Below are 115,343 nucleotides of genomic sequence, written 5' to 3'. Positions count from 1 at the left end.
GCTGGTGCGCTCTATTCCTTTATGGACATTCCAGCGCTGGTGACGGCAATCATCATCGCTAGCATCCATACGAACAAGCAGAAACGCGACAAGTATCTTAAAAACGAGAAGTATCCCAAAAATGAGGAGTATATAGGCAAGCAGCGGGTTGCCGCAGTTGGGGCTCCCATCACTCAGCCCCTGCCCGCAGTTGCCGCAGGCGGGTATCCCATCGAGTCGGGCAATGGCGCAGGCAGCTACTCCAGCGGGCTGAGCGGCACCCCAAGCAATCGAGTTAAGATCTGGCCCATCGTGAAGGAAAGCCTCCAGGGTTCTGCCCTCTTGGCCCTTCTGCTCGGTCTTGTCCTCGGCTTGCTCACTCAGCTCGAAAGCGCCTATGAAAGCTTCTACGCCACGGGATTCAGCCTTGGCGGCGTCGTGATCTTAGCCATCACCGCCTGCTCCAGTTCAGACGGCTTGGGGCCACCCAAGTTACGGACTGGTATTCTGTCGGCTCACATCAGTTTCATGTGAGGCAGTATTGCTTTCAGGCTACCGCTGGTGATGGCTTTAAGATATATGCTCAGAAGAGGAAGGGTTTGTCTATGTTTGCACAACTGCCAGAGCGGCGAATGCACTGGATTCGCTGGATGGTGACCGTGGGTTGGCTCCTGATCATTGCTTCCCTATTTTATGATCCCTGGACATCGGCACTCACCGTGTCTGACCATCCCTGGAGTCCCTTGCGGCTTCCGGATACCTGTGTGCAGGTGCAGGGGGAATGCTTATCTGAGCAACCCTATCCCTTAGGAACGACCCTCTTCTGGGGAGCAATTGTGCCAGCCGCCATCTTTATTTTGCTGGTGTTTGGCCATGAGTTGTGGCGACGCATTTGTCCGCTCTCGTTTCTATCTCAAATTCCTCGTGCGCTAGGGTGGCAACGACAATTTAAGCGAGAGCACAAAAAGACTGGCAAGGTGCGCTACGAGTTAGCCAAAGTTGACCCAAATTCATGGCTGGGTCGCAACTATCCCTATGTGCAATTTGGCTGGTTGTTTGCCGGATTATGTGGGCGGATTTTGTTTTTCAATGCCGATCGTCTAGTGTTAGCAGGTTGGCTATTGTTCACGGTGGCAGCGGCAATTGCCGTGGGCTACTGGTACGGCGGCAAGTCTTGGTGTCAGTACTTTTGTCCGATGGCTCCGGTGCAGAGCATCTACAGTGAACCGGGGGGCTTGTTGAGCAGTAGAGCCCACACGAGTGAGCAACCAATTACACAATCTATGTGCCGCACGGTGCTACCGGATGGTAAAGAACAGAGCGCTTGCGTTGCCTGTCAAAATCCCTGCATCGACATTGATGCGGAGCGTACCTACTGGAACAGCTTGAAACAATCTGAAACCTCGTTTCTGCGCTATGGCTACGTCGGTTTAGTAATTGGCTATTTTGTCTATTACTATCTCTATGCAGGCAACTGGAACTATTACTTCTCTGGGGCATGGCTACGGCAGACCGATCAACTCGCTTCGCTGTTTGACCCTGGCCTTTACCTGTTTGGGCAGGCCATCAATATTCCTAAATTGGTTGCGGTTCCCCTAGTACTGGGTGGCTGCACGGCGATCGCCTATTGGGGAGGACGATGGATCGAAAAACGCGCCAAAGCCTATAGTCGGAGAAAACAGCTAAATCTATCGGTCGAAACCATCCGGCATCGCATCTTTGCCCTCTGTACCTTTGGTATCTTCAATTTCTTCTTTATCTTTGGGGGACGCCCCCTGATTCAGCTTCTCCCTTTGCCGGTGCAGTACCTCTATGACCTGGGTTTAGTGGCGCTGAGTACCCTCTGGCTCTATAAAACTTGGCGGCGGAGTCCTGATCTCTATTCTCGCGAAAATCTCGCGAACCGCTTCCGCAAGCAGTTGGAGAAATTGCAGTTGAATGTTGCACAGTTTTTGGAAGGCCGCTCGCTCAATGACCTAAACACCCATGAGGTGTATGTATTAGCTAAGGTTTTGCCTAGTTTTACCCGCGAGAAACGACACCAGGCCTACAAGGGAGTGGTGCGAGAAGCGCTGGAAGAAGGCTATGTGAATTACTCCAGTAGCCTAGAAGTGTTACAGCAAATGCGTCAGGAGTTAGGCATTACGGATGACGAGCACCGCCTTGTGCTAGAGGAATTGGGCATTGAAGATCCGCAGTTGCTAAATCCTGATCGCAAGCGCAGTTTAGAAAATCAGATTCGCCTGAATGGCTACCGTAAGTCACTGGAGCGGATCATGTTGCTGCAACAGAAACAGATCGATCGTCCGGCAATCGAGCAAGTATACTTTCAAGACTCAGCTACCATTCGTTCTCTGAGGCGAGAGTACTCAATTACGCCCCAGGAAGAAGAGTGGATTTTGAGCGGGTTTTCAACTAATGCCAGTAGTTTGAAAAAAGCAGAGTTTTTGCTCACGCAGTTACCCGATCTGATTAACTGCTACCGCGCTCTGAATCAACCGATGCTACAGGAGCATCAAGCGGTATTAACCCTGCTTCGAGAAAATATTCTCCACAAAAAAGAACTGATTGTGCGATCGCTTCTGGAAACCCTGGCTATTCTTCAGTCGGACGCGGCAGCTTTAGACCTGGCGCAGTCTTTACAGCAGGCTTCACCGGCAATTTTAGGAGAGATTTTAGATCAGGAAAACTGGAGCGATCGCCTGCCGCCTGCCATCCTACAGTGTTTGACCCAGCCTGGGGAAACCCCTGTTTTTTGCTCACTAGATTTCTCCTCGGAAGCGATTCTGGCCCATCTAGAGGCTTTGCTTCAGGATCAAAATCCTATGATTCAGGCAACAGCACTCTATATCATGGCTCAGTTGGATATAGAACGCAGTCAGGCAATCGCTCAAAATCGTCGTCACGAGTTCAATTCCCAGGTCGTCCAGGAAACGATCGATCGGCTACTGTCTGGGCATTCGCCATCAACAGCAAATTTATCGCTGACCCAATTTCCTACGCTAGAAAAGTTGGTCTATTTGTTTAATAGCGACTTCTTCCACCGGATGCAGAGTGAAACACTCATTGCTCTTGCAGATCGGGCGGAGGTGAGAGCCTACAAGCAAGGAGACATGATCACAGAAGCCGGAGATACCTGTCGAGAGTTGTTGCTGTTGATCGAAGGCGATGCCAACATTCACTATCAAACGAAATCTGGGGTTCGGGTAGAACAGCTTCATCCCGGACAAACGCTCGATGAGCTAGAGGTTTTGGCCCATAGCACTTCAGAAAATACGATCGTTGCAGATAGCGAAAGTACCCGAATCCTGGCAATTTCTGTGGATGCCTTTGATGATTGGCTCGACCATGATCCTGATTTTGCCCGCCGAGTTTTGGAACTGGAAAGTCGGCAACTTCAGCGATTTATGCGATCGGTGCAGCCACTTCAGGAATAAAAAAATCAGCCGTAAGCTATGTAGATAACCATCTCTACAAAGCAGGGTTGAAGGGTTCAAGCACCAGCCAGCTAACACTGTGCTGGTGCAAGGAAACAAAGACTATCGGTAGGTTTCAAAATTGCTTACTGCCGCACAGCTTTGACAGTGAATTGCTTGTCATGAACCGGCTGTCTGAAAAATTGACTTTGAATGGGCGGAATAACAATGCAGGGAGGTAGCTGAGGTGACTATTGATCAAGCCGAGTGCCCGATCGGCTAACCTGCTGAAGGTTTTTGGAGTTGAGTAGTTGTCTATCGTGCAACTAGCTGATCTGACTCAACCTGAGTTTGAGTTAGAGACGGCTTCTCTGGGTCGCCTGCACCGATAGCCGGAGTTCCCCATTCTAGGCTCCTGAATCTGCTGAGACCTTAGTAGGGCTTGATGGGCAGTTCAATTTGAAACTTTGAGCCTTTTCCTACTTCACTTGCGACATGGATGCGCCCACTATGAGCATGGACAATTTGTCGAGCGATCGCCAACCCGAGCCCAAAACCACCGCTGTCCTGGGAACGTTGAGCGTCTACTCGGTAGAAGCGATCGAAGACATAGGGTAAGTCAGATTCTGGAATGCCAGCGCCCGTGTCAATTATCTGAACCACGGCCCAGTCAGGGTAGGGCATCAAGCGCACCAGGATCACGCCGCCAGCAGGGGTATATTTGCAGGCATTGTTGAGCAAATTTTCGATCGCCTGTCGGAGCAGGTCGGGGTCAGCCCACAGTTCAATTAATTGCTCAGGCGGTTCGTAGGTTAGGTCGATGGCTTGCTGTTCTGCTAAGGTTACAAACTGGGTGACTAGATTTTTGAGCAAGTCGCCGAGATTGGTGAGCTTGAGTGATTCCGGTGCAAGCTGTCCCTGATGGCGAGCGAGCAATAACAGGTTGTTGACGAGCGCACCCATGGATTTCGCGCTATCCACGATATTCTCTAAGGGAGCGTGATAGCGAGAATTGTCATCGGCAATGAGTAAACCCAGTTGAGCATTGGTCAAAATTGCAGAAATGGGCGATCGCAACTCGTGGGACGCATCGGCTGTGAACCGTTGAAGTTGTTGATAGGCTTGCCGAATTGGTTGCATGGCAAAGCCGCTGAGAATCCAACCGGTGAGGGCAATGAGTCCTAGTGCGATCGGAACTGCTAGAGTCAACGCCACCTGAAGCTGCTGAAGTCTCTGTTGAGTCTCTGCCAGGGGAGTCGCAACCTGCAGATACCCCAAGGTCCCGGTTCTACCCTCAACCGGTAATGTCGCCTGCCGAAGCCAGATTCCTTTCTCCAAAAGTGGATCAGTCGATTGAACGGTGAGATAACCAAGAGACATCTCCAACTGGCTTGGGGGAGAAGCTCCAAAAAAGCGAACGAGCCGCCCTTGCGCGTTATACCAGCGCACATAAATCAAATCTTCTGCAAGCGGATGGGAGCCAGTGCCCAATAACGGAACATGGCTCAGATCGACCTGGCTCTGGCCTTGTCGCACTTCATAATGCACACTGGCAGCCATCACTCTAGTCTTGTCGTGGAGCAGGCGATCGAGCGCTTCCACTTTGTCCTTGGCCTCGATCTGATAAATCACCCCAGCAAACAGCACCAGAATGCCTCCCATCGACAGGGTGAACCAACGAGCCAAGTTGCGGCGGCTTTGGTTAAACACGTCTTGCCTTCAAAATTTATGCGTTTCAGGGGAATTTAGGCGATAACCCATGCCATAGATGCTCTCAAGCCAATCAGCCGCTCCTAGAGTCTGCAAGCGTTGACGCAGTTTGCGAACTAGAACAGTGATTGCGTTGCTTTCGGGTTCGGTTCCCCACTCCCATACTGCCTGCTCAATTTGGCTGCGAGTTAACACTTGCCGGGGGTGGCGCATGAAGTACTCCAACAGTTGGAACTCACGGCTAGATAGAGAAACAGTGGCACCTTGCCGCTCGACAGTCAGGGTATCGAGGTGGAGGTGGAGATCCTCAAGGCTCAGTATGTCTCCCTGCCAGAGGGGCGATCGCCGTCTTAATGCCCGGACTCGTGCCATAAACTCTATTAGGTCGATCGGTTTCACCAAGTAGTCATCTGCACCTGCGTCTAACCCAGTTACTTTTTCAGGTGTGGTGTCTCTTGCCGTGATCATCAAAACTGGAGCGGTTTTCCCGGCTGCTCGATATTGGCGACAGAGGGTTACACCACTGACACACGGTAACATCCAATCTAGAACCAGCAAATCATATTCTTTTTCTGACAGAAGCCACTGAGCCGTCTCACCATCTTTAACGCCATCCACGCTGTGTCCTGCCTGGGATAGTGCCATTTGCAGGGGCATCAGTTGTTTTGGGTCATCTTCTACCAGCAAAACTCTCATTTCTTCGCTGCTCCCCTTTGCGGCTTGCAAGATTGAGGATAGGCACTTAGGGTAGTGTACACATCCCCTTGGAGCTAGATCTCGAGATACAGCAGGCTGTCCTAGAGTGCAAATAACGGAAAATATAAGCCGATGAAAAAGGGTAGTGGGTGGCGTGTGATCAAAGATAGTCTCCAAACATCGGGAGCAGAGTTCTGGCTGCCGCTGCCGTTTGTGGCGATCGCCTTTTGGTTTGGCACCAATACTCTGATGGCTCAGGAGCTGCGGCAACCCCAACTGACCGAAACAAGACTTCAGGCTGACACCCAGCTTAAGGCAACTGTATCCATCAACATTTTGCTGATCAATGCAACCGTCAATCGACAGCAGGGGGTTACGCAAGTCGAGGTACAGACAACGGAACCCATCTTGAAGCGATTAGAACTAGAATTGCCAATGACCGACGCCAATCAAATCGAGGCGGCGATCGCGCAAGAACTTCAGCTATCTCTTCAAGATGTGCGGCAACTCGTTCGCTATGAAATTGTTGAATGAGGCCCCTGTGTCAATAGGCTACGTCGTGACTCGCAGTATTTACACTGTTTTTGATCCGGTTTAAGCGACGTAAACCATTCAAATCTAAATAGCTAAAACCAACTTTGGAGAAAAAGGGCAGCACACAAAACAATAACGTCTCAATCGTCTGGTTTACCCAACCCAACCCAGAAGGACCAATCAACCAGGCGATCGGGTAGCTAATCCACAGCACCGTAAAGTAGCTCAGAAGTCTGTCATACAGCCTAGATAACTCTACACCTTGCCCACGAGTTTTAGTCCGCAAAGGCCTCCAAATTCCCCAAAGGACGACTAGAAACGCAACAACACCACAGATGTACCAAAGAAATCTGGCTTCACCGATTGTGGATAGGTCAGCGATCAGCCCTGATACCACGACAATCGCTTGGGTTCCCATGAGTGAAGCAATTAATATCCAATCTTTGGTAATGAAGTACATTGCTGTCAAGGAAAGTGATAGCAGGAGTAAAGGGGTTGTGACAATCCAGTCGACGTAGCGAGCATAGTGAGTAATTTGCCCTGCAATTTCAACCTTACCTTGACCGAGTGCCATTGCCATATAAGCCAAACCCGACCAGATGGGAATATAAGGTGGCAATCAAATACTCATATTTAGGAACGCCACGCGGGTTAGTGCCAAGTGAAATAAAATATAGTGCGCCAACCGCCATCGCAATCACATAAGCCCAGTGCAATAGAGCTTGCAGATCCATAAGCTACCTCTGTTTCTCTTAGTCCTAATTCACAAATGTGATCCAAAAGTGAGCAGTAGAAATTTGGCGCTCACTTTTCACTCACTTTCTTGAAGAACACTAGAGAAATAATAAAGCTGCCAAGGCTGGCATACGGCTGCCATGCCGTTCCAGATGGTATGGAGGCGGGAGGAAATGAGATGGTAGTACTGGACAGCATCAAATCAACAGATCAGCAATGGCATCACCTTTCCCAAGAGCAAGTTGTCCGTTTGCTCAAAACTAATCTTGAGCAGGGTTTGACCTTTAATGAGGTAGCAGAGCGACGCGATCGCTTTGGTCCAAATCAGTTAGCAGCTCAGAAAAACCAGAGTGCATGGGTACGTTTTCTTCAGCAGTTCAATCAACCCTTGCTCTATATTCTGCTAGTTGCGGGGCTGGTGACAGCGTTTCTGAGGGAATGGATCGATTCGGGCGTGATTTTTGGGGTGACGCTGCTCAATGCCATTATTGGCTTTGTCCAAGAGTCTAAAGCAGAAGATGCGATCGCCGCTTTATCAGAAGCGGTTACAACTGATGCAACCATTTTTCGTAATGGCCAAAAGCAAGTCGTTCCATCCAGCGAACTGGTTCCTGGTGATCTCGTCCTGCTCTCCTCTGGCGACAAAGTACCTGCGGATCTGCGGCTGCTTGAAATTCGCGATTTACAGGTAGATGAATCAGCCCTTACAGGAGAATCGGTTCCAGTCGAAAAAAGCCTCGCTCCCTTAGAAGCAGATGCTCCGCTGGCAGAACGCACCAACATGACGTACACGGGCAGCCTTGTCACCTTTGGGCAGGCGCGTGGAGTTGTGGTGGGCATTGGAGAGATGACCGAAACCGGGCACCTCTCCCAACTGATGCAGCAAAGTACAGCCATAGAAACGCCTCTAACTCGCAAAATCGATAAATTCAGCAAAACCTTGCTCTATATCATTTTGGGACTCGCTACCTTCACCTTTGCTGTTGGCATTGCTCAAGGGTTTTCCTGGATTGAAGTGTTCAAGGCGGCGGTAGCGCTAGCAGTCAGTGCGATTCCCGAAGGGTTGCCTGCCATTCTTACAGTGACATTGGCGCTCGGCGTATCTCGGATGGCAAAACACCACGCCATCATTCGTAAATTACCAGCGATCGAGACTCTAGGCAGTACCACCGTAATTTGTTCCGATAAAACCGGAACCCTGACCGAGAATCAAATGACGGTTCAGGAAATTGACGCAGGTGGAAGGCGCTACCGGGTAAGTGGTGGAGGTTATGCGCCGGATGGAGAGATTTCCCTGAATGGACACACCATTGATCTGGCAAAGACACCAGCGTTATATGAATGCCTACAAGCTGGACTGTTGTGTAACGACGCTCACCTAGAAATGCAGGACGGAAATTGGATAGTGGTCGGTAGCCCTACAGAGGGAGCGCTGATTGCTGCTGCTCACAAAGCTGGACTCGTTACAGACAAGCTGGAGCAGGCGATTCCTCGACTTGACATCCTACCGTTTGAATCTCAATTTCAATACATGGCAACACTACATCGCAACCGCCCAGAACGGTTGATTTATGTCAAAGGTTCGGCTGAAGCCATCCTCAAGCGATGTCGTCAGATGCTGGATGAAAATGGAAAGGCGATTGTCCTCAACCCGACCCAACTTGAGCAAACTGTAGAGAACATGGCAAAAAAAGGGCTGCGGGTTCTCGCACTTGCCAAGAAAGCTGTCCCTAATTTTCAAGCTGTGATCGAACATGCCGATTTGGAACAAGATTTAGTATTTTTGGGATTGCAAGGCATGATCGATCCGCCTCGTCCCGAAGCGATTCATGCCATTGAATCCTGTAAGTCTGCGGGAATTCAGGTCAAGATGATCACGGGCGACCATGCCAAAACAGCAGCAGCGATCGCTCAGCAGATGGGACTAAGTCAAACTCAGGATAGACCCGTTTTCACAGGTCAAGAACTTGCCCAACTGGATGAGCAAGGATTAGCCAACGCCGTTGAACAGAGCAATGTGTTTGCGCGAGTTGCACCTGAGCAAAAATTGCGGATTGTAGAAGCACTTCAATCCAAAGGTGAGATTGTGGCAATGACAGGAGATGGAGTCAATGATGCGCCTGCCTTGAAGCAAGCTGACATTGGAGTAGCCATGGGTATCACTGGCACCGAAGTCACGAAAGAAGCGGCGGACATGATTCTGACAGACGACAACTTTGCTTCGATTGAAGCCGCTGTTGAAGAAGGACGCACCGTTTATAAGAATCTATTGCGGGCGATCGCCTTCATCCTACCTGTGAACGGTGGTGAATCCATGACCATCTTAATTGCGGTGATGTTAGCAACTCCACTACCAATTCTGCCCGTGCAAATTCTTTGGCTAAATATGGTCAGTTCTGTTGCCTTGAGTCTACCACTGGCATTTGAGCCACCCTCGCCGGATGTGATGGAATATCCACCTCGTCCTGCTAACGAACCACTATTGTCTCGTAGGTTAATCATCCGAATTTTAACCGTTTCACTATTTAACTGGATTGTAATTTTTGGGACATTTAACTGGATTGTCCGAACCACTGGAGATGAGGAACTAGGACGAACGATGGCAATTCAGGCATTGGTTGCAGCAGAAGCTTTTTACTTATTAGGAATCAGCCGCTTTATTCCGGCACTCGTTGCAAAACTACGTGGTAAAGATGAGTCGTTGGGTTACGCCGTGGCAATCGGTATTGTAGGCGTCCTAATACTCCAATATCTGTTTAGCCAATGGAGCATTATGAATGGGCTATTTGCCACTGAAGCATTAAGTCCAACTCAAGGCTTAATCTGCTTTGTCATTGGGCTTCCCATGATTGCTTTAGCTGCATTGCTGAAGCGATTTTCTCCGCTGAAATAAATAACTTTGATAAAGCTGTTATTTTGATTATGCTGACATCAGAAAAATTGTGTGTTGAAATTAATCTTTTCTCATGAACTCTCATAACACCAAACGGGCGATCGGGATATTCTCCAATCGCAAAAACGCAGAACAAGCGCTAGCTGAGCTAAAGAAGCAGGGTTTCCCCATGCATAAGCTTTCGATGATCACTAAATCTTCTGGTGATAGCAACAGTTTAGACAGCCAAAGTGTAAAGCAGCCTTCGATAACAAGATTAGAAGGTGCAAAAACAGGCGCAATTGCAGGAAGTATAGGAGTAGGTTCGCTTGCCCTGATCGTGGGACTCGCCAGCCTACTAGTTCCTGGTATTGGTCAGGTATTAGCGGTAGAAAGCCTTTTAACAACTTTTCTTGGAAGTGGAATTGCTGCAACTGTTGGTGGTTTATATGGCGCTCTTCAAGGATGGCTTGTGCCAGAGGAACAAGCAAAAAAATACAGCAACAGATTCAACTCAGGAGATTATTTAATCACCATGGAGGCGATAGAAAACGAGATTCTCATCGCTGAACCTATCCTTAAACACTGGGGGATTCGGACATGGCATATCTATGATAAATCTTGAACTCGAAGTAGGATACATTTGAATAACATATCTACACTATCTCTCTGGCAAATTTATAGCAGTATGCTGCACAGTGAATCTTTATTTGTCGTAGAGATGCATTAGTGTCGTCAAATAAGCCAAACTAAATTTGGCTTGCTTTTTCTGCCTTTAGCCAGCTTGACAGTGCCGATGGTTAGACGAGGAACAGCTGAGCAAACTCTCTATAGTCCTGAAGTAGAGAAAGTTTCGTTCAACAACACAAATTTGACTCAATGTCACTTAATCTGGCACTGTACAAACGGTTAAGTCACTAACCTTGGGCGCAGACAGTGACCATTGAGATACGCACGCCGCCTAGCGACGCTCCCAACTCATATCGTGGCATGAGAGGCGGCCTAAGCGAGTGGGCTGTAGCACATATGTCCAAGCCCTCGCTACGCACAGCGGAAGCGACTCTTACAGGGGTGCGCAACCGGGCTATTGGCACGTTCGCTATATCGTTTGCCGCAATCTCGACATAGATAGCGTTGTAGAGCGTTTTGCTCCTTTAAGGGAGATCCAGGGTGCTCTACCGTTCTTTACCGTGCGCTCACTCTGGAAATAGGGACATCGCATTGGCTACAAGATAGCTACTCTCTATATTTAGCTATCACCCGTAAAAAACCAGTGCTGTAATTATGTCACCAGTACGGTAAAATGCTCTGGAATCTGAGAAATATTACCTATTTCTATTTCTTGCATTTGAGAAGATCGCCTTATGAGAGCAGGATTTAAGATGGAATGGATCATGGCACAACAACCATCGATAGATATTAATCCCGCTACAGAAGCTCCAGTCACAGGTACCATTCCTGAGCTTGTTATTATCTTAATTATTCTGCTCCTGATCGCAACAATTGTTGCTCTCATAAGCCAAAAATTGCGAATTTCTTATGTGACAGGACTAGTGTTAGCAGGACTTCCTATCACAGAAGTATTTTCTCGACGTGTTGGGCTAGATCCATCATTAGTATTAAATCTTTTTCTGCCAATTTTAATTTTTGAGGCAGCAATTAACACAGATATTAGTCGTCTCCGCAGTACGTTTAAACCAATTGCGCTGCTGGCTGGTCCAGGTTCTATTTTTTCTTCGGCAATTATTGCGACTTTAATAAGATTTGGGCTAGGGTTAGACTGGATTCCAGCCTTACTAGTTGGAATTATTTTAGCAAATACAGATACTGTATCAATAATTGCGACATTTAAAGATATTCGCGTACCTTCTCGATTGAGTACTATCGTCGAGGGAGAGACGCTGTTTAATGATGCAGCCGCTTTAGTCTCGTTTAATTTACTATTGGTTATTTATGCGACAGGCTCTCTTACCCCTGTACAAGGCTTAAAGGAAGTGCTTTTAGTCGCTTTGGGTGGGGCACTAGTTGGAGGTATTTTAGGTTACTTAAGTTTGCCAATATTTGTTCGCTTAAATGACCCCCTCAGTAGTTTACTATTGACCGTTGCCTTGGCACTAGGAACGTTCCAAATCGGCCAATTTATCGGAGTATCAGGCGCAGTTGCTGTGGTAATAGCAGGGCTTGTTTTTGGCAACCTCGGTCTGCCTCGTAGCTCGTCAGCTTCGGATCGTATTACACTGCTGAGCTTCTGGGAATATGCTGGCTTTAGTGTTAATACGTTTATCTTTCTGCTCATCGGCATAGAAATTAATCCGCTAGCGCTGTGGGAAATGTTTCCATCTATTTTATTGGTCATTTTGGCCTATCAACTAGGGCGAATAATTTCGGTCTATTTATTATTGGCGGGCCTGCGATGGTTTGATCGCCCCATCCCTCTACGTTGGCAGCACGTATTAGTTTTGGGAAATATTAAAGGATCACTCTCAATGGCGTTAGCCGTTGCTATTCCTTTAACTCTTACCAGTCGAGATGTGATCATTGAAGTAGTATTTGGTGCTGTTCTATTTTCTTTGGTGATCCAGGGATTGGCGTTGCCTTGGCTGGTTAAGAAGCTTAATATTAGCTATGGCTCCGATCTTACACAGAAAGCAGGGCAGCTACAAATTCAATTGATCGCCTCTAAGGCAGCCCAGTCGGAACTGGGGAATTTATTGAAATCAGGTGTGTTGACCAAAGCTGTTTATGAAGAACTTTGGGCTTCATATCAGACACACGTTGCAGAGTCTGAGAGGCAACTTCGTACGCTGCTTAGTCAACGGCGGACGGGTGATCTAAGCCGCAATCACAAAGGGTTAGATGCTGTTCGGCGACAATTGTTTTTGGTAGAAAAAGGAGCAGTGAACGAGGCACTTAGAAAAAGAATTGTTCCAGATGATTTAGTGAAATCATACATTAAAAATTTAGATGAAAAGCTTCTAGCCTTGGAAGACGACTAGCGATAGAGGCTGTGCAAAACTATTGACTAAGGTCAAGCAGATTGATGTCGAAAGTAATATCCTATAAGCGCGAGAGCAGCATGTATATAATCATTGGCGGGGCTGGACTAATTGGCTCGACTTTAGCTCAACGTTTGGTCAAACTCGGCCATACCGTTGCCGTGATCGATATTAACCCAATTGCTTGCAACTATGCTAGAGAACATCTAGGGGTTATGACCTTTGAAGGTAGTGCAGTTAGCACAGAAGTTTTAACTGAAGCTGGAATTCACCAAGCAGATATTGTCTGTGCTGCCTTGCGTCATGACGCGCTTAACCTCGCAATTGTTTCCCTAGCTAGGCATTACCGAGTTCCTCATATTATCTCTCGCCTGCGAAACCGCGACTTTGAGCATCCCCTTCGCCACGCGGGTGCCAATCGAATTATTAGCACTGTAGATTTAGCCGTATCGACGATGGTTAATGCAGCTGAATATCCACAAATAGAGTCAATCATGCATTTTGAACAAGGGCAAATAGAAGTGCTTAAACTGACCATCGCTGAAAACTGTAGCGTAGTCAATCACAGTATTTCCGAAATTGCTCAAGATGAACGATTCCCCAAAAGTTCGTTGATTATTGGTTATCAGCCGCATACTCATATGGATTTAGTTGTTCCAAATGGCACGACAGTTCTAGAAGCAAACTCTAAGATTTTGGTTGTCACAAAGCCAGATAGCCTGCACGCATTAATTGACTTTATCCAACCTTTTTCAGAAGTGCTCGACTTTTCAGCCGAACTAAACGAGTAGTAAACTCTGTACTCAGAGTATCTATACTTATTACAACACTCCCGAATCAGGGAGCTATGGCTGCCTGTGCTGGTGTAAAGTGACAGATTAAATGACATAGAGACAAATTCATATCGTTGAACGAAACCTTCTCTACTTCAGGATTGTAGAGAGTTTGCTCAGCCGTTCCTCGTCTAACCATCGGCACTGTCAAGCTGGCTTAAGGCAGAAAAAGCAAGCCAAATTTGGCTTTGCTTATTTGACGACACTAATGCGTCTACACGACAAATAAAGAGTCACTGTACACCCGTCGTGGCTCCGCTGTTTACCCCCTGCGAGGCCCTGTGTCAGACGCGAAACCTTCTCGATCGCTTTCCAATATTGCAGGCATTGTGGCTGTAGCTACCATCATCAGCAAGTTTGCTGGGCTATTTCGCCAGCAGGCGATCGGGGCAGCCTTTGCGGTGGGGCCGGTGGCCGATGCCTACAGCTTTGCCTACATTATTCCTGGCTTTTTGCTGATTTTACTGGGGGGTATCAACGGGCCGTTTCACAGCGCGATCATCAGCGTGGTAGCGCGGCAGGAGCGTAAAGATATAGCTAGGTTAATTGAGGCGATCAACACCCTGGTGGGGCTAATGCTGATGGGGGTGTCGGTGCTGCTGTTTGTGCTGGCCGGGCCCATTATCGACATCATTGCCCCAGGGCTGGCGCAGTTAGAGCCGGTGGCGCGCGATATTGCGGTACTGCAATTGCGAATTATGTCGCCGATGGCCATGCTGGCGGGGCTAATTGGCATTGGCTTTGGGGCATTGAATGCCGATAGCCAATTTTGGTTGCCGTCGATTAGCCCAATTTTCTCTAGCGGGGCGGTTCTGGTGGGGCTGGGGCTGTTCTACGGGGCAATTGGGCATGACATTGCCAGTCCAGATTTTTTTATGCGGGGCGGGGCGGTGCTGGCAGCCAGCACGCTTAGTGGGGCTTTTTTGCAGTGGTTGGCGCAAATTCCGGCCCTGTGGAAGTCGGGGCTGGGGCGGCTGCGGCTGCGGTTTGACTGGTCTATTCCGGGGGTGGAGGAGGTGTTTCGGGTGCTGTTGCCCGCCACCCTATCATCGGGGATGCTGCAGATTAACTTGTTTACAGATTTATTCTTTGCCTCGTTTATTCCCGGCACGGCGGCGGCGCTGAGCTACGCCAATCTACTGGTGCAGACGCCGTTGGGCATTATCTCGAACGTGATTTTGGTGCCGTTTTTCCCCCTGTTTGCCCGCCTAGCGGCTCCTGAAAACTGGCCCGAACTCAAGACCCGCATTCGCCAGGGTTTACTGTTTACGGCCCTGACCATGCTGCCGCTGGGGGCGCTGTTTGTAGTGCTGGCCCAGCCCATTGTGCGGGTTGTCTACGAGCGCGGGGCTTTTGATCAGGAGGCATCGAACCTGGTTACCTCGGTGCTGCTGGTCTATGGCCTTGGCATGTTTGTCTATTTGGCTCGTGACGTGCTGGTGCGGGTGTTTTATGCCCTGGGGGATGGGCAGACGCCTTTTCGAATCAGCCTGATCAATATTGTGCTGAATGGGGTGCTGGATTTTTTCTTCGTTCGCTGGCTGGGGGCACCGGGTCTGGTGCTGGCCACGGTGGGGGTGAATGTGTTGTCAACCCTGACGCTGACGATGATTTTGCATCGGCGGCTGCGGGGGCTGCCGTTGCGGGAATGGGGCGGGGCGATCGCCCTACTCACCCTGCTGAGTGCGATCGCGGGTACCGCTGCCTGGGGCACTCTGCAGTGGCTAGAAACCCAGTTTGGCACCGAGGGCATTGGCGTGCTGGTGCTGCAACTGTTGATTCCAGGCGGCGTGGGGCTACTGATCTTCGTGATTGGAGCCTTCCTACTGCCGATACCTGAGACGAAGCAGCTAGCGGCGCGGATTCGGGAGCGGGTGAGGCGGTAGGGGAGTAGATGGGTAGGTGGGTCAATGATGATTAACGTAGTCCATTTGGGCTTTTTTTACCTGGATGCGCACCTGTCCAACTACTTGGATCCACTTCATACTGTGCAGGTAAGAACTGGTCTGTATAAGCCACAGTGAGGGTTGAGTAGTTGCCTGCGCGCGCAACTAGCCGGTGCCCATTTTTAGCCCTAAGCTGATCGCACCCCTCCAAGCGATTGCTCCAATCAAGGGCGTAGCACTGGCGACCTATCCAAAGTGCTGATTCCTGTAGAAAGCGCCTGGAGAATTTGCAATCCCTGGGGAGATTACTGAGTTGAAGATGCAGTAGTGGCAATTGCCCGATGGCGTGACTTCTCAATTCCCGTATCCTATCTCCCATCTTAGGTATAGATAATGGGGAATTTGTTGTTTCCGGGCATCCTATAAGGAACTGTCTGGGGTGCAGAATGAAAGATGCTCAATCAATTACACCAACTACCGTTCGGCCTCTACGGGTGCTGGGGGCTATCGCTGCTGGTGCTGTCCTAATCGTAGTGGGCACCTTCCTAGTGGTCGAGGGTAGCCACCGCTACCAGCTCTGGCGGGCCGGAGGTGTCTGGTGTGCCACGATGGAGCCGAATGGTACGATTACCCAGTCCTTTGGGGCTGAGAACTGCGGTTACTGATGGTCAAGCTTGAGTGCTGCCAATACTGCAACTTCCACGCCCATAGCTCTTATATGGTCTGTGGTATTCATCCTACTGGGGTCGAGGGCAACTATTGTGTAGACTTCAGAGCAGCCTCAATTGAGGTTGTTGTACCCGACGATCTCTCGGACTGGTGCGGTGACAGGTGGCAGCCACAGGGGGCTAGTTATTACGGTGATGAACTAATTCTAGAGCCGTTGCAACGACGATCGCTGGAGCAGCGGCTGGAGCTGCTGGACAGTCACCCATTATTTACAGGTCGGTGCCCACAGTGCGAGAGGGGCATTAAAGCGATTGCTGGCCAAATCCATTACGACTGTGAGAATTGCGGATGGGTAGATGACTCGGTGTAGGTCGTATTCTTAGTGCTGGGCATCGACTCTCTCTAGCCTGAGCCAGTAAAGCAGCACAAATAGTTCTTCATCGAACAGTTCGGCCATGCGCGAGCGACCATCAAATTTTTCAGACAAGAATCCCTTGAGCTGCTCCATGGACCATCCAAGTTGCCTCACACTTGACTGTATGGCGGCATAGCATTCGTCAAAAGGGATAGGAAGAGGGTTGTTTTTAGGGGCTGGGGGCTGGGGAAAACTAAAATCTCCCCCCCGCACCCCCCCATCCGGAGGAAAAGAATTTTTCAAGCCAGCCTCAGATCCCCCACACTTCATACCCCCCCCTGTGGTCTGTAACACTGTCTGATTGCAAGGGTTTTCAGCTTCAGTGATCGCGTTACCCATGCTCTCTTGAGCAACGGCTGCTGCCTCTATGCCTTGGTCTGCAACCGTTACAGATGCTTTTTCGGGATGCCATAGGTCGGTATTCCGATAGAGAGTTTGTAAGCTGCTGCGAGCTGCGTTGGCGATCGCGGCAGCAAGGCTTCTGATGCTAGGAAATTCGATATCTTTCAGTGCGGCCACGGCCTGGGCGATGCGATCGCGGGCGTCAAGCTGGCGCAGGGTATTCTCACCCCCTGGAATCCGCTGACCTCGACGGGTACCGATAGGCCAGTAGTAGCCCTCGACCGACTTAGCCCAGTGCTGTGCCTTTGAGCGAATCTCGTTTTGATGTCGGCAATGCTCTTGAAATCCTGGTGATGCGATCGCCAGTTCAACGATGCGATCAACCAAGGCTGTGCCGGAGAGCCCCTCAAATACATGGCTCCGGGTAGCGATCGACTTCAGTAGCCGATTCGTCTGCCCGGAGCCTGTCCAACCCTCCCGGATTTCGATGTCGAGGTCGTCTTTCCACTCTTGGGCCTGCGGAGATAGCGATCGCCGATTGGATTCCTGCTTGCGCGACTCTCTGGCATGAGGGGCTGAGAGCAACAGCATCTCGAGGTCCTGCCCCTGGGCCGCCCATTCCCATTGCTCAAAGAAGGTCGAGAGCGAATCCCCATTGGGGTCGAGGTCGTCGGTCAGGAGCCAGCTGCCCGACTGGGGTTGCAGTGGCAGCCGGTGGCCGTTGTATTCCACAAATTGATTAACCCCGAAGGTTTTGGGGTTAGGGAATACCTCTAGATGTCCCTTCTCAACGAAGAATCCCTGAGCCTTCAGGCATTGGGTAAGAACGCAGGCCAAATCAAAGGTTTTGATGTCCTCGGGCAGAGGGATATACAGGTGCAACCCACCTCGATGACTGGAGCGCACCAAGACCGTTCGATTCAGACCAACGGTTTCGAGGGCACCTCGGATCTCTGCGATCGCAGAGGGTGTGCAATAGCGCCCACCTGCGTCCAGGTCGAGCATTCCATAGCGGGTTGTGTGACCAAAGCGAACTCCCACTAACACTGTGGGAGTGTTCCATTGCTCCCACAGTACTCGAGGGCGTAGCTGATGCTTTAGGGTGCGCCACCGGGCTGGAACAACATTAGGGCTCTCTAGGGATTCCCAAAGATAGTCGCCAAATAAATTGATGAAATGCTGACCCACCTCGGAGTGGGGCAGAAGGACTGAGTCCGCCATTGGATTCTAGGATGTTTAGATGAGCTGATTTCCTGTGTGGCGAAGGAAAGCTCAACTAAAAATCCAGAAAGCGTTGCTACAAATCCAAGGTAGCTGCTATCATGATATCAGTTTAGATTCCTTCGCTTCCCTTTCTGTTTGGAGACGTCTGGGGCGAGGATACTTGTTAAGACTCCTGATTTGCGGTCGGGGGTCTTAATTCTTTTAAAGGGGTTCTACTTTTTTAACCTCAAGAAACTTTATCGAAAGTCTGAAGACTACTGAGATCTTACACGAAAACCCCTGATTTGATCCTTTACAAGAACATATATCAGTAGGGAAGGTTTAAATCTTGAGCCCAAACCTTGACTCACTACGACGCCAGCAACCTTTGCACTTTCGGTAATTTTTAACAGAATAGCTGAATTTCCGTGTATTTTCGGAATATTCCATTTCTGCTGCATTTTACTGATGAACCCCAGGCACGGTCATCGAGTTGGGATTCGAGAGGCTCTACGCATGACACTCGAAAAATTCGAGGTTAATGCGCAGGAACTATCGGTGCGGGCACGCGTCTCACCAGCCACTTTGTCAGAGTTTCGCAACGATCGCAGGGAGATAAACACCTCATCCTTGCAACGCATCCTAAATGAATTGGATCCTGAGGCTTTTGTATACTGGCTAGATATAATGCGAGAGTCTGAGACTATGATCCGCGCGGCTAAATCGGATCCACATCATGATGACCTTCATTCAGATGCTCTTCTCGCTTTAGTAGACACCTATGCTAGGAGGTGCACCACCGATGAGCAACTGGCTCTGCTCCGGGTTATTTATTTAGCCTGTGATGCTAACCCCAACCTTAAATTAGACGAAGGTCAGTAGGGGCGTTGATGTGTTGATTCAAAGGGATCGTTGGCCATACCCCTTCTCAGCGCCTCTTTGACAACCAATCGGCCGAGTTATTGTTGCCCTGTGCGGCCATCATAGAGATTCGTTCCGCCGTAGGCGTACGCATGATGCACCTAGGGTGGCCGGATATCTATGTCTCCAACAACTGAGACAGTTCCTCATTCAGGAAGACCATAACCAGAAACCATTCGTGCAAAAAGGCCGTCAGTAGTCAGTAACCAATAGGGTGAAACCCTGAGGTTCGCCTATTAGGCACCGAACAAGATTATGGACAGCATAGTAAATGCTTAATGGCACAACAAAGGTCAAAGCATTTATATTCTACCTATAGATATTTGCCTGGAAATGCGGAACCCCAATCTAGCAGGCCTGCTACACGAAATCTCACAACTGCCTGTAGCCGACCGACAGCGCCTCGTAGTTGAGCTAGTCCGTCAATGCAATCTATCCATTGTCGTTAGTCCAGAGCCAAGGGGCGATGCCCCCTTGAGAGTAGTTAATAGCCTAGATGCTACCTCTGTATTGTCGCTTGCTGTAGGGGACAACTATGACTCATGCAGGTGCCACTCAGACGCAGAGCCAAGGCGCTAGAGCACGCTTAGGGCCTTGGCTCTGCCTTCTACGATCGCGCCTAAAACCTCCTGGAATTGAGCTGTACTACACATCTGTGCATACTCCCTAATTCCCGACAGCACTAACAAGAGACGTGCATTTTCATCTACTGGCACACTTCCGCAGTGCCCTAGCAATTGCAGTAGATGCGCCCTAGCCTCATCAGGGAGCGCTGTCCTAATCGCATCAATATCCGTAGTTCGCAAATCTGAAGAACCACTGAGGAACTTTGAAATGCTGCTCTCAGGAACACCAGATTTAGCCGACAGTTCAGAGGCCCGAATCGCATACTCCTCCATTACTGCCCTGAGCACGTCTCGCAGAGGGATCACTCGTACATCTGTAGATGCCGCCATACTCAGCCTCATGTGCTAATTCACTACAGACTTCAATCATATCAACAATATATCCATGAGCACTTGTCATGACAACTTGCAAGCAATAAATCCGGATTTATAGGCTGTAACTGCTCTTGGAGTGAGAGGCGATCGCAACGTTTAGCTATCGGCGTGAAAAAGATAGCATAGTCTCAACTGCCTGCATTCTTACCAAAATGACCCTACAGAATTCCCCAGCAAGGATTGATAAAAACCTACTGATCACTTGCTCTATCCTGGCCCTGGGTATTGGATGGTTAGTATTGATGCCATTGGGGCCATGGAGTGCCATCCGAGACCCAGCTCCGACTCATTACTTTGAGATAAGCGGGAAGCAGATTTTGCTAGAGACTGCTGTGACTGACCAGGAGAAGAGGCAGGGGCTGAAGGGACGCAGTAGCCTCCCCATGAACCGTGGCATGCTGTTCACGGTCAATCCTGAGCAAGTCGTTCAACTGTGGATGGCTGGCGTTCGGTTTCCGCTGGATATGGTCTTTTTACATAACGAAAAAGTATCCGCTGTACTTAGAGACGTACCTCCTTGCTCCACATCTCCTGGTGATTGTCCGATCTATCCCTCGGGGGGCATTGTCGATAGTGTGATTGAGTTGGCCGCTGGGACTGCCGACTCTCTATATCTAGCCGAAGGCAGCACGATCAAAATCCTTGGGCTGGATTAGCCTCTAAATTGTGCGCCGGTCATGTAATGACAATCCACAAGCAATAAATCCGGATTTATAGGAACAGTTTTGGGGCGAGAGACGATCGCAACCTTGAGCTGGATTTTGCGTCTGAATTTCAGCCGGACATGTGATGGCATTCCACAGGCAATAAATCCGGATTTATAAGCTGTAACCGTTCTTGGTAGGTGAGCCAGCGAAACCGCTGGTGCTGAGTTTAAACGTCTCTGAGGCGGGCTTGTAATGCGATTGCGATATCCATGCGGCGACTGCCCGGATATTGCCCGACTTAGTTATTACCATGGCCGCAAATCATACAAGGAGACCAGAGCGAATGACCTCTGTACTAATTATTGAAGATGATGTGGATGTAGCCGATACCATTCAGGCCTGCATTCAGGCGGCAGGCTACACCAGCTATCTGGCTGAAACGGGTGAGCAGGGGCTTGCGCTGTGCCCGCAGCTGGAGCCCGATATCATTGTTCTGGATTTGACGCTGCCCGATATGGATGGCATCGAGGTCTGTACCCATATCCGGCGGCTGGAGCTGAGGCGCGACCCCTATATTCTTATACTGACAGCGCGACGGGGGCAGACCGATGAAATTTTGGCCTTTGCCACCGGGGCTGATGACTACATGACTAAGCCCTTTAGCCCTGACATGTTAATCCTGCGACTGCGGGCGCTGCTACGACGTGAGCTACGCCATATCGAAAATGCGGTCGGGGCCGATGCGGCAATGATTCGGCATCAATATCTGCGGCTACACCAGACACACAGGCACTGCAGCGTTCGGGCGTTGTTGACCGACGATTGGGTTGAGCTGGAGCTAACGGCTTTGGAGTTTGATCTGTTGGCGAAATTGGCCCAGCAGCAGGGCCAGGTTTACTCCAGGCCAGAGCTATTTAAGGAAATTTGGGGGCGAGAACATCCTGGAGATGAGCACAGTACAGTCGATTCTTGCGTCTTTAGACTGCGCAAAGAAATTCGTTCGAAACTGCAGGTGCCGGAGGGAGTAAACCCGTTGGTCAAAACTGCGCGGGGAGTGGGATACAAGTTTGAAGGGCGTTGCTGAATTAAGAGATGAACCTTGGAGGGACTGGCACATCGTCGAACTTGAGGTAGTGAAGTAGCAATCGAACAGAGTGAGCCAGCATTTCTACGGTCTTGGAGTAGCAGAGCGTTTTTCGATGCAGGCGGGCTAGATAATGCCGTAATCGAGTGTTCTCTCCTTCGACCCGAGTCATATAGGTTTTGCTGACAATCTGGTCGCCCTCTGGAATAAAGCCGGGGTACACCGTCCACCCATCGGTGACATAGAAGTAACACTGCCAACTGCCAACCAGGGTCCAAAGCGGTTGAAACGTCTCGGCACTATGGTCGCCTAAAACCCACCCCAAAATCCCTTCTTTAAAGTGGTCAACGGCTGTCCACAGCCAAATCTTGTTTTTTTGAGCCTACAAAGGTTTCCAACTCGTCTAGTTCACCGACTTCTGGAGTTGTTTCAGGGTCGTAAGCATCAGGGAGCAGTTCGCCCACTTGCTTCACCCAAGTAATGACCGTTGTATGGTGTACCCCTTTGACTCGCTCTATCGCTCGAAACCCGAGGCCGTTGGTGTACAGCTTGAGACACTCGCGTCTGACCTCATCCGAGTATCCTCTGTGAGGTTCGTAGCTATCAATAAACTGACGACCGCAGGCTACGCAGATGTGATTCTGCTTACCTTTCCTCTTGCCATTCTTACGGATATGAGTGGCTCTGCACTCTGGACATTGCATCACAGATTCCCCTAATTCATCTCCTAATTATGCAACGCCGTTTGAAGATTCGCTTGATTAAACAGACTAGGTGTACCCACTGCGATCGACAGGGTCTTCGCCCGCGCCATGGCTATTGACTCCAACGGCCTGGGGTCAAATAAACCCTTCATCAGGATGGACTTTCGGCGAATGGATCGCCACATTGGAGTACCTGGAGTACCCCAAACAACTCTCTCTCAGCGGCTAATTCGAATTGAGGAGGTTGAGTGTCTACACCTCCTGTCTGGCAGTACTTTCAGGGTGATTCGAATTGAGGCGGAAGACGGAAACGACTACCTACTCTTGAGGCTTCTGGCTGGGCCACCCTCGCTCAATATTGGGCTAAAATCCAGGCCGATTAAAGAAGCCTGCCCGCGATGGATTGATCGACCTCCTCGCTTGGTTTGCGGCTGAAGTGGGTCTACACGAGGGAGGGCAACCAGCGAGTTCAAAACTGGCTCACGCCGCGTGAGGCTTGGAGGTGCAGGAGAAAGATTTGCAGGGCCGCTACGGCTGCTGGACAAACTATGTCTACCGAGGCCTCTTTGGTATGGATGCGGCGACCATGAAAAAAACCTGGACTTACTCGGTGCATGTAAACAGCCGCATTGCCTGTAATGCATAGGGTGCGATCGCCAAGGGCCGGTGTTTGACCATCGCCCAGAACTTCTTACCCTTTATCAAGCACTTACACTAAAACTTACACAACCTAATCCTCGTAGCCAAATAGGGCGTCAATATAGGTTCGATTTACGCTGCGATCGCTGGCTCCGTTTTGCATTAGGAAGAGAGCGGTAGCGGCTGAGAACACTCGTGTCTGACTGCAGCCAGGGTTGCTTTCTAGGTAGGACTGCAACGCGTTGTGGAGGTCTTCGGAAATCTCGACCTGTAGTTGAATTGGTTTGAACAAATTAGCGAGGCATTCCCCCACCTTGGAACAGGTGGGGGGCAAGGAGCGGCGGGGTCTAGTCGTTATAGCCCTGATTCTCAATGTACTACTTGAGGATGGAGAGTGGAGCGCCGCCACTGGAGACTGCGCTAAACCCGCGCGTCCAAAAGACGGGCTTCCAGCTGAGGGGGACTCGCACCAGCCCCGCTTTCATCCCGACACTCGCCTTCGACAGGGTGCGGGGCTTTCACGGAGAAGCTAAAACGGTTCGATTCCTAGGTCAAGCGCCTGCTGGCACCATAGTTCGATGCTGTTCCGGTCGCCCCGGGCCACTAACTCGGTAAACTTGGCTTGGAGAAGCTCTAGTTTGCTCCCCCCTGCGAAAGGCCCATAGGCCCAGATGCGGAGGTATTCCGTTAGCGTTGCCCGTTCGGCCCTGTCCAAGTGCTCTTTAGTGAGCAAGAATTTTTCAACGACGGGGGCCAGGTTGCCGGATACTTCGTCCTTCCAGTACACCAGGTTGCACATCGTTCCTACTTCCCCATGTGATCTTCTGTGGTGCGTAATCATCTATTTCCACGTAAGGGTTCCACGTAAGGGCTCGGAAAATGCGATCGGACTCTCGCATCCGTAGCCCATTCGTCCACTCGCTGCGATCGCTGCCCTTCCCGGTGATCTCCAGTTGCAGCCTTGACTCCCCCGAGACGGGAAAGCTGCTCATAGGCTTTATGTAGGGCGCGACATCATTGGCTCTGCCCAGGCCGTGGCGAACGTGATTCAGGTTGCGGAATTATTGGCAAGGGCCTACTTTTCCAAGTTCTCCTGCCTTAACCGGTGAAACTTCTCCGCCGCGCTGTCGGAATAGCTCTTGATCGACTCATAGCCCGCCTGGGGTCGGGTATCGTGGGCCAGCTCAGGATTGCCCGAGTACCACTCTGCCGCCACCCGCTTCACCGCCGTATTCATATCGTGGCCCGCCTGAATCTGCCGCTGAAGCGCACTCTCTAGCTTGACCCCCACGATCTGCTGCTGAATCTCGGGGTTCTGCAAAAACTCCTGGGGCGACACATCGCGGCCCAGCACATCGTAATCCCAGCCGCAGTTGCTCTTCGGTTTGCCGTCCCAGGAGCAATTGAGATTCTGCGGCATCACCTGCCCCAGACCCAGTGCTCCAGTATCAGGGTTGACGGCAGTATGATCCCCGCCCGATTCCTTGGTGACGATCGCCTGGTAGAGGGCGATCGTATCCCCCAACCGCTCATTAGGCTTGCGGCCATTCAATGCCCAGACCAAATAGCCCTTCTGCGGAGCCTGGGCCACGCCCCCTTGTAGCTGCTCCCAGTGCAGGTGAGCGCCCGTGCTGCCGCCCGTGTTGCCGGTCTTAGCAACCACCGCTCCGGCCCGGTGCTCACCCCCTTGGCAGTGGGACAGGTGAGCTGCCCTAAAGGTGATCTCAGGGAACGCCGAACTGGTCATATCCGCCACCGTGCCATAGCCCTTCGGGTCACTCCAGCAGCGCACCGATACCCGATCGCCCGCATAGCCGATCGCATGAACCTGCACCCCCTCCGGCGTCGGCAAATCAATGCCTGAATGCATCCGCATCTCCTGGTGGATCGGGTGCATCCGCAGACCAAAGCCCGAGTTGACCGTGTAGCCCGCAATCACATCCCCCTTGCTGATGGGGGCTTTGAAGTCATCGTCATAGAATCCAGCCACCGCCTCCGCCACGGCGCTGGCCTTCCTGAACCTTGCCCCCCAGGTTTCATTGGTTTCCTGATCGACCATTACCCAGGTCGAGATAGCGATCGCCCCCACGCAGCCCAGCTTGAGCACCAGATCGCCCGCCTGCATTGCCGTGCCAATCACATAGCGCCAGGTCGGGGGCAGCTCCGACCAGTGGGGCTTGATATGTTTAACGGTTGAGTTCACTGTGGGTCACCTCCCCCTCTGTCACCGTCACATCAAGGGCCAGGCCGTTGTCCAAAGCCCAGCGATAGACCCCATTACCTAGGGCGCAGGCAGGCTGCCCTAACCACTCCAGGGCGATCGCCTCTGATTCCCCCACCAGCGCCTTGCGCAGCTCGGCTTTCGTCGCATCGAGGGCAACCGGGTCAGGAGCCACCGCCACGCAGGCTTGCAGACGAGCATCGTTACCCTGCACCCTGGCCACCAGCTGCCACGCCGCAGGTTGGTGGGTGTTGACCCACGACCTCACCCCATAGACCGGGTTGTAGAACTGCCCCCGCCCCGGCTGCTTGAGGTCTAAAAACGCGGCCCCGACGAACAACGCCGCCAGGGCCAGCAGGTACCGAGTTCGGATCTGCCAGAACAGCATCGCTACTCCCCAACCTTCACAGCGCGGGTGTAGGGACGAGTCTCAATCGGTTGCCCCACCCGTTCTTCTCCGGTCAAGACCTTATGAGCGCTGCCCGCAATGCTCTGAGTCGGCACCACCAACATCGCCCCGAAGTTGGTCCCCGCCACCACCGGATTCCAGATATCACCCCCCGCCTTGACCGCTGACCCCTGCAACACATTCAGCCCCGCTGAAATCAGAAACAACCCGCCCCATACCGAAATAAAAGCTCCACCCATCGTCTGTAACGGGTGGTTGCGCAAGCAGCTGAGGCCGCTGCGAATCACCGGAAAAATACTCCAGGGGTCGGTGGTGGGTGTGATGACAAAGATCGGCTTGCGCTTGCCGCTGGTGGCATCAAACCAGCCGCCATCCTGCACGTTAGAGCGCATAGCATTGCGTGGCGCGAGCTGGACACCGCTGCCCCGCCCTGGTGAGGATAGCTGGGGCGTAATGTCGATGATTTGCCCGTCGATGATCTCAGGGCCGTTGTTGCCGTTAGCGAGTTGATTGTTCTTAGAGCTAGCCATTAGGAATTTTCCTCAATGATGGATTTGATGCGGTCGAATAAATCACAGCCCTCCTGGTACTTGTGCCCCTGGTAGCCCAGCACCTCCTTGATTACCTTCGAGCGGGACAGCCCCTGGGCCAGGGCGTTGGTTACGGCGATGATCAGGGGCAGATCTGGCCCCTGGGAGGCCTTTTGAAACTCGGTTCGGGTTATAACCGATTCGGCTGTATCGGTTGCTGCGCTGTGGTTACCGCGAGTTATGCCGCTGGTTATCGAGGCCGAACTTAGTTCGGGCACTTCATAGGCCACCATCGGCAGCCATTCTTTGATTTCGGAGTGATAGAAAACCGCCTGCTTCGGCGAGAACGAGCGCTCAAAAATCACCTCATCCTCAATCGGCGGAATGCTGGTGTCCGACTTCCGCAGGCTCTCCAGATGGCTCTGACTGCTGGGGGTCTGGATGGTGAGCAGGTCAAACGTGGCTCTCATGCCGCCGCTGACCCCGATATCGCCCACCAGCGACGACTGAGTAATGGCCCACAGCGCTCGGTCGTCTGTCTCCCCCGACGACAGCTCCATCGTGAGCTGCGACTTGAGGAACCCGTCGTACCAGGACTTGAAAGCCGTCTTCATCATCGCCAGCTCGTCGATGATCAGCACCTTGGGGCGCTGGGGCAGTTGCCGCCAGGCAAAGATAAACTTCTGCATCTGCTCACAGATGTCGTCGATGTCTTCCTTAGATTCCAACGAGTCAGCCATGAAGCCGAGCACGTTGTCGGCCTGCTCCCAGTAGCCGTGCTCCTTGGGGTGGTACTTAGGCTGAATCACCCACACCACCGCGCCCTGTTTCACCTGGGCCTGCCGGTAAGCGTGGGCCACCGTTAGCCCCTTGCCGATTCTGGGGTTAGCCGAAATCAGCGTGGGCCGCATGCGAGCAGCGAGAATAGCGGCAGGGTTGCCCACCCGAAAAGACTCCGTGGCTCCAGCGAAAGGAACTTGACCGTTCCAGCTTTGCGGTTCCGGTTGAACCGGGGGGCCTGCGATCGCCACCTTAGGCTGCTCTCCCCCCAACGCCCAAGCCACCCCACAGCCGACGGATACCAGCCCAAACACCAGCGCCGCAGGCAGATAGGGATAGGTTTTCTCGTAGCGGATCTGAGCCCCATTGGCAAAAGCCTCCAGGTCAGCCGGAGTGAGATTGCTAGCAGGCCGCTGCAGCCCACAAAACAACCCCAGGGCTGCCGCTCCAACCGAGCCGTAGAGCAAGTAGTTCTGGTTCATCGAACGCCCCTCCCGAATCGCAGCGCCACGGCTCGAACGGCTGATAGCCCCAGCAGAAACAATCCCCAGCCCAACAGCAGCGCGACCAGGACATCCGCCAGGCGCGTTAAGACCACAATCAGGACGATGCCGGTTAGAGGGGCGACAACGGCAGTTTGAAGGAGATGCCCAGGGGTTGAGCGCCACAGCAGGAACCAGACAAAACGGGCGTAATTAATCGCGGACTTCATGGGCCTGCACCTCTTCACTGAGGGAGTGTTGCCGGTCGTGGTACTGCACCAGGTTCTCAATCGCCACCACCGCCAGGTTGGTCGGCGGGTCTTGGGGCAGCGCCGCCAGCGAGCGCGCCACCTCCACGGCCTCGACCCGGAAGAGCGCCGCCTGGGCCTGTCGCCAATCGCGATCGCCCTTGGCGGCATCTAACATCACCTGGGCATCGCGCTGATAGCGGTTGAGGGGGCAGATGATCTGCTGCTGGTAGCAGGGGTCAGTGGGCTTCAGAACGTCTTGTTCCGCCTGCTGACGGTAGCGATAGGCCTCATTGTTAAGCACCGACCGACCGACGTCGGCCAGCACCAGGCGGCTGTCTTCGTAGTTGCCCGAGAGCCGGTCTTGGGCGGCGGCTAGCACGTTCTGGTAGTTAGGGGCGGGCAGTTCGCTCTGATAGGTGCCCTCGTCGCCCGTGCGGCCCGACTGAGCAAAGGCGAAGGCAATGCCGGAGAGGGCCGCCACCGCGATGCCACCAGCTGCCCAGTAACGGCGGTTTTGCCACCAGGGAACGGGGGCCAGGTAGATGTTTTGAATCGGCGATGCACCGCCAACGACCTCGCGACGGTACGCGAGGGGGACGGCAGGGGGAGTGAATTTGGCTTCCATGATGGTTACAACCAGAGTTACGGCGTTAACAGGATGAAAACGGCGGTTATCAGGGCTAAAACCCCTAACCAGCAGCGGTGGTATCGGGCGTGTCTACAACGACGCCCAGTTCCTTTCCCACGGTTTGTTGCAGTTGCGCGTGGGTGGACAGGGCAGTGTTCATCTCGGTAACGGCCATCTCGTGGCCCAGCTGGCGACCCGACTCAGCCGCCATGCCCAGCAGGGCGTTCCTAAAGCTGGCCTGATTGCCCTTAAACGCTCCCAGCGCCTGGGTGAGCTGCTGCTGTTGTAGGTGGCGACTTAGCTCGCTATTAACGCCCCGAGTTGCCAACGGAGGGGGCGTGTAAACCGATAAACCATTGCCCAGAACCTCGACGTGCTGCGCAGGCGCGGTGGGCGGTTTATCAGGGATAAACAGAGTTTGAGCGATGCTATCTTGCTCAGTCGGACTCAGCAGTGTGGGTAAACCCTTGCCCTGAGGAGTTCCTGAGATCCCCAGGGCCGTCATCTTGCGGCCTATTTCGGTGTGGGAGACCCCACAGACCTCGGCAAACTTGCGAATCGATAGTGGTTGACGTTCCACGTCGTTACACCTCTTGGTTACAGCTCGAAACTTCGGTAAACCAATGCTTTAGGCAGTTTGGTGGAACCTGGTTGTTCCAGTTGCGTTCCACCAATGGTTACAGTGATAGCATAAAGCTATCTAATCAGCTATAAATAAGCTATCTTTGGGGGTAATAAGTTACGGAGTAGCTAGCCAGTAGTAGGATCAAGGCGAAATTTATGGTCGTTTCTGTGTCTAAGCGCTACTTCATCACGCTGCCCGATGGCATAGCTGATGCCCTTGATCGATGGGCAGAATCGGAACGCAATAAGCCCAGTACGTTGGCTGCGTTCTTGGTGGAGGCTGCCGTCAGGGAAGCTGATGGACAGGGCAAGATTCCCCCGGCAACAGTAGATGGCGACAAGTGAGCATTACTGTGACACGGCGAAACGTGCTGTTACCGACAGCAACGTCCGTGCGATCGAGGCATGCGCGGCTGTTGGGCCAGGTCAGATTGAGGCTTGGGCAGGGTGTGATCAAACTTGTTAACGGCCTCTCCCTGCCAGGCGTAGAGACCGCTTTGGATCTGGAGACAAGTACAGTGAGGCTCCAGCCGTGCTCAATCTTGATGAAGAGCAATTTGGCCAACAGCCTGTTGGTCAATTAGAGAACAGAGCTAATCTTCGGGAGACTGCTTTTCCTCGTCCTCTATCTCTTCAATAGCAATATTCAGTTCCAGCTCAAACTGTTCTACCGTAGGCAGGCTGCTCTGAATATCTGGGGGAAGTTCCCCCTGGGTTTGAAAGGTTGAAACGCCAATTGGCTGCTGGGTTCCTTGGAGCGCATACTCCACTATGGTTTTATCTTTGCTTCGGCAGAGAATGATGCCGATAGTGGGGGCATCGAGTTCGTTGCGCATGAGGTTATCGACCGCAGCAACGTAGAAGCTCATTTGGCCTGAGTGCTGCGGTTCAAACTCGCGCATCTTGAGATCTACCACCACATAGCAGTGGAGCTTGACGTGGTAGAAGAGGATGTCGAGTCGGTACTCCTTGCCACTGACGACGAGGGGATACTGACTGCCCAGAAATGAGAAGCCCATGCCGAGTTCGAGGAGAAAGTCGCGGATATGGTCCACGAGGCCCCGCTCCAAATCACGCTCTTGAGCCTCTTCTGCCAGGGTGAGGAAGTCGAAGTTGTAAGGGTCTTTGACGAGTTGCTGGGCGAGGTCAGACTGAGGAGCAGGGAGGACTCGCTCGAAGTTAGTGACAGCGCCACCTAATCGGGCGAATAAATCGCTTTCAATCTGCATCACGAGAATGTCGCGGCTCCACCCGTTTTCTACGGCTTTGTGGGCGTACCACAATCGCGCTTGTTGCTCTTTTATCTTAGTGATGAGGGCGATGTTGTGACGCCAGGGCAATTGGCCAACGCTGCGTTGACCTATTTCTTCTTCGCTATACGCCTCGGCGAACGCCCTCATATATTTGAGGTTTGTCTGGGAAAAGCCGCTGATATCGGGAAACTCCCGCTTCAAATCTTTAGCCAAGCGCTCAATGACCTTGCCACCCCAGCCTTGATCTTGTTGGCGGGTCAAGATTTCGTTACCGATCTGCCAGTAGAGATGAATGAGCTCCTGATTGACGGCGAGGGCTGCCTTGACTTGGGCCGTGCGGATGCGTGACTTGAGCCCATTGAGGAAATCAGCGTAGTTGTCGTCAGAGAAGAGGGATGACTGTTTCGGCATGAGCAAGACTATAACAGGGCTTTAGTGATGCTTGATAGCTGGCCAGCTGGCGTTGCTGAATAGCAGTATGATTTCGCAAAAATTTGAACGAAATTCCAATACCTTCAGAGATTGGTGCATACCTAAAATCAGCAACTGCGCCTGGGCGATCACCGCTATAGGCGTTGCTGATTTTAGGGTATCTGTTCGCTGCTGCCCAATGGACCCGAGCCACGGTGGAGCAGTATCGCATTCAGCGCCAGGCCAATGGCGACTATTACTTTGCGCGGGTCGGAGAGTGGCCCCCCGGCAACATCAGCACCCGAGCGGTAGACAAGGCGTTGCGTCGGGCCTGTGACCTGCTGGGGCTTGAGGGGGTGAGTACCCATACCTTTAGGTGATCGCTGGCTACCCATCTCTATGATGAGGGGGTGCCACTGCGGCAGATTATGGCGATTACGGGACATGCTAGTTTGGCCTCGCTGACCAGCTACCTGAACCTGGAGCAGTGGGTGGCGGGGGATGCGTTGTTGGGGTTCTTTGCGGAGTAAGGGTGCTTAGCCTGCTCGGGTTCAACTTGGTGGGTCTGGGATGACGTCGAAGCAGTTGGGCAATGTCAGGGGCGTGAGGAAGCGGTTGAGATAATAAGACTCAGGAATAACGAAACTGTAATCGAAAATAATGCAGTACCCTTGTACTTGAAGTCTCTTGGGGAATTGAATATGGTTTCAGAAGTGTATCAGGCTTTGACGGCAGGGCGTGCCGCGATCGACAGCCTGAAAATGCTGAATCAATATGCTGATGAAGTTAAGGATTCTCAAAAACGCGGCGAGTTTATGCGTCTTATTGGAGAGCTAAGCGTTGAGCTAGCCGAAACACAAATTAGGCTTGCAGAACGTATGAGAGAAAATCATGAGTTAAAAGATGTTATTACAGATTTGCAAAAAGAAATTGAAAGCCTGAAAAGCCCTCCTAGTAAGCCCCTTCTAAAAAAGGGGCTTTATTATAGCGAGGATGAAGATGGGCCATTCTGCACCTCTTGTTACGATGATCAATCTAAACTCATCCGAGTTGTTGAAATGCCCCAGGTAATGCGAACTTTAGGTCGATACAAATGCCCTAAGTGCAACGCTGTCTATGGCGGCGGCTAATTTATCGTAATGGGCTTTTTTTGGCAAAACTTGATAGCATTCTAATTTTTCTGGAAAATTAGAATGCTATCACCCACGTCGCGATCGCAGCTACTGACTTTGCTCCTACACTGGTGCTGACGCTCCTTGCCAACGTGGCGATCGAGGATAGTATGAAGCTCTGTTAGCTAAATAAGCAGCAGCGTGCCTTCTATCTACTTTTGGGAAGGCTATTATGCAGATCATTCGCAGCCTATCTACCCTCAGAGGGGAATTAGACGATAGATAATCACCTATCTATCCGGAAGGGAGTGCATAGACAGACTGGATTGATCCAATAAGTTGTTAGCTGTCCCCTCGTTGAGTCTTTGCATTCGCCCTATGGGGCGATCGGTTTACCCAAAGTCAAAAAAAAGGAATTGGAAGTGGCAGCAAACATTACCTTTATTGAACAAAACGCTCCAATAGATGAGTACGGCCGTGCTCTTTACGCAGTCTCTCGATCAATTCTTAGAGCATTGATCGATTCTATATCTGATGAAGACTTGACAGATATAAACACTCCACTGGCTGACGTCAGGATGAGACAGTTAGCCAAAATAGCAAGACTTGAGCGTGATAAGGGAATGAGAGGTGATGGCTTCGAGTGGGCAGTTCATGAGGCTATTCTCGGGAAAGAGCCGAGTGTATTAAATCCGCTGAGCAAAGCTCTGAGACGTGCATCAAAATATGTAAAAGATAGCGAACCAACATCTTTATTATTTGGTCAAGAGCGTGCAAAGTATTTGGGATTTCTTGAAGCTGTTGTGGACGAAGCGGGTACAGATTCATATCTTCTACCGCAAGGAAAAGGAAAACCATTCAAATTCGGACCTTGGGTGGCAGTTGCAGCACAAGGGTATGCAGCAGAGCATTTACTTAACGAACGAATTAAGAAGATATGGAAAACCGATCTATTTCTGTCCACTATCGATGATCAAAGACACTTTGCTGCAACAATAAAATCGAATTTTGCTCAATTAGAGGGTGGACAAGGTTTACGCATAGGCATTGTCCCAGAATCTACTAGCCCACAAAATAAAACTGGAGTCACATTTAGCCAAAAACATGGGCTGTGGGTTGTAACATTAGCTGATCCTAATGGTTTTATGGGGCTATTTAACGATGCCTATCATGCAGTTGCAAGGGCGGTATGCACTCTCGGCAAACAAGAACCACCGCCGTATTTCATTAAACCAAGCGCAAAAGCTCAAAAAGTTCAAGAACAGTTAGAAAAATATCCAGATGCAAAAGCTGTTGATATTGAAGATGCATTGAATGAAGCAGCACAGCAAGACTTGGTTGCTAGTTCACATAAGCTCGTGAGTGTTAATGCACCAGATTGGCTTCATATCAAAGCAATGGCACCGAAGATAATTTCTCCAAAGCCGAAATTTATTAAACTGGACTAAGGCTTACGAAAATTAGTTATATTGTGCAGTGTTCGCAAACAAGCAACAGAATAAATTTTGAGATTAAGAATATAGATGATCGGCAATGAAAGTCAGCTAATAATGCCCATGTATACCGACTGCCGAGAATGGATTGGTTGCGATTCAAGGGTTATTTGCGGCGGGTGATGGACAACGTTCACATCACCCCTACCCATTAGGAAAGCTCTGATGGCTAAGGGCACCTGGACCGCTCGATTGGATAAGGCAGGGGTGAGGCTGAAGGCGATCCAGGACCTGAGCGCCGTCGTCGATGGGCAGCGCTGCAACGGTATCTGAATGTGTCGGATGAGAGGGTGGATGCGATCGCAAAGCTGTAAAGCAACTGGCTGTTTAATCAAGGTCTGTAGGGGTAGCGCCTTTGATAGATAGCCTTTATCAACTCTCTGGAAGAAGAAATCTTTGAAGCTGTTATTTGTGCAGATATCATGCAGAGAATCGATCTAAAGATAAGAAAGAGAATCCTATATTCTGTAAGTTCTTGAAGAAGGGATTTGATTCAAACTATGCTACAGAGTGTAAGAGGGCGTTTGAAAAGGGCAGGGGTGTAGCGAATTAGGCCAAGCGCCTCAGCATGATGCGAATCATAGCGATCTGGAGCATGGCCTCAGCGTTTTCAGGCAACTGCTCATAGTCTTGAACCAGGCGACGAGACCAGCGCCACCAACCAAAGGTGCGCTCRACCACCCAGCGTTTTTTAAGCAAGACGAAGCCCTTCGATTCGTGAGGTCGCAAGACGACCTGGACGATCCAACCTAAGGTATCCATCGCCCATTGCAGAAAGTTGGGGCCGCTATAACCGCCGTCGGCCCAGACCAGATAAACTCGCGCGGCCCGTTCCCCCATGCGATGAAGCTTTTGCAGTGCCTGCTGGCCTCCAGTTCTCTCAGGAACGCTAGCCGCAGTGACCACAACCGCCATCATTAGGCCCAGGGTATCGACTACCAGATGCCGCTTTCGCCCTTTAGTCGCTTTGGCCACGTCATAGCCCACTGAGCGATGCACCATCGGTGCGGTGGCCACGCTTTGACTGTCCAGAATCACTTCCGACGGACTCTCGGAGCGGTCATGGGCCGCACGTGCCCAGCCTCGTAACCGCTCATGGAGAGCATCCCAGGTACCATCCTTGACCCAGTTACGGTAGTAGGTGTACACCGTTTGCCACGCCGGAAAGTCACCCGGCAAATCCCGCCAACTACACCCTTGAGCGACCAGATAGAAGATTGCATTGAGCACCGCCCACAGACAGACCGTTCGGGGTCGCCCTCCGGGCTTTGCCGCTGGCAACAAGGGCTCAATCAACTCAAACTGGTCACGGGTCAAATTGCTAGTGTAGGCTTTACTCATCGCTCTCACGGGGCTGTAGTCTTAGTAATCTCAGCCTAGACCGTGTGAGCTTTTTTACTGCCCAGTTAACTTCTCAAACGCCCTCTAAGTATTTTAAATTAGATATTGACTAAGTTTGTCAGTCTGAGGCAAAGAGATGGTCTTTAGGAAAGATCTTACCGCCGCCATTCCTCCAGAAAACTACCCCACCTTCCCCAACGCCCTCTCCAGGCGCTCAGCAAACACGGACCTGCGATCGCAGCTTAACACCAGCACCTCGATCGCCCTGGTCATGGCCACATAGAGCAACCGGGCCTCATCAGCCACATCGTTATAGCGGTTCGGCAGATAGCCCACCCCAGGAATGAACACCACCGGGAACTCTAGCCCCTTGCTCGCGTGCATCGTCATCAGCTTGATGCTTTGGGTCGATGGGTCAAAGTTACGGCTGCTGCTGCTCCGGTTGAGCCAGTCCACGGGCAACCCGGCCTGCTGGAGTTGTTGGAATGCTTTCTCTCCCATCCATTTCTCGCGGTAGATAATCGCCATCTCATTCCAAGGAATCCCCCGCTCTTGCAGCTGCTGGGCTCTCTGGATGATGTGATCTATCTCGGCCTTATAGCTCCGGCACTTGACCAGCTCCGGTACCGGCCCCTCGCGCCCGGCGCTGTTAGGCTGCACCAGGGGCGGCATGTCCTCATCAGTGCTGGTGGGTAGCATGACCTCTTTAGCGAACTCGTAGGCCAGCATCAGCACCTGGGCGGTGTTGCGGTAGTTGAGCTTGAGGATTGTAGTTCGGCCCTGGGCCTTAATGCCGACGCTCTTGAAGCTGAACTCCTGCTTGGCCTGCTGGCCGTAGAGATTTTGAGCATCGTCGTAGAGCACCAGCAGGGAATCGGTGGAGGGGTTCACCATCTGGGCGACTAGCTTTAGCCACTCAGGGGCAAAGTCGTGGCCCTCATCGACCATCACCGCCCCGTACTGGCCGGTAGGAATCTTCCCAGCCTCGACGGCGGCCACCACCGCAGCCTCTAGCCGTTGGATGTACTCAGCGCCTTTGTATTGCCGATAATCGGGGCGCGGTAGCTGGTGCTGCTTCAGCACATCGGTACACCAGCCATGGAAATGGCGGACGGTGACCAGATGCTCTAGACCCTTCTCTCTCATGAGCGATCGCAGTCTTGAAGCCAGCGCTACGTTAAAGCACAGCACCAAAACGGTCTGCATGGCCTCTGCTAGATGCTGACAGCGGTAGGCCAAAATCAAGGTTTTGCCAGAGCCAGCCACCCCGTGAATGACTCGGTGGCCCTCGCCCAGGCTGCGGGCCAGCTGCTCTTGCTGTAGGTCCATAACCTTGAGCACCTGCGGGATAGCGGTCTGTAGGGTGTCGGCGGGCTCATCGTCGAAGAAAGAGAGCTGCTTGGCAGAGATTCGCATCTCTGGGTAGAGGTGCCAGCGGATGCGGTCGATCTGCTCGTTGGTGAGGGTGGTGCCAAAGTTGTAGTGGCTCATGGCCCAGAGCTGTTCTTGAAAGGCCCCTGGGTCTACGGCCTCGGTCATTTCGTCCTTGCAGATGACCACGTGAGGATCAATGACTTGGGCCAGCACCGGCTCAGCGTCGAACATGCGGCGGGTGATGTTGGGTAGCACCACACCATAGGCGTAGGGGCAGCGTAGCTTGCCCTGGTAGCGGCCTGCGGGCTGCACCAGCTCTGGGTCTTGCTCCAGTAGTGAGCACATGGCCAGGACGTAATCTCGCGCCTGGTGGAGGGGATTTTTAACCTGTTTGATCAGGCCCTGGGGTGGGGTTGCGATCGCAAACTCATCCGGGTTTACAGACTTGATGGTGTCTAGCTTCCAGTCTTTGACCTCCAGCACGAAGAGACCGCGCGAGGGGTGCAGGAGGATGAAATCGGGATGCAGGGCTTTGGGGCCTACGGGTACGTCGTACCAGAGCAGGTAGTCATCATCGAGCTTGGTTTCGAGCCGCTGGGCTAGGCGGCGTTCTCCCCCGGTCATGCGAGAGGCGCAGCTGCTGTAGGAAGGGATGAGAGTAGCCATGGTCTAAAACCCTGTGATTGCCCTCAATGTGCCCTTGGGACAGAAGGCTGATGGCGAAAGCGCAATGAACTCACAGAATCTTGGGGGGATTGGTGGCGATCGCGTGTATAGGCATGCTCCCTTTTCGCTGATGACATGGCGCTAACCATATCGCGAACACCACTAGGAGCTTCCATGAAGACAAATTCTCACTTTGCTTGGGCGTTAATCGTTGTTGGGGTTGAGTGAGTAATCGTACAGGAAGTTACCCTAAGGCTGTATGCCCTGCAGGATAGTCACTCTAGGTGAATTTCTCATTAAAATCGCTGATGCTAATTTTGGCTTCAAAAAGTTGCATTCCTCGCAACTAGTCCGACCGACCTAAGGTGTGAAACGTGTGATTTCCGCCATATTTTGTCAAAATGGACATCTTATGCTCTACAGGACTGGTTTCGCGGTATCTAAGAACGTAGCCTCGACGTTTCAGCGGCAGCAGGGCCGTACTATTGGACAAAATATGCTGAAAAGCTAGCGATCTCTAGCTTCTACGTCTACGAGGTTTAATTAGTTTTGGCGATTGCTTTGGACAAGATATACCTTACTCCTCAGACACAATATCTACAAAGTCACAGCCCGAAAATGCAGCTTTACTACTTTGGAGCCTATGTGAAGTGCTGTATCCGCTGTTTTTGGATGGCGATGCGGTTGCAGGAAATGCTGGATGATACGTGTTTGGCAGGAGAGAGCGTGGCGTATACAGTGGCGTTGCAGGTATATAGCTACGCAAGGCGAGTGGAAACGTAGCGAGGTTGGATGCGGTGGTGAGTTAGATTGGGCAGTGGTTTGCTCGGAAACCTCGGAAGGTTAAGAATTAGGAGGCAGCCGTCAATAGTGAGGAGCAGCAGTTTAGCTCAAAGCCTAAAATTTGACCTTCTAAGTTCATGATTGAGGCTCAGAACTTAACGGATAGAGTAGAAAGCTCGACTTTTCAGGTTCTGAGCCTTATCTTCTAAGCAAAAGGTTGAGATTATGACTTCATAGTTCAAAATTTCAAGTTTAGAGCTGAATTTGTTGAGTTTGGAGACCGAAAAGTGGTATCTGAAAGGCTATCTTTGAAGAGGTAAAAAGCACTTCTATATTCCTAACGTTCATCATAGTTTATTGGCTCACAAACTCATCTTGAAATCGATCTCATACTTTTGTGTGCAGTATAAGTGCTCGTGTTCTAGACGGCAAAGTACAGAAACTACTTCCATCCTCTTTAAATTCAGTTAAAGGAATTAAAGTGATATGCCCTTACCCGGTGGTGCAACTGATAAATTCGGCAATCGATATGAAGGATTATGGACAGTTGCTTGCATGATAAGGGTCATAGACGAGAAAGCTGACTCTATTCGCTTAGAACCGCCCGGAACAGAAGGGGAGGGAGTCGAGTTTTGGCTCAGCAGGGCAGGCGAGCGCGAATACCATCAGGTAAAAAGGCAGCAGAGCGCTAGCGGACGTTGGACTCTAGCCGACTTAGAGAATAAGAAAATATTGTCCAACTTCTGGGAGAAGCTAAAAAACCCTACAAAAGCCTGTGTTTTTGTCTCTGGACATGCAGCATTCCAGTTAGATGAATTGGCTGACAGAGCAAGAAGATCTGCATCCTGGCAAGAGTTTCATGAAGAATTTTTAAGGGCAGGAATATCAAAAGATAGTGCCCAATTTAAGAACTTTCAAGATTTGTGCACAGCTTGGAGCGGATCTTCTGAAGAAGAAGCTTACGAAGCTCTTAAGAGAACTCATGTTGAAACAATTAGTGAACAAACCCTACGAACAACAGTCGAAAGCTATATAGCGCCGTTAGTAGAAGGTGAGACAGCAGCAGCCATTGATACACTAGCCCAATATGCTTTAGATGAAATTCATCGTGAGCTAAAAACGCATGATATTTGGCAGCATCTGGAGAATCGAGGATTTCGTCGTCGTCAGTGGAATAAAGATACTCATGTCTGGGCCGCGGTGGATAAAGTTAATCATCTCTACTTCTCTCGGTTTGAGAATGAAAAGGTAGCTGGGGAGATCATCTTCAGAGATGAAGTAAGTGTTGTTATTGATAAGCTACTATCATTTAGCAGTAAACGTGGTGTATTGCTGACTGGTGAAGCGGGGGTTGGTAAAAGTGGTGTAATTGGTCAAGTTGTCACTACACTCCGTGCAAGATGGATTCCATTAATTGCTTTCCGTGTCGATCGCTTAGAGCCGACACAATCACCGAAGGCCCTTGGGATGCAATTAGAAGGACTACCTGGATCGCCTGCCGATGTTTTAGCAGCAATCTCTCAGAGGCGTGAATGTGTCCTGATCATTGACCAACTTGATGCAGTTAGTGAAGCTTCTGGACGTAACCCGTGGTTTTTTGAATGTGTCGATAAAATTATTAAGCAAGCTCAGGTGAATCCGAATATTCACTTGCTTTTAGCTTGCCGAAAATTTGATCTGGAGAATGACTCCCGGCTAAGACGACTAACAGGGCAAGATAGTGTTTTCGAAACGGTAACAGTTAATTGTTTGTCACATGAAACTGTCAGAAAAGTTTGTCAAAAGTTGGGTTTAGATACGACTCGCTTGAATCAGAAGCAGTTAAACCTTCTGTCAATTCCTCTGCATCTCAGTTTACTGGCAGAAGTGGCAGAGGATGAAAGTATTGATGTACTTGATTTTAGGACAGCTAAAGATCTGTATGACCATTTTTGGAGATATAAGCAACGGGTGCTTGAACAGCGCCTTGCTCGTCCTGTTCAGTGGACAAAAGTGATTGATGTACTTTGCATCTACATGAGTAGTCAACAAAAGCAAAGTTTGTCGGCTCCTCAAGAGGTGATTGATGATTACGCCAAAGATGCTGAAGCAATGGCATCTGAGCATGTTTTGAATTGGCAAGATAACCGTATTTCATTCTTTCATGAGGGATTTTTTGACTATGCTTTTGCTCGTCGCTTTGCTGCTCGTGCTCAGAACTTATTGTCTTTTCTGCAAAGTAGCGAGCAACACCTATTTCGACGTGCTCAAGTTCGACAGATTATTCTCCATGAAAGAGACGCTGATTTCGATCGGTATCTTGATAACTTGAAAGAACTTCTCAGTAACCCAGCTATTCGATTTCACTTGAAACAGACGGTGTGCGCTGCACTTGTATTAATCGATAATCCCACAGAGGAGGAATGGGAGGTTCTTTTTGCCATTTTATCTAATCCATTGATGCCTTTGGCTAGAGAAGCTTGGCGGCTGCTAAATAGTTCTTTAGCCTGGTTTAATTTTATTGATGGTCTAGGAATTGTTGAGGAATGGCTAGGTGGCGAGAATGATGAGGTTATCAATAGAACTATAAATCTTCTATCAATGATGCAAGGAACGATACCAGACCGGGTAGCTACATTAGTAAAGCCTTACATTGGCATCTCGGAAGTTTGGAATAATCGCTTGATCTATCTAATTCAGCGAGTAAGCTTGGGAACAGCACGTCCAATTTTTGATTTGCTTCTACAACTTTTTAATTCAGGCACTTTCGACAGAGAAGAAGAAGAATTCATTTTTATCAGCGATGGCATCTGGAGTATTATTTACTCCTTACCCAAAACTCGTTCCGACTGGAGTTGTGAGATCATAGAAAGTTATCTCAAACGACTTTTAGAATTGAGTATTTCTCAAGGTGTGAGCAATCCTTTCAAATTAAAGAAGGGCGGCTCTAATAATAATGGTGATAGTTATTCAACGATAACTGAAAGCGCGAATTCTGATCCAGAATCATTTGTCCTAAGAATACTGCCACTTATGCTAGAGATCCTCAACCTAAACAAGGAGCAGGATGAGGAATTACCTTGGAAAGATTCAATTTGGACAAGCCTGATTGGAGGTATTAGCAGCAATCCTAATCATATAGAATATCAACTTATTATAGCCTTAGAAAACGCTTTGGCGAAACTTGTCGAACTAAACTCAGGCATTCTTCCGGAAGCCATTAAACAGTTGAGAAACTCAAAATTTGAGCTTTCTCAATATCTTTTAATCCGTACTTATACTGCAGGGCGAGAGCGATTTTCGGATGAAACCATAGATTATTTATGTGAACAGCCATCAAGACTTAAGGCAAGCTATTCCTATCAGCAGTATTGGGCTGCCCGTAACTTGCTTGAGGCTATTACTCCACACTGTTCTTATGAAAAGCTGGAGCAATTAGAAGCAATGCTTCTAGACTATTATTCCGGTTGGGAAAGGGGAGCAGGAATACAGTATGGCTATCATGGGTATGCACAGTTTATTTTGTTGGATGGAATAGTAGCTTCTCGTAGATCTGAATCGATTTCTCGACGATTAGCCGAATTATACAGAAAATTTAATCGGCAACCAGAGCCTCGCTTTAGGGGCATGACTCCAGCTAATCTCGTACCACCAGCTATACCTAAGAGCGCCACAGAAAAAATGACAGATGGACAATGGCTAAAAGCCATTTCTAAATACTGTTTATCTCAACAACATTACGCTGAGGATAGGTCATTAGTGAGTTCTGGAGCAATTCTAGAATTTTTAGAAGAACAGGCTAGTAAACAGCCTGAGCGTTTTGTTAAATTATTGCTGAAGTTTCCGGAGAACACAAACTCTCACTACTATGATGCAGTTCTAAGAGGTGTTTCTAAGTCAGAAGTAGCTGTAGATTTGAGAGTTGTATTAAAGGCCTTGCAGCGTTGTCACCAGTTGCCATCACGTCCTTGCGGTGATTCAATTAGTTGGCTATTCCAGAAGCTGGCAAATAAGTCTTGGAGTTTATCTGCTTTGGATATTGTAATTTGCTATGCCTTAAATGACCCTGATCCAGAGGATGAGCCACGTCTCATTTTTATTACACCAGGGGGTTCTGATTATACTGATAGACTCTACACTGCTGGCATTAACTCTGTAAGGGGCAGTGCTATGATTGCTATGGCCAGCCTGATTTTTGCAGACAAAGATCGTACAGCTTACTTTTTACCTGCTTTACAACAGGCAGTCAGAGAGCCTTCTATTGCTGTAAAGTCATGTGTAGCTGAGGCACTAGTGGCTGTGTTGAACTATGACAGAGACTTGGCTGTCAACCTTTTTATAAAGTTGTGTGAGGCTAAAGATGCTTTGCTGGGAACCCAACCTATTGAAGACTTCCTGTATTATGCCTTGCCAACACATTTGCACGAGCTAACGCCAATTCTTGAGCAAATGCTAAACTCCAATTTGGCGAGGGTAATAAGGGCTGGTGCTCGGCAGGCTTGCCTTTCGTCTATCAATCATAAAGAACCAACATCACTTTTCGAACGGTGTCTTAGTAGTTCAGAGACATATCGACTAGCAGCAGCAGAAATTTTTGTTGCCAATCTCCGTTCAAATCAATCTCGTGAGTTCTGCGAGAAAAGAATAATTCAGCTCTTCGCCGACTCGAACGAGAAAGTTCGTGAAGAGGCAGCCAAATGCTTTTTCAAATTTGAGGGAGACGAGCTGGGCAACTATACCGATCTGGTTCAGGCTTTTGTCGATAGCTCAGCATTTAAAGCTAACTGCCATGATTTGATTTATGCACTTGAGAAGACAACAGCTAAACTTCCAAATGTCACCTGCTTAGTCTGTGAAAAGTTTGTTGATTCCTTTGATTCTGATACTCATACTGGCAGTGCTGCTGATGCAGATATTATCAGTGAGTTGTTGATTCGTGTATACAGCCAAAGTAAGGAGCAAGCCCTGCAGTCACGCTGTCTTGATGTTGTTGATCGTATGGCTCAATTTGGAGCCTACGGATTAGATAAAGCTTTACAGCAGTTTGAAAGATAATTTGTGATTGCTATCATAAAGTTTGAGTTCGTCTTCATCTTTCAGTTCTCATTACTTGATCTAGGATCACAAAATTCTGACCTTGGAAGGCTCAAAGGTAGCGAAGCTGCGACTCTAATATCCTACTGTTTTACGATTTTTTGCAACTGTTCCTTCTATCCGATATTGATAAGTTATTTACCAGAAATCGAGAGTTTCAACCTTGTCGTCTTCAATTTCATGAATACTTTCATTGCTTCATGCAAAGGTTATTATGCGACTACATCCTGAGCCAATTAAGTGTCACCAACAGTCGTTAAGTTGTAAATGTAGAACTCGTGGCGCTGGCTGCCTGACAGAAGTGGGTAAAAGTCAGTAGTATCAATGCCCTCGAAAGAGGGCAGAGCGATATGCAAGGCTAGAGTTACCACACAACCGCTTCAAGCGCATGTCAAACTCCACCCAGCTCTATAGTCAACTGCTGGACTTTCTGCGTCAGTACAGCCAGTACCGAGATATGCGGCATCTCAAGGCCCTCGCTTGGATGGCGAGTGCCTTGATTTGTAGTTCGTTATTCACTTGCAATCGCCCTGCCGGTCAGTCCAAGTCTTTGCTCTAAGCAAACTACACACCACACCCCCGCTGGTTCCCCGGCGGGCTTTTTATTGCCGCAAAAAAAACACCGTGGCTACTCAAGCTCGGTGGGAGGCTACCTATTCAGGGTGTATCTATGCCTGCGTTTAAGTTACCCGGTTAATTGGATAGGATTGCGATCGCACCACCACCTAAGCCTCAGCTAGATCGAAGCCGGAGAATGTCTTCCAGAATGCCCAGGGGTGCGATCACCCCAGACTGCCTTTCGATAACTAAGCCGTGAACAGGGAGAACCTAAAGGAAGTTAGCTACCTCATGAACCCATGACATAGCCTATTGACGGGGCAGAATAAAACGGTAACATTGAATACAGATACGAAAAACGTTCATCTCTCTACAAAGAGACGGAAGTAAGGGAAACCCCCCGAAGGAACGCGCCTCCGTTTACCCCTTCAGTTACTAACGAGGCGACATTATGACTCTGCAATACCGTGGAATTTCTTACGAAGCTGCTGCTCCTCAATCTCATATTTTTGAGGAATCGATCGGGCGCTATCGGGGCGCTGCGAATGTTCGTCATGTCTGCATCGATGAGCATCCTGAATCTCATATCGAAGGTCTGAAGTATCGTGGTGCGGTCGTTCGCTAGACCGTTCGCTGACCTGTAGATGAATTGAGAAGACAATACATCTGTGGCACCTTCCCTGGTTGGGGAGGTGCCTTCTTGATTAGGTTGAAACTATATCTGCGTGAGATAGCCCCTCAGGTATGGCGCTAGTGGATCAATATCTTGACCTTGTGAACCGCCAACTACCCGAGGCGGCTAAGCACGACAGTCGTTATCCGGTACGGTTCAACCACTGTTTTGCCAGAATTGTTTTAGATACCCTCTGCGGGGGGGAATGGTATCAGTACATTCAGAAACCAGCTTATAAGCACATGACAGAAAGGCAGTTGCAGGAAGCGATCGCCCTAGGCCACCAGTTCCTGACTGATCCCCAAGCTTGCGTGGACGCGAACCAAGCCAGTCTTCAGTACAGAGGCAAAGGGAAGTAGCGGACTGTCTTGCTAGAATCACCTTTCTCCCCAGCCCAATCCAATGTATCGGCACCGATAAGCCAATGCTGGGGAGCTACTAGGATGCCCCCACCCAATTGAATAACCCCCGATGCGCAGGGCACCGGGGGCGGTTTCGTTATATAGCCCTCTTCTGTCACTTCAAGCGGAGGAAAAGAGTTGCTTTGATTGGAGCTGTTGAACCAGTGGGCAGTAAAACTGATTCATGCGCTCGGTGAGTAATTCAAACCCCGTTGCTAATTGAGAATTGGGAAACACCTTCAGCCACTGCTGGAGCCAGTTGAAACAAATTAAAGGTTGAATAATTAAGCGCAAATTGTTGAGTAAATGCTTCCAACCGCTTTGGTTTTGCCACCAAGGATGTTGAGCAAAGAGGTGATGGGCTAGAGGACAGCTCTCGTTGAAGGCATCAGCGAACAAACTCACCATCAGGAATGCACTCATCACAAGTTCCCACCATTTTTCGATTTGCTCGTAGCGGGTAACGCGAAAATCAGCCCAACCTAGAGAATCTTTGGCTTGCTTAAAGCCATATTCAATCCAGGTTCTAAAGCCATAACGGTCGCCAATCTGGTGTAGGGCAACGTCCGGGGCCGCCACCATCACAAACGAGGTGGCGTTGTTGGGCAACGTCTCGGGGTCAATGGTGAGCAGCCAGTAGCGCTTCTGGTGTCGCTGACCATAGATGACTTCTTGCTGATAACGCGTTTCGCTGCGGCCATCGGAGAAGGTGCGCGTAAAGGTCTGCCACGGTTCGCAATAGACCTCCTGTTCCGGCGGCAGCCACACGCCATGATTGCTGCGAATGGCCAGAATGTAGGGCAACTTCAGCTCTTCTAAAACGTTCACAAAAGTCATTTTGGCTTCGCCATAGAGACTGTCTGCGAGCACAAGTTCAAAGCGGAAACCGAGGGTTTGCAGTTCGCGAATCATCGCGGCGGCAATTTGGGGTTTACTGCGATAGTCATCTCCCGCTTTGAGCCGTTCCCGAGGTTTGTACACCTCAAACGTCAGGGGCAACACCATCCCTTGAACCAGACCATAGGCACTGACCGCGACAATGCCGTTCTCTTTTTTGCCGACATTGCCGATGTACTGGCGCTTCACGTAGTCAGTGCTGTGCCCTTTTTTGCAGTCACCCGTTTCATCAATCAACAGCACTAAACTGCGACCATCGAGAATTTTCAGAATGATCTCTAGCCTTCTCTGTCGGAGGGCGGCGGCACGCCAAGGGGAGTCGCTCAAAAAGTGATGCAGGTTTTGTGAATTATCAAGTCCAACGGCTCGGGCGATGGTCGGCAGAGATTTTCGCTTGATCTCGCTAATCATTCCTAGATGCAACAGTTTGAATGCTTCAAAGCTGCGCACTTCAGGAAATAGGTCGGCATAGAGTTGGCAGTACTGATCCACAAAGCTAATCGTAGGTCGAGCCAATCGCGGGGCAGACATCGTCATCAACTCTAATCAGAACTCTTCCTAGTCTGCTTTATCTCTTCCAAGAGTGATTGAAGAGGGATAGAGTTCGTTATAAGGAAGTGTGCTTGAAGGAGCGGCTATTGCCACCCTTACAATGCCGTAGACCAGCTGTGTTGGCTTTAGTTCCTCAGCACATTCATTGAAAACTGGCCTAATCGTGGGGCCTATCAAGCTTGGGGTTGATTGTGATGGCCGTCACTTACAAAATTTAAAACCTTTTAGTGATAGCGGGCTCTTGGCCAATTGATGGCTGTTTTGCTGTTGTAATGGCTCGGGCAGGCGATAGTCATACCCAAGTAGAATTTCACTCTATGCCGCCCCATGAGCAGGCTGGGGCTCTAGCTGTCCTAAGCTCTGGCTTTCCTAAATTGAGGGAACTGCCATCTCAGTCAGGGTTGAGGTATGGTGTCCGGCTCATCAGCCGTTATTTAATCGCAGACAATAAAAAACCCCTAGCCGTGGCCAGGGATTAACAATTTCAAGCAAATTAGAAGATTTAAGCGATGAAACCTAGCTGACAGCCAAAGACACCAGCAGCAAGCCAGCTACGAGTAATGAGGCGAATGCGGCCTGCAAAGCGTAGCGCTTCTGCTGCTCAGGCGCGGGGTAGGAAGCGAAATACATATCAGGCTCTACAGCGTAGTTGTTGAGGATGCCGTTGTCGCGTTGGATGGTGGTGAACATTTCAAGGCTCTCTTTTTGGTTGAATGTTTCTTTATGTAAACAAATGTAACAGTAATGTAGCAATTCTGCAACAAAGCCTTGCCTTGATTTTGCTTATGCGTTAACGGTTCGCTGTTTATGTCCCATAAAGAAGCCCCACCGTGGCTACCAGGCTCGGGGGGCTCTATCAGGATGTATCTACCTGGATTCAGGTTGCCCGGTTATGGGGCGGGATTGCGATCGCATCACCCAAGCCTCAGCCAAGTCAATTACTCCGCCGATAGTCCCAGGGCATCAAAGGATTTGGCTGATCCCAAAAGTTCAACTCCTGCTGCTGGGCCTCGGCCTCGGCAGCTTGGAGGGCGCTACCTGTCTCAGGGCAGCTGTTAAGGAACTGGGTATAGACCACGGCATGGCCCTCCTGCACCATCTGAAGATTAACGTTCTGGCCATTGGCGTAGACCTCGGCCACAGTGCGCCCGTAGCGATCGGTATCGGCCTCTCTGAACTGAATGGTTGAGTTTTGGGGGGTGAGCTGGCGCAGGCGATCGGTGGCATTGGTCCCCAAGGCGTTTGAGCTGTCTCAGGGGCATCAATATAAGCCAGGCGCACGGTTACGGTCTCGCCATAATGGTTAATTCTCATCGTGTCGCCATCGCCCACAGAAACGACCGGCCCCAGTCTTTTGGCTTCGTTTTAGCGCTACTTTTTTATTGTTTTTTTCGCTTATTCTTTCCTTCTTTTCCCTTGTCTTGGTAGTATTCTGAAAGCGCCTGAATCGAAGCTGTAACTCTTTCCAAGAGTTCCAACCCTTTGTCGTCATTTTCAATAGTCTCGTCAATACGAAGAGTTCTTAGCTGTTTCAAAAGCTCTTTCAGAACAGTCGTTGCATTTGTATTTTTTTCAAGTGATTCAGCACCAGCTAGCGTGACTGATCTTTGCAAGTGAAGCGAACTTGCAATATCTCCAGAGCCTGAACTTGGTTCGACTTCAGCATTGTCAGCGTCAATTGTTGTGCCGTCATTCGCCGCCAATGTTGGCGATGAATCGGCCATCTCTAGCGCTAGTTTGTTGATGAGCATTTTCATCTTGCGCTTTGGCATGGTGCCGTTTTGGCCCTCGATCGCTTTAGCCCAGATCGCTTCGGGGGCATTTCTAAGTATTAGCGCGTTGCTTGGCGTTAGCGTTCGATTATTGATTGATTCTTTGAGTTTGTCTGGAAGCGACATCAAGGGCAATCTAGCATTTACCATCGTCGCTATCGTGATATTTAATGAGGATAGTAATCGCAGAACGATTTCAGAACCATCTACATTTTCATAGATCCATTCGATCGCTTCTTTTTCATTTCCCTTTGAAACCAGTTGATTCTGAATCCTGTAAAGGAGCGATACAACTTCCTGCTCAGTTTTCTTCAGTTTTGACCTGAGCAAATTGACGATCGATTCCCCTTGCTCTAGGGCATTGAAACGATTCTTTAGGGCATCACCCACCAGCGTGTACGCTAGGGCTTCCTCGTCGGTGCACTCATGGAACCTGGCCTTGATCTTCGCCTGGCCCAGCACATCCTTAATGGATCTCCACCGCGTCTCGCCATCTAGCAGCTGGTAGCGGCCTTCTCCCACTGTACGTAGGACTACAGGGTCTTGCTGCCCCTCTATTCTGAGGCTTTGGGCCATGCCCTCCAGGTCGAAAAATTTTCTAGGCTGCCCGAAAACTTCGACCACTTTGCCTGAACCGTCAGTGATCGAAATCGCCATCGGCTCAATTAGGTTGACATCAATCCAAACCCAATCTGTTGTCCCTCCAGCAACCCCTGCCTCAAGCTGCTTAATCCTTTCCTTGAGAGCTTCAATTTCCTCATCCTTCTCCCCTAAAAGCGATACAGCCTGGGCTGTGTTAGCCCCTTGAGCCAAATTCGTGAAGGAGCGCTTTACACCCTTAGCCATGATCAGCCTCCAATACAGCTTTAGCCAAAGCCTCAAACAGCCCCGCGATCTTCCAAGTGGTGCGATCACTGCGATACAGGCGCAGGGGCAACCCTACCGCTCCAGCGTTGGTTAAGTACCGAGTTTGTTGGATTGCCGGGAAGACATGGATGGGCTCTGGCAGCGATCGCAGCACCACTGGCAGGGAATCCTCAATGCCTGGCCCATCGGCCAGGCATTCTCGGTGCATAGCTGCATCTTTATCAAAAGCGTTTGGTTGGACTCCCAGTATCTTGGGCTTAGGCTTTAGGCGCAAATCCCGGCTAAATTCCGCAATCCATTGGATCAAGCCAAATCCAGCGTTTATGTCCTTTGTGTCTGGTTTGAGTACGATCAGGATTTGGTTGCAGGCTGGGAGAACCATTTGGTGAAACTGCTCTATGGTTCCTGGGCAATCAAAAATAACCACGTCATGGGGGAGAGGTGCGTCTTCGATCGCGTCGGCCAAGAGGTATGCTGCGCGGGGCTCTTTTTGGATCTGCCTGGAACCCTCGTTGAGAAAGTGGCCACCTAGGACAGCATCAACTTTTTCAATTCCGTAATCCCGCCATACAGGTTTAAGGGGCCATGGCCCCTTAAATCCTGGCTTAAGTGCTGCAACTAGAGTTTCCCCAATACTACTGGGGTTTTCCAGGCCCGTAAAAAGGGCGGCTGTGCCGTTGCTGTCGCAGTCAATGAGGCAGACGCTTTGTCCCAGGCAGGCAAGCGAATACGCCAGGTTAGTGGCCACTGTCGATTTACCTGTCCCTCCGGCGCAGGACATGATAGCTAATCGTACTTGTGTCATGCTCAAGACCTCAACGTAGTGCAAGAATACATCTAAAAATCCGGTTTTTTAATCGGCGGCGTTACCCTTGCTGACTCGGGGCGATCGCATGGCTGCGGTGCCAACTTAAAACGGCACTCCTTCATTCTCCTTGTACAGTGCGGCCATAAGCTGCTCGGCATGGGCCAGGGCACGGTCTGCTGCCTTAGCTCGGTAGGGAGTGGTGATGCTTCTGAATTCCCACTCTGCTGATTTACAGCCCCCGTAGATGCCCTTAGAGTAGTAGCGCACCTCTAGCCAGGAGTGATTTTTCATCAGGGTGCCAATGCGATCGAGCTTTGTCGTTATCCTTGCTATACCTACCATCCCAGTAGCTCGAAAGAACTTCCTCAATCACTGCTGGCGATTCCGGGATGTCCCTGACCAGCCGCTGGGTGCACATGGTCGACCGCTTGACGCGTCTGATCTCTACATCCAGCGATGCTACCTACTTAGGCATACCATCTGAATATATTACATTGCTATAGAATAATCAATACCAATGTAATGGCGAATGTATCAGTTTTCTCTGCCTTGGTATTGATGTTGTGCTGTATAGTGATCTGGCGGAAGCGAATGGTTGGCTCATGAGCGATAGAAGTCTGCTGAATTTGACTTCTCCACCACCCCGCTATGGGGTGAAAAAAAAGTTGAGGCACATTCTGGCAACCTCAGAGGCGATCGCTCGAATTGACGCCCTAGCTGTGCAGTTTTCAGTAAGTCGCTCTGAGCTGATTGAGTTGCTTGGTCGCGCCCACCTCACTCTCACATTGCCTGTAACCCGTGCTGAGTCACCTGCCAGCCATGATCTGATTCGCCATGCGGCATGGGTCACTGATGATGGGTGGGCCGGAATAAAGAAATTGGCCGCAGGGAATGGTCTTTCGTTAAAAGATTTTTTTGCCCAGTTTGAGGACGAGATTATTTTGAGCAAGGTTTTCCCATAAGCGATAGGTTATGGGTGTAAAAATAACATCTATCAGCGTTCACCAATCCGGCCTCGATTATTATTCCATTTGTTCTGCTCATTCTCTATCCATGGGTTCACATTTCCCGAGGCTGAGAGGATAGAGAACTATAAAATAATTCTGACTGGTGATCAGTTTTTTGGGATCAGGCATGTCTCTATCCCTTGTGGTTGAGGGCAATTGCCAACATCTGACCAAGTTCTGTTGACGCTAATGCAGCGGTGTATTCAAGCTGATGCACCATATTAGACTTTTTAGATAGTCTTCGATCTATTTATTTTCGTAACAAAAACTTTACTGCGATACACGGGAGATATTGCAGGTTTATGGTGTGAATGCAAAGAGTTTGCAGGTCTTCAGTGGTGAACGAGCCTTGCTAAATCTATGCTTCAATCCCCGCAGTTTTCCGGAGGTTTTTTATGGATCTGCTTTTTAACAACGTGAGCGGGAAATCCCCCTAACGCGAAGCGACTGGGGGATGAGAGCGAACACGGGGACGGCGCTACTCACCCTCAACCCCTGCCTGGTTTTGACGTACTCCATGACGATGGCCAGGGATGCGCCGCCACAAGAGATGATGGCTTTTTGCCTGCCCCACAGGCTGCGGCCCTTCCAGTAAGTTTTTCTGAACTCCTCAGGAAATTGAGCAATCACGGCCTTGGTTGAAGCCGACTTGAAGCTTTTTACAAGCTGAGAAATGTTGCTGTCAGGATGCAGGCTAACCAGGAAGTGAATGTGGTTAGGCTCAACACCCCACTTCAGCAGTGCAGACCGATTCTTGGCGCAGATCCGCCGCACTGTTTCGGCAATGCAGTCGGCTATGGGCTGAGTGAGGCATTTGCGGCGATACCGGGTCACCAAGGAGATGTGTAGGTGAATACTGTAAGCGACGTGAGCCGCTTTGTTTAGGGTTGTCCTGGCCATTGCAAGTGAGGCATAGTTAGTACATGGTAACTAGGCGCACCACCTTTCGGTTATACCCCACCAAGCAGCAGGAGCAAAAGCTGTTTGAGTGGCGACGGCTGCATGAGTATCTCTACAATGCCTGCCTGGAACATCGCATTACCCGCTACCGAACGTTTGGCGAATCAGTGAGCTATCTAGATCAGCAAAACTTGCTGCCAGCCTTCAAGGAGTGCTGGCCCGAGTACGTTGAGCTAGGGAGCCAAGCTCTCCAAGCGACAGTGAAACGGGTAGACTTCGCGTTTCAGCGCTTCTTCAAGGGGCTAGGAGGTTATCCAAAGTTCAAGGCGATTCGCCATTATTCTGGTTTTACCTACCCAGGCAAAGCAGGGTGGAAAGCGCTGACCGATGGGAAGCATGGCCAGTTGCAAATTACGAATCTAGGCAAGATTCGGATGCGGGGCCAGGCTCGGACGTGGGGGACACCCACCACTTGCACGATTGTCTACCGAGCCAGCGAGGGGAAATGGTATGCCTCTATCACCGTGGACTGTGTTCCCGTGCGGGACACTGGTCCTGGTGCAATTGGGTACGACCTGGGCTGCAAAGATGCAGTCACCTTCTCTGATGGCCAAAAGATAGCCAAGCCCGATTTCATCAAGGCGGGTGATATTGCCGTGAAAGTGGCCTCTAAAAAGCTTCGCCGCAAGCGTCGTCCAGACCGCAAAGCTGGCATCAAAGCCAGTGGTCGGTGGCGCAAAGCGAGTCGGGAAGTAGCCCGGCTCAAGCGAAAGGTAGCCAATCAACGAGCAGATTGGCTACACAAACTCACCAGTGATACAGTTCGCAGTAACAGCCTGATTGCTGGTGAAAAGCTCAATGTCAAAAGGATGACGGCTGGAGCCAAAAAGGGGAAACGGAAAAAGCAAAAAGCTGGATTGAACCGTTCTATCCTCTCCGTTGGGTTTGGCATGGTGGGGCCGATGCTGGATTACAAGTCAGCGGAGGCGGGCGGGTTCCATGTGGAGTCGCCGACCCAGCAGCTCAAGCCATCTCAGCGTTGTGCGATGTGCTGGGAGTTGACCCCCAAGACATTGAAAGACCGTGTTCATGTTTGCTCTAACCCGGCATGTCGTCATGTCGAGGATAGAGATGTCAATGCTGCCCAGATAAACTTGATCTGGGCACGGGGGCAGGAACTTGGCCTCGCAAGTGCGGAGTCGGCCATCCCTACTGATTGCGGAAGCATGAAGCAAATGGCGACAAAGAAGCACAAGAAACCGCCTGACGCGATAGCGACTGGCGTGTAGTTCATGGAATAGAAAGGAAGAGTACCCCAACTGAAAGCGCTCCACCCCTTGTGATCGACCTTGGGAGAATCCAGGCCCTGGGCCACTGCGCAGAGGGAACCCAGAAGCCCGTTGTAAGTAGCCCCGCGGCTAATGCCAGTATTAGGTGTCCTTGATGGTCAAAAGCGCTGCCAAACAAGAACAACGTAGTCATCACTGCAAAAAAGCTACCAAGGACAAGCTCTAGCCACCGCACCACTCGCGGAGTTGGGGTCATGACTCATTCCTTCCACTTTTCTCAAGGTTTACCCCTTCGTTATAGCGTTTTTGTGTAAGACCCAAAACATGCAGGAGATATAGGCATGGCTAACGACGCTGCACCACACTCGGCCACCCCACCAGGCCGTCGTGATCCTTTGGATTGGGACGAGAGTGTGATCACTTTATTCGCTCCTCTCCTAGAAGAACTACTGAATGATGATCTTCAGCCAGAGCCGCAGCCGCAGCCACAGCTCAACCTCCTGCAATCTCTAGTTGAGGTGGCCAAGGATTTGGATGACATCTGCGCTCGGCTCTCCGGTCGCCCGTTGACTGTCTCCCAAATGAAGGCCTTGGCTGGCATTGAGATGCTATCAGGCTCATTGTCTGCCAAGACTGACGACTTTGTTGCTCTCTTTCAGGACTAAAACATGCAGAAGCGCGAATTCCTTAGGCCCGGTGAAATCCAAATCATCAAACAGTCCTTAGGCGATGTATTCGCAATCGCGGCTGTTGGCATCCCTCTCCTTGTACTTTTAAGGAGTGTCATTCCCCTTAGCCACATTCCTAGCGAATCAATGGAGCCTACTCTGCATGGAGGCGACCACGTCCTGGTGAACAACATGCAGTATCTCACCAAAGACCCCGAGCGGGGTGACATCGTGGCCTTTGACTCAGGGTTTAGGGCAGGACTTATGAACAGAGAGCAGGTTCTTTTTGTAAAACGAGTTGTCGGTATACCCGGCGATGAGCTGCAAATCGTAAATGGAAGTCTCTACATTAACGGGGACATCTTTACCGAATCCTACGCTATCGGGCAACAGAGGGACTTCGCTTTAACTAAAGTTACTCCAGGGCATTATTTTTTAATGGGGGATAACCGAGATAAATCCTATGATTCTCGGTATCTTGGGCCGATTCCTGAAGGTCGTATCAAAGGGAAAGTTCTTTTGACTTTGCCTTTTAATTAACGACCTACGCGGTCATTGCTGTTTGTCGGGCGAGATGGAATTCACTGGCGTCAATTTCCCCTTCCATCTTGATCGCATCGAGGAAAAAGTAGCCCCCAGACCGCTCTGTGTGAAAAAATCCTTCTTTGTACCCTTTATCAATCCACCATCCCTTAGGAACACCTTCTAGGGCATCCCTAATAGCTTTCCTGAGCCTATAAATATTTCCGTCAACTACTCTGATATCAAGGCTTTCAGTTATTCTCTGAGATTCACTTTCGATACTCAACTGTTCGAGTAATTCAGGCCGTGTCCAGATTCTCTGCGGGTATCGCAAAAAGCACTTCAGCAAAATGAATTGAATCTGACCTACATTTAGACTTGCCAGGAGTGTGCCCTGATTGGCCTTGAGAAAAACGTGGTGAGTATGCAGATCGACTAGCAGATGGGGCGAGGCCAGTGTTCTACAAGATATGCCTAGCCGTCGATCTAGTGCCATCACCTGGGCCATCAGTACCGGCTCACGCAAGGGAACTTCGCTGACCAGGTCAAAGCCCATATTGTAGAGGCCATCTAAGTCAACCTCTTCGTGATGGGTGATCGCGATAATGACTGGATAGTAGCTAGTCCGATGATTGAGTCCGTATAGCCGCTGCAATTTCAAAAAGAAACTTGGCAGCGATGAGATATCCCATGTGGTAATGAATACAAGATCAGGTCGATTTTGGGTTATTGCTGTCAATGCCATCTCGGCGGATGAGGCCTTCACCTCATGCCCCGCTTCCCTCAAGCACTGGATCATGGACGTAAGGCGTTCGGGTCGGTTGCATATCAAAAGAGCTCTCACTGCAATACCCCTTCATCAAGATTCTTTCTACTTTCGATAATCTTTCTGTAAATCTCAGGGGATCTGCGGAGGCTTAAGGTTTTATTCATATTCCCGAGTAACTAGAGGTATTTTGAAGCGTTCTGCAACATTTGTTTATCTCAGGTGTATTTGCGTAAGTTTTCTTAGTCAAAGTTAATCAAAGAGGGCAGGTTTTCCATACAGGGGAGAAATTCGGCTGATACGGTTTTACTCAACGCCGCAGAAGGCACCGGTTTGTTTTGTTCCTTTCTCTGTGATTCCTGTCATGAGCGTAAGTACTGTCCCTCTCCAATTGACTCCTGCTGAACGGGAAGCTGCTTCTCGTTTTTCTTCAAGAATTGTTGACCAAATCAATGCCAATGGTACGGCCCAAGCTATTTCTGTTAGCGAGCGAAACCTCTTCAGTTCACTATCAGACAACAAATTCCTTCGACAGGTACTTAAGTTGCTGCCCTGGTTTAGCGTCGGTGGTCTGGTCGGATTCCGTCTATTAACAGCATCTCCTGTCCTAGCTATTGGTTCTGGCTTGGTTATGGCCGTCAGCCTTATCCTTCGTCGGGCTGCCAAGAAAGACAACTTTGCAAATCGCATCTTGAGCAAAATCAAAGGCCCTCGTGCAGTTCGGCTGGTTATTGGCGTTCTCTTCGGCTCAACACTGTGGATGAGGCATACCAATCCGCTGTTTGCACAGTTCTTCCAGGTGGCTGAGGACTTCTTTACAACCACTTTTCCTGACGCAGGGGATGTTGTTCCCCTGGTGTTTGGAGTAATTCGAGCGCTGTTTTTGCTCTATATTGCGGTTTCTCTAGTGCGCGTTATCCAAGCAGCCAGAAACGATGACGATTGGCAGCAGTTGGCCCGTGCTCCCATGATTATCGTCATGGCGGTGGTCATTGGGGATGTGCTGGCAACCTTGGTAGTTGGAGCCTAGCCTCTGGCGACCTCATATCTCAATGGTTATACGACAGCCGTTTAGATATGAGGTCAAATGACTGTACAACTTCATTCAGAGAGTAATTCCCAATGTTGGGACACCCCGACGATTTTGTCCCGGTCAACGGGGCGATCAATATGAAGCCAGGGTTTGGGCCGATTCCGGCAGACCAGCTGGTTCCCTGGTGTGTAATTGCCCTGTTTAACATCGTTATTGTCAATCGAATTTTTGGGGCTGGGTGGATACCGACGATCTTGTGCATCGGCTGGGGGGCCGCAACCTGGTGGGTGCTGACGGGGTCTGATTCATCGCGTTTTCTCTCCAAGTTTCATTCACCTCCCAGCTGGTGCTACGGCCATCTTGTTTATTTCACGCCACTAGCGCCGTACCCTGACCTGAATCCGAAATCGAGCAGGGGCAAGAAGGTCAAAAAGACGAAAAAGAATCCCAAAAAATCAGAGCGAAGGAAGGCACTTACAATTTCCAGAACTTCTCAGAATCGCCCCAGAGTAGATTATTTCTGAGCAGTGGATCTAAGCAAATTAGAGAGTCAATAGCATGACAAGTGGAAAGCTCGGAAAACGCAACATAAAGTCTCTTAAGTCATCAAAAGGTGGGTCGTCAAAGACGACGCTAAAGGCGTTTGAAGATTTTTGCGGCCTCAGAACCTTTGTCAGATTTAAGATGAAAGGTCGGAGTGTAGGAGCAGCTCTTTTATCCAACAAAAATAGCTACCGCCTTGTCTTTGGTTTTACCTGCCGGGGACTGCATGACACGCTGCGGTCTGAGCAAATTTTCCCTACTGTTGAACGGCTAGAGTCTGGGCTCAAGGAACTGCCTCGCAATGGCACGATGACGGTTCAGCTCAGCAGCTTCGCTACCGATCGCGATCGCCAAACTGAGTTGGATGAGCTAATTGCGTCGGCTCCCTCGGCTGAGATCAAGCTCATTCTGCTCAGCGAAAAGAAACGTGCCCAAGACTTGGCCAGTCAAGGGGTTCGCAAGGTCAAGACTATGACCATTTACTGCACCTATACCATTGGGGGCGATGACAGGGCTGGGGCCGAGGCTGACCTGATTGAGAGAGCCCTGGCTTCCCTGGTTTCCTTTTGGGAAGGGTTCAAGGGCAAGGGCCAAAACGTCATCCTGAGGCGGTTTGAGGAGATGTTTAGCTCTGCCTTTGAAGAGGGCTATATGCGTTGGGAGTCTTTGCTGGCCATCAAGATGGGGCTTGAAATTACCCCCATGTCTGCAGACGATCTTTGGGGAAAGACCTGGGATATTTTCAATACGAATCAACCCCCTGATGTCCCCAACCCCCTTACGTTCGACGGGCAGACGATCACGGAAGAGGCCACCAGCGAGTACGATCCAAAATCGCTGTTGATTCAGGGCGAGGGCGGTGAGATGACCGTCCCCGATGCGGATCGCGCCTGGGTCAAGGTGAGGGGCAAATACGTTGCCGTCATGCCCTTTGTGGCCAAACCTGCGGGATTCTCCAACATGCGCGCCCAGCTGAGGTATCTCTGGGATGTGCTGTGCCGCCACCAGGTTGTCGATACCGAGATTTTCTGCCAGGTTTCCCCGGCGAATCAGGCGATTGTCAAAACTCAAATGCAGCGACTGATTAAACAGTCGAACAATGCTGCCACAGCGGCGGCCAGCTCCAACTCCATTGACGTGGGGGCTGCCCTCAAGGTGCAAAAGTCGGTGGAGGCGACCGCACAAATTATTGAAGGTGCCATCCCTGTCAAGCTTGCAACGGTGATGGTGATCCATCGCTCCAGCCGGGCCAGGCTGACGGAAGCCTGTCGCCACATGGCCGAGTGCTTTTTACTGCCTGCGAAGGTGGTCAGAGAACCCGAGGTGGCGTGGCAGCAGTGGCTCCAGTGTCACCCCACGCTGGCGTGGGAGAAGCTGCTGATGTCTCCGTACAACCGAACCCAGACCTACCTCAGTAGCGAGGCTCCCGGCCTGATTCCGTTCACCATGACTCGCCAGGTCAGCCGTCAGGGCTTTGAGTTGATTGCCGACGAGGGCGGGAGCCCAGTCAAGATTGACTTCATTGGCGAGCATCGCAACATAGCTGTTTTCGGCACTACCCGCTCAGGTAAATCGGTATGCGTGTCAGGGATGTTGTCCATGTTCTTGGCGAAGGGTTACCCCATCGTATGCCTGGACTATCCCAAACCGGATGGCACGTCCACCTTTACTGACTACGCTAAATTCCTGGGCGACCATGCCGCCTATTTTGACATTGGGCGAGAGTCCAACAACCTGCTGGAACTGCCAACGCTCACCGGACTGAGCCCTGAAGATCGCGATGAACGCATGCAGGACTATATCTCGTTCTTGGAGTCAGCCCTGGTCACGATGGTGTTGCCCTCCACCGAGAACCAGCAGCTGCTGGAGCAAACGGTGAGAAGTTTGATTGGCCGAGCTTTGAGTAAATTCTTTGTCGATGCCGAAATACTGAGTCGGTACAGGGCGGCTGAATCGGATGGGTTTGGCAGTGAGGCCTGGAAACAGATGCCTACGCTTGAAGATTTTATTGAGTTCTGCTCTTTCGACAAGCTAGAGCTGGAAGAAAGCGGAAGTGATGAAATTGCCAATGCCGCCAGCCATATCAAACTTCAGCTAAATTACTGGCTTAAATCGCGGATCGGCAAGGCGATCGGTCGGGCTAGCTCTTTCCGCACTGACGCCCAGCTCCTGGTCTTTGCGCTGAGGAATTTGAGCAATGAAAATGAGGCCGCGATTCTTTCGCTCTCGGCCTATTCGGCTGCCCTTCGTCGCGCCCTGGGCAGCCCAAAGTCAATCTTCTTTATCGATGAATCACCGATTCTCTTTGAATACAAAACGATCTCTCAGCTGATTGGTCGATTATGTGCGAACGGTGCCAAGGCGGGTATTCGCGTCATGCTGTCAGCCCAAGATCCAGACACCATCATGAGGTCAGTGTCTGGGGCCAAGGTCATGCAGAACATGAGCACCAAGCTGATTGGCCGCATTCAGGCCGTAGCGGTGGACTCCTTTGAGACGTTGCTGGGCTATCCCAGGGAGGTGATCTCAAGGAATGCGACGGAGGCATTTTTTCCGAAAAGAACGGAGCTTTATTCAAATTGGTTGCTCGACATAGACGGGCAGTATCTCTACTGTCGCTTTTACCCCGGTGCCGTTCAAATCGCAGCAGTGGCTAACAACCCGGATGAACAAGAACTTAGAGATTTGATGCTCAGTCGCCTCCGGCATGAAGGCAAATTTAAGGCGATGGCCAGATTTGCTGAATGCTACGTCAACGCCATTCGTAATGGCGGCGGCATAGCCGATCTAGTTGAGCAAGAAAAAGCTTTGGTGCAACGCGAAGTAACCCACGTCTACCCATCGGTGGAATTTCCCTCTCGACCCTTAAGTTCAGTTAATTAGTTATGAGGCGGATCTATGAATCGGCAACTCTTCAAACCTGGATTGCGCTCATTAACGCTGGTTGGCGCATTCACTATGGCGGTGGCTCAGGGGCAGCCAGTACGGGCTCAGGTTGTAAATCCGACTGCTATCCCTGCTGACTCGACTGCAACATTCGCCCCGACCTCTACTACTGGCTCTATCCCTGGACTTGACTTGGGGGCGCTTGCCAATGGGGGCTGGGGGAGTGGACCGGGTAGCATTCTCAATGGCGACCTAAGCAGCATCCTCAACGGGGGAGGCCTGGGTGGCATTCTCAATGGCGACTTAAGCAGCATCCTCAACGGGGGAGGCCTGGGTGGCATTCTCAACGGCGACCTAAGCAGCATCCTCAATAGTGGTGGTCTAGGTAGCATCCTCAACGGCGACCTAGGCAGCATCCTCAACGGCGACCTAGGCAGCATTCTCAACGGTGGTGGCCTAGGCGGTATCCTCAACGGAAACCTAGGCGGCATCCTTAACGGCGGTTGGGGCGGCACCCCCAGCGGCGGTGGCCTGGGTGGCATCTTGACGGGTGGTGGTGGGTCTAACAACCCTCTCGGGGACATTCTCAATGCCGGTGGCGGGTCTGGCGGCGGGGCTGTGCTTGGCCCTGGTGGTCTTTTTGGCGGTGGCGCAGGCGCTGGGCATCAGGCTAATGTCAATATCCGGACTCCAACTCTAGTGCAGGGGGTTGCGGCTCGTTCTCCGCGCGTTGCTACGGCGGCAGGCCGCTTTCTCGACAACATTCGAGGCGGCTTTGGAGCACCGCCTGAATTCATCACCGGCAGCTTAGGTGTTCCCGATGTTCTGGCATCACAGCTTGCGCTCACCGAAGCGATCGTCTCTGGGGCAGAAAATGGCTCGCCTGGTGCCGCCTCGCAGCGGGTAGACCGGTTCAACATGAACCCCATCGCCCTGGCTGACACGGCTAGTAAAGAAGTCTCCCGTGCGGCCGCCGCAGGTTTCGCTAACTCTCTCCTTAGCGAGGAAGGTCAGGAAGCGATTGTTGCTGAGGTCAAGGCCACAGACGACACCTTGCAGGAAATCGTGGTTCTGGCTGAAGAGGCCCAGGGCCTGGATGTAACGCAAGACATTATGAAAAGCCAGATTGCGGCCCTGGCGCAATCGTCTGCTATCGACGTGGCTCAGTACGGTCAAAGCATCCAGATGCGGCAGCAACTGGCGGCTGACTCGCTGGTGCAGATTGAAGCCGCCCGAGAGCTATCGGCTCTCAACCGGGCGCAATCTCGGCAGGGCATGGCCCAGGCCGCTGAGGTGATCAACAGCTCGGCGGGCTTGGTGCTTTTTCAATAACTCAACCCAGGCAACGGTTCTATTTGGGGACAGCAGATGAGCGTAATTCTCACGCAGATTTTAGGAGTGCAAGGTGCTGGCGAGCTGCTCCGCCAGGGCTTTGAGATGAGCCGTGATATTGGCGATATCTACAGCCAGTATTGGACGCAGCTGTTTACCTCGGAACTCTACACCCAAATCACCGGACTGGCGCTGATCTTTGCCGTTGGGGCGCTGGTCTTGTTCATGATGCGATTTGCCTATATGGCGGTGCATGAGGATGATTACCGGGAGCCGCTGAGAATGCTGGTGTGGCCGCTGATTGTGGTGGCCCTACTGAGCAATCAAGGAAACCTTTTGGGCATCTCTACGCGCTCTGTTCGTGATGTCATCAACCGGACGAATGAGCAGGTGCTGCAAGTCTCGATGTTGAACGTCACCCTGGAAGAAGCCATTCGGGGGGCGATCGCCAAGGGGGTTGTGGTCGCCGAGGTAGATGCCCAGGTGCAGCAATGTCAGTCTCTTTTGGGTGAGGCCCAGATCCAATGCCTTGAGATGGCCTATGAGCAGATCGAAGCGACGGTGGGCGATTTTAAGCAGCATTGGCTGGTAACGGCTACGGGCATGGCTGGCAGTGTCTTTCCTCAAATTGACATGACCTTGCAGATGGTTCGAGGGGCGATCGATGCCTATAACACTGACGGCAGTGTGGGCGATATTCTGCCGGGTGCGTTTGGTGGCCTGATTGGCTCCCAGTCCCGCGTGATTATCCATGCCTTTTTGATGGCCTTTCAGTGGGCGTTTGTGAATTTGATTCAAATTTCACTATTGCTCACGGCGTTGATGGGGCCGTTTGCTGTGGCAGCCAGTCTGTTGCCCTTTGGCGGCAAGCCCATCTTTGCCTGGATCACCGGATTCTTGAGTCTGGGGTTTGCTCAGATGGCCTACAACATCATTGTCGGCATGTGTGCCGTCGTGATTATGAATGCCAACACCTTTGATACCAATGGCTTTCTGGTATTAATCGCCCTGCTGGCTCCGGCGCTGGCGCTGGGGTTGGCCAGTGGGGGCGGCCTGGCAATTTTCAACATCATGCTGGCCGGGTCAACTGGGGCCGCGACGATACTGCTCAGTCGGATGGCGCTATCGACTACCCACGTCAGTACCAACCATTCCTCTCAATCGGCCTATCCAAGACTGCCCCAAGGGGGGCGTTGATTTCTGCCTGGATTGTTGCCGGGTTGAGATTCCTTTGGCCGTAGACCCTGTAGGTAAATGAGATGACATCAATCAACCCGAAAAGACAAGGTTTACTCGCAACCGAAAACCTCCTCCCCCTCTTTGTGTTGCTAGCGCTAGTGCTGGGCGGCCTCAATCTGTTGCTGACGGCAGTGCTGGGGATGACGACCAGTCAAATTGCTAGAAAGCCTGTCCCGACTCTGGTGCAAACCATTGACGGCAATTCGTTTACGGTGAAGCCGATCGACAACCTCGATAGAACACCGGAGTCTATTCGCCTGTTCACGAGGCAAGCGATGACGATGTTGTTCACATGGAATGGCGTCAGTCAAGCTCAGGATGAGACTGGGACAATCCAAACAACGACCGATTCAGGCGTCAAGGCAGGAAGTAACACGGTCACGACTAAGGCGTGGCAAGCGAGTTTTAGCCTTTCCGAAGACTTCCGGGCTTCATTTTTGGAACAGGTTGGCGCATTGACCCCGAGATCGGTGTTTCAGGGGCAGGCGCAAAGCGTTTTCAATATTGAATCGCTGTCTGAGCCTCTGCTAATTGCGCCTGGGTTTTGGGACGTGACCATGGTCGCGAATCTGATTATTTTTGATGTCAAAAATCCTGGTGGGATTGCGATTCCGGTCAACAAGGTGATTCGTATTCAGGCCGTTGAGCCCCCCGCTGACCCGATGGAGGCTGAGGCGACGGCAGTGCAGCGGGCCGTCTATCAGGTGCGTTCGGCAGGACTGCAAATTACTGACATTACTGAGATGACGGAGGCGGCGAGATGACGACTGGAACTGAAAATGGGAATGGGGCGGCGATCGCTCCGAACACTATAGATTTGCTGCTCGATGAAGGCGATCTGGATCGCGATGAGCTCTATGAGCTATCTGTTTTGGTGGGCATAGACCCAGAAAAGGCCCCTTCTTATTCTGCTGCCTTGGGCGATGAGTCGCTGGATGGTGCGGCGACCGACCCCGATAGCGAGGATGCCGAGGAGTTGGTTGACCGCGATGTGCTGGCCGGTCGTGTCCATGCAGACGGCAAGACCCGTACTCCCATCTGGGCTAACCCTCTGGTGAAAGCAGGTTCCGTTGCCCTGATTGGGGGGCTGTGCATGGCGGTAGTGGGTGGTGTCTTATCGGGTTTTCAAAGTGCCGGGAAGCGAGATTTAACCCCCACGGCGAGGCCAGAGCAAGCGCCGGAACCGCCTCCAGACCCGACTCAGTTGGCCCTAGAGCGGCAGCGGCAGGAGATTGGGCAACTCAAGACGCGCAATGCCCTGGGGAATCAAACCCAGGCGTTGCAGCTCCACGAGGCTCGAACCAATGGCGAAGGGAATGATCCATCAGCCGCCGAGTTGCTAGCGCTGCGCAACCAGATGGCTCGCGCCCAGGCCGTACAGGAAGGGGGCGCTCAGCCTGCGCCGAATGCTCAGACTGCCGCTGCTGTCTCTCCCCAGGCCGTGCAACCGACTGGGCCAGTGACTCGCCCTGCGCCGACCTATGCCCCTGCTGCGCCGCGTCCGGCACCAGCGCCTAGACCTACCGCATCATCGCCGCCGCGACAACCCGTAGTGAATAGGCCTCCCCCGCCTCCCCCCGAGGTTCTTTGGGACTCGTTGGTCGCGATGGGCAGCTATGGCACCGGCACGGGGATGGAACCCGCCTTTACTCCAGGCTCACAGGAACCTACGCCAGTAGCATCGGCCCCTTTGGCAGACTTGTCACAGCAGCCCGCAGCGGCTGAACCTACCGCGCAACTCGTCAGCAATCCATCTCCTGCATCGTTGCAGATAGAGGAGGCTGCAATCTTAGGGCGGACTCTGAAGCGGGTGGCTCCCGGCACCACGGCGGCGGCCAAGCTGGTCGCCCCGATTTATTGGGCCGAAGATTTGAGCCGAGAACAGCAGAGTCAGCGAACGGCGATCGCCCTCAGTCAGCCACTTCTAGCTGATAACGGTGCTGTGGCGCTGGCCGCTGGCACCGTGCTGGTGGCCGAGGTGTCTGTGCTAGCAGGCTCGGGGATGGTGGAGCTGTCGGTCACCGATGTGGTCACGGTTGAGAACGGGGTGAGCAAGGTAACGCCAGTGCCCCTCAACCACCTGCTGATCACGGGCGGCAACGGTAATCCTCTCGTTGCCCAGGAGATGCGCAACGGTGGCGAGGTCAGGGCAGCACAGATGCAGCTAGCCGCCCTGGGGGCGCTCGGCCATGTGGGCGAGCTGCTTAATCGTCCCCTTAGCCAGCAGACGATTATCGGCGAGGGAGCCAGTGCTGTCGCCACCGAATACGCCCCGGTCAACATCATTGCTGGACTCCTTTCAGGCGCGGCGCAGGCCGTTTTACCCATTGAGCAGCAGCGGGTGACTCAGCGCATTGACGACTACGACTCCCGCAACCGGATCTGGTTTCACGACACTGCGGAGGTGTCTGTCTTTGCCCTGAATGAATTTGTCTTTGAGCCGTAGGATGCCACGATGAAAGACCGGAACAGACTGCTATGCATAGCGCTGACGGCTTGTGCCGTACCCTTCTGGTGGGTGGTGTTGGGAGTACCTAGCTTGGCCCAGGGTCGCCCGCTGCGACAAGAGGTGCGGTTAGAAGCGGCTCAGGCGGGTACAGTCCCGATCACGGTCTGGCCAGGGTCTGGGGCCAACCTCGACTTTTCTCGCCTCGGGCTGCGCATTTATCGAGCCTGGTTAGATGACCCCTCTAAGCTGACCATCGACTTTGACGCGCCCCTCGATGCCGGTGGCGCTCAGGTGGTGCACCTCCGCCGTATCAACGGTGTTGCGTTCCAGGGATTGCCTTCTACCCCAGCTACCCTACTCTCCGTAGTGGCGCGAGATGCCTCCGGTACAGCTCACCTTTTCCAGTTTCCGATCGCCTATGGGTCTGGGCCAGCCGATTACTCGACGATCGCGGTGGTTCCTGCCCCGGCACCAGCTGGCCCCAGGGCCATGATTCAGGCCTCGGCCATCCCCGGACAGGGGGTTACTCCCTTAACCTTCTCCCATGGGATTGCGGCTCTAATTGAAGCTGGGACGATCGTGCCCAATGGCCCCATGCACCAAAGTCTGAGGGCATTTTTGGCGTTGATCGCTAACGGTGTGCCGGTGGCAGAGGCGTCGGCTCAGACTGGTATAAGCCTGGAGGTAGTGCAGGCGGTCGCGAGGCGGGGGCTGGAGCAGCAGCGCCAAACTGTCCCGAGGCCAGGTGGTGCCCCTGAGGATGTGGATGCAGCACCGCTCGACCCGGCTGAGGCGGTTGGGGGTGACGAATGATGGGGCAGGTAGCCTCGCTCCCGGCGTTGATTCTCCTGGTGGTGCTGGGGGTAGTGTCTAGTGCTGGTGCTATTGCATCCCCCCTCGACCCAGCCTCTGCTCAGGAGGCGGAGACGCAGTCCCAGCCCGAAGCTCACCCTGGGACTGCAACAGAGCAACCCTCCCACTCGGGCTTGACTACCGCTAATTTTAATCTGCCGCTGGGGGTGCTGCGGATTGGCGATCGCCATGCGGCTATGCCTGACTGGCGGCTGATAGCCTTCTCTGACCTGCCCGTGTTGGCGGAGTCGGGAACCTGGGGGGCGGTGTCGTGGCAGCGGGGCGATGCGATCACCGATGTGCTGACGGTGGGTGATTTGCAGGGTGGCTTTGACGTCCACCTGCTGACCGTCGCGGCGATCGCCGATCAGCTAGGGGTGTATGCCAGAAAGGGCAGGGATGGAGGGATCAGAGCTATCCCTTTAGACAAGTTTGGGCTGCTGAACTATCAAACGCTATCGTCCTTGGTTAGAGCTGCCCCGGCACTCTTGTCTCTAAAGGCAAGTGACTCTCGGTTGGTCAAAGACCTGATTGCCATTGTTGACCCCACCTTTGTCGCTACCAATGGCACCCTAGGCGAGTTGATCAAGCAGCAGCCCAAGTACGGTGAAATTAGCTTGTCCTATCTCGATCTGGCCAACTACACCATTGGTGAGCTGCCGGGGATTGAGATCGCTCCGATCCAAAACTTTAGCCAATGGGAATCAGCCAAACTCACAGAGGTGCCGCTGCTTGAAAATCTGAGCCTGTGGACGTTGCCGGGCAAAATCGGCGTGCAGGGTGAGATCGCGATCGCCACCGTGCAAGAGGCCGACGAGGGTGCCCTGGAGGTGGTGTTTTCGGCCCCAGAGGCAGCTTCAGGGCAGGCGCGATCGCTGCACTGGCGGGTCGGGCAGCACCAAGTGGGTGGACTGGGGACGGGCGACCTCACCACCGTCAATCAGGGTTTAGAGCAGCTGGGTGCCGCCATCTACAATCCGTCATTCAAGATAGTGCCGTATCGGGTGTCGCGCGACGAGATCCAGTTGGTGGCCTACTTCAGAACCTGTCGGCGGTCGGGGGATGGCACAGCGGCGGACTGTTCGCCCTACGGCATTGGCCCGATTCCTTTCATGGTGGTCAAGCCGGGGGATGCCGTCTTTTTGGGGCAGCAGGCCTTTGGCGCTATTCCCTTCAGCCCCACCCCAGAGCCCCCAGATCTAGCCCCAGATGAGTCGAGCCGGGTGACCCAGGCGATCGAAGTGCTGGCTGACAATCCAGGGCCAGTCGGGCTGGTGGCGTTTTCATCAACCCTTGCCCTCGCGCTGGTCTGGGGGCTGTGGAAGGGCAACCCGGCCCAATTGTTCACCCTGCTGGCTCAGGTAACCCGCGATCTGCCGCCCGTCCAGAACCAGTCCCAGAAACATTCATCGACTCGATCTCGACCTAACCCCAAGAGCCAGAAGAAGGCCTAGGTAGCCCAGTATGGTTGACACCGAACAAGCGCTATTGGCACAGTCTCCCCCGGCCCGGTCAACGGCCCTAGAGTCGGTAGGGAATTCGATCACCCCGGCACTGAAGCCGCTGATGGGCAGCAATGGTGTCATTCTGGGTGCGATCGCGCTGGTGTTCATAGTTATGCAGATCATGAAGGGCCGAGGAACCAGCGGCAAGATTGCCAGGGGCAGCGTCAGCGGTGGCGCGGAAAAGTCGCGGGCGAGAAAGCGGGCGATCGCCCAGCTCAAGGCCAAGAAACACAATTCCGTGGCTCTCTATATTGGCTCCCTGCGGCGCAACAAACAGGGTAAGCCCCGAAATGCCAAGGCCCTCTACCTGCCCGATGTGCAGCGGGGGGTGGCGATCGCGGGCGGCCCTGGCTCGGGTAAGACCTATTCGGCGATTAACCCGCTGATTCGCGCAGCGCTCGATGAAGGGATGCCCGCCCTGGTCTACGACTTCAAATATCCAGGGCAGGCCGAGTGCTTGGTGGCCTACGCCGCCCGCCGTGGCTATGACGTGCGCATCTTTGCGCCGGGCTACCCCGAGTCTGAGGTCTGCAACATCCTCGACTTTATGGCCGATGCCGACGATGCTCTGATGGCGCGGCAGATCGCGTCGGTGATGAACCGCAACTTTGCCCGCTCTAGCAACAGCTCCGAGGACAAGTTTTTTGCCGATGCCGGGGACCAGCTGACCCAGGCTATTCTCATGCTGGCCAAGGGTATGCCCAACCCCGACCTGATGACGGCCAGCGCTGTGCTGGGTCTCGATGCGCTGCCCGCCCGGATTATGGAAGGCAAGCGTCTGGGAGAACTGGGCAGTCTGCCCCAGGGCTGGCACATTTCCCACTGGGTGTATTACGCCTTTTCTCAGCTCTTGCAGCTGAAGGACTCTGAGAAAACGGTGGCAGGGGTTATCGGTACTGCCAGCAAGGTGTTTTCTCGGTTCATGGCCCCCGAGCTGATCTCAACCTTTTGCGGTCAGACTACGCTGCCGATTGAGCTGTCCGGTAAGCAGCTGGTGATTCTGGGGCTAGATCGGCGTAGGCGTGAAGCGGTTGCACCCCTGGTGGCCACGGTGCTGCACATGATGGTGACGATGAATGTCACGAAGAAACGCAGCGATCCGTTGCTGCTGGCCATTGATGAGCTGCCGACCCTTTACCTGCCCTATTTGACCCAGTGGCTCAACGAAAACCGCTCCGACGGCTTGTGTACGGTGATTGGCTTTCAGAACATCACCCAGCTAGAGGATGCCTACAAACGAGAGCAAGCCAGGGCGATTTTGGGCGGTTGTGCTACCAAGGTGTTGTTTAACCCGCAAGACCCGGATAGCGCCCGGATGTTCTCGGATTACCTGGGTGAAGAGGAAGTAATGATCAAGCAAAAGTCGCGCAGCAGCGGCGGCAAAGGCGGAGCCTCGCACTCCACCAGCGATCATTTGCAGAAGCGCCCGATTGTCGAGCCTGCCCAGTTCAACCGGCTGCCGGTGGGGCGGTGTGTGCTAATTAGCCCTGGCTTTTGCCGCAAGGATGAGACCTCGATTCCCTTAATTTCGTCGATCAAGGTGCCCAAGGCCGATGTTTTAGATGATGACTGGAGCGTCAAGACCTGGCCCAAGGTGAAGGCGAAGCTGGAGGCCCGTACCCCGCAGTCGCTGGGTGATAGCGATCGCGCCCGGCAGGAGATTGCCATTCGGATGGCGATCGCGGCGGAGCTGTTGCCGCTACCGGTCGATGGTGAGGGCGCTGAAGCGTCGGGGGGGCGGTTTGACGGTGGGGTGCCCTCCATTTTGCCGACGCCGAAGGCCGGAGCACGGGTGATCAACGCAGCGGCATTGATGGAATTTACGGAGGCATTCTAATGGCAGACCCCAGCTACCCCCCCAATGGCATTGACCCTGAAATGGTGAAGAAGGTGAACTGGGTTGTGGCGTTCATCACGGGTAACGGGGCGCAGCAGGCGAAGGCCGATGCGTCGGCATCCTCAGATAGTCCCTCGCCTCAGGCGAAAGATCCTGCACCCGAGACCCCGATTCCAGACCCATGGGAGGACGTTTGATATGGCTGGACTGGAAGAAACAACGGGGGTGCATGGGCATGACGGCGATAAGGCCGAGCACTCTATCCGTGACGTGATGAGTGGAATTTTGGCGGCTATTGCTCTAGTCCAGGGGCGACGGGTGGTGGTTCACGATAGCTCATCCTCGGCAGTGAAGAAGGAGGATGAGCTATCGCCGCTAGTGCTTGGGCTCGCGCTAGAGGGTGCCCCAGATCTCCTGGGGCTACCGGCAGGGCCGATTCATGCTGAGCCGGGGAAGGTGCCCGATGGCTTGGGGCCACATTCCCCGACCGATCTGGTGGCAACCCCTGGACGCTCTCCCAGGGTGCAAGGGGTAGTGCAGATTCGAGTCGGTGACTCGGTGTTGTTGACCACCGAGGGCACCCTGGCTGTAGACCTGATGCAGCACGAGCAGGCGAATCCTGGGTTTATTGACGGGCTAAAAAGGGCGGCGGAAGATCGCGAACTGCCTGTCGATGCGCCAGTGGTTTCGGTGTTTCGGGATGGCAAGCTGGAGTTTTACCGGGATGGTGAGCAGAGGGTAGAGTCGCCCACCTTTCGGCGGGAGCACGATGCCTCGGTGATGGATGCGGATGTGGTTGAGTCAAAACCAGCTTTAGCTAAAGCTGGTTTGGGGGCGTCGGGAGGGGCGGCGGATGGTGGCCCTGCGGATGCGCTAGGTGGGCAGCAGATTGGGGTGGCGAGTTTGTTGTCTCGGGTGATGGATACCTGTTTTGACCCAGGGGGTGGCCCGGCTAAGCTAATTGGGGCTGACTATGAGGTTGAGCGCGTTGCAGATCGCTCGATCTCACTGCGAGCGAAGGATGGCCGGGGGCAGATTTTTGCGGCGGATGCGGCGGGTGTGACGACGCAGAATGATTTGACGGGGGCGGATTATGAGCGGCTGCGGGTGATTGAGCAGATTGAGGTGCGGCGGGGGGTGAGTTCGATCGCACCTGCGGTTGCGCCGCCCACGCAGGGGATTGAGCTGGATTAGCTAGCTATTGTGGTACCGCGATAAAGAATTACTGAAGTTATCTGAAAAATACTCCATAGAAGGTCTATTATGCAGGGCATGATTTGAACAACAACCAAATTTAAGAAATTATACCGGTTTTTTCAGACTAACCCCCTTGTTTGAGGTGGTATTCAACTCAACATCTGGCTAATGATCAGAGGTGTCATGCAGAGACCAAAGAGAGAAAGCAGACTAAACACAAGGTTAGGCAGCAAAATCAAATGGAGTGAAAGTTTGGACAGAACAAACCCTAGGGATAATTATTGGAGTTAAATAATCTTTTCCTTACAAAGTGATCTAAATGCCTAGTGATCAATACCTGATTGATATTCTCAAGCAAGGAAGCGAATGCTGGAATAATTGGCGTTTAAAAAATCCTGACAAAAAACTTGTTTTTGGGAACATAAATTTCCGAGAACAAAATCTTAATGGGTTGAACTTGCAAAGTGCAAATCTTCAGGGGATAGATTTTAGGGGTGCAAATCTCCGCGAGATAGATTTTCGGCAAGCCAATCTTTTTCAAGCTGATTTTCGAGAAGCTAACCTCGTTGATGTTGATTTTAGTTTTTCTAATCTAACCAATGCTTACCTTAATAACCTTGATCTTCGTAATAATAAATTTTTGTCGACCCAAATTGACGGTGCAAATCTTCAAAAAAGTAATTTTCAAAGTGTCAATTTAGAGAGAGTTTTGGCAAGAGGCGCAAACTTTTTTGAGGCAAATTTAGAAAAATCTCATTTGTTCCAAGCAGCCCTTCATCAAGCAGATCTAAGTTTTGCAAAACTTAGATCTGCGAATCTTGTTCAAGCTGGACTTATTAGATCGGATCTTAATAATTCAGATCTTAGTGAAGCAGATTTAACCGAGACAGAATTGGTTGGAGCTTGGTTGAAAAACACAAAATTTTGTAAGGCGAATCTTACAAGAACCAAACTTTTGAATTCGCAACTTAGTGAAGCAGATTTTGCAGAAGCCACCTTAGTAGATTGTTGGGTATACGGTATTTCAGCTTGGAAAATCAAAAACTTAGATACAGCGACTCAAAGGAACCTAATTATTACTCGCAACGATGAACCAATCATTACAGTAGATGATTTAGAAATTGCTCAATTTATTCATATACTACTGACCAATCAAAAAATTCGTAAGGTCATCGACACAATCACTTCAAAAGTTGTGCTGATACTTGGGCGTTTTACACCCGAGAGGATAGCTATTTTGGATGCTTTACGTGAAGCACTTCGTAGCAGAAATTATTCAGCAGTTGTTTTTGATTTCAAGAAACCTTCCAATAGAGACTTAACTGAAACCGTATCTACTCTTGCTCATCTTTCAAGGTTTGTAATTGCAGATATTACAGATGCAAAGAGTATACCGCAAGAGTTGCAACGAATAATACCTTCCTTACCTTCAGTGCCAATTCAGCCAATCATTCTTGATTCACAATTTGAATATTCTATGTTTAAGGATTTTGGAGCATATCTGTCTGTTTTGCCACCTCATCGTTATCAATGTGTAGAACAGTTGTTAGTTTCCCTTGAAAAAGAAGTCATTTCTCCAGCACTAAAGCGAGCATCAGAAATTGCCGAACATCGTAGAAAATTTGAAATTCATCTTAAGTAACTTTTGAATTGTTCTTTTTGATGTTGCCTAACAATTTCCTTAGAGCGGGCGCACTAAAGATCTCGCGTGAATACGAAAAATACTAATAGCTTCTCAATATGAACGTTAGCCTTCAATTCTAGATGTATATATGTAGCTAACTGAGCCACAATCCAAGAATAATCCACTATCATTGAAACTACTTTATTGAGAGAAAGAATGGCATATAAAAACGGAAATTATTGCGCTTTCTATGTTTCTGAACCGTTCAGTGAAACCATTTTAGGTGCTCATGCAACCAAGGACTTTGTTTATTACAATCTACTGAGATCATGGAAAGGAAAAGATTTATCCTTTCCTTTTAACGACTCACACAACAAAACATACAATGTCAGAGATAGTAGTAATTGGGAGTTAACTTTAAAGCCAAGACTTCGTGAACGTCTTAGAAACTCTAAAAACGTGATTCTATTCCTGAGTGAAAGGACAATAAACTCCCGTGCCTTGCGAGAGGAAATAGATTACGGAATAAATTTGCTTGGTCTACCTATAATTGTGGTCTACCCCGACTACAATACTCAGGAGAGCATCTTGCAAAACGGCTCTCTTAAACAAGTGATTAAGAATTTATGGAGTAATCTACCAGTGTTTAGAGACTCGATGAGTAAAGTGCCAACTCTACATATTCCTATGAATAAACACTTGATTACCCGATCACTACAAGATAGTGACTTTATGATCAACACGAAAACGACTCCAGACATGTACATCTATAGAAACTAGTTTTGATTGATGTCAGGTATAGCCTAGCCTTCACTAAAAATAAGAAAATTAAGGGAGAGGATCTTTGAACAAGGTTAATCTTTTTGACCGAAGAATTATCAAGCAATTTCTTGAGGTTACATCAGGAATAAGTGCGCTTTTTTCCCTTGTTTTAATATTTGTTGATGTACCTGCAGGGAATAAGCTAACGTTCGGTGGAATTTTCCTGGGAATACTTCTCATTATATATGTTTCGCTTTGGCTTAGATCTAATAAATTAGAAGAAGTGCATTTAATTATTGAAGGAAGCAGTGTCATAGTAAAAAAAGGAAATATCTTTAAGCAAAGTGGATTCAAAGCGATTGCATTCAATGAGTACTTTGATACTCAAGTTGATGACAAAATAATTTCTCAACAATCGCTAAATGGTATTTTTATCACCGAGTACCTTGGTGTTTCTGTCACAGAACTCGACAAGTATTTAGAGAGCTATTTATTTGAAGACGATGAAATTTTAGATGAAAATACAACAAGAAAGAGCGGAAAAAAGATCCGATTTAGTATTGGAACTATCTGTGTTTACAACGACTATCTTCTGACGGCATTCTCTAAATTTGATGAGAAGGACAGAGCATGGCTCACAATGCCTGACTATCTTGGCTTTTTAATTAACTTCTGGGATAAGGTTAATAGGGTCTATTCTCAAAAGAGTGTTGCAGTGCCTATCTTTGGCTCAGGAATAACACGCATTAAAGAACATAAAAACATTAGTGATGAAGATTTATTAAAGATAATGCTTTGGACGTTTAGGATTAGTGAGATGCGCTTTAAGTATCCAGCGAAGCTGACAATTGTCATTCATGCAGGCAAGATGGATAGGATTAACCTGCTAGATATTGCGTCAGCCAAGAATGGTTTGTAATCGAGCGGACTCCAGAGCTAATCTGGCGGGGGGAGTTCTTGAATTGACTTCTAATGCGTCTACTGCTGTCTATCAGAACTGTGTTAACCCTTTCTGAGGGTTTCAGGTGCCGAATATCAGATTTTAGAAACAGTTGGCCGACTTATGTCACAGAGTGCTAGGGTCTGCTTTGAAACCCCTTGTAAGCCCTGATATCTTGTACGGAAGAATCAGGATTTGACTTGGCTTTAAAACACGCCCTAGTTTCTGGGAACGCATTGTTCTAATAGTGAGGCCGCTTAATCGAATTTACTATTAGAACAGGATGACAAGAATAGGTGGCCTTCAATTATTAGGCTAATTGACCGAGATTGATATAAAAAATTGATCTCAGTCTATCGCTGTTCATGCACATCGATCGTCGGGAGATTATCTGTTTGGAATTCAAGCATTATCTGTGGCGAGTGATGGGCACCGTTGGTACAGCCTTAAAGGGGATTAGCAATTGTTTTTCACGCTAGTTTCGCCATCATGCCTTCGCATAGGAAAAAAAACCTGTGATTTTTTAGCGCAAAATTATCAGTTCTTCATCCCCCCCATATCGCAGGCAATATAGCAGCCATATTGCCTCACTATCGTTCAGGCATCAGCGCTCCGCGTATCCTGAATGCTTGCAAAAATCAGCCTGGTCGCCACCGAAAAAACAGCGACTCTCAGATCGCTCCTGCTGGCTCTGCTGGCCGCTCTCGCCCTCGCTGGCCTGCTAGCCGTCGTTCAGCTCACCCCCGCCCTTGCCCAATCCGTCGCCCCTGTCACCTACCAAAACTTCTTCACCACCACCTTTCGCGACCTGGGCCTCGCCACCACCCCAGGACAAATTGCTGGCCTCCCGCCCGAGCTGTCGAGCCAAACTAGGTTTGATACCGCCCGCAGCTGGCAGCCCGGCGCAGCCTTCACCGACATCCTTCGCCTCGGCGACCTGGGCAGTAGTTTCTTGCCCCAGGCCCTCACCCTCGCCGAGATTGCTCAAGCCTCAGGCGTAGACACTGGGGCCGTTTCCCTATCCCAGTTGCACACCCTATTGCAGCGGCAGACCCTCGGTAGCCTGGCCAACCTGGCCGGTGTGCAATACCTGGCCCTCCAAGACGTGCCCGCCTTGCAAAGTGCCTTCAACGCCGCCGTGCGCCCCGAGCTGCTGGCGCTAGCCGAGCAAACCGGTGACTTGCCTGCTGGGGCCATCAACCCCGAGCAATTTGTCCAGCAGGCCCTCAACCAGTTTGGCGTCACCGCCATCACAGACCTAATCTCCTCCCCAGATCACCTCCTGGGCGGGGCCAATTTGGGAGAAATTCAATTTGCTGGGCCAGCCCTCGACCAGCTAGAGGCATTTACCGTGGGCGACATTCCAGGACTGGATCAGGTTGAGATCGCCGACCTCGACGGCTGGCAAGAGCTAGCGATCAGCGACATCCCAGGGCTGGATCAGGTCCCCTTTGGGGCATTCCCCGGCCTGCTGTCGGGGCTAGTCAACGGGTTTGGCGGCACCCACGATGTTACCTACGGCGACAAAGAGCACACCCAAACCCCCACCCAATTCTCAATTACTGGCTCGGACGTAGAAGGGTGGGAGGTGCAATGTGCCCAGGCACGGGGCTGCGCCCACCTGGAGCTAGCGGGGCCAGGTAAGATGCACGGTGCCCAATGGATCGCCGGGGGCACCGGGCCAGGCCAGCAGATGGTGCGCGGCGGCAGCGGCATTCTCGCCGCCGTCAATGGCGGTATGGAACCTACCGGGCGAGTCCCCTTTGGGGCCGTGTTCAAAGTCGTGCTGTCTGACACCACCGAGTCAGAGGGGACGGGGCAATTTTCGCTATACACCCGCTTTTGCAGTAATTCATTCTTTGCCCCCCTGGGCTGTACCCCTTACTTTATTGGGCCGATCCCGATCTGGAGCACGACGGAAAAGGGCTTTGTACTAACCGGTCCCCTGGATGGCAGTGGTGGCGCTTCTGGCGGATTACAGGTGCCCCTAGAGCTACAGCGCTATGTCAGTCAAGACCTAGGGGGTACCTACTATGGCTCCGGCGGCTCTCCCGTGCAGATGGATGAGCCCTGCCTGGATGGCTTGATTGGTGCCCTGCGCCATTCCAGTGAAGCCGCTGGGGCCAGAGAGCACATTCCCCGTATCATCGCCGCTGCCAACGAGGCTGGCGTCACCGATAAAGCTCAGCTGGCCTACATCCTCGGCACCGTGTCCACCGAGCTAGAGGGGCGGTGGAGCCCAATCAGTGAGCAAGGGGTGGGCTGTGGCACTTATGGCAGCGGCTGCTACTACGGCAGAGGCTTTGTGCAACTCACCTGGGAGGCCAACTACCGCAAGATGGGCCAGGTTCTAGGCATCGACCTGCTCAACAATCCTGACCTGGCCAACGACCCCAACACTGCCGCCAAAATTACCGTCATTGGCATGCGCGACGGCCTATTCACCGGCGTGGGCCTCGGCACCTACATCGGCAACGGCAAGGCCGACTTCCGCAATGCCCGCCGCATCGTCAACGATGCCGACAAGATGGACTACACCGCCCAGCAGTCCCAGCGCTTCTACGAGGCACTGCAATCGTGCTCGACCCTCGAAACCCAGGCAGGCGGTGGCGGCGACCTCAACGCCAAGATCATGGCTGGGGTGAGGACTGTGCAGGGTGAAAACTTTAGCGCCTCTCGCATACCAGGCACCAACCAGGGCCGGTTGGGCTGCGCGGGCATGGTCAACTACGTGCTGCATAAGGCAGGTATTCAGACCCTGGGCGGTGGCCCCCCCTACGGCAGCCTATCGGTGCATGGCGTCGAAAGTGCCATCAAGGGCGGTCGCGGCGTTAGCGTCAACCCCAATGAAGCACAGCCCGGCGACCTCAATGTAATTGATATGGGGGGCGGACGACAGCACATCGGCGTCTGTATGAATGCGGGCTGCACCCAGGTGGTGTCCAACAGTTCATCTAAGGCAGCCAGGGGCGAGGCCTCGTTCACCTGGGTGTCCGACGGCTATTTCTCACCCTCCTATGGGGGCGGACGACGGGCGATCTATCGAGTAACCAATTAGTGAGGCTGGCCATATGTTTGATCAATTTCTACGAAAAGCGCTCAGCGTCTTTGAGAGCAAACCCTCGGCTTGGGCGGTCTTTGGCCTGTGTTTGGCCCTGGTGCTGCACACCCTCATTTTTGTTCTACCGGTCACCGCTCAAGACAGCCGTGAGATCACCTTCTCGGGGCGCACTCCTCGCGCTGCTGTGCAGGCGCTGCTCGACGACCAGCGCCCCCCGGAGGTGGAGGCCGAGATTGGCACCCTTTCCCAGACCGGCGACTACGGTATTGCCGATTACTGGTATGGCGAAGGCGGCGGCATGACCCTGCTGCGCCGAGCTCCCGGTGGTTGGGAAACCTTTTGCGGCACGGGGGGCGCATGGCAGGCCAATGACCTGGTCAATTTCTGTGGCCTGTCTCTGGGCGATGCCCAGACGCTTTGGCAGCAGTACGTCGCCGATGGAGGTGGGCAATGAAGACACAAATATTGGGTTTGCTTCTGTGCGTTCTGCTGGTGCTGCCAACCTTGGCCGGGTGTTCGGCACGGGCACAGAGCGATCGCGTTCTGGGAGCCGAAGTTGTGCCCCCGGTCTTTCGGACAGTGGCGGCAGAGGTTGAGGCCGCATCGAGCATCCCGGTGCTGCTGCCGACATCTATCCCCGAAGTGGTGCTAAGGGAGCCTGCCCCTGGACAGGATGAGCCCTTTTACCCCTCGATCGCCAGGGCTAACCGGGGCAGCTACGACATCAACCTGGATGCGATCGACCAATGCTACGGGGCCGGGTACTGCAACTTTGGCGTATTGGGTGCTATTCGCCTCACCGCAGACACACCCACAGTGGATGAGGAATATTCCTTTTACCTCGACCCTGAGTACCAGCCGATGATGCGCAGTGAAGAACCCATCACCACGGTCACCCTGAGCGGGGGTATCACCGGCATCTTTATCCCCTGGGTGTGCGGGGCTAACTGCAACACGGCCAAAGTTTTTTGGGAGGAGCAAGGGATTCGGTACTTCGTCGGCATCCGCTCTGGCCAAATGCGCGATGTGGTGGCGATCGCCAACTCCATGATTGAGAATCAGCCTGCATCAGGCGTACCTGATGCCGTTAGTGAGGACACGGAAAAATGAGCCAAATAGATCCGTTCGGTAGCCCTGGGCAACTCGATCAGCTCTCCCCTGAGTGGCTGGAGCTTCTCTATTCTGTCTGCCCCACCTTACCGGACGACGACTCTGAGCCAGGGGGCAAACCGGAAACGGGGTTACCGATTCCGGCTGATGACCCGTTCTGGGATCAGGCAGCGGCATTGGGCTATGACCGACCCGATGCAGAGCCGGTCTTTTATCCCCCCATCAGCAACGTGTTGATGACTTCGTTTCTAGATTCTGTATTTGGCCCACCTTCTGTTGATCCCTAGCGATGGATGTCAACGATCAAATTGAGCTGACCCGCGCCTATGGCGAACACTTTAGAGCGGGCCACGCCTTCAAAAACATCGTCGAGGCCAGGGCATTTGCGGGGACGGTGCTGGGGGTGCCTGTCGAGCCTTCTACGATGCTGGCCAAGGAGGTGGATGAGGCGATTGAGTCGGGGCTGGTGCAGGCGGCCCGCCAGGTGGTGGCGCAATCCGAGGGCGATCACCTGCTGGCCTTCGACGACCTCCTATCTCTCTATGAGGCTCAGCCCAACCTGCTGGTCAGAACCTCTGACAGCATGGCCCGGCAGGCCTACTCCACCCCGTTACCGATGGCCTTTGTCGCGGGACTGATCGCCCAGGTGCACCCCTCGGTCACCGTCTACGAACCCACGGCGGGCAATGGCTCCCTGCTGCTGCTGGCCGACCCCGCCCAGGCGATCGCCAACGAGCTCCATCCTCCCCGAGCGGCCCAGCTGCGATCGCAAGGGTTTACAGTCACCGAACACGACGCCACCCAGTACCGACCAGATCGCCCCTACGACGTGCTGGTCAGCAATCCCCCCTTTGGTCTGCTGCGCGAGAACGGCACCGGCCCACCTCAACGCTGGCAGCATGGCCCCGTTAGCACCCAGAAGATTGACCATGCGATCGCGCTCCAGACGTTACAGGGGCTTTCCCCAGAAGGCAGAGCATTAGTCATCATCGGCGGTCACATGGGCAATGCCAGCGCCCGCCAATCGGCCTATCGGGGGCAGGCAGACCGCAGTTTCTACTCATTCCTTTACCAGCAGAGCGGCTGGAAGGTAGATGACCACTTCACCCTGCACGGCTCGATGTACCGGCGGCAGGGAGCCGGGTTTCCCATCGACTTCATCTCCATCGCGGGCCAAGGCTCCACCGACCTGAGGCTACCCGGCGCTCAAGCCCCCCGCATCTATAACCGATACGACGATCTCCGAGAGGTAGTAATCCATGCCGCTAGAACCTACGACGCTAAATATCTGGATCTCTCCCACCCCATTGCGGTACGCCCTGGAGCATCCCGACGAACCGGTTCAGGTGTGGACGCCGCCCCGGTGGCAAGCCATGACCCAGACGGAGGCCGGAACATGGTGGACGACGGTGCCGGTACCCCCCGGCTCGCTGTTGGTGAACTTGGAGGATTACCGCGCCCGCCTACTCTGGTTGATGGAAGTGAAGATGTCTCAGTTCCTGATGGACATGCAGGCAGAGGGGATGACGTCCAGCCAGTCGATCGCCTTGGGGAATCGAATGGTCAACTCGGTGCTACCGGAGGCCCACTGGATGCCGGGGGGCGAGAACCCGTTGGCCCGCCTGCTGAATTTGGATTACTCACCTCTGCGGGAGCTGCTGTTTCCCCAGGGGGTAGACGAGTTTCCGGTACTGCCCGAGGCGATGGCGACCGACACCCTGGAGATGATCACCGACAGATGGCCTCTGCTCGATTGGCTGAACAACCTGCAAGCCCTGCTGATGGAGGACTCCCGATGGTAGCCCAAGCGAATACCGAGGAAGATATCCTCCAGCAGCCCCAGGATGAGGCCGTTACCCTGCCCTATAAGCCGCGATCGCAGGGCTATTCCCTGGGAGTATTAGCCCCCGCCTCGGCGATTACCGCCTACGGCAATGTGTTCGACCGCATTGAAGCCACTACGGGGCTAGGAGTCGATGCCTACGTTCAAGACCGACTGCAAGAACCCGACCTCGACTCCCTCTATAGCCACTACGCGGCGGAGCAGATCGACACCCTGGCCCTGGCCATCTACAACCACGAGTACAAACAGCAGGCAACGGTCGTCGGGCACGACACCGGCATTGGCAAAACCCGGATCGTGGCGGGCCTCTGCCGCTACGCGCAGAACCAGGGGCTAACGCCTGCGGTGGTGACCGCTGACCCCACCCTCTACAAAGACCTGGTCTACCGCGATGGGCCAGACACGGGCAACCAATTCCGCCCCTTCATTACCGACAATGGCCTCAACGTGCGGGTCGAAGACAGCCAGGGCGAGCTGATTGGGCAGATCGAAACTCCTAAAAAAAATGGGGTCAATGTCCGTCGGTTTACCGAGTTGGGTACCATTGGCGACCACAACCTGCTGATGAGTACCTACGGGCAGCTCCAGGGCCTGGCCAGCAAAGATCGGCGGGCATTGTTTGAGGCGCTGGCTCCCAACCTGTTTTTGATTGCCGACGAGTCCCATAAGGCGGGTGGCCCAGCGGGAGAGTTTGAGATCAGCAGCTATGAGGAATCCGCCAGGGCCAAGAAGATGGCCGCTGGGACGTTTATCGCCCCGGTAACTGAGTTTTTCCAAGACCTCACCCAGCGCGTGGGCGGGTTTGTCGCTAGCTCCGCCACGGCGATCAAAGAGCCGGTGGTGGCCGCCCGACTCTTTTACCACACCACCGACTTCAAAGATGCCGCCGAGGATCAAAAGACCTTTGCCGGGCACCTCCAGTCGGGCGGTGCCGCCATGCAGCAAATGGCCTTTGGGCTCTGGTCAGAGGCTGGGGGGTGCATTCGCTTTCAAAAAGACTACTCCGGCGTTGACTTTAGCCCGGCCCCGGTGGCCGTCAGCCTGGATCGAGCCGAGGGCAATATTCAGCTGATGGCGGCCATCAACCGGTTTGATGAGTACAAACAAGGGCTGCTAGAAGAACTGGACGAGCGGATGGCCGAGACCGGCGAAGCCTTATTTCGCCATGACACCCATGTGGGCTATGCCGGGGTAGAGTCAACGACCTTCACCTCGGTGGTGCACAACCTGGGAGCGATCTGCGCGATCGCCCTCAAGGCCGAGGCCACTGCAGATCTGGCGATCGCTGAGCTAGAGGCTGGGCGCAAGCCGGTGATTATGCTTCAGCGCACCGGGGAGTCGGTGCTCAAAGACCTGGTGAAGTTGACCAATGGGAGCATCGAGACCCATAACGCTATCTTTCCTGACGATCAGCGCTCCATCCTCAATCCAGGCGATCCTTTCGACATTACGGCAGGCGAATATTTCAAGCGATACCTTGATGCGGCTCGAACGATTCGGATTGTCGGTGCCCATGAGGACGAGGGCGGCGGCAAAGTCATTCTGCCCCACTACCTGACCGACGCCGAATTGGGCGAGCGGGGGGTCGAGATCTATAACCAGGTGCTGACGGCGATCAAGTCCAGCGACTGGACGGGGCTACCCGCCGACCCCATTGCCTATATGGAAGCCCGCATTCGGCAGGCGGGCTACAACGCGGTAGAAATGACCGGACGGAGCCAGCGGCTGGAGTACCAGCCGACCGCAGACGGTCAATTTGTGACGACCTACCAGGCCCGCAAGTCGGGGGCCGCCGCGAAGGTGGCGACGATCGCCGGGTTCCAGAACGGCACCGTCGATGCGGTAATCACCAACCTGACCACTGGCTACTCGCTCCATGCTGCGATCAATGGGGCAACAGACCTCAGACGCCGCTCCATGCTGATTCTTCAGGCCCACCCCGATGTCAACCAGTGCGAGCAGTCGATCGGGCGCACCCATCGCAGCGGGCAGCTCGACCCAGAAGTACACCCCGCCACCGGCACCGACTCTGAGGGTAATCCCCTGTGGGGGCAGAAGGCCGGTGAGTTTGGCCTGCCTATGTTCAAGCTGGTCTATGGGGAAGGGTTGCCCACCGAGGCTAGAGCCATGGCTGTTTTGATGAACAAAATGCGGGGGCTCAAGTCCAATACCGCAGGCACGGGCGAAAGTCAGTTTTCCGGGGCCGATGTGCCCGACTTTTTGAACAAGTATGGCGACCAAGCGGCGGCCAACGCCATGGCCGCGATGCCCGAGGTCAACCAAACCCTCGACTACCCCTGTAGCGCCCCCGACAAGGATGGGGATGTCAGCTTTGGCGATGTGCGCAAGCTGACCGGACGGGTGGCTATTCTGTCGAGCGATCAGCCGCCGACCCCAGATGATCCGTACCCATCCCTGGCCCTTCAGGGTGAGGTTTACGACCTGTTGATCTCCGAATACAACGGGCTCAAGGATCGGCTAACCGCGATGGGGGCCTGGGATCTTGATGCTCAAAAGATGGATCTAGACGCCAGACCCCTGCGCCGGAAGATGCTCCACAACGGCGATGGGGGTAATCCATTCCGGCAGCCCGTCTATGCCCTGGAGGTGGAGGCCAAGACCGGGGGCAAACCCCAAACTACGTTGCAGGTGGTGCAGTCGATTTGCGATGCCCTGGAGCTAGCTAAACCCGATGACTTGGAGGGGGTTGATCTAACGGTTGAGGGCGCGATTCGCCAGGCCGGGCAGGCTCACGCCCAGGAGATGGTGGCGCGGGTGACCGCAGAGGGCGACGCCTTCCGGGAGGGCAAAGCTGGGCATTTCACAGAAGCCCTGAACCGGGCTCAACAGCAGTTTAAAGATGCCAATACCCGACGTGAGGGGCTAAGGGATGAGCGCGATCAGTTGACCACAGCCCTAGAACAGGTGATCCCTGAGTACACCGCCGCCAGGGAGGCGCTCAGTCAAGCGGGGGAGGCGACCCCAGAGCGGGAAACTGAGCTAGAAGGCCAGTATGAGCAGCGCCGGGTTGATACCCGTAACGGCCTCAAAAAAGTTGAAGGGAAGCTAACCAAGCAGGAGCAGCGGGTCAAAAAGGCTGAGAAAAAGGTCGCTGATGCCGAGAAGGATAAAGCTCAGAGCGCCATGATTTTGACGGCCCAGCAGAACGGTGTGCTGGGGAAGCTGCGAGAGTTTCCCATCGGCGCTCCAGTGCAGCTGGCCTCCCTCGATACCAGTCGGGCGCTGCCAGGGGTCATTGTCGGAGTCACCCGCCAGCAAAATGCCTCCAACCCGATCAACCCTGGGTCTTGGCGATTCAGGATTGCCCTGGCGGACGAGGCCAGGGAACTGTCGGTCAAATTTAGCGAAATTGGCCGCGATGTCTCCCTCAAACCTCAGGAAAATTCCTTTGTCTTCAAGAATCAGCCGGGGCAAGTGTTGCAGCAGTACACTGAGGTGCCGACCTACAGTGTCTTTGACGAGAAGCAGATAGCCTCTCGCGAGCATCGCATGATGGTGGTGGGCCAGGTGCTCAAATCTGACCTCGTGGGTCGATTTGCCCTCATGCAGGATAACGAGGGGGAGTACCACCCGGCCTACCTGCTGGCCAAGGGGATTGACGCAGGAGAGATTGATCGGCGACCGGTCTCGATTCAGCGACCCGACCAGTTGATGGCATTCCTTGCGGCAACATCGAGGGCGGCCAGTTTCACCGATAGAGATGGCGTGCTGGATGCTGAGTTTAACCTGCGCGGCGAGCTGGTCTTGACGGTGCCCACCAGCAGCGCGGGCAAGAAGTTTTACCAAGACCGGGAGCTACTCGACCTGGCGCAGGGGGAGTTTGTCTCTGGGACTCGACGGGTGGAAGGCGACAAGCCAGGCCGCACCACCGAAGAGAAGGTGATGCAAATCAAAGTTGGTGATACCGAGGCCCAAAACGATGTGCTGACCTACATCGTCACCCGGCGTGGCATCAAGGCCACATCGCATTTGGAAGAGGCGACCGCCGCCGTGGGAGGAGAAACGGCAGGCTGGGAACCAGCCACCACCTGGCTCCCAGTCGGTAAGGAAGTCAGCAGCAGCGACCGGAGCCGGGCCATTCACCCAATTCTGCGGGCCGAGCTGGAGCGCAATCCTGGGCTCATCCCTGACCCTGACAAGGAGTCATCCCCCAGCCGCTGGGAGGTGATGAACGCTGTCTCCGATCGCCTGTACTCCGGCAGCAACCTGGCCGATATCAAGGCCGAATTCAACCTCTACGAGCCACCTCCGCCCGCGTTGACCTTTGACACCTTGGTTAAAGACGGGGTGCTACAGACTGACGGGCAGCCCCTGCACTCAGAGGCGATCGCCTTCCATGAGTATCTCAGTGACTCGTCTAGCGGTGCGACCCCTGATGTCTTGATGCGGCGGGCCGTGGAGGCTCTGGGCGGCGAGATATCCCTAGATAGGGCGATTGAGGCGATAGGACGCACCTACCGCTGCCTGAGCGATCACCTGGAGTCTGGCCTGAATCTGGAAATGGCCGAGGCTGCGATCGACACCGAAGACTCTGCCTTCTTGGGACAGTTCGCCGCTGATAGCCCTGAGATGGAGGAACGCATTGCTGGGGCCGTGCGCCAGGTTGTCGCAGAGGCCTTTGATGAGGCGATAGCTGTCCAGGCCCAGGAGCAACGGGATGAGGCTGTGCAACAGGCGGGCCGACAGCGGCTGCGCGAGATGTCCCAAGAGGGTGGTCCCCAGGTGCTGGCACCCTCTCAGCAAACGTCCCCGATCGCTCAGGCCGTTGCTCGGTTACTTCAGCAGGGCGGGCTCCAGCAGGCGGTCATGGTCGATGGGGACAATGATTTCCACATTAGGGTGCCCAATGAACCCTACATGGATTTGGTGGTTGAGTCGCACCCCAATGGGGTGGGCGGCAGTGATTTGTACCTGACCCACTATGCCACCGGCAACGGCGATATGTGGATTGATACTGAGATGAAGATGGGTATTCAGCCCGATGGACATCTTCAGTTCGTTGAGACTGCGGTGCAAGGGTTTAATGGCGGCGAACTGCGCGCCCCTGATCGCGCCTTTGGCATGATATTTGCTCGGAACTTGCTGGAGCAGGGCTTTGGGGAAGCGATCGCTGAGGCTTATCTGTCCCAATTGGGTCAGGAGGCGATGGCTGAACCAGGTCTAGACTCTACTGCCCAGAATCCTCTCTCGCCAGAGCCTTTGCGTCCCCTAGAGGCGTTATTCCAACAGCGTCCCGATCTGTTCCATGCGTTTGATCGGGCTGAATTTGAGGCGCTGGCTTCCGACTCGCCTGAAATACTCTATCAGGATGGTGAGCGGGGCTTCTTATGGCTGGAGGGCCATGATAACCCCTATGCCTATCAGCAAGATGCGGTGAGAGAGGCCTTAGCTGGGGCCTCTATATCCCCGCCTGAGGTTACCTCACAGGTCGAACTATCTTCCAGTGGTGAGCGGCTGGGCTTTATCAGTGACGACTGGATAATCTTCAAATTTCACGACCAGACGCTAGGAAGCACCACTGGGGTCATCGAGTTTAGCCCGTCAGAGGTTTGGGCGCTGCGGGAGGCGATTGACGGTGCGCCCAGCGTTGATGCCCTGCGCGATCGCCTCATGGAAATCATCAATGCCCCCCGAGAAGATGGCGAAAACCTTCACCCTGAATTTGCGCGGCCAGCCGCAGACTACATCATCGAAATTGCTCAGCGAGAGGGGCTTGGTAGTTCATCGCCCTGGGCCGATGAACTACCAACGACAAAGGCCACTTCAGAGCCTCACCAGGCATCAGCCCCCGACCCGCAGGCTGACCCGGATACGACCATGGGAGGGGCCATAGGAGCCACAGACATGCGGCCTGCCCAAGATATTTATGACGAGCTGGATCTTACGGTACAACCCTTGTATCCTCAATCCTCTCAGGATGCGCCTGTCAGCAGCCCGCCGCCACAGCCTGACCCATCCACTGATGTAGATGAGGCATTGCTTCCCGATCTTGGCCCTGGGCCACACCATCCCCATCTGAAGCGTTTTGCTGAACTCAAGGCCGACTACCCAGAGGCTGTTGCTTTTATCCGAGTTGATCAGGCTTACGAGACTTATGCCGAGGATGCGCAGATCGCGGCCTATGGCCTAGGGCGACCCACTCAACCGATGCAGTGGGGACTTGACCCCGACTGCAATGGCTTAAGCGTCAATACCGCTGACCTGCAAGAGCAGATTATTCCGACCCTCACCCAAGAGGGTATTACCGTGGTCGTGTCCGAGTTGCACCCACAGCTTGGTTATGAGGCCAATGGGCCTGTGCGCGTCTACGAGGCCAACCTAGAGAGGTTGCCCGATGCTGCTGGGTCTGCTCCACCCCCGGCGGTAGAGGTGCCAACGGGGTCTCCTGGGCTTGAGCGGCTAGAACTTGGTGGCGCTGTACTTATCTTTGAGGCTGGGGAGCGGATTTGGGAACTACAGCTTTCTCAGGATGAGCTGGCCATGGTCAACGCCTCCATACAAAATGCCAAGGCCGTAGTGCGCGAGAGTGGTGCAGAGGTTGGGGCTCAATGGATGGAGCGGGCGGCCAATACCATTGCCACGAAAGCCTTAGGCGATGAGCACGGTGACCCCGTGACCATTAGGGGTGCTGTTGGTCAGCTGATGGCGGAGTTCTATACCTCGCTAGATGCAGCGGTCTACCCTGCAATTCAAGCTACTACGCCATTCGAGCGGCAGGCCGATCCCGGTGGAATAGATCCGCCCCCTACGATTCCCATCGCCGAGCAATCCTCCGTCGCTGCTTCGTCTGAGGCGTCACCTGCTGTCCTCGCAGAGCCGGTACAGAGCCAAGCTTTGCTTAAAGATTTGCGTGAATGGTACTCTCAGGCTCGGGCCTTGGGGCGATCTCCGTCGCACCTGGGGCGCATTGAGCAGATTGGCCAGGCGATCAACTCGGGGCATGAGGGGGAGTACGGCGACGTAGACAGAATCACACGTCAGCACGACCAAAAGGCCTATCTCCAGCAGGCCACTAACGTTTTGGCTCAGTCTAAATACCTGTTAGCTCAGTTAGGGCAAGACCAGCCCGATGGTTCAAAAGTCTTTGCTGGCAAGACCTATACCCTTCTCAGCCAGGGCGATGAGATCGCTGTTTTGGCAAGAGAAAGAGGCGAAATTTTTAACGCCAAGGGCAGCCGAGTCTTGCACAGTCAGGGGCTGAGTGCCGAAGATGCCCACAAGTTTAGTGCCCAAGTGTCTCGGGTGCGGCAGGCCCTAGCGGCACAAACTACCCCTCACACAGCTGCTATCCCGGCTGTTTATGATCGGTAGTACCCATACAGGTTTAGTCAGATGGCCCAGCCTTTGATGTTGATGGACTGCCCCTGAGCCAAATACACCCCCATTGCTCACATTTCACCGATGAACGCATTATCGCCATGGCCAAAGCAGCCATCTGTGCAGGATGTTGCGAAGTGGTTGTTGAACAATAACCTACCGCCGCTCCCCATTGCGCCAGTGCAAGATGCTTACCAGTACCCCAAGGTAAATCCTGACCGCCCGAACAGGGGGATTTATTGCCATATCCCCTTGGTTGAAATCGATGGGAAGCTTTGCCCTGTTGCTAGATTTACCGGTAAAAACCCGAGCTACCTGGATGCCGATGGCCATCCGCACAGTGTCAATCATCGGGATTTTCAGTCCAGAATGCCTGAGCTCAGTGAGCTGGACGCCTGGTTTTCCAATCCCCGGAATGGAATTGCCACGCTGGGCAATGAGCGTACCGTGTTCATTGACTTCGATGTGAAAAACTTTGGCTCACGGGACGCCTGTGATGCCGCTGTTCTAGCGTGGGCTGAGACCCATCCTCAGCTGAAGCAGACCTACGCTGAGCAGACCCATCGTGGCGGGTGGCATTTTATGGTGCAACTGGATCACCCCAAGGACTTTACCAACTTTGCCCTAGAGCCCGGTGGCCTGCATGTGGGCGAGGTGCTTGGCGTCGGCAGGGTTTGTGTCCTGGCTCCGACCATTGGCCCCACAGGCAATCCTTACCGGGTTAGGCATCTCGTGGCGGCCCCAGTGGCCGTCGCAGATCTCTCAGAAATCGGGATATTTAAATCAGGGGCTCAGACTGCAACAAAAAGCTCTGAGCATGGTATCTCCCTTGGCGAGGCTATGCCTATCAAGGCTCGACCTCGACGCCTAAAGACGCTGCCAGGGAGTTCGACTGTAGACTTGTCAGATCTGATCTCAGACCGCGCCAGAGACGTTTTAGCAGGCGGTGGGGGTGGGCATAGCGATCGCTCCTATGCGATCGTGTCGTTGGCCCGAGAGGCATTTGGCTGGGAGAACTGGGCCAGAGAGAATAGTATCCCCTTGAGCGGGCAGAGTGCTGAAGCGCTGACGATCCAAGGGGGACTTGCCCACGGGGCTGATGAGGATCACATTCATAGAATCATGGATGGCGCTTCCTTAGATACGGCTCGACCATCCTGCGAGTGCCGAGGCGATGAGTTTCCCTGGTCCCGACTGCGAAAACTGGCACCTACACTCTTTGACGAAAAAGCTCCTAGCACAATCAAGCCTGTGATAGGTCAAAAGAATCTCGAAAGGAACGTAACTCGCTCAATAGAAGAGTTGGTAAATGTGAAAAATAATTTGCTGCTTGCCGCCAGTCGAGTTCTCCACGAAAAAGGTGAAGTTGGAATCGATAGCTCTGTTCTCTCTTATGCAGGCTCTAGGTATGGAATTGAGCTAGACAAAGCTGGTAAATTAAGAGTTTTAAGAGATGACCGAATGATCTTTTCCTACAAAGAAGAAAAGATCATATTCAATCGGTCAGAACCAAGCGATCCACATGCGATTCTTGCGGATGCCGGACTAGAAGTCGCAGCGGCAACTCATGCAGCAGAACAACGGCCACCCGTAACGGCGGGGCAGGGGGATGGAGGTGCTAAAAGCAATAGTCCTGGGACGGTTGAATTGCTGAATCTGAGTTCATTAATTTTGTCTCGCGCTGGTCAGCCGGATGAAGCTGGCGGGTTTACCGTCCAGGGCAGACGGAACTCAGTGGTTTTGACCAATCAGGGAATTTTGATTGCGACCCAAGAAGGGCGGACAGTTTTAAAGGCTAGAGGAGCAGACATTGTGTTCAGTTGCCCATCTGAAAGCGTACTAAAAGATTTTCGTACCGCTGCTGCACTCTTAGAAAAACCTCGTCATGTATCACCTCGGTCTCAGCAGGTTGAGGCTTAGGTGTTCTATTCTATACAGCCCTCGACCAGCCCACCATCGATACTGCTGTGCTCATCCATGAGGCCATGAGTCCGACTGAAGTTACCTTTACGCTGGGGAATGAACTGAAGTCAAAATACTGGTTCAATTTTACTGAACTTAGCCTGCGCGTCTGGCCAACTTGAACTCAAACTCAGCTCAATCTTGCTAAGACCAATCATGCCAAACCATCATCGACCAGGCCAGAACATCCGCCAACTTGCTCGACGGCGACGGGCCGAAGCCGTCCGATTGTTCTTCGCCGCAGTCGCTGTCGGAGCATACCTGGCCATCATCACGTTCTACTTCACCGTCCTCCCTATCTACGTTTATGCTCTTGGTGCTTCCTCAATAGTGGCTTTCATTCTGGTTGCCAACGGCGTATGGCGGCAAGCTAATCGAGCCGATCAGGGAGCCAAGGCAGAGGAAACCATTGGTCACGACCTGAACTCGCTCCAGCGCTCTGGCTGGCATATCGAGTACGGTAGGCGTTTCCCCTTGGTCGGAGATGTAGATATTATCTGCCGGTCTCCTCAGGGCCAGGTATTTGCGATTGATGTCAAGTCCCATCACGGCACCGTCGTCCATAATCGAGGGCAGCTGCGCCGACAGGTCGGCAACAGTCAGTATCCCTTTGAAAAGGATTTCCTCGGTCAAGTAAAGCGCCAAGCTGTGCAGCTCAAGGAAGCAGACGACTATAGCTATGTCACCCCCGTTCTAGTTTTCTCCAGCGCCAAGGTCAATGTCTCAGGTAGCCAGGCAGGCAATGTCTATGTCGTGGCTCGCCAAGACCTGCGATCGCTGTTACTAGACCGAGGCTAAGCCAAGCCAGACAGACCAACCGAGTTAGGCTGCCCCAGTAGATACTGAGAAGCGCAATGGTCAAGGACCAGCCCTAAGGGGCCAGCCTTCCCACTGGGCCAATCACCAGAGCAATCACCTGGCTCATTCCCATGTAAACCGCGAAAGGTAGGGTAATGCCAATGGTGCTGGTTAGCTCTCCAAGCACAGTACTAGCCATGAGGTATACACCAAAGCCGCTAGCCTTAGCTGCGGCCATTGCCCCACCTGTTAGTAGTAATCCTGATCCTGCTCTTGGACAACCACAGGCGTAATTCTCATACCTGTGAAGATAAGTAGCGTTTAAAGCCAGCACCCCTGGGCTTTTTCTACAAACTTGGGAATAATGAGCATGACGTCCGTCATATTGCTTGCTGCATGCCCATCCCCAAAGCCTGCGCCCTTAAACAACCTACAGTGGGACAGTTTGTCCGTGAGCTAAGACAGCTCATGGGCTCAACCCAAGAGCAGTTTGCCCATCAACTTGGGGTCTCCTACGAAACCGTCAGCCGCTGGGAGAACGGCAAAATGCAGCCTTCTCCTCTGGCGTTTAGGCAAATTGAGCAAGTTGCCTTGACCTCTGCTCCAGGGCAAACGCTATTGGGCCAATATGGCCTGCTATCCCCTGATGAGGAGCAAGAGTAATGCCGACTTCACCGACTAAGGAAACCTTCATTCTCACTGAAACCCTTAATGACAGCACGTTGGATGCCATTCTGGCGTTTCAAATGACTGTCGCATGGGCTGGTGAGGGGAACTGTGAACCTAAGCGCCTAAACTGGTGGCGCACAGATTTGATTGATCTGGCGGGCGGGGGGTGCCTGCTTCAGGATCTGCTGCCAAAGACATACCAGTGGGCATCCCTGGAGGCCGTTCGTGAGGCGGCTATTCAACAAGACTGGCAAATACGCCAAAACATGGCCGAGCCAGATCGATTGCTGACTCTTTTCTTCTGGGGTTTTGTCATTGACGAGCAATTGGACGATCAGCTGCTTAAGCACAAGCACTCGGGTCAATCTCCGGCTGAAACCTTACCACTCCCCTTAGCCTTAGGCACTCATTTCGCTCTACAAGACCTACAGGCAGCCCTGAACATCCCAACCCAAACCATTGGCTTCCAGGTGGCCCCAGGTGGACGCGAAATAGTAGACCAGATGCCAGTATCTCGTGAGCTGTGCGCAAGAAATTTGGCCGCCGCTTTGTTACCGTTCGCCGACCACTACCCCATGCCGTTTTATCGTTTGGGGAGCTGAGAGCCCTATGCCACTGTCGTTAATGCCCCAACCTACCCCTAGCCCTGTGGTTGACCAAGCACAATCATCAGCGATCGCACCTCCTATCTATGGAACTGAAGTAGAGCAGTTTCACACTCGACTTTTGCGGGTTTCTTTAGCAGAAGAGGAAAGCCGTGCCTACTGGGCACAGCTTAAAACGCCGGTACCCAAAGAGAATCGAGCTGCCATAGCCTTTGAGGAGCGGTGGTTCGGAAATAAAAGCATGGATCGGGTGAAGAGACTTCTATCTGAGTTTAGACATCGATACGATGCTTACCCCACTGCACTGAACGTCCTTCGTGCCTGGCAGCCTAGCGATCCTATTACTCGGCAAAATATCTGTCACTGGCACATGCAGTTGACCGACCCCACCTACCGAAATTTTACAGGTTCTTTTTTAGAGCAGCGACGACTGCAAACTAAGGCCGAAATTGATCGAGATATTATTGCTCGGTGGGTAGCGCTTCAACTTCCAACCGAGTGGTCTACTACCACCATCCAACGCATGGCTACAGGGTTATTGGCATCTGCAAAAGCCGCAGGCTTGTGCTCCGATAATGTCGGTAGCCGCAGCCTTCAATACCCCAAGGTAACTGACGAGGCCTTGGTTTATTGGCTCTATTTTTTGAGAGGCCTGTCTTTTAAGGGCACTCTTTTAGAGAATCCCTACTTTGCCTCGGTTGGGTTAAGCGAAGGCTTTTTAGAGCAGCGTTTGCGACGAGTGGAAGGACTTTCGTTTAACCGCATGGGGGATTTACACGACTTTACCTGGCAATACCCCAATCTCTTGGCCTGGGCCAGCCAAGAACTAGAGCTAATTTGGGAGAGTGATCAATGACGGCTACCCTATTTGGTCATCCATCCTTAGATGCGGCTATCCAGTCGTTGCGAAGCGACCTCTTAGACGAAGGAGGGGCAAAAATCAGCACGATGCGAAACTACCGCTTTGCAATTTTGCCCTACGATCCCTCGGAGGAATTTGCGCTACGAACCCGGATTCGCAACTTAACCGACGAGCTTAAGGCCAAGGGATGGCAAGTACTTGCCGCTTCACTACACCAGCTGTTTTTGAATCGACTCAAAGCAGAAGAGCCTGGTATGGTAGAGCGCCTAATTCAAACTGAGCGGCGACTTTACGCAAGGGATCCAGACCGTGCTCTCAATCACATTAAAGACAAAATTGCTCTCTATATCGAAGGGCCAGGCGGTATCGCTCAAGATGTCATTCAACTGATCGATGGCTTTACTCAAAAACATCCTTGCGATCCTAATAAAACACTTATTTTGCTTTGCCGGGCAGGGTCTCTGTATCCTTTCTTTCGCTCGTCTGCCCTACTTAAACATATCGATGGGAAGACTCAAAACTTGCCGGTGGTGCTTCTCTATCCCGGTGAAAGGCATGGGCTCAAAGCTCTCTCATTTATGGGAGAGCTATCGTCTGATCGTGACTATCGACCCCGTATTTATTGGTAATTATACTTCTTAAACAAAGTCATTATGCTAGTTAAAGATATTTTCGCCGAAGACATTACTCGAAATATTGCGCCGGTCGTCTACTTTCACGAGCAAGACCCTTCCAAGGTGCAAGCTGAGGTATCTGAGTACATCATTACAGGGGGGTATCCTGAGAAAGATCTGCGTGCTACCCGTGTGAAAGTAGGCATTCATGAGCAGTTTGTTAAATTACTCAAAGGGCTAACCGAAGAACTACGTCGAACTAGTGGTTCAGAGCTTCCGGCCTGCTGGATATCTGGCTTTTACGGCTCAGGTAAATCGAGCTTTGCTAAGCTTTTAGGCCTGGCCCTAGATGGTTTGGTATTGCCTGATGGCCGATTGTTAGCAGAGGCCTTGCTAGCCCGCGACGACTCACCTAATGCGCAAGAGTTTCGGGAGGCCTGGGGCCAGTTGACCTCACAAATTGAGCCCATATCTGTTGTGTTTGACGTGGGCACAGCTGCACGAGATAACGAACATGTTCACTCTGTGGTTCAGCGTGAATTACAAAAACGGTTGGGGTATTGCCCCACTGATCATAATGTCGCTAACTATGAGTTAAGCCTGGAAATTGAAGGGCAATGGGATAACTTCTTGGCTTGCGTTGCCAAAACTCATGCGCAGCCTTGGGATGTATTGAAACACAGCCCCATGGCAGACGAATATTTTTCAGAAGTCATGCATAAAATGAACCCTACTCGTTACACCAACCCAATGAGTTGGTTCGATAGTCGAGCTGGCGCAAAAACAGGGGTGGGAACCTCGGTCGACGAGACGACCAAAGGTATCACCAGTATGTTAAACCTGCGAGCGAAGGGGAAAACCTTATTCGTCGTGGTAGACGAAGTTAGCCAGTATGTCTACCAAAACTCAAGCCGAACGCTAGGGCTGCAATCGTTTGTATCTGACATAGGGAAAAAGCTTAAAGGGCAGGTTTGGCTGTTAGCTACAGGCCAGCAAAAACTAGAAGATAGCGATGACGAGAGCAACATTGGCAAACTAAAAGACCGATTTCCTCAGAAGTTAAGGGCTCATTTAGCCCCTACTAATATTCGTGATGTGGTGCATCGGCGGCTCTTAAAAAAAGACCCCAGCAAAGAGGCTGAACTGAGGGAAAAATTTCAGCAGCACCGCCCTAATCTCAAGCTATACGGCTACAAATGTGACAGCATTACCGAAGATGACTTTATTGAAACCTACCCAATGCTGCCGGGTTACGTTGATTTGCTCATGCAAATCACAACCAGTTTGCGCACCCGGTCTAACAAGGCTAAGGGCGATGATCACGCCATTCGAGGATTGCTTCAGCTACTGGGTGAACTCTTTCGGGAGCAAAATCTAGGCGAACAGGCTCTGGGTGAGCTGATTACCATCGAGCATATTTACGAAGTGCAGCAGTCGGCCTTGGATGTTGATGTGCAGAACACTTTGGCCCGACTGTTTAACCATGAAGAGGTTGTTACAGACGAGGTTGCTATGCGGGTGGCCAAGGCTGTAGCACTGCTAGAGCTAATTCAAGAACAGTTTGCGCCGACCACCTCAGAATTAGTGAGCCAGTGTTTGTATGAACGTCTAGGGGCAGGAAGTCAAAATGCGGAGGTTTCAGCCGCTTTGGAGAAACTGCGCAGCTTGAATTTGCTGTCTTATTCCGAAAAGCTGGGCTATAAAATTCAGAGTTCTGCGGGGCAAGAGTGGCAGCGAGAGCGAGATAACTACGGGGTTATTTCCGACGCTCTGAGCGAACTGGTAGGAGAAAAATTGAAAGAACTCTTGGGGTCGGTGGAGCGCCCTCGCTATAAGGGGAGTTCTTTTCGGTGGACGGCCCTTTATAGCGATGGGCGACAACGGCAGGATGAGCGGTTGCTGCCGACAAATGAGTTAGCAGTGATTACCGTTGATTTTCGCAATTTAAAGACCCAAGAGGAGCGTAGCGAACAGACCTGGGTTCAGGCTAGCGATACGGTTTCCCTGAGAAATCGGCTGATATGGGTTGTCGATAGGCCCGATCGCATTGATGGTCTGCTGCGAGAGTTGGCCCGATCGCGCCACATCATTGATAAATACCAAGACCGAGGGTCGGCGGGGCTATCTCGGGAAAAGCAACGGTTGTTGATTGATGAGCAGACCCGTCGCGACACGCTCGAAGGTCAGGTTAAACAGGAGGTTGAGCGAGTCTTTATGGAGGGCGCGATTTATTTTCGTGGCCGCCCGTTCGATAAATCTCAGTTTGGCTCGACCTTTACCACTGTACTTGAGCGCATTGGCGAGAGTGTGCTCCCCGATATCTATGACCAATACGTTAATCTGGCGATTGAGCCTAGGGAATTAAAGCAGCTGCTGCAAAAAACGCTCAGCGGCCCCTCTAGCAAATTTATGCCCGATGGCCTGGGGATTTTAGAGCTAGATGCCGGTAAGTACGTGCCCAGCTGTAGTGGCGCGGTGCCCTCTCGCCTGGAGCAATACATCACCGCGCAGACGGGAGTTGCTGGGGGGCCGCTGCTCAGTCATTTTGGTGGGCCACCCTTTGGCTACTCAGCCGATATGGTACGAGCCTGTCTCGCGGGGTTGCTCAGGGCCAAAAAGATTCGGATTCGGCCCGAGTCGGGGCAAGAGATTACCTCCATTCAAGACCCGGATGTGGAGAACCTGTTTACCCGCGATCGCGACCTGCGCCGGGCCGAAATTTTGCCCCATGGTGACCGGGGCATCACCATGCGCGACAAGGTAGCTATTCAGCAATTTTTCAAAGATTTTCTGGGACTTGACCTCGACCGCGAGGAAGAAGCCTTTACAGATGCCGCCTTTGACCACTTCCCAGCAAAGAACCAGCGCCTGAGAGAACTAGAACAGCGCTACAATCGCCTGCCCGATCGCCCCGATCTGCCACCCAAACTGCTCAAGCTGCGAACGGCCTTAGAAAATTGTCAGCGATCGCGCCAGATTGAAGACACTGTACTCGCCCTCAAAAAGAATCTGGACGTGCTGCGCGATGGTTTGGAAGCGCTCAACTCTTCCCTAACTGACCTGACCGATGAGGCGGTCACCGCCGTAGCCAAGGCCGCTTCGGTACGCGATCATCAGGTGGCCCAGCTGCGCGACATTGGCGAAACCGCAGCTGTAGAGGCCAGTATCGCCGTGCTAGAAGAGCGTCTGAAGAATGACCGCCCCTGGCGAGACATTAGCAGCTTAGAGCCGCACGTCATCGCCATCGAAACCCATTACAAAACTCTACGACTGAGCCTAATCCAAGAGCAGGAGCAGCAGGCCGAGATCATTCGCCAGCGGCTAAAGCAGCGCCAGGGCTTTTTTAAGCTCAGCGAAGACAAGGCCAGTATGGTGTTAAGCCCCGTGGGGCAGGCGGTGTTCGATACCACCCAGGAGGCGATCGCGCCACCGCTCTTGGCTCTGCGCGACACCGTTGCCCAGCAGCTACAAAGAGCCGAGCAAACCGCTCACATTAAGCTAGATAGTGCCTTGTCAACGGTGACCGAAGAGCAGGTGATTCAGCTGCCGGTCAATTTGGCGGGCAAGGAGGTGAGAACCCCTGAAGAAGCTAGAGCCCTGGTGCAACAGCTGGAGGAACGGCTACTCAACCAGCTAGCGGGCAAGCCCAAGGTTTGCGTGCGCCTAGTTTACGAACAGGAAAAGTATAGTGAAATGCCTTAGTTGCTTGAACCGCTATTCTTCCTCCATCCCATTTTGTCTCTGTGCCCATTTCAATGTCCCAGTTAACCTCCGACGCCAAGATCAAGCTATCTGCCACCATTCGTCGTCTACGGAGCGGCCTGCTGGAGGCACTCCACAACGGTGTAGAGAGTACGTATCGTCTATCGCTGTCCGTCGACAAGGCCGGGCTAGCGCAAGAGCACTTGATCAAGCGGCAGCGGCTAGAGCAATGGCTTGAAGAGCAGGTGCGGGCCGAGACTGGCGGAAATGCCACTAAGGCCTGGCAGCGGCATCGGCAATCGGCAGAGAAGCTGGCGGCGGCTACCCTGCTGAACCGGCTGGTGGTGATCAAGCAGATGGAGGCTATGGGGCTGATTCGGCCCATGGTGGTGACGGGAGGCTGGCAGAGTAAGGGATACCGAGAGTTTCGTGAGTCGGCCCCTGACCTGTGCCGCGACGAAACCGAGGGGTTTGGCACCCTGCTGAAGTTGATGTATGACGAACTGGCGTTAGAAATGCCGGGGTTGTTTGGCAAGGTGGGCATTACGTCGCTGATTCCCATTCCGCCCAGTGCGTTGCGTCTGGTGGTGGAAGCGCTAGATGCTCCGGCTTTGGCCGCCGCTTGGCAAGACGACACTACCCTGGGCTGGGTGTACCAATACTGGAATGACCCCGAGCGGGAAGCCTTAGACGCCAAGCTCAACAAGGGCGGCAAGGTAGAACCCCACGAAATTGCCAGCAAAACCCAGATGTTTACTGAGCGCTATATGGTGGAGTGGCTGTTGCACAACAGTCTGGGGCAGCAGTGGCTCGCTATTTGCCACCAAAATGGCTGGGTACCAGAGGTTGAAGCCGATGGCACCTTAACTCGCCTAGAAGAGCGGCGCAAAATCTGGAGAGAGAAGCGAGAACGGGGCGAGGTGGCGCTGGATGAACTCATGCCCACCGAAACAGAGCAGGAAGAGCGATGGAAATATTGGGTGCCGCAACCCGCCTTGGCTCCCCTCTCCCAGAGCGGAAAAGGGGCTGGGGGTGAGGGCAAAGCTAGCATTCGCGACCTGAAAACCTTTGACCCAGCCTGTGGGTCGGGTCACTTTTTGGTTATTGCCTTTGGCCTACTCTTTGCTTTTTACCAAGAAGAGGCTCGGCACCGAGGCGTAGGCTGGAGCGACCAAGAAATTGTTGAAGCCATTGCAGAAAATAACCTGCACGGGTTAGACCTTGACCCTCGGGCGGTGCAGATCGCGGCGGCGGCGCTTTATCTCAAGGCCAAGGCGCTGTGCCCTAAGGCCAAACTCAAGGTGGTTAACCTGGTGGCCTCAAACTTAAACCTGGCGGCTCTACCAGAAAATGACCCCGCATTGGTAGAACTGCGGCACGAGGTCACCCTGGCGACGGGCATTCCAGAAGAGCTGACCAACCGCATTGTGCATGGGTTAAAGGGGGCCGATACCTGGGGCAGCTTGCTAAAGGTTGATAAGGCGGTAGACGATGCCATTCGAGACTATGGCAGGGGGCTGTGGCGACAGCGGCAAACCAGCGCGTTTGATGCAGACTACAAAGCTGTTCCCGATGACCCCAATGGGAGCGCAAAAATTAACCTTGCAGGGCTTACGGCAGATGAACAGCAGCAGCTAAAAGAGTCTCTACAAGAAAGGATAGAGAAATTTTTGGCTCAGCACACTCGTAGCGATGATTTGGGCCTGCGGTTGCGGGGTGAGCAGCTTGCCGCTGGGGTGCGATTTTTGCGACTGGTGCGAGAGGGCAGCTATGACCTTGTGATTGGTAACCCGCCCTACCAGGGCACGAGCAAAATGCAGGATGCTCGGTATGTAGCGGTTCACTATCCCTTAGCTAAGGCAGACCTGTATGCGGCTTTTTTACAGCGGGGGTTAGAACTAGCTAAACTGGGTGGGCTTTCGGCTTTACTAACCATGCGGAACTGGATGTTTATCAACCAGTTTTCCAACATTAGGGAATTTTTGATTGATATCTATGATTTACGGATACTAGGAGATATCGATAGGGGGGGGTTTGAGGATATACCTGATGAAGTAGTGTCTACGGTGATGAGCGTTTTTCGACGTGCAGACCCGACTGAGGAACCCAGCATTGCCACGCAGCCAACTCCGTTAGATGATAATACCAGGGATAACCAACGCACTAACCGAAAACGTGCTGCTATGTTGGCCCAGGTAGGGCGCTATGAGTTTCAAACCCAGCACCTGAATATTATTAAGAAAAAACCTTTCGTCTACTGGTGGAACAAAAGCTCTCTCGTGAGCTATGCCGAATCTACCAAGATTGAAAGTGATTCTCCTGCCCGGAAAGGAATCAATACGGGTGACAACCTAAGGTTCTTAAGGCATCCATTTGAAGTAGATTTAAGCTCGACCTCATGCACCAGATTCTTCAAGAAAAGCCAGTCAGAATACCAGTTCTTTTATACTTGGCATCCTTATATCAAGGGAGCAGCAGGAAAAAAATGGTTTGAGGATCTTCAATGGATCGTCAACTGGAAGAATTCAGGTCTTGAGATCAAGATTTTGGCAACCACAGGGCTGGGAGCGAATATTCGTAACGAGAGTTATTTTTTTAGACCAGGTGTCGCATTTTCAATGATCGGATCTGGTTTCTCTGGAAGATTGCATCGCTATCCAAGTGTTATTGATGGCAAAGGATCTTCTATCTATTCTGATCAGCCAAATAATACTGTTTGTTTACTTAATTCAAAAGTAAGTAAGCAAGTAATGGCTTCATTAAACCCTGGCATTGGGTTTGAGATTGGCGATGTAAACCGCCTCCCCCTATTTCCCATCGAATCTGCTGATGAAATCCTCGCTCAGCTTGATCGTGCTTTCACCGAACACGAAGCCGCCCGCGAAACCTCTGTTGAGTTTAAGCAGCCGGGGCCATCGTGCTGGGCCTATGCCCAAGACTGGGCACAGCGGGCCGTTGATCGCGAGTCTGGCGAGCCTTTGCCAGAGTGGCAACCCGTTTACGTGCCCCCCTCTGCCCAAAGTTGGGTTTCCTATGCTGTTGGGGTAGCGTTAGGACGGTTTCCATTAAACTCACTGTCTTCACCCCCAGCCCCTACCCATGCTACGGAGCCGGAGCCGGAGAGTGAGGCCTTGCCCCATGGCATTCTCTACCTCTCTGCCTACTCCGGCAGCCGCACAGACTCCATCGATAGCCTCAATCATCCCGCCGCCCAGCCCATCCACGCCGCCTGGGCTAAGTATGGCGGTGCGATCGCCAGGGGCAAAACCCTGCACGACTGGTTGCGGCTCAACTTCTTTCCAGACGTGCATCTCAAGCTGTACGGCACCAAAGACGCTAAACGCCCCATTTACTTTCCCCTCTCTTCGGCTAACAAAAACTTTGTCGCCTTCATCAACATTCACCGCTGGTCTACCAACACTTTGCAAACCCTGCTCGCCGACTACCTCCTGCAAGACCTGCGCAACCTTGAAGGTGAAACCGCCGACCTGCTCGACAGCATTGGCCAAGGCGACAGCAAACAGCAGTCTAAAACTGAAGAGCGCCGCACCCTAGTGCAGGCCCTCTACACCGAGCTGCAAACCTTTGTTGATCGAGTGCGGCAGTGTGCCGAGCAAGGCCCACCCGCTGCCCACCCCAGCGACCCTCTCCGCCAAGCCAATGCCCCCTTCTCGATGGATCTCGACGACGGGGTGATGATCAACAGCGCTGCCCTCTGGCCCCTGCTAGAGCCCCAGTGGAGCAAGCCCAAAGCCTGGTGGTCAGAACTCTGCAAGGCCGAAGGCAAAAAAGACTACGACTGGTCACACCTAGCCGCCTGCTACTTTCCAGCGCGGGTAGACGAGAAATGCCAGATCGATCCCTCTCTCGCCGTGGCCCATGGAGTCTTTTGGAAATACCACACCGCCAAAGCCTACGAGTGGGAACTGCGCCTACAAGACGAAATTGGCCCTGACTGTACCATTGACGAAGACGGCTCAAACGACCTGCGCCAAGCCTTTGAGGCCGACCACCCCGACCAAGTCACCGCCCTCAAAGAAAAAGAAGCCAAGCGCCGAGAGCGAAAATATAAAAAGCAAGCCGAAGGCCAGCTTGCGCTCTCAATAGAGGAGGAGTAAGCCGATGCCAGCTCGCGATCTCTTCCACGATGCCGTAGTCCACGCCCTACAAAAAGATGGCTGGACAATTACCGACGATCCTTTAACGGTGCGCTATGGTCAGGATCGAGTCGCCATTGATTTGGGGGCAGAGAAGATACTGGCTGCTGTACGCGATCGCGAAAAAATAGCCGTCGAAATCAAAAGCTTTCTGGGTGAATCAGAACTATTTGACTACCATGCCGCCCTGGGTCAATTCCTCAATTATCGCTTAGCTCTCCAGGGCACCGAACCCGACCGCATTCTCTATCTTGCCGTTCCCAAAGAAACCTATAAGTCATTGTTTAGTCGTGATTTAGCTGAAGCTTCAGTCCAGCAATATCAGGTCAAACTACTTATCTACGATCCAGAAGAGGAGGTAATCGTACAATGGCGACCCTAGACACCTACAGTCAATATATTCAAACCCTGTTAACCAAGTACGGTGAGCAAGCTAAAGCAGCAGATGCCACCGTTGAGACTCAGCTCGTTTTTGATACCATGCACCATCACTACCAGCTGTTAGAAATTGGCTGGGCCGAGCACGAGCGAATTTACAACTGTATCTTGCATCTCGATATCAAAAACAACAAAATATGGATTCAACGCAATACGACCGATGTCCGTATTGCCGAGGAGCTAGTTGAGATGGGAGTGCCTAAGTCTGACATTGTGCTAGGGTTACAGGCTCCTTACAAGCGCCCCTACACTGACTACGGCGTCGCTTAATCCCTTATTTCTTTCTCCCTCGCAGCCATCAATAGCAATAAGAGGCAAACCCGGTGATTCCAACCTTTTTACAAACCTTTAATCACTTTAAGTTTTCCCCCTTTCAAACTACCCCCGAAGAACTCAACCGCTAATGACTCAGCTTGGCCCTATTACCCAACTTCTCGAAGAAGAAGTTAAAGAAAAACTGCGTCAGCGGGGTATTGTCGTTTGGCTTGATCGGCAGGGCCACTACAGCGACTACGTCAATCAGCTGGTAGAGCGCCATGAGGCAGAAGATTTTTTTGCCCCTGTGGTGCCCTTTCGCGGCAGCTTTCTAGAGATGTTGCTAGCCCTCGAAGCCCACGGCAACGGCCTCGACCAAGAAGCGCTGTTGATTCATGTGCCGGGTCACACCACCACTACCATTCGTCAAACCCCTCTGTTAGAGCTATACCGGGCAGGCCACTGCTTTCTTAAAGGGTTTGATTCCCTGGTGAGAGAGGCCGCCGTTGGCAAGGTTAGCCCAGCAGCGGTAGAAGCGTACCTCGATACTGGCGTCACCGACCTGGCAGCGGCTGAGGCCTGGCTCCAGGCCGAGACGGCCCAGCCCCAAGACGGCATCTCTAGCTTGCTGACCAGCCGCAGCCTAGAATCTCTGCTCGATGGCCTGCTGGGCCTAGAGGGCATGATTGCCGACGCTAGTAAGCTAAAGTCTCTGGTACAAACCGAGGCCGACCTAGACAGCCTGATCCAGCATCTCAACCGTCATACCGGCATTGACGACGCCTTTCTCACTCAGTTTCAAGGGGACGCGGTCAAGACCTTTCAAGACTTTGCCGAGGGCTTTACAGCATGGCTACTGACTGTTGAATACGTCAACGACCTCACCCGGTTGCCCGAGCTAGACTACCTCAAACCCCTGCGCCAGCTAGCCGCTAACCTCAAAAAAACCTGTGGTCACTTGATCGATCATTTGCGCGATCGCCACCCCGATACCTACGCCACCCAAGCCAGTAATATTGAAAATCGCCTAGAGGCAGAACTGGCCGCTATCAGCCCCGAAGACTTTGGCAAAATTGATACCTTTCAGCGTGAAGAAACCGCTGTTCTAGAGGCTGCGGTGCAAGCGCTAATAGATGCCGATTGGAGCAAGGCCCTGGCCTGGGCAAAAATTCGGGTTCAAAACCCATCCTTTTGGGTCAAGCGCGATCGGTCTCGCCGTTTAGAGTGGCTACTCATCCATGACGCCGCTTCGCTGGGCTGTGCCATTGCTGCGGCCCACCCCCTCGACTCAGCCGACACCTTAACCGCCGCCCTAGACTGCTACACCCAGTCGGGCTACCAAGTAGATTTAGCCCATCGCCTCTTCGAGCAGCAGCGGCTCAAACTGCTAGAGCCCACCCTTGAACATTACGGGGCGCTTCAGGAAGTGGGCGATCGCCTACGCCAGCATTACCGCATGTGGGCCGATCAGCTTGCCCAAGGCTTTGCCACTATTTGCGAGTCTGAGGGGTTCTTGCCTGAGCCAAATCTTCAGCAGCGCACCCTCTACGACCAGGTGGTGCATCCGCTGGTGCAAACCAACCGCAAAGTAGCTTATTTCTTGATCGATGCCTTTCGGTACGAAATGGCTACGGAGCTTCTCCCCGACTTTGAAGGCCCCGGCACAACGGCGGTTTTAAAGGGGCGCTTTGCCGAGCTGCCCAGCATCACTGCCGTGGGTATGAATGTTTTGGCCCCGGTGAGTAAAGCGGGGCGGCTAACCCTGGCCGGGCGCAAAGGGTTTAGCGGGTTTAAAACCGGGGAATATACCGTCAAGTCGCCCGATGAGCGATTCCGGGCGATGCGTGAAAAAAGCGTAAGTACCCTCGGTGCCGATTCCCGATCGGCCTTCTACATTAACCTTACAGAGGTCAATAGCTGCTCTGCTGATAGCTTGAAACGAAAGGGCCTAGGGAAAGCCAATTTAGTTGTAGTTCACAGCCGGGAAATTGATGATGCCGGAGAGGCCAACGTGGGGCTGCCGACCTTTGAGACCTGGCTCAGGCAAATTAGAACCGCCTGGAGCCACCTAAAAAGCATTGGCTTTAATGAGTTTGTGTTTACCGCCGACCATGGGTTCTTGCTGCAAGATCTAACGACTAAACCGCAAACCTACGGCAGCATTCGCGACCCTGACCGGCGATACGTGTTAATGGCAGAGCCCCGCGCTGAGTCTGGCTCTGTTACCGTTTCCTTGTCAGCCTTGCAGTATGAGGGCCGGGCCGGGTACCTGCTATTTCGCCGCGATACTGCCCCGTTCAAGACAGGTATATCGGGGGCAACCTTTGTCCACGGCGGCAATAGCCTACAAGAGAGAGTCATCCCTGTGCTGACGGTATCCCATCGTCATAGTTCAGACTCTATCAAGCTCAAGTATCTCGTTGAGGTTAGAGCCGAACCCGAGTTACTGGGCTTCAGCCGTATGCAGCTGCGGGTAAAACCTGCCCCTGGGGTGCAACTTACCTTTATTGGGGTCAGAACCATTGGCCTATCTCTCCGGGTGAGCGATCGCCCAGACATTCAGCTCACCATCAAAGATGCGCCTAAGATCGAGGTCAAAAATCAGGTGCTTCAGGTGCCGGTAGAAAGCGACTGGGTTGAAGTTCTCTTTGACCTCAAGGGCCAACAAGCAGAGAAAGTCCCCATAGAGGTTTACCACCCCGATGGCACAGAAGATGTGGAACCCACTCTCACGGCTGAGCTTTTCAGGGTTGCTGGCACCCTAAAGCTCAAGGAAGACGATGCCGATCCTGCCGCCCCTAGTCTGGCTGGCCCCAACTTAGACTGGCAGGAGCGTTTTGAAGATGTCGGGCTGCGGCAGATTTTCATCCATATCCAACAACATGGATCCATAAATGAAGCAGAGCTGAACCAAATGCTGGGCTCTCCTCGGCAAGTTCGCCGCTTCTCTATGGAGTTTGAGGAGCACCTGAAGCTGGTGCCCTTCTCGGTAAGAATTGAGACTACCGCAAGCGGCAAACGTTACGTCAAACAGCAGTAGAGACTCTACTTAAGAAACTCACCATGGCAATTAGCGAACGCGATATCGACATTATTTTTGAGCGCCTGCGATCGGGTGTCGTGCCCGAGCGAGGTCTAGAAACCTTCGCCGTTGGGATTGATAAGCAGCGCACAGAAATTCAGCGGCAACTTCAGTTAGCGGCTAATGGAGAAGGCGCTTTCAAGTTTCTGAGAGGCGGTTATGGCTGCGGCAAAACCTTCATGTCTCGCCTGGCTGTTTTAGATGCCCAAGCCCAAGGTTTTGCCACCAGCTTTGTTGTGGTGTCTGATAATGACTTACATTTCTACAAATTCGACGATGTTTACCGCAAGGTAGTCCAAGAATTAGGAACTAGCTCCTGCCCCAGGGGTGCCCTCAGCGACATCATTGACCGCTGGATTGCCCGCGTCGAAGATGCTCTAATTGCTGGGGGAGCTGATGAAAATAGCGATGGTTTTGATGCCCTAGTGCAGCAGCGCATGGAAGAAGAGCTGGCCTCTTTGACCGGAGGCAAAGCCCCCGAAGATATGGCCAGAGTGCTGCGAGCCGTCTTTACTCTTAAGCAAAAAGGCGAGATTGTTGAGGCAAGCGCTTTATTATCTTGGTTATCTGGGAGTGAAAATGTTGCCGCTAGCGCTAAAAAGGTAGCAGGCATTAAAGGGGATATTGGTAGCCGAGAAGCCTTAGATTACCTGCAAGGCATTTTAGAAATTACCAAGGCCGCTGGCTATAAAGGGCTAGTCATCGTGATCGACGAGGCTGAGACTATTCTGCGGATGCGGCAAGACGTGCGCGGTAAGTCTCTGAATGGTATTCGTCAAATTTGTGATGCTGCCGATCGCTACAAAGGACTGCTATGGCTGTTCACTGGCACCCCAGAATTCTTTGATGCTAACCGAGGAGTTGCCGGGCTACAGCCCCTCCACGACCGTATTAAGTTTGAACGTGTTAGCGGCTTTGCTAATCCTCGCCAGCCACAACTTGAACTTAAACCCTTTGATGCTCAGCGGCTAAAAGAAGTAGCTGTCAAGCTGCGGGGTCTGTTTCCGACCTCAGACCCAACCGACCTGATCGACAAGGTCAGTACCGACTTTATTGAGCGGCTAGTCGATAAGGTTACCACTGGCTTTAAGGGAGATGTTGGCGTTGTTCCACGGCAGTTTTTGCGCCAGTTCGTCAACATTCTGGATCTGGCCCACGAGTACGATGAATTTGACCCCATGGCCGCAGAGGGCTTTGAGATCAACGACCTCACCTTTGAAGAAGAACGCATTCAGAAGGGTTTGCCACCCTACGATGAAGAGCCTGAAGACATTGCCGGATATGCCCCTGTCGAGTTCTAGCGCCTGAGTTTTTCTATGGCCTCTGCTTTTGCACGATTTCCACCCCGGCTTCAGGAAGCGATTGTGTCTCGACTAGGCTGGACGGGGCTACGACCGGTGCAAGAGCTGGCCAGCCATGCCCTCCTCGATGGCAAGAATGCCGTCATTCTGGCTCCCACCGCTGGGGGCAAAACCGAAGCTTCCATGTTCCCCATGCTGTCGATGCTAATGGAGCGGGAACCAGAGGGGGTTGGCATAATTTACATTGCGCCCATTAAGGCGCTGCTGAATAACCAGGCGGAGCGGTTGGGGCTTTACACCGAAATGGTGGGCCTGCGCCGGTTCCTCTGGCATGGGGATGTCAAAGCGTCTGACAAGCGCAAGTTCATTAAAGAGCCTGCGGCATTGCTGATGACCACTCCCGAGTCTCTGGAGGTAATGCTGCTGTCATCTCGGGTGCCCCACGCCAAGCTGTTTGCTGACCTGAGAGCCGTGGTGATTGATGAAGTCCACGCCTTAGCTGGTTCTGATCGGGGGACGCACCTGCTGTCAGTGCTGGAGCGGATCGCCCGACACACCCCTAACGACATTCAGCGGGTGGGTCTCAGCGCCACGGTCGGCAACCCAGATGAGATTTTGGCCTGGCTCCAGGGCACCTCCCAGCGAGCGGGTTGTGTGGTTGACCCACCCAATCAGCCATCGCCTAAGGATCTGCGGGTTTACCTGCGGGACACGACTATGGCGATCGCTCAGGAGGCCAGCCGTAAAGCCGCTGGCAACAAAAGCCTGTTCTTTTGCGAAAGCCGCTCCCTAGCCGAAGACATTGCCGAACGACTCCGCAACCGGGGCACCGACGTGTTTGTCCACCACAGCTCCGTTTCCTTAGAGGAGCGCGATGCTGCCGAAGAGCTGTTCCACCGGGGCACCAACGCCAGCATCGTCTGCACCTCTACCCTAGAGCTGGGCATTGACGTGGGCGACCTCGATCTGGTGTTTCAGGCCAATGCGCCCTCTACGGTATCCTCCTTTCTGCAACGCATGGGGCGCACTGGGCGGCGAGACGGGCAGCGGGCCAATACCACCTTCTTTTGTGAGGATTTGGAACCGGCCTTGCAGGCGATCGCCATTATCGAACTCGCCCGCCAAGGCTGGGTCGAGTCCATCCGAGTCACCCATCGGGCCTGGCCAGTGATGGTGCACCAACTCCTAGCCCTTACCCTCCAGTTTGGAGCTATCAGCCCTGAACGCTGCTGGGAGCAGCTGTCTGTGGTGCCCGACTTTTCTGGTATTACCCCAGACGAGTTTGATACACTCATCGCCCACATGCTGCGGGAGGGCTACCTGTTTGAGGCAGGTGGATTGCTGTCGATGGGCGATAAGGCCGAACGGGTTTTTGGCCGTAAGAATTTCATGGAGCTGTACGCCGTTTTCAGCAGCCCGGTGCTGTACAAGGTCAAGACCAAGGCGGGCTATGTGATCGGTTCGCTAGAACAGGCGTTTGTAGACAAGCTGGTCGAACAAATGAGTTCCTTTCTGCTGGGAGGGCGCGCCTGGACGGTGCAACACATCAACCACAGCGATCGCGCCATCCTAGTCGAGCCTGCCCCCCGAGGCAAAAAGCCCACCTGGGGCGGGTTTATCCCTCAGCTGTTGGGCTACGAGCTGTGCCAGCAGATCGCCACTGTTCTCAAAGGCAACGAACCCCTGCCCTACATCGACGAGCCTACCCAGGCTGCCCTAGATGCGGCCAGAGATGACCTTGGGGCACAACTTCAAAAGGCCAGTGGACAGTGCATCCAATACGAGCCAGATCGCGCCCTATGGTGGACGTTTGCCGGAGGGCAGATTAACCACACCCTCAAGTATGGGTTGCAGTACGGCCACGATTGGAAGATCGTCGCCGATAACTTTCGCCTCAAAATCGAAGGCGACAGCGTTGGCCCAGCCACCCTAGGGCTGGCGCTCAGAGAAATGCGTACTCAGGCATTCTGGGATACCCCGCCCCTACAGGGGTTCATCCTGGCAGAGTTACCCGAGTACCGCTTGAGCAAATTTCAGCAGGCGCTGCCCGACCAATTTGCCCTAGAAATGGTGCGGAATTATTTGCTAGATATTTCAGCTGCTGTCGTTTTCTTGTAAATGAATTGCTACAACCTTTATGCGGCAAGGGTATAGACAATTGAACCCTAACGCTCAAAAGTGCTTTTCAATCAAGGGTTTCAGCTAATCATCACCGATTAGCAGAGCAGTGCCCTTTATAGGCAATCGCCGGGTGCGGGTCAAAAGCCTGTACGTGCCGTGCCCTTGGTGCTCGCAGCTTCGCCTCATGGGCTTCCCGGCCTGCCGCTAATATCTCCTAAATTAATCTCTGTCAACCTGCGGAATGGCGGATGTGAATAGACTTCTGTCGATTAAAAGTTGATTCGAAAAGTTTATTTCTGAGAGGTTCTAATTCAAAGTTTTCTAAGTAGGCATCCACACAATGTCATTGGGGTAGTTCTTATGGTTTACCAAGAGCATGTATGGGCCGGTAGCTATCGAGTCCAGCAGCTAAATGCAAAGGAGCGGGAAGAATTGTGGCACCTAGGTAGTGTATTAGCCCATAAAGTCGTAAACATTGAACAAAACTTGCCCAATCACTAAAGCGATCATTCTCTTGTAATGTCAGGTTCAGAAATATGCCACGAGGGTTGTACCCTTGAGCATGAGGTTTTGGCTTCCTAGGCTTTCCAGCATTTTTCCCTCTCGTTTGAAACATTGGTAGCAGCTTACTTTCCTGCAAGATTCCACCACTTCGTGAATCAGGGCGTTGATTACTGAGGTAATAGTGCCCACACTCATCTCCCTGCGAAGGAGGATAAAATACCCCTTCTGTATGACCAGCCAATTCACCGTGCTTATTAAGTGCTCGATATAGAGGAACTTGCGAAGTGGCAGGAGTAATAACTGATGCAACTCGAATGTGAGGATATTTCCGAAGCGGAATGGAAACTGACTCGTCCCCAGTATTAAAGGTAAGGGTATGCTTTTGCCATTGCTTCTTTTGTAAGAAGTCTAATCCTCTTGTATGCAAATTTGCAGCATCAAAACAGAATAAGGTGGGTTGCTTTGCCTCTTGAAACAAGTTGTTAAATACCCACGCCTGAATAGCAGCTTTGTTTAACTTAATAGGTTGAAATGTTTTTCCTGTACACATATGGACTTGGAAAGAATGAAAATCTAACCAATCACTGTGTCCATAAGCTTTAGCTGTAACTCCTTCTTTGCTTATACATACTGCAACAGGAAGATATTCCGTTTTTTCACCAAGGTAAAACGGAATTAAATAAATTCCTACACTTGCAACATGAGTTGGAAAATTTTCAGCGGTGAAACTTGGATACACATAAGTACCCACCATCGATAAACCAGTTAGCAGCGTGTTCTCAACTCGATAAGAAAAATTGCTTTTGAGAGATGGAGTTTTGAAAGGTTTATCCTCTGATTCATCTGACTTCTCATTCTCGCGACGGGTTATTTCTTCATTCAACGCTTCTAAATCTAGGAAATCTTCAGCGTCATCTTTCGCTTTCGGCTCAAAGTGATCAGTAACACTACCTAATGCCGCTAAGGCAGGTCGGAAGCAAGGCTTTGGGTCTTTCTTCGAATCCTGCCAAAACATCTCCTTAGGCAGAATCTCGATTAGGGTAAGTGTTTTCTGATTTGGGGGAGAGGCGGGGAGAATTTGTTGAAACTTTCGAATTCTATTGCTGCACTCATTTCTCCAAGATGTGCCAGATAATTCTGCCCCTAAAATACCCAGATCATAGATTTCCACATCTGTGATGCCGTACTTCTTAGCCAACGGAACAATTAAATCCTTGGACTCTTGGCTCTGCGCTAGTAAAACTAGTCTCAAATTAGGCGGAATATAGAATGGAGGAGCAGTTGTCACGGAAGTAAAGTGGGATTTCACAAATTCCTCAATTTTGCTGTAAGCAGAGCTTACCTGCCTTAAAACCTTATCATTGGAACACCGAGGATACGGCTCTAGTAAGGAAAATTCTGCCCCTAAAATTTGCTGAAATCGCTCGATGCAAGCTTGTTGAAACATCACAATATCAACGGGAAAGAACCCAGGATTTACATTGTGAGAAGTTGACATCTGATTGTTATAAACAGTCGCCCATGCAAGCTCACTGTTTTTGTAAGGGCTTGCAATTACATCTTCCACAGCGAAGCGATTTTGGTACTTAAGTTCTTGCAAAAGACGAATTAAATTATTCTCAAACTCAATCCCCCTTTCCTTGCCTGCATACCGGAGCTTACAAGCGGCAAATTGAGTTGCACCTATAGGCTTGATACAGACACTAGTTGAAGAAGGAAGATAACCCAATGGCCAACTTACCCAGCGCCTAATACCAGCATCACAAATTAGATAAGGAAAACCGCCTGTATCATAGTGCAACGCAAATTTTAGCCGATATGAGTAGTAGTGAACAACTTCTTCCTGTTGATTGCTACCCTTCCTTTTACGAGGGCGTTTAACTGGAATAGGAGGCCAGCTAATTGCTTCGTCAATTCCCTCTCCCTCTAAAGCACTTGGGTAGAAGATAACTTCCTCAGAAACATTTCCAGTTGAGGGATTAATCAAAGAAAATGAACCAGATGCAACAGCAGAAGCACAAAGATAGGGAAACAAACTATAAAATAGGTTATCAATTTCTAACTTACCGTCTACAATCTTCCAAACTGGATCAGGTATAGAAACCTGCTCAAACCGAAGATCATCACCAGAAATCGCCTGAATCTGAGCAACGTCTTCATCCGTCAGAAAGTTGGAATTTTCAAATGAAATTCTAAGCCATGTTTTAATTACTTCAGCAATTTTTTGAGTGGAAACCTTGTTGGTTTTGCAATAAAGCCAGTTTACGCTACGACCCAGTTTGAACGCTCCTTTTTGAAAGAAAAGGATGTCCTCAAACAATAGTTGGATGACAGGATTCAATGACTCAACAGGAGGTAGAACATAAGTCTTTCCCAACTTATGTTTTTGCAACCGATTAAATAGTTCCTTCCATTTCTGAGGAACTGTAATAGCATACAAACTGAATGGTAAAACCAACCGATTTGGTACTGTTAGTGCCATCAATTGAATCTGTTTATAAGCCATCAATTTTCTCCAAAGCACGATAGAAAGGGGCGTAAAGTGACCGAACTAACGCTAAATCACGAGCGTTATAGCTAGTTTTGGTCTTTGACAAATAGGGACGAAGGACGTATTCAAAGCCTTTCAACAACGATTCTTGAGCTGTTTCAGGCTTGCCAAGTGCAAGATTAGGTGCCCAAGCAGCATCAATAAACCGAATTAGAGTCGGTTGATTTCCGCGAATGGTGCGGGCGATCGCTTGCCAAGTGAGCACCATTTGGGTCCAAATTAGTCCTTCCCTAATCTCCTTGGTCATTCCGCGATTTGAATACCGCAAGACTGTGTCAAGATTCTTTAGAAAGATGCTATAACCCTCACTACGCCAGGATTCACACGCATCTCGTAGACCTTTTTCACGTTCTTCCAAGATCGCTTTTCTTTCCTCGCAAAGCGCCAAGCGGAATTTATAATCGAGGTCATCCGAAGCAGGATGGGGGCGTACTAAAAAGTAAGCACCTCCAAAAGCACTTAACCCTTGATCGTTCAAAATATTCTTACCTCTACCGATCGCTGCAATTGGTGCAATCAAAATGGCTCGATTCGTGTTGGCAAAATTCTCAATGTTGCCACGGGCAATCAACGATTCATCCACATCTTCCAAAGGTGAGCGAGCAGTCAAAGCTGCAACACGATGGTTCCAATCTCGACTCGTATCAAGCGTTAGTACGGCATTATGAACGAATTCAACCTGTTTATAACTGTTGACGTACCAAATGAGACGTTGGCGACCTGATGGCAGGGTATCAAAATCTCGTTGTAAAATATCCGTTTGTCGTAGCAGAGATCGTACGACCTGCAATAAAGAATCTTCTTTATCTTCAACTCCAGAAACGCGCACTGCCTTTCCATCAGGCCAGTAGCACGGAGAGAAATAGAAGTTGCTTTGTGAGACTGCTTCTATAGCTTGATGCTCTTTAGGACGTAACAGGTAATCAACTGGTAGGTCAACGTTGTAGATAGGACTTTCCCCGGCCCAGCTTGTGCCGCTTAGTAGCAAAGCATGAGCACCTTGAGTGCCTTCATCAGCAAACACTTGAGAAAAGTTTTCCAGCAGCCAGCGTCCTTGCCCAAGAGCCTGAAAATACCAAAGTGTTAGCTGGTCTTGTTGTTGTTCAAGCTTAAACCCACATACTAAGCCTGACGCCAACCCTGGAGTTAATCCATAAAAGTCACGAGGAATTCGGTTAAAGAACACAATTTCATCAGCACCATATGTCTGTTCTGTAAGTCCATAGGCAGTGTTTACGGACTGTTGAAAGAATGAGACAAAAAGTACCAGCTTTAGAAATAGAGCAAATCGACAACTGAAACCCCACTTATCCTCAACTGCTTTCAGCCAACCCCTTTGTATGAGTTCTTTCTCAATGCTTGCGATTGTTGTCTGTTGCTCTTGCCAATTCTCATGTGCCAACCGCATCGCATACTCAGCTAACCAAGAGCTTTTCCAATCTCCCAACAGAAACTCAGCTAACTCCTGATAAACAGCATTCTTATCCAGGATAAAGGTATTTGCATCTGTATCAATTCCTTCGGCTTTGGCAATCTCTAGAACAAAACTCCTTGCTAAGAATGAGCAGGTAAAAAACTTCTCTGCTAACCACTCACTTTCATTGGGTGAAACTTGTAACTGAGTGCAGATGTTATCAACCAGTGCATCAGCGTTTTGCAACGCATGATTGAATTGTCCAAAAACAATCTGCCGCAAATCACTCCTAGAATTGCGAAGTTTTTGAGATCGAGTCCAAGTTACAACCTGATCGAGAAATCCATTACTACCACGGGCAATCAGTTTGATTGCTGGAAGAAATGTTGAATCTAAATTAGCCTGAATTTTATCGCACTCATCGAAGAAAACCACGTTGCACGTGCGATACATCAATTCATAATAGGTAATTGACTGTGGGCTGACGTGAGGTAGTGGTCGCGTAAATATAGCAGCAGCCGTTGTCGTCAGGATAATGTCGGCGTTGGCAAGCTGATTGACATCTCGATGCCTAGGACATTGTCCAACTAAAGGGCAAATCCGTTCTCCCTCTTTATCCTTGTTATTACCCTCTTCTTCCTCAATTTTCTTGAGATTAAAGCATGGAGGTGAGGAGGGTACAGAAGGTTGGAAGTACTGGCTTAGTGGGCAGGCTGTAGATAAATGTTCAAAGCCATCTAACCCTCCATCAACACTGTGCCAGTTTTCTAAATGCGATTTACGGTTTCGCTGTCCCATCACAACGGAAACTCGTAACCCAACTTTTTTAAGCAAACTTGCCATTCTGAGACAAGTTACAACCTCACTCAGAACAATACCAACCCGATATCCTTTTTGTACTACTGCAACCGTCAATATTTCCATCAGGGTTGATTTACCTGCATTCAGGAGTCCAACCATGTGTCTAACACCGTCAAACACAATCTCATCCGTTGATGCAAAGCCCATCCCCTGAAAGTTCTCAAAGATGATATTGTTCAGCCGATTAATGTAATTGCTACCGCAGCATTTATCCAGAAGCTGTGCAGCATCCTGCATTTCCTTTCGCGTTACAGAGATAGACTTAACATTCTCCCGATGGAGTGATATCCCATTCCCTTGACACATGGGCAGTTCTTGCGGGATTTTAACGCTATATGTGTTTTCCTCAAACCTGAATCGATATTCCTGTCCAGGTTCAGCATATTGAACCACCCGGCTGCGATATCTCAGCTTATTTCCTAATAGATCCTCAAAGCGCTCAAAACGATTACCCCAAATTGAGGGCATTGGTTTCCTAGAGAATCGATAGGCATCATCAAGTTCATAAGCTCGAAACTTTGACGGAATTTGTCGGTAGACCCGCACCAACTGCTCTGCAATATCCTCGTTCGTAATATAAGGGAGCAGCTGCCTTAAGTTGAATAGGGTTCGTTTTGCTTCGGTGGTATCCAATAATGAATTTAACGTGGGAAACAGATAGAACCGGCTAGAAATCAGTAGCCATGCAGAAGTTGCTGTATCCAACTCATCCTGTAATCCCAATTTCTCAACCGCAAACAAGCAAAGCTCCACATCCAAGAGCGCTTCAATATGATCTTTCGGTAAATTGGCTTGTTTACGTAATGTTTGTGCGGCTGATGATCGCCAACTTCTAGTCTCTCTCATGCTTCACCTTCCTTTCCCGGTCGGATCTTTGAGTCGATTCTGCGGTTTGGAGACTAAGCTTCTTCTTTGCTAAAGCAAAAACAGCGTCGTCAAACATTGGCTTGATATTTTGCCATCGCCATCGGGACTTCAATTCTTTGAGATAGGCAGGACGGTCACGCTTCCGCTCATTAGGAATGATGATATAACCAAGATCCCAGGTTGGGCTGGGGGGAAGTAGTTTATCACCTAAATGCTTCACTAATAAATAGGGGTTGGAATAATCTTTTAAGTCGATTGCCCAAACCTCGCCATCTGGAAATGTGACCCGTAAGTCATAGCAATCACAAGATGGGTAAAGCTCAACTTCAAGGCCCAATTCCACAAACCTCTCGTAGAGACGAACTTCCGCGCGTCCTGGGTAGAACCAGAAACGTTCAATTCCCCGCCTAAGCTTCAAAATAGATGAGTCTAGCTTGACTTTTCGTTTTAGCCTGCGCCCCGATGGACATCGGTTACAATCCGGATTCGCAATAACTTGCTCATAAGCTACAGCTGTCAGAGCATGACAGTATGGGCAAGCATAGAAATTTCCTTGCCATTGGTGACAACTAGGCGCAGGCTCATAACACTCCTCTAATAAATCAGCTAATCCCACTCCAAGTCCAAATAACCCTTTTGCCTCCACAAACTCTTGCTCAGTGAGAACAGGATGCTCAATGATGAATCTTCGGAATTTGGCGTAGAGTTGCACCCCCTGAGAGTGAGACTGACAACGCTGGAGTAAGGTAGATGCAATCCTGGACTGCTCCTGAGAAAACACACTCCCGCCGAAGGCTTCCGCCAGCTCAATCGTGATCTCGGTTGGCTCTCCAAAAAACAGCAGTGTGTTTTCTACGTCAATTTCAGCATCAACTTCTACATTCCACTCGCTGAAGGGTTTTTCACACCATTGCTCATAAAAGTCTGGGAGGCTACACGGTGCCTGTTCTGGTTCCTCACCTAGAAGGAAACTTAGGACCACTTTGTCGTACCCCAATTGCAGGCTTTGAGGATACGGGTAAAGCTGCCCCCGGCGTTGAGCAACTTGAATTAGCCCAGCAGAAATTTGTTCAAGAGCGGGCATCTCTACCTTCACCACTAGTTACTACCTCAAAAATCTGAATTTTTATAGTAGTAACTATAGCTCACAAATTTAAAACTGCAAAGCTCTCAGAGGGATAGAGCATGGGGTGTTTGAATTTGGGCTGAACGTGGTTGAGTCGATGCCCTTTGTCTGCTTTCGAGTGTTTGAGGTTGTAGGCGCGAAAGGCTTTGGTCAACCACCGCAGGGGAAAGTGGTACTGCCCTGGCATGAATGCCCCTTCCACCTAGCCCGCTTTCACCCCGAGGCTCTCCCCCACTTTGACGACTTCAGGACTACCCCCGAGACCCGTCTAGGCATCAGCGTCATTTTGACCGAGTGGCCCGAGATGACCGTCAAAGCCCTGCGGTTTTTTACCGTGTCGCCCTTCTTCACCCAGAAGCTGATCGAGGCGCTGCTGACCACCGCCGCCGCCTATACCTTTGAAGGGTATGAGGAGGGAGTAAAGCGAGTCTTTCAGAGCTACCCGACCAATGCGATCGGTGAGGGTTCGCGGGTGCGCTGCAAGTCTGGGGATTGACGACTCATCGATCCAGAGAAGCTATGACAGATTGGGTATTCAGCAGTGAGTTCGACCTAGAAGAGTTCATTTGGGCGAGATTAGAGCCATTATTCAACCTCAAGCCCCTGGCCCGTCAGTACATCATCAAGGGCCAAATCTGCGACATCCTGTCCACCACCCCAGAACAGCAGCTCGTTGTTCTCGAATGGGCTATCGACCACAGTTTGAGTCAGTTGCAGATCTGGTTGCATTGGCTCTAGCGGAATGGAGGCAGTTGGCAGGAGAGTAGACCTTTACCTGTGCCTACTGTGCTGGAAAGCTAAACATTTGCACGGCATAGATTTCAGTCCCTAGGGCATTAGCCACGATGCCATAGCCAAAGGAGGTGTAGTGCTGTGTTAGCAGATTCTCTCGATGGCCAGGACTGTACATCCACCCCTTCTGATATTCCTCGACCAGGCCAAAGGAGAGGGCTACTGGCACTCCCCCCTTTTGCTGCATGATGTTTTCCCCGGCCCCAACGTTGCTACCCGTAGCCATGAAGCGGTCAGAGGGGTCAAGACCCTCGGGGTTAACGTGGTCGTAGAACTGACGCTTGAGCATGTCCTCTGCGTGTTCCTGAGCCACCTGAGAGAGTAATGGATCTTCTACGAGGGGCGGTAGGCCATTCACCTGGCGATCGCGATTCACCAACTCTAGGGCCAGGGCTCTGAGTTCCGGCAACTCCTGATTACCTAGGCGAAAGTTCCATTGAGTCTGAGGTTAACCGATCGCCCAGCCAGGGCCACCCGCACCATTGTTTTGGGAAAATAGCTGGTTGAGTTGGACTAGGGCATAACTACCAAACACCAGGGCCGAGAGAACCACAGCCCAGTGAGGATTAGAGGAGGGATGTCGAAGCTTATCCCTCTTCTGTCACTTCAAGCGGAGGAAAAGAGTTGCTTTGATTGGAGCTGTTGAACCAGTGGGCAGTAAAACTGATTCATGCGCTCGGTGAGTAATTCAAACCCCGTTGCTAATTGAGAATTGGGA

Annotated in this window: 86 protein-coding genes and 1 riboswitch (1 of these 87 running past the window's edge); of the genes, 56 read left to right on the top strand and 30 right to left on the bottom strand. The window is 52.0% G+C overall.

The features are described 5' to 3' along the window. Positions 1-513: the 3' portion of a sodium-dependent bicarbonate transport family permease gene (locus IQ265_RS25285; RefSeq protein WP_194058750.1), read on the top strand. It extends 396 nt beyond the left edge of the window; the window shows 513 of its 909 coding nt (coding positions 397-909); its start codon lies off the left edge, out of view; it ends in the stop codon at positions 511-513. 71 nt (positions 514-584) lie between these two features. After that, positions 585-3,416 carry a cyclic nucleotide-binding domain-containing protein gene (locus IQ265_RS25280; RefSeq protein ID WP_194058748.1) on the top strand — a complete coding sequence of 944 codons (2,832 nt, stop codon included), beginning with the start codon at positions 585-587 and terminating at the stop codon, positions 3,414-3,416. A 411-nt stretch (positions 3,417-3,827) separates the two neighbouring features. On the opposite strand, the gene IQ265_RS30300 is transcribed toward IQ265_RS25280, so the two are convergent. Continuing rightward, complete coding sequence (locus IQ265_RS30300) at positions 3,828-5,105, bottom strand: HAMP domain-containing sensor histidine kinase (protein ID WP_194058746.1); 1,278 nt, start codon at positions 5,103-5,105, stop codon at positions 3,828-3,830. 9 nt (positions 5,106-5,114) lie between these two features. Next, the gene (gene rppA, locus IQ265_RS25270; RefSeq protein WP_194058744.1) at positions 5,115-5,801 is read right to left on the bottom strand and encodes a two-component system response regulator RppA; all 687 of its coding nucleotides are present in this window, start codon (positions 5,799-5,801) and stop codon (positions 5,115-5,117) included. Positions 5,802-5,957: 156 nt separating this feature from the next. On the opposite strand from rppA, the gene IQ265_RS25265 reads away from it, so the two are divergent. Continuing rightward, positions 5,958-6,335: a hypothetical protein gene (locus IQ265_RS25265; protein ID WP_228038455.1), complete on the top strand. Its 378-nt coding sequence runs from the start codon at positions 5,958-5,960 to the stop codon at positions 6,333-6,335. A gap of 10 nt (positions 6,336-6,345) precedes the next feature. On the opposite strand, the gene IQ265_RS25260 is transcribed toward IQ265_RS25265, so the two are convergent. Beyond that, positions 6,346-6,954 carry a bacteriorhodopsin gene (locus IQ265_RS25260; RefSeq protein ID WP_228038453.1) on the bottom strand — a complete coding sequence of 203 codons (609 nt, stop codon included), beginning with the start codon at positions 6,952-6,954 and terminating at the stop codon, positions 6,346-6,348. A gap of 294 nt (positions 6,955-7,248) precedes the next feature. Here IQ265_RS25260 and IQ265_RS25255 point away from each other — a divergent pair, with 294 nt between their 5' ends. From IQ265_RS25255 to IQ265_RS25230, 6 genes are all read left to right on the top strand, one after another. Then, on the top strand, positions 7,249-9,963 hold the full coding sequence (locus IQ265_RS25255) for a cation-transporting P-type ATPase (protein ID WP_194058740.1): 2,715 nt from the start codon (positions 7,249-7,251) through the stop codon (positions 9,961-9,963). 169 nt (positions 9,964-10,132) lie between these two features. Beyond that, positions 10,133-10,567 (top strand): hypothetical protein, encoded by a 435-nt coding sequence (locus IQ265_RS25250; protein ID WP_228038452.1) that lies wholly within the window; start codon positions 10,133-10,135, stop codon positions 10,565-10,567. 757 nt (positions 10,568-11,324) lie between these two features. Continuing rightward, positions 11,325-12,938 carry a sodium:proton antiporter gene (locus tag IQ265_RS25245; protein WP_194058736.1) on the top strand — a complete coding sequence of 538 codons (1,614 nt, stop codon included), beginning with the start codon at positions 11,325-11,327 and terminating at the stop codon, positions 12,936-12,938. A gap of 80 nt (positions 12,939-13,018) precedes the next feature. Then, positions 13,019-13,729 carry a TrkA family potassium uptake protein gene (locus IQ265_RS25240; protein ID WP_194058734.1) on the top strand — a complete coding sequence of 237 codons (711 nt, stop codon included), beginning with the start codon at positions 13,019-13,021 and terminating at the stop codon, positions 13,727-13,729. A 323-nt stretch (positions 13,730-14,052) separates the two neighbouring features. Continuing rightward, positions 14,053-15,657: a murein biosynthesis integral membrane protein MurJ gene (murJ, locus tag IQ265_RS25235; protein WP_194058732.1), complete on the top strand. Its 1,605-nt coding sequence runs from the start codon at positions 14,053-14,055 to the stop codon at positions 15,655-15,657. Positions 15,658-16,103: 446 nt separating this feature from the next. Continuing rightward, the gene (locus IQ265_RS25230) at positions 16,104-16,322 is read left to right on the top strand and encodes a hypothetical protein (RefSeq protein ID WP_194058730.1); all 219 of its coding nucleotides are present in this window, start codon (positions 16,104-16,106) and stop codon (positions 16,320-16,322) included. Between the two features lie 383 nt (positions 16,323-16,705). Here the strand turns inward: IQ265_RS25230 and IQ265_RS25225 are convergent, their stop codons facing one another. Next, positions 16,706-18,304 (bottom strand): hypothetical protein, encoded by a 1,599-nt coding sequence (locus IQ265_RS25225; RefSeq protein WP_194058729.1) that lies wholly within the window; start codon positions 18,302-18,304, stop codon positions 16,706-16,708. 498 nt (positions 18,305-18,802) lie between these two features. On the opposite strand from IQ265_RS25225, the gene IQ265_RS25220 reads away from it, so the two are divergent. From IQ265_RS25220 to IQ265_RS25205, 3 genes are all read left to right on the top strand, one after another. Continuing rightward, positions 18,803-19,168, top strand: a complete 366-nt coding sequence (locus IQ265_RS25220) for a hypothetical protein (protein WP_194058727.1) — start codon at positions 18,803-18,805, stop codon at positions 19,166-19,168. A 1,192-nt stretch (positions 19,169-20,360) separates the two neighbouring features. Continuing rightward, a complete protein-coding gene (locus IQ265_RS25210) occupies positions 20,361-20,864 on the top strand; it encodes a DUF192 domain-containing protein (protein ID WP_347405019.1) in 504 nt (167 codons plus the stop codon). 334 nt (positions 20,865-21,198) lie between these two features. Continuing rightward, entirely contained in the window at positions 21,199-21,939 is a 741-nt protein-coding gene (locus tag IQ265_RS25205) for a response regulator transcription factor (protein ID WP_194058723.1), read from the top strand. 1 nt (position 21,940) lies between these two features. Here the strand turns inward: IQ265_RS25205 and IQ265_RS25200 are convergent. Next, positions 21,941-22,643 (bottom strand): IS1 family transposase gene (locus tag IQ265_RS25200; protein ID WP_228038449.1). Its coding sequence is split into 2 segments (ribosomal slippage): positions 21,941-22,313 and positions 22,312-22,643, totalling 705 coding nucleotides; the frame shifts between segments, so codons are not numbered across the junction. A gap of 502 nt (positions 22,644-23,145) precedes the next feature. Between IQ265_RS25200 and IQ265_RS25195 the strand changes: the two genes are divergently transcribed. After that, positions 23,146-23,289 carry a hypothetical protein gene (locus IQ265_RS25195; protein WP_194058718.1) on the top strand — a complete coding sequence of 48 codons (144 nt, stop codon included), beginning with the start codon at positions 23,146-23,148 and terminating at the stop codon, positions 23,287-23,289. 84 nt (positions 23,290-23,373) lie between these two features. Here IQ265_RS25195 and IQ265_RS25190 read toward each other — a convergent pair whose 3' ends face one another. From IQ265_RS25190 to IQ265_RS25155, 8 genes are all read right to left on the bottom strand, one after another. After that, the gene (locus IQ265_RS25190) at positions 23,374-23,595 is read right to left on the bottom strand and encodes a DUF2811 domain-containing protein (RefSeq protein ID WP_347405020.1); all 222 of its coding nucleotides are present in this window, start codon (positions 23,593-23,595) and stop codon (positions 23,374-23,376) included. A gap of 762 nt (positions 23,596-24,357) precedes the next feature. Continuing rightward, positions 24,358-25,485 (bottom strand): peptidoglycan DD-metalloendopeptidase family protein, encoded by a 1,128-nt coding sequence (locus IQ265_RS25185; RefSeq protein ID WP_194058714.1) that lies wholly within the window; start codon positions 25,483-25,485, stop codon positions 24,358-24,360. Further along, entirely contained in the window at positions 25,469-25,891 is a 423-nt protein-coding gene (locus tag IQ265_RS25180; RefSeq protein ID WP_194058712.1) for a hypothetical protein, read from the bottom strand. The genes IQ265_RS25185 and IQ265_RS25180 overlap by 17 nt, the downstream gene beginning before the upstream one ends. Positions 25,892-25,893: 2 nt before the next feature. Then, positions 25,894-26,442, bottom strand: coding sequence for a hypothetical protein (locus IQ265_RS25175; RefSeq protein WP_194058709.1), 549 nt, complete (start codon positions 26,440-26,442; stop codon positions 25,894-25,896). Then, the gene (locus IQ265_RS25170) at positions 26,442-27,704 is read right to left on the bottom strand and encodes a hypothetical protein (RefSeq protein WP_194058707.1); all 1,263 of its coding nucleotides are present in this window, start codon (positions 27,702-27,704) and stop codon (positions 26,442-26,444) included. Before IQ265_RS25170 ends, IQ265_RS25175 begins: the two co-directional genes overlap by 1 nt. Then, a complete protein-coding gene (locus IQ265_RS25165) occupies positions 27,701-27,934 on the bottom strand; it encodes a hypothetical protein (RefSeq protein WP_194058705.1) in 234 nt (77 codons plus the stop codon). The genes IQ265_RS25170 and IQ265_RS25165 overlap by 4 nt, the downstream gene beginning before the upstream one ends. Further along, a complete protein-coding gene (locus IQ265_RS25160; RefSeq protein ID WP_194058703.1) occupies positions 27,918-28,580 on the bottom strand; it encodes a hypothetical protein in 663 nt (220 codons plus the stop codon). The genes IQ265_RS25165 and IQ265_RS25160 overlap by 17 nt, the downstream gene beginning before the upstream one ends. 64 nt (positions 28,581-28,644) lie before the next feature. Continuing rightward, positions 28,645-29,163 (bottom strand): hypothetical protein, encoded by a 519-nt coding sequence (locus IQ265_RS25155; RefSeq protein WP_194058701.1) that lies wholly within the window; start codon positions 29,161-29,163, stop codon positions 28,645-28,647. 200 nt (positions 29,164-29,363) lie between these two features. Between IQ265_RS25155 and IQ265_RS25150 the strand changes: the two genes are divergently transcribed. Next, a complete protein-coding gene (locus IQ265_RS25150; RefSeq protein WP_228038447.1) occupies positions 29,364-29,552 on the top strand; it encodes a hypothetical protein in 189 nt (62 codons plus the stop codon). A 248-nt stretch (positions 29,553-29,800) separates the two neighbouring features. Here IQ265_RS25150 and IQ265_RS25145 read toward each other — a convergent pair whose 3' ends face one another. Beyond that, on the bottom strand, positions 29,801-30,871 hold the full coding sequence (locus tag IQ265_RS25145) for a PDDEXK nuclease domain-containing protein (RefSeq protein WP_194058699.1): 1,071 nt from the start codon (positions 30,869-30,871) through the stop codon (positions 29,801-29,803). Positions 30,872-31,035: 164 nt separating this feature from the next. Between IQ265_RS25145 and IQ265_RS25140 the strand changes: the two genes are divergently transcribed. The 3 genes from IQ265_RS25140 to IQ265_RS25130 all read left to right on the top strand — a co-directional run bounded on the left by IQ265_RS25140 (position 31,036) and on the right by IQ265_RS25130 (position 33,431). Then, positions 31,036-31,251, top strand: coding sequence for a hypothetical protein (locus IQ265_RS25140; RefSeq protein WP_194058697.1), 216 nt, complete (start codon positions 31,036-31,038; stop codon positions 31,249-31,251). A gap of 321 nt (positions 31,252-31,572) precedes the next feature. After that, complete coding sequence (locus IQ265_RS25135) at positions 31,573-32,001, top strand: hypothetical protein (protein ID WP_194058695.1); 429 nt, start codon at positions 31,573-31,575, stop codon at positions 31,999-32,001. Positions 32,002-32,348: 347 nt separating this feature from the next. Continuing rightward, complete coding sequence (locus IQ265_RS25130; RefSeq protein WP_194058693.1) at positions 32,349-33,431, top strand: hypothetical protein; 1,083 nt, start codon at positions 32,349-32,351, stop codon at positions 33,429-33,431. 594 nt (positions 33,432-34,025) lie between these two features. On the opposite strand, the gene IQ265_RS25125 is transcribed toward IQ265_RS25130, so the two are convergent. Both IQ265_RS25125 and IQ265_RS25120 read right to left on the bottom strand, forming a co-directional pair. Then, on the bottom strand, positions 34,026-34,817 hold the full coding sequence (locus IQ265_RS25125; protein ID WP_194058691.1) for an IS5 family transposase: 792 nt from the start codon (positions 34,815-34,817) through the stop codon (positions 34,026-34,028). 180 nt (positions 34,818-34,997) lie between these two features. Next, on the bottom strand, positions 34,998-36,857 hold the full coding sequence (locus IQ265_RS25120) for a 3'-5' exonuclease (RefSeq protein WP_194058689.1): 1,860 nt from the start codon (positions 36,855-36,857) through the stop codon (positions 34,998-35,000). Positions 36,858-38,126: 1,269 nt separating this feature from the next. On the opposite strand from IQ265_RS25120, the gene IQ265_RS25115 reads away from it, so the two are divergent. Both IQ265_RS25115 and IQ265_RS25110 read left to right on the top strand, forming a co-directional pair. Next, complete coding sequence (locus tag IQ265_RS25115; RefSeq protein WP_194058686.1) at positions 38,127-42,674, top strand: ATP-binding protein; 4,548 nt, start codon at positions 38,127-38,129, stop codon at positions 42,672-42,674. A 954-nt stretch (positions 42,675-43,628) separates the two neighbouring features. Then, positions 43,629-43,686: riboswitch (Glutamine riboswitch) on the top strand. 36 nt (positions 43,687-43,722) lie between these two features. Next, on the top strand, positions 43,723-43,896 hold the full coding sequence (locus tag IQ265_RS25110) for a DUF4278 domain-containing protein (RefSeq protein WP_194058684.1): 174 nt from the start codon (positions 43,723-43,725) through the stop codon (positions 43,894-43,896). A 569-nt stretch (positions 43,897-44,465) separates the two neighbouring features. Here IQ265_RS25110 and IQ265_RS25105 read toward each other — a convergent pair. The 6 genes from IQ265_RS25105 to IQ265_RS25080 all read right to left on the bottom strand — a co-directional run bounded on the left by IQ265_RS25105 (position 44,466) and on the right by IQ265_RS25080 (position 49,583). After that, complete coding sequence (locus tag IQ265_RS25105; protein ID WP_194058683.1) at positions 44,466-45,773, bottom strand: IS701 family transposase; 1,308 nt, start codon at positions 45,771-45,773, stop codon at positions 44,466-44,468. 537 nt (positions 45,774-46,310) lie between these two features. Next, on the bottom strand, positions 46,311-46,484 hold the full coding sequence (locus IQ265_RS25100) for a ssl1498 family light-harvesting-like protein (RefSeq protein ID WP_194058682.1): 174 nt from the start codon (positions 46,482-46,484) through the stop codon (positions 46,311-46,313). A 244-nt stretch (positions 46,485-46,728) separates the two neighbouring features. Continuing rightward, positions 46,729-47,031 (bottom strand): thermonuclease family protein, encoded by a 303-nt coding sequence (locus IQ265_RS25095; RefSeq protein ID WP_194058681.1) that lies wholly within the window; start codon positions 47,029-47,031, stop codon positions 46,729-46,731. Positions 47,032-47,173: 142 nt separating this feature from the next. After that, positions 47,174-48,412, bottom strand: coding sequence for a ParB N-terminal domain-containing protein (locus tag IQ265_RS25090; protein ID WP_194058680.1), 1,239 nt, complete (start codon positions 48,410-48,412; stop codon positions 47,174-47,176). After that, positions 48,405-49,238, bottom strand: a complete 834-nt coding sequence (locus IQ265_RS25085) for a ParA family protein (protein ID WP_194025280.1) — start codon at positions 49,236-49,238, stop codon at positions 48,405-48,407. The genes IQ265_RS25090 and IQ265_RS25085 overlap by 8 nt, the downstream gene beginning before the upstream one ends. Positions 49,239-49,343: 105 nt before the next feature. Next, positions 49,344-49,583 carry a hypothetical protein gene (locus tag IQ265_RS25080; protein WP_194058679.1) on the bottom strand — a complete coding sequence of 80 codons (240 nt, stop codon included), beginning with the start codon at positions 49,581-49,583 and terminating at the stop codon, positions 49,344-49,346. Between the two features lie 221 nt (positions 49,584-49,804). Between IQ265_RS25080 and IQ265_RS25075 the strand changes: the two genes are divergently transcribed. Then, positions 49,805-50,203, top strand: a complete 399-nt coding sequence (locus tag IQ265_RS25075; RefSeq protein WP_194058678.1) for a hypothetical protein — start codon at positions 49,805-49,807, stop codon at positions 50,201-50,203. Between the two features lie 453 nt (positions 50,204-50,656). Here IQ265_RS25075 and tnpA read toward each other — a convergent pair whose 3' ends face one another. After that, positions 50,657-51,148: an IS200/IS605 family transposase gene (tnpA, locus tag IQ265_RS25070; protein WP_194058677.1), complete on the bottom strand. Its 492-nt coding sequence runs from the start codon at positions 51,146-51,148 to the stop codon at positions 50,657-50,659. Between the two features lie 23 nt (positions 51,149-51,171). On the opposite strand from tnpA, the gene IQ265_RS25065 reads away from it, so the two are divergent. The 3 genes from IQ265_RS25065 to lepB all read left to right on the top strand — a co-directional run bounded on the left by IQ265_RS25065 (position 51,172) and on the right by lepB (position 53,645). Beyond that, positions 51,172-52,437: an RNA-guided endonuclease TnpB family protein gene (locus IQ265_RS25065; RefSeq protein ID WP_194058676.1), complete on the top strand. Its 1,266-nt coding sequence runs from the start codon at positions 51,172-51,174 to the stop codon at positions 52,435-52,437. 341 nt (positions 52,438-52,778) lie between these two features. Then, positions 52,779-53,102, top strand: a complete 324-nt coding sequence (locus IQ265_RS25060) for a hypothetical protein (protein ID WP_194058674.1) — start codon at positions 52,779-52,781, stop codon at positions 53,100-53,102. 3 nt (positions 53,103-53,105) lie between these two features. Beyond that, entirely contained in the window at positions 53,106-53,645 is a 540-nt protein-coding gene (lepB, locus tag IQ265_RS25055; RefSeq protein ID WP_194058672.1) for a signal peptidase I, read from the top strand. Between the two features lie 4 nt (positions 53,646-53,649). Here the strand turns inward: lepB and IQ265_RS25050 are convergent, their stop codons facing one another. Further along, positions 53,650-54,426, bottom strand: coding sequence for a winged helix-turn-helix domain-containing protein (locus IQ265_RS25050; protein WP_194058670.1), 777 nt, complete (start codon positions 54,424-54,426; stop codon positions 53,650-53,652). Positions 54,427-54,745: 319 nt separating this feature from the next. Between IQ265_RS25050 and IQ265_RS25045 the strand changes: the two genes are divergently transcribed. The 21 genes from IQ265_RS25045 to IQ265_RS24945 all read left to right on the top strand — a co-directional run bounded on the left by IQ265_RS25045 (position 54,746) and on the right by IQ265_RS24945 (position 88,704). Further along, positions 54,746-55,423, top strand: a complete 678-nt coding sequence (locus IQ265_RS25045) for a hypothetical protein (RefSeq protein WP_194058668.1) — start codon at positions 54,746-54,748, stop codon at positions 55,421-55,423. 855 nt (positions 55,424-56,278) lie between these two features. Continuing rightward, the gene (locus tag IQ265_RS25040; RefSeq protein WP_228038445.1) at positions 56,279-58,852 is read left to right on the top strand and encodes an ATP-binding protein; all 2,574 of its coding nucleotides are present in this window, start codon (positions 56,279-56,281) and stop codon (positions 58,850-58,852) included. Positions 58,853-58,867: 15 nt separating this feature from the next. Then, a complete protein-coding gene (locus IQ265_RS25035; protein ID WP_194058666.1) occupies positions 58,868-60,187 on the top strand; it encodes a hypothetical protein in 1,320 nt (439 codons plus the stop codon). A gap of 36 nt (positions 60,188-60,223) precedes the next feature. After that, the gene (locus IQ265_RS25030; protein ID WP_194058664.1) at positions 60,224-61,384 is read left to right on the top strand and encodes a hypothetical protein; all 1,161 of its coding nucleotides are present in this window, start codon (positions 60,224-60,226) and stop codon (positions 61,382-61,384) included. A 62-nt stretch (positions 61,385-61,446) separates the two neighbouring features. Then, entirely contained in the window at positions 61,447-62,190 is a 744-nt protein-coding gene (locus IQ265_RS25025; protein WP_194058662.1) for a hypothetical protein, read from the top strand. Next, positions 62,187-63,872 (top strand): hypothetical protein, encoded by a 1,686-nt coding sequence (locus IQ265_RS25020; RefSeq protein WP_194058660.1) that lies wholly within the window; start codon positions 62,187-62,189, stop codon positions 63,870-63,872. The genes IQ265_RS25025 and IQ265_RS25020 overlap by 4 nt, the downstream gene beginning before the upstream one ends. Before the next feature lie 9 nt (positions 63,873-63,881). Continuing rightward, positions 63,882-64,688: a hypothetical protein gene (locus tag IQ265_RS25015; protein ID WP_194058658.1), complete on the top strand. Its 807-nt coding sequence runs from the start codon at positions 63,882-63,884 to the stop codon at positions 64,686-64,688. Next, positions 64,688-66,181: a hypothetical protein gene (locus IQ265_RS25010; RefSeq protein ID WP_194058656.1), complete on the top strand. Its 1,494-nt coding sequence runs from the start codon at positions 64,688-64,690 to the stop codon at positions 66,179-66,181. Before IQ265_RS25015 ends, IQ265_RS25010 begins: the two co-directional genes overlap by 1 nt. A 10-nt stretch (positions 66,182-66,191) precedes the next feature. Next, a complete protein-coding gene (locus IQ265_RS25005; RefSeq protein ID WP_228038444.1) occupies positions 66,192-68,069 on the top strand; it encodes a type IV secretion system DNA-binding domain-containing protein in 1,878 nt (625 codons plus the stop codon). Continuing rightward, positions 68,069-68,266, top strand: coding sequence for a hypothetical protein (locus IQ265_RS25000; RefSeq protein WP_194058654.1), 198 nt, complete (start codon positions 68,069-68,071; stop codon positions 68,264-68,266). Before IQ265_RS25005 ends, IQ265_RS25000 begins: the two co-directional genes overlap by 1 nt. A 1-nt stretch (position 68,267) precedes the next feature. Continuing rightward, positions 68,268-69,263, top strand: a complete 996-nt coding sequence (locus tag IQ265_RS24995) for a hypothetical protein (protein WP_194058652.1) — start codon at positions 68,268-68,270, stop codon at positions 69,261-69,263. Between the two features lie 322 nt (positions 69,264-69,585). Next, positions 69,586-70,908, top strand: coding sequence for a pentapeptide repeat-containing protein (locus IQ265_RS24990; RefSeq protein WP_194058650.1), 1,323 nt, complete (start codon positions 69,586-69,588; stop codon positions 70,906-70,908). Between the two features lie 198 nt (positions 70,909-71,106). Beyond that, on the top strand, positions 71,107-71,670 hold the full coding sequence (locus IQ265_RS24985; RefSeq protein ID WP_194058648.1) for a TIR domain-containing protein: 564 nt from the start codon (positions 71,107-71,109) through the stop codon (positions 71,668-71,670). Between the two features lie 64 nt (positions 71,671-71,734). Next, positions 71,735-72,571, top strand: a complete 837-nt coding sequence (locus IQ265_RS24980) for a macro domain-containing protein (protein ID WP_194058646.1) — start codon at positions 71,735-71,737, stop codon at positions 72,569-72,571. A gap of 646 nt (positions 72,572-73,217) precedes the next feature. Continuing rightward, complete coding sequence (locus IQ265_RS24975; protein WP_194058644.1) at positions 73,218-75,650, top strand: glycoside hydrolase family 19 protein; 2,433 nt, start codon at positions 73,218-73,220, stop codon at positions 75,648-75,650. Between the two features lie 13 nt (positions 75,651-75,663). Further along, entirely contained in the window at positions 75,664-76,107 is a 444-nt protein-coding gene (locus IQ265_RS24970) for a hypothetical protein (protein ID WP_194058642.1), read from the top strand. Continuing rightward, entirely contained in the window at positions 76,104-76,763 is a 660-nt protein-coding gene (locus IQ265_RS24965; protein ID WP_194058640.1) for a hypothetical protein, read from the top strand. Before IQ265_RS24970 ends, IQ265_RS24965 begins: the two co-directional genes overlap by 4 nt. Beyond that, complete coding sequence (locus IQ265_RS24960; protein ID WP_194058638.1) at positions 76,760-77,050, top strand: hypothetical protein; 291 nt, start codon at positions 76,760-76,762, stop codon at positions 77,048-77,050. Before IQ265_RS24965 ends, IQ265_RS24960 begins: the two co-directional genes overlap by 4 nt. A 2-nt stretch (positions 77,051-77,052) precedes the next feature. Then, entirely contained in the window at positions 77,053-85,938 is an 8,886-nt protein-coding gene (locus IQ265_RS24955; protein ID WP_194058635.1) for a strawberry notch C-terminal domain-containing protein, read from the top strand. 90 nt (positions 85,939-86,028) lie between these two features. After that, entirely contained in the window at positions 86,029-87,864 is a 1,836-nt protein-coding gene (locus IQ265_RS24950) for a bifunctional DNA primase/polymerase (RefSeq protein ID WP_194058634.1), read from the top strand. Between the two features lie 372 nt (positions 87,865-88,236). After that, positions 88,237-88,704 (top strand): nuclease-related domain-containing protein, encoded by a 468-nt coding sequence (locus IQ265_RS24945; RefSeq protein WP_194058633.1) that lies wholly within the window; start codon positions 88,237-88,239, stop codon positions 88,702-88,704. A gap of 73 nt (positions 88,705-88,777) precedes the next feature. On the opposite strand, the gene IQ265_RS29630 is transcribed toward IQ265_RS24945, so the two are convergent. Continuing rightward, positions 88,778-88,903, bottom strand: coding sequence for a hypothetical protein (locus tag IQ265_RS29630; protein ID WP_255523927.1), 126 nt, complete (start codon positions 88,901-88,903; stop codon positions 88,778-88,780). 197 nt (positions 88,904-89,100) lie between these two features. Between IQ265_RS29630 and IQ265_RS24940 the strand changes: the two genes are divergently transcribed. From IQ265_RS24940 to IQ265_RS24890, 11 genes are all read left to right on the top strand, one after another. Next, entirely contained in the window at positions 89,101-89,367 is a 267-nt protein-coding gene (locus IQ265_RS24940; RefSeq protein WP_194058632.1) for a helix-turn-helix transcriptional regulator, read from the top strand. Then, positions 89,367-89,975, top strand: a complete 609-nt coding sequence (gene brxE / locus IQ265_RS24935) for a BREX-6 system BrxE protein (protein ID WP_228038442.1) — start codon at positions 89,367-89,369, stop codon at positions 89,973-89,975. The genes IQ265_RS24940 and brxE overlap by 1 nt, the downstream gene beginning before the upstream one ends. A 46-nt stretch (positions 89,976-90,021) precedes the next feature. Then, complete coding sequence (locus tag IQ265_RS24930) at positions 90,022-90,834, top strand: BrxA family protein (RefSeq protein ID WP_347405018.1); 813 nt, start codon at positions 90,022-90,024, stop codon at positions 90,832-90,834. Next, entirely contained in the window at positions 90,831-91,469 is a 639-nt protein-coding gene (locus IQ265_RS24925) for a BREX protein BrxB domain-containing protein (RefSeq protein ID WP_194058631.1), read from the top strand. The genes IQ265_RS24930 and IQ265_RS24925 overlap by 4 nt, the downstream gene beginning before the upstream one ends. Before the next feature lie 24 nt (positions 91,470-91,493). Continuing rightward, positions 91,494-95,156 (top strand): BREX system P-loop protein BrxC, encoded by a 3,663-nt coding sequence (brxC, locus tag IQ265_RS24920; protein WP_194058630.1) that lies wholly within the window; start codon positions 91,494-91,496, stop codon positions 95,154-95,156. A 53-nt stretch (positions 95,157-95,209) separates the two neighbouring features. Next, the gene (gene pglX / locus IQ265_RS24915) at positions 95,210-99,274 is read left to right on the top strand and encodes a BREX-6 system adenine-specific DNA-methyltransferase PglX (RefSeq protein WP_194058629.1); all 4,065 of its coding nucleotides are present in this window, start codon (positions 95,210-95,212) and stop codon (positions 99,272-99,274) included. Between the two features lie 4 nt (positions 99,275-99,278). Continuing rightward, positions 99,279-99,695 carry a XisH family protein gene (locus IQ265_RS24910; protein WP_194058628.1) on the top strand — a complete coding sequence of 139 codons (417 nt, stop codon included), beginning with the start codon at positions 99,279-99,281 and terminating at the stop codon, positions 99,693-99,695. After that, a complete protein-coding gene (locus tag IQ265_RS24905) occupies positions 99,683-100,021 on the top strand; it encodes a XisI protein (RefSeq protein WP_194058626.1) in 339 nt (112 codons plus the stop codon). The genes IQ265_RS24910 and IQ265_RS24905 overlap by 13 nt, the downstream gene beginning before the upstream one ends. A gap of 133 nt (positions 100,022-100,154) precedes the next feature. Beyond that, positions 100,155-103,046: a BREX-6 system phosphatase PglZ gene (pglZ, locus tag IQ265_RS24900; protein ID WP_194058624.1), complete on the top strand. Its 2,892-nt coding sequence runs from the start codon at positions 100,155-100,157 to the stop codon at positions 103,044-103,046. A 23-nt stretch (positions 103,047-103,069) separates the two neighbouring features. Then, positions 103,070-104,389: a BREX system ATP-binding protein BrxD gene (gene brxD, locus IQ265_RS24895; RefSeq protein WP_194058622.1), complete on the top strand. Its 1,320-nt coding sequence runs from the start codon at positions 103,070-103,072 to the stop codon at positions 104,387-104,389. Positions 104,390-104,404: 15 nt separating this feature from the next. Then, positions 104,405-106,507: a DEAD/DEAH box helicase gene (locus tag IQ265_RS24890; protein ID WP_194058620.1), complete on the top strand. Its 2,103-nt coding sequence runs from the start codon at positions 104,405-104,407 to the stop codon at positions 106,505-106,507. A 361-nt stretch (positions 106,508-106,868) separates the two neighbouring features. Here IQ265_RS24890 and IQ265_RS24885 read toward each other — a convergent pair whose 3' ends face one another. Genes IQ265_RS24885 through IQ265_RS24875 form a run of 3 tightly spaced genes read right to left on the bottom strand, consistent with a single transcriptional unit; the run spans position 106,869 to position 113,791 of the window. After that, complete coding sequence (locus tag IQ265_RS24885; protein ID WP_194058617.1) at positions 106,869-109,520, bottom strand: DUF3962 domain-containing protein; 2,652 nt, start codon at positions 109,518-109,520, stop codon at positions 106,869-106,871. Continuing rightward, positions 109,510-112,686 (bottom strand): hypothetical protein, encoded by a 3,177-nt coding sequence (locus IQ265_RS24880; protein ID WP_194058615.1) that lies wholly within the window; start codon positions 112,684-112,686, stop codon positions 109,510-109,512. The genes IQ265_RS24885 and IQ265_RS24880 overlap by 11 nt, the downstream gene beginning before the upstream one ends. After that, positions 112,673-113,791, bottom strand: a complete 1,119-nt coding sequence (locus IQ265_RS24875; protein WP_194058613.1) for a hypothetical protein — start codon at positions 113,789-113,791, stop codon at positions 112,673-112,675. Before IQ265_RS24875 ends, IQ265_RS24880 begins: the two co-directional genes overlap by 14 nt. Before the next feature lie 106 nt (positions 113,792-113,897). On the opposite strand from IQ265_RS24875, the gene IQ265_RS24870 reads away from it, so the two are divergent. Further along, on the top strand, positions 113,898-114,329 hold the full coding sequence (locus IQ265_RS24870; RefSeq protein WP_194058612.1) for a hypothetical protein: 432 nt from the start codon (positions 113,898-113,900) through the stop codon (positions 114,327-114,329). Between the two features lie 89 nt (positions 114,330-114,418). Here the strand turns inward: IQ265_RS24870 and IQ265_RS24865 are convergent, their stop codons facing one another. Further along, positions 114,419-114,562 (bottom strand): hypothetical protein, encoded by a 144-nt coding sequence (locus IQ265_RS24865; RefSeq protein WP_194058610.1) that lies wholly within the window; start codon positions 114,560-114,562, stop codon positions 114,419-114,421. 52 nt (positions 114,563-114,614) lie between these two features. Next, positions 114,615-115,034: a CAP domain-containing protein gene (locus tag IQ265_RS24860; protein ID WP_228038441.1), complete on the bottom strand. Its 420-nt coding sequence runs from the start codon at positions 115,032-115,034 to the stop codon at positions 114,615-114,617. Between the last annotated feature and the right edge of the window lie 309 nt (positions 115,035-115,343).

It is taken from the genome of Nodosilinea sp. LEGE 06152 (assembly GCF_015207525.1).
In the GTDB taxonomy this organism is placed as follows: Bacteria; Cyanobacteriota; Cyanobacteriia; order Phormidesmidales; family Phormidesmidaceae; genus Nodosilinea.
This window is presented reverse-complemented; position numbering and strand designations above follow the sequence as displayed.

What these genes read in the sequence shown, in the direction of transcription:
- IQ265_RS24885 (WP_194058617.1), bottom strand. Translation starts at nt 109,520, where the DNA reads ATGGCTTATAAACAGATTCAATTGATGGCACTAACAGTACCAAATCGG.
- IQ265_RS25050 (WP_194058670.1), bottom strand. Translation starts at nt 54,426, where the DNA reads ATGATCCAGTGCTTGAGGGAAGCGGGGCATGAGGTGAAGGCCTCATCC.
- IQ265_RS25105 (WP_194058683.1), bottom strand. Translation starts at nt 45,773, where the DNA reads ATGTCTGCCCCGCGATTGGCTCGACCTACGATTAGCTTTGTGGATCAG.
- IQ265_RS25025 (WP_194058662.1), top strand. Translation starts at nt 61,447, where the DNA reads ATGACATCAATCAACCCGAAAAGACAAGGTTTACTCGCAACCGAAAAC.
- lepB (WP_194058672.1), top strand. Translation starts at nt 53,106, where the DNA reads ATGCAGAAGCGCGAATTCCTTAGGCCCGGTGAAATCCAAATCATCAAA.
- IQ265_RS25135 (WP_194058695.1), top strand. Translation starts at nt 31,573, where the DNA reads ATGGTTTCAGAAGTGTATCAGGCTTTGACGGCAGGGCGTGCCGCGATC.
- IQ265_RS25080 (WP_194058679.1), bottom strand. Translation starts at nt 49,583, where the DNA reads ATGGTAGGTATAGCAAGGATAACGACAAAGCTCGATCGCATTGGCACC.
- pglX (WP_194058629.1), top strand. Translation starts at nt 95,210, where the DNA reads ATGTCCCAGTTAACCTCCGACGCCAAGATCAAGCTATCTGCCACCATT.
- IQ265_RS24965 (WP_194058640.1), top strand. Translation starts at nt 76,104, where the DNA reads ATGAAGACACAAATATTGGGTTTGCTTCTGTGCGTTCTGCTGGTGCTG.
- IQ265_RS24955 (WP_194058635.1), top strand. Translation starts at nt 77,053, where the DNA reads ATGGATGTCAACGATCAAATTGAGCTGACCCGCGCCTATGGCGAACAC.
- IQ265_RS24985 (WP_194058648.1), top strand. Translation starts at nt 71,107, where the DNA reads ATGGCATATAAAAACGGAAATTATTGCGCTTTCTATGTTTCTGAACCG.
- rppA (WP_194058744.1), bottom strand. Translation starts at nt 5,801, where the DNA reads ATGAGAGTTTTGCTGGTAGAAGATGACCCAAAACAACTGATGCCCCTG.
- IQ265_RS25085 (WP_194025280.1), bottom strand. Translation starts at nt 49,238, where the DNA reads ATGACACAAGTACGATTAGCTATCATGTCCTGCGCCGGAGGGACAGGT.
- IQ265_RS29630 (WP_255523927.1), bottom strand. Translation starts at nt 88,903, where the DNA reads ATGGCTAGTACTGTGCTTGGAGAGCTAACCAGCACCATTGGCATTACC.
- IQ265_RS24890 (WP_194058620.1), top strand. Translation starts at nt 104,405, where the DNA reads ATGGCCTCTGCTTTTGCACGATTTCCACCCCGGCTTCAGGAAGCGATT.
- IQ265_RS25000 (WP_194058654.1), top strand. Translation starts at nt 68,069, where the DNA reads ATGGCAGACCCCAGCTACCCCCCCAATGGCATTGACCCTGAAATGGTG.
- IQ265_RS25210 (WP_347405019.1), top strand. Translation starts at nt 20,361, where the DNA reads ATGACCCTACAGAATTCCCCAGCAAGGATTGATAAAAACCTACTGATC.
- IQ265_RS25015 (WP_194058658.1), top strand. Translation starts at nt 63,882, where the DNA reads ATGAAAGACCGGAACAGACTGCTATGCATAGCGCTGACGGCTTGTGCC.
- brxD (WP_194058622.1), top strand. Translation starts at nt 103,070, where the DNA reads ATGGCAATTAGCGAACGCGATATCGACATTATTTTTGAGCGCCTGCGA.
- IQ265_RS25100 (WP_194058682.1), bottom strand. Translation starts at nt 46,484, where the DNA reads ATGTTCACCACCATCCAACGCGACAACGGCATCCTCAACAACTACGCT.
- IQ265_RS25040 (WP_228038445.1), top strand. Translation starts at nt 56,279, where the DNA reads ATGACGGTTCAGCTCAGCAGCTTCGCTACCGATCGCGATCGCCAAACT.
- pglZ (WP_194058624.1), top strand. Translation starts at nt 100,155, where the DNA reads ATGACTCAGCTTGGCCCTATTACCCAACTTCTCGAAGAAGAAGTTAAA.
- IQ265_RS25250 (WP_228038452.1), top strand. Translation starts at nt 10,133, where the DNA reads ATGCATAAGCTTTCGATGATCACTAAATCTTCTGGTGATAGCAACAGT.
- IQ265_RS24960 (WP_194058638.1), top strand. Translation starts at nt 76,760, where the DNA reads ATGAGCCAAATAGATCCGTTCGGTAGCCCTGGGCAACTCGATCAGCTC.
- IQ265_RS25150 (WP_228038447.1), top strand. Translation starts at nt 29,364, where the DNA reads ATGGTCGTTTCTGTGTCTAAGCGCTACTTCATCACGCTGCCCGATGGC.
- IQ265_RS25225 (WP_194058729.1), bottom strand. Translation starts at nt 18,304, where the DNA reads ATGGCGGACTCAGTCCTTCTGCCCCACTCCGAGGTGGGTCAGCATTTC.
- IQ265_RS25245 (WP_194058736.1), top strand. Translation starts at nt 11,325, where the DNA reads ATGGAATGGATCATGGCACAACAACCATCGATAGATATTAATCCCGCT.
- IQ265_RS25060 (WP_194058674.1), top strand. Translation starts at nt 52,779, where the DNA reads ATGGCTAACGACGCTGCACCACACTCGGCCACCCCACCAGGCCGTCGT.
- IQ265_RS24970 (WP_194058642.1), top strand. Translation starts at nt 75,664, where the DNA reads ATGTTTGATCAATTTCTACGAAAAGCGCTCAGCGTCTTTGAGAGCAAA.
- IQ265_RS25240 (WP_194058734.1), top strand. Translation starts at nt 13,019, where the DNA reads ATGTATATAATCATTGGCGGGGCTGGACTAATTGGCTCGACTTTAGCT.
- IQ265_RS24880 (WP_194058615.1), bottom strand. Translation starts at nt 112,686, where the DNA reads ATGAGAGAGACTAGAAGTTGGCGATCATCAGCCGCACAAACATTACGT.
- IQ265_RS25010 (WP_194058656.1), top strand. Translation starts at nt 64,688, where the DNA reads ATGGGGCAGGTAGCCTCGCTCCCGGCGTTGATTCTCCTGGTGGTGCTG.
- IQ265_RS25170 (WP_194058707.1), bottom strand. Translation starts at nt 27,704, where the DNA reads ATGAACCAGAACTACTTGCTCTACGGCTCGGTTGGAGCGGCAGCCCTG.
- IQ265_RS24975 (WP_194058644.1), top strand. Translation starts at nt 73,218, where the DNA reads ATGCTTGCAAAAATCAGCCTGGTCGCCACCGAAAAAACAGCGACTCTC.
- IQ265_RS25160 (WP_194058703.1), bottom strand. Translation starts at nt 28,580, where the DNA reads ATGGAAGCCAAATTCACTCCCCCTGCCGTCCCCCTCGCGTACCGTCGC.
- IQ265_RS25230 (WP_194058730.1), top strand. Translation starts at nt 16,104, where the DNA reads ATGAAAGATGCTCAATCAATTACACCAACTACCGTTCGGCCTCTACGG.
- IQ265_RS25205 (WP_194058723.1), top strand. Translation starts at nt 21,199, where the DNA reads ATGACCTCTGTACTAATTATTGAAGATGATGTGGATGTAGCCGATACC.
- IQ265_RS25005 (WP_228038444.1), top strand. Translation starts at nt 66,192, where the DNA reads ATGGTTGACACCGAACAAGCGCTATTGGCACAGTCTCCCCCGGCCCGG.
- IQ265_RS25280 (WP_194058748.1), top strand. Translation starts at nt 585, where the DNA reads ATGTTTGCACAACTGCCAGAGCGGCGAATGCACTGGATTCGCTGGATG.
- IQ265_RS25220 (WP_194058727.1), top strand. Translation starts at nt 18,803, where the DNA reads ATGACACTCGAAAAATTCGAGGTTAATGCGCAGGAACTATCGGTGCGG.
- IQ265_RS24925 (WP_194058631.1), top strand. Translation starts at nt 90,831, where the DNA reads ATGACGGCTACCCTATTTGGTCATCCATCCTTAGATGCGGCTATCCAG.
- IQ265_RS25165 (WP_194058705.1), bottom strand. Translation starts at nt 27,934, where the DNA reads ATGAAGTCCGCGATTAATTACGCCCGTTTTGTCTGGTTCCTGCTGTGG.
- IQ265_RS25255 (WP_194058740.1), top strand. Translation starts at nt 7,249, where the DNA reads ATGGTAGTACTGGACAGCATCAAATCAACAGATCAGCAATGGCATCAC.
- IQ265_RS25120 (WP_194058689.1), bottom strand. Translation starts at nt 36,857, where the DNA reads ATGGCTACTCTCATCCCTTCCTACAGCAGCTGCGCCTCTCGCATGACC.
- IQ265_RS24995 (WP_194058652.1), top strand. Translation starts at nt 68,268, where the DNA reads ATGGCTGGACTGGAAGAAACAACGGGGGTGCATGGGCATGACGGCGAT.
- IQ265_RS25035 (WP_194058666.1), top strand. Translation starts at nt 58,868, where the DNA reads ATGAATCGGCAACTCTTCAAACCTGGATTGCGCTCATTAACGCTGGTT.
- IQ265_RS24940 (WP_194058632.1), top strand. Translation starts at nt 89,101, where the DNA reads ATGCCCATCCCCAAAGCCTGCGCCCTTAAACAACCTACAGTGGGACAG.
- IQ265_RS24905 (WP_194058626.1), top strand. Translation starts at nt 99,683, where the DNA reads ATGGCGACCCTAGACACCTACAGTCAATATATTCAAACCCTGTTAACC.
- IQ265_RS25030 (WP_194058664.1), top strand. Translation starts at nt 60,224, where the DNA reads ATGAGCGTAATTCTCACGCAGATTTTAGGAGTGCAAGGTGCTGGCGAG.
- IQ265_RS24990 (WP_194058650.1), top strand. Translation starts at nt 69,586, where the DNA reads ATGCCTAGTGATCAATACCTGATTGATATTCTCAAGCAAGGAAGCGAA.
- IQ265_RS25090 (WP_194058680.1), bottom strand. Translation starts at nt 48,412, where the DNA reads ATGGCTAAGGGTGTAAAGCGCTCCTTCACGAATTTGGCTCAAGGGGCT.
- IQ265_RS24865 (WP_194058610.1), bottom strand. Translation starts at nt 114,562, where the DNA reads ATGCAACCAGATCTGCAACTGACTCAAACTGTGGTCGATAGCCCATTC.
- IQ265_RS25180 (WP_194058712.1), bottom strand. Translation starts at nt 25,891, where the DNA reads ATGCTGTTCTGGCAGATCCGAACTCGGTACCTGCTGGCCCTGGCGGCG.
- IQ265_RS25145 (WP_194058699.1), bottom strand. Translation starts at nt 30,871, where the DNA reads ATGCCGAAACAGTCATCCCTCTTCTCTGACGACAACTACGCTGATTTC.
- IQ265_RS24910 (WP_194058628.1), top strand. Translation starts at nt 99,279, where the DNA reads ATGCCAGCTCGCGATCTCTTCCACGATGCCGTAGTCCACGCCCTACAA.
- IQ265_RS25020 (WP_194058660.1), top strand. Translation starts at nt 62,187, where the DNA reads ATGACGACTGGAACTGAAAATGGGAATGGGGCGGCGATCGCTCCGAAC.
- IQ265_RS25115 (WP_194058686.1), top strand. Translation starts at nt 38,127, where the DNA reads ATGCCCTTACCCGGTGGTGCAACTGATAAATTCGGCAATCGATATGAA.
- IQ265_RS24950 (WP_194058634.1), top strand. Translation starts at nt 86,029, where the DNA reads ATGAACGCATTATCGCCATGGCCAAAGCAGCCATCTGTGCAGGATGTT.
- brxC (WP_194058630.1), top strand. Translation starts at nt 91,494, where the DNA reads ATGCTAGTTAAAGATATTTTCGCCGAAGACATTACTCGAAATATTGCG.
- tnpA (WP_194058677.1), bottom strand. Translation starts at nt 51,148, where the DNA reads ATGGCCAGGACAACCCTAAACAAAGCGGCTCACGTCGCTTACAGTATT.
- IQ265_RS24875 (WP_194058613.1), bottom strand. Translation starts at nt 113,791, where the DNA reads ATGCCCGCTCTTGAACAAATTTCTGCTGGGCTAATTCAAGTTGCTCAA.
- IQ265_RS25065 (WP_194058676.1), top strand. Translation starts at nt 51,172, where the DNA reads ATGGTAACTAGGCGCACCACCTTTCGGTTATACCCCACCAAGCAGCAG.
- IQ265_RS25110 (WP_194058684.1), top strand. Translation starts at nt 43,723, where the DNA reads ATGACTCTGCAATACCGTGGAATTTCTTACGAAGCTGCTGCTCCTCAA.
- brxE (WP_228038442.1), top strand. Translation starts at nt 89,367, where the DNA reads ATGCCGACTTCACCGACTAAGGAAACCTTCATTCTCACTGAAACCCTT.
- IQ265_RS25175 (WP_194058709.1), bottom strand. Translation starts at nt 26,442, where the DNA reads ATGGCTAGCTCTAAGAACAATCAACTCGCTAACGGCAACAACGGCCCT.